Origin of the sequence: Chryseobacterium balustinum (assembly GCF_900168205.1) — a bacterium.
GTDB lineage: Bacteria > Bacteroidota > Bacteroidia > Flavobacteriales > Weeksellaceae > Chryseobacterium > Chryseobacterium balustinum.
The window spans coordinates 1-114,762 of record NZ_FUZE01000012.1 but is presented as its reverse complement, the minus strand read 5'-3'; the positions used below and the strand labels follow the sequence as shown (position 1 = coordinate 114,762).

General features: G+C 33.9%; 76 protein-coding genes and 1 CRISPR repeat array. Of the genes, 51 read left to right on the top strand and 25 right to left on the bottom strand.

Annotated features, from left to right (window positions below; genetic code table 11):
* Positions 1-199: 199 nt before the first annotated feature.
* The 7 genes from nrdD to B5X64_RS14105 all read left to right on the top strand — a co-directional run bounded on the left by nrdD (position 200) and on the right by B5X64_RS14105 (position 8,878).
* The gene (gene nrdD, locus B5X64_RS14135) at positions 200-1,993 is read left to right on the top strand and encodes an anaerobic ribonucleoside-triphosphate reductase (protein ID WP_072408855.1); all 1,794 of its coding nucleotides are present in this window, start codon (positions 200-202) and stop codon (positions 1,991-1,993) included.
* On the top strand, positions 1,980-2,444 hold the full coding sequence (gene nrdG / locus B5X64_RS14130; protein WP_072408857.1) for an anaerobic ribonucleoside-triphosphate reductase activating protein: 465 nt from the start codon (positions 1,980-1,982) through the stop codon (positions 2,442-2,444). Before nrdD ends, nrdG begins: the two co-directional genes overlap by 14 nt.
* A gap of 96 nt (positions 2,445-2,540) precedes the next feature.
* A complete protein-coding gene (locus B5X64_RS14125) occupies positions 2,541-3,227 on the top strand; it encodes a Crp/Fnr family transcriptional regulator (RefSeq protein ID WP_079465868.1) in 687 nt (228 codons plus the stop codon).
* A gap of 556 nt (positions 3,228-3,783) precedes the next feature.
* A complete protein-coding gene (locus B5X64_RS14120) occupies positions 3,784-4,446 on the top strand; it encodes a response regulator transcription factor (RefSeq protein ID WP_079465867.1) in 663 nt (220 codons plus the stop codon).
* Between the two features lie 176 nt (positions 4,447-4,622).
* The gene (locus B5X64_RS14115; protein WP_079465866.1) at positions 4,623-6,974 is read left to right on the top strand and encodes a glycoside hydrolase family 3 N-terminal domain-containing protein; all 2,352 of its coding nucleotides are present in this window, start codon (positions 4,623-4,625) and stop codon (positions 6,972-6,974) included.
* Positions 6,975-6,993: 19 nt separating this feature from the next.
* Positions 6,994-8,082 (top strand): PCMD domain-containing protein, encoded by a 1,089-nt coding sequence (locus B5X64_RS14110; RefSeq protein ID WP_079465865.1) that lies wholly within the window; start codon positions 6,994-6,996, stop codon positions 8,080-8,082.
* 10 nt (positions 8,083-8,092) lie between these two features.
* On the top strand, positions 8,093-8,878 hold the full coding sequence (locus tag B5X64_RS14105; RefSeq protein WP_079465874.1) for a porin family protein: 786 nt from the start codon (positions 8,093-8,095) through the stop codon (positions 8,876-8,878).
* Positions 8,879-8,920: 42 nt separating this feature from the next.
* On the opposite strand, the gene B5X64_RS14100 is transcribed toward B5X64_RS14105, so the two are convergent.
* Positions 8,921-10,633: a tetratricopeptide repeat protein gene (locus B5X64_RS14100; RefSeq protein ID WP_079465864.1), complete on the bottom strand. Its 1,713-nt coding sequence runs from the start codon at positions 10,631-10,633 to the stop codon at positions 8,921-8,923.
* 458 nt (positions 10,634-11,091) lie between these two features.
* Here B5X64_RS14100 and B5X64_RS14095 point away from each other — a divergent pair, with 458 nt between their 5' ends.
* From B5X64_RS14095 to B5X64_RS14075, 5 genes are all read left to right on the top strand, one after another.
* Complete coding sequence (locus B5X64_RS14095) at positions 11,092-11,421, top strand: transposase (protein WP_320455815.1); 330 nt, start codon at positions 11,092-11,094, stop codon at positions 11,419-11,421.
* Positions 11,422-11,478: 57 nt separating this feature from the next.
* A complete protein-coding gene (locus B5X64_RS14090; protein WP_079465863.1) occupies positions 11,479-11,799 on the top strand; it encodes a transposase in 321 nt (106 codons plus the stop codon).
* A gap of 398 nt (positions 11,800-12,197) precedes the next feature.
* Entirely contained in the window at positions 12,198-12,524 is a 327-nt protein-coding gene (locus B5X64_RS14085) for a DUF6660 family protein (RefSeq protein ID WP_317127484.1), read from the top strand.
* Positions 12,525-12,683: 159 nt separating this feature from the next.
* A complete protein-coding gene (locus B5X64_RS14080; protein ID WP_079465862.1) occupies positions 12,684-17,048 on the top strand; it encodes a CusA/CzcA family heavy metal efflux RND transporter in 4,365 nt (1,454 codons plus the stop codon).
* Position 17,049: 1 nt separating this feature from the next.
* Positions 17,050-18,303, top strand: coding sequence for an efflux RND transporter periplasmic adaptor subunit (locus B5X64_RS14075; protein WP_079465861.1), 1,254 nt, complete (start codon positions 17,050-17,052; stop codon positions 18,301-18,303).
* 130 nt (positions 18,304-18,433) lie between these two features.
* Here B5X64_RS14075 and B5X64_RS14070 read toward each other — a convergent pair whose 3' ends face one another.
* Positions 18,434-19,330: a helix-turn-helix domain-containing protein gene (locus tag B5X64_RS14070; RefSeq protein WP_079465860.1), complete on the bottom strand. Its 897-nt coding sequence runs from the start codon at positions 19,328-19,330 to the stop codon at positions 18,434-18,436.
* 164 nt (positions 19,331-19,494) lie between these two features.
* Here B5X64_RS14070 and B5X64_RS14065 point away from each other — a divergent pair, with 164 nt between their 5' ends.
* From B5X64_RS14065 to B5X64_RS14050, 4 genes are read left to right on the top strand one after another with little or no spacing between them, the layout of a single operon-like run.
* Entirely contained in the window at positions 19,495-20,346 is an 852-nt protein-coding gene (locus B5X64_RS14065) for an aldo/keto reductase (RefSeq protein ID WP_079465859.1), read from the top strand.
* 29 nt (positions 20,347-20,375) lie between these two features.
* Complete coding sequence (locus tag B5X64_RS14060) at positions 20,376-21,530, top strand: aldo/keto reductase (RefSeq protein WP_079465858.1); 1,155 nt, start codon at positions 20,376-20,378, stop codon at positions 21,528-21,530.
* Positions 21,531-21,543: 13 nt separating this feature from the next.
* On the top strand, positions 21,544-22,527 hold the full coding sequence (locus B5X64_RS14055; protein WP_079465857.1) for an aldo/keto reductase: 984 nt from the start codon (positions 21,544-21,546) through the stop codon (positions 22,525-22,527).
* Between the two features lie 28 nt (positions 22,528-22,555).
* A complete protein-coding gene (locus tag B5X64_RS14050) occupies positions 22,556-23,158 on the top strand; it encodes a flavodoxin (RefSeq protein ID WP_079465856.1) in 603 nt (200 codons plus the stop codon).
* Between the two features lie 133 nt (positions 23,159-23,291).
* Here B5X64_RS14050 and B5X64_RS14045 read toward each other — a convergent pair whose 3' ends face one another.
* Entirely contained in the window at positions 23,292-23,918 is a 627-nt protein-coding gene (locus tag B5X64_RS14045) for a chloramphenicol acetyltransferase (RefSeq protein WP_079465855.1), read from the bottom strand.
* Positions 23,919-24,046: 128 nt separating this feature from the next.
* Between B5X64_RS14045 and B5X64_RS14040 the strand changes: the two genes are divergently transcribed.
* On the top strand, positions 24,047-24,613 hold the full coding sequence (locus tag B5X64_RS14040) for a Crp/Fnr family transcriptional regulator (RefSeq protein ID WP_079465854.1): 567 nt from the start codon (positions 24,047-24,049) through the stop codon (positions 24,611-24,613).
* Positions 24,614-24,633: 20 nt separating this feature from the next.
* On the opposite strand, the gene B5X64_RS14035 is transcribed toward B5X64_RS14040, so the two are convergent.
* Positions 24,634-25,110, bottom strand: coding sequence for a GNAT family N-acetyltransferase (locus B5X64_RS14035; protein WP_079465853.1), 477 nt, complete (start codon positions 25,108-25,110; stop codon positions 24,634-24,636).
* An 8-nt stretch (positions 25,111-25,118) separates the two neighbouring features.
* Positions 25,119-25,568, bottom strand: a complete 450-nt coding sequence (locus tag B5X64_RS14030) for a GNAT family N-acetyltransferase (RefSeq protein WP_079465852.1) — start codon at positions 25,566-25,568, stop codon at positions 25,119-25,121.
* Between the two features lie 409 nt (positions 25,569-25,977).
* On the opposite strand from B5X64_RS14030, the gene B5X64_RS14025 reads away from it, so the two are divergent.
* The 17 genes from B5X64_RS14025 to B5X64_RS13945 all read left to right on the top strand — a co-directional run bounded on the left by B5X64_RS14025 (position 25,978) and on the right by B5X64_RS13945 (position 53,882).
* Positions 25,978-27,357 (top strand): rhamnogalacturonidase, encoded by a 1,380-nt coding sequence (locus B5X64_RS14025; protein WP_079465851.1) that lies wholly within the window; start codon positions 25,978-25,980, stop codon positions 27,355-27,357.
* 47 nt (positions 27,358-27,404) lie between these two features.
* Positions 27,405-30,209: a glycoside hydrolase family 2 protein gene (locus tag B5X64_RS14020; RefSeq protein ID WP_228418923.1), complete on the top strand. Its 2,805-nt coding sequence runs from the start codon at positions 27,405-27,407 to the stop codon at positions 30,207-30,209.
* A complete protein-coding gene (locus B5X64_RS14015; protein ID WP_228418921.1) occupies positions 30,209-31,534 on the top strand; it encodes a rhamnogalacturonan acetylesterase in 1,326 nt (441 codons plus the stop codon). Before B5X64_RS14020 ends, B5X64_RS14015 begins: the two co-directional genes overlap by 1 nt.
* 156 nt (positions 31,535-31,690) lie before the next feature.
* Positions 31,691-34,468, top strand: a complete 2,778-nt coding sequence (locus tag B5X64_RS14010) for a glycosyl hydrolase (RefSeq protein WP_079465870.1) — start codon at positions 31,691-31,693, stop codon at positions 34,466-34,468.
* Between the two features lie 13 nt (positions 34,469-34,481).
* Positions 34,482-35,285, top strand: coding sequence for a lacto-N-biose phosphorylase central domain-containing protein (locus tag B5X64_RS14005; RefSeq protein ID WP_079465849.1), 804 nt, complete (start codon positions 34,482-34,484; stop codon positions 35,283-35,285).
* 328 nt (positions 35,286-35,613) lie between these two features.
* The gene (locus B5X64_RS14000) at positions 35,614-37,494 is read left to right on the top strand and encodes a rhamnogalacturonan lyase (protein WP_079465848.1); all 1,881 of its coding nucleotides are present in this window, start codon (positions 35,614-35,616) and stop codon (positions 37,492-37,494) included.
* 6 nt (positions 37,495-37,500) lie between these two features.
* On the top strand, positions 37,501-38,277 hold the full coding sequence (locus B5X64_RS13995) for a rhamnogalacturonan acetylesterase (protein ID WP_079465847.1): 777 nt from the start codon (positions 37,501-37,503) through the stop codon (positions 38,275-38,277).
* An 11-nt stretch (positions 38,278-38,288) separates the two neighbouring features.
* Positions 38,289-39,449 carry a glycoside hydrolase family 88/105 protein gene (locus B5X64_RS13990; protein WP_079465846.1) on the top strand — a complete coding sequence of 387 codons (1,161 nt, stop codon included), beginning with the start codon at positions 38,289-38,291 and terminating at the stop codon, positions 39,447-39,449.
* Positions 39,450-39,763: 314 nt separating this feature from the next.
* The gene (gene rhaT, locus B5X64_RS13985) at positions 39,764-40,852 is read left to right on the top strand and encodes an L-rhamnose/proton symporter RhaT (protein WP_079465845.1); all 1,089 of its coding nucleotides are present in this window, start codon (positions 39,764-39,766) and stop codon (positions 40,850-40,852) included.
* Positions 40,853-40,857: 5 nt separating this feature from the next.
* Positions 40,858-41,172, top strand: coding sequence for an L-rhamnose mutarotase (gene rhaM / locus B5X64_RS13980; RefSeq protein ID WP_172459127.1), 315 nt, complete (start codon positions 40,858-40,860; stop codon positions 41,170-41,172).
* 364 nt (positions 41,173-41,536) lie between these two features.
* Complete coding sequence (locus B5X64_RS13975; RefSeq protein ID WP_079465843.1) at positions 41,537-44,581, top strand: SusC/RagA family TonB-linked outer membrane protein; 3,045 nt, start codon at positions 41,537-41,539, stop codon at positions 44,579-44,581.
* Between the two features lie 18 nt (positions 44,582-44,599).
* A complete protein-coding gene (locus B5X64_RS13970) occupies positions 44,600-46,663 on the top strand; it encodes a RagB/SusD family nutrient uptake outer membrane protein (RefSeq protein ID WP_079465842.1) in 2,064 nt (687 codons plus the stop codon).
* A gap of 195 nt (positions 46,664-46,858) precedes the next feature.
* Positions 46,859-48,961, top strand: a complete 2,103-nt coding sequence (locus B5X64_RS13965; RefSeq protein WP_079465841.1) for a bifunctional aldolase/short-chain dehydrogenase — start codon at positions 46,859-46,861, stop codon at positions 48,959-48,961.
* Between the two features lie 216 nt (positions 48,962-49,177).
* Positions 49,178-50,458: a sugar isomerase gene (locus B5X64_RS13960; RefSeq protein ID WP_079465840.1), complete on the top strand. Its 1,281-nt coding sequence runs from the start codon at positions 49,178-49,180 to the stop codon at positions 50,456-50,458.
* Between the two features lie 308 nt (positions 50,459-50,766).
* Positions 50,767-52,152 (top strand): FGGY-family carbohydrate kinase, encoded by a 1,386-nt coding sequence (locus tag B5X64_RS13955; protein ID WP_079465839.1) that lies wholly within the window; start codon positions 50,767-50,769, stop codon positions 52,150-52,152.
* A 79-nt stretch (positions 52,153-52,231) separates the two neighbouring features.
* Positions 52,232-53,383: an alpha-hydroxy acid oxidase gene (locus B5X64_RS13950; protein ID WP_079465838.1), complete on the top strand. Its 1,152-nt coding sequence runs from the start codon at positions 52,232-52,234 to the stop codon at positions 53,381-53,383.
* A gap of 55 nt (positions 53,384-53,438) precedes the next feature.
* Positions 53,439-53,882: a nuclear transport factor 2 family protein gene (locus B5X64_RS13945; RefSeq protein ID WP_079465837.1), complete on the top strand. Its 444-nt coding sequence runs from the start codon at positions 53,439-53,441 to the stop codon at positions 53,880-53,882.
* A gap of 66 nt (positions 53,883-53,948) precedes the next feature.
* Here B5X64_RS13945 and B5X64_RS13940 read toward each other — a convergent pair whose 3' ends face one another.
* The 10 genes from B5X64_RS13940 to B5X64_RS13895 all read right to left on the bottom strand — a co-directional run bounded on the left by B5X64_RS13940 (position 53,949) and on the right by B5X64_RS13895 (position 71,198).
* Complete coding sequence (locus B5X64_RS13940; RefSeq protein WP_079465836.1) at positions 53,949-54,995, bottom strand: GntR family transcriptional regulator; 1,047 nt, start codon at positions 54,993-54,995, stop codon at positions 53,949-53,951.
* Between the two features lie 333 nt (positions 54,996-55,328).
* Complete coding sequence (locus B5X64_RS13935) at positions 55,329-57,464, bottom strand: hypothetical protein (protein ID WP_079465835.1); 2,136 nt, start codon at positions 57,462-57,464, stop codon at positions 55,329-55,331.
* A gap of 259 nt (positions 57,465-57,723) precedes the next feature.
* Positions 57,724-61,287 carry a DUF4450 domain-containing protein gene (locus B5X64_RS13930; protein ID WP_079465834.1) on the bottom strand — a complete coding sequence of 1,188 codons (3,564 nt, stop codon included), beginning with the start codon at positions 61,285-61,287 and terminating at the stop codon, positions 57,724-57,726.
* 1 nt (position 61,288) lies between these two features.
* The gene (locus B5X64_RS13925) at positions 61,289-62,692 is read right to left on the bottom strand and encodes a glycoside hydrolase family 28 protein (protein ID WP_079465833.1); all 1,404 of its coding nucleotides are present in this window, start codon (positions 62,690-62,692) and stop codon (positions 61,289-61,291) included.
* A 377-nt stretch (positions 62,693-63,069) separates the two neighbouring features.
* Positions 63,070-64,134 carry a 3-oxoacyl-ACP synthase III family protein gene (locus tag B5X64_RS13920; protein ID WP_079465832.1) on the bottom strand — a complete coding sequence of 355 codons (1,065 nt, stop codon included), beginning with the start codon at positions 64,132-64,134 and terminating at the stop codon, positions 63,070-63,072.
* Between the two features lie 363 nt (positions 64,135-64,497).
* Entirely contained in the window at positions 64,498-67,293 is a 2,796-nt protein-coding gene (locus B5X64_RS13915; protein ID WP_079465831.1) for a COG1470 family protein, read from the bottom strand.
* A gap of 10 nt (positions 67,294-67,303) precedes the next feature.
* Entirely contained in the window at positions 67,304-68,335 is a 1,032-nt protein-coding gene (locus B5X64_RS13910) for a hypothetical protein (protein ID WP_079465830.1), read from the bottom strand.
* Entirely contained in the window at positions 68,328-69,119 is a 792-nt protein-coding gene (locus B5X64_RS13905; RefSeq protein ID WP_079465829.1) for a fimbrial biogenesis chaperone, read from the bottom strand. The genes B5X64_RS13910 and B5X64_RS13905 overlap by 8 nt, the downstream gene beginning before the upstream one ends.
* Positions 69,120-69,192: 73 nt before the next feature.
* Positions 69,193-69,717: a hypothetical protein gene (locus tag B5X64_RS13900; RefSeq protein WP_079465828.1), complete on the bottom strand. Its 525-nt coding sequence runs from the start codon at positions 69,715-69,717 to the stop codon at positions 69,193-69,195.
* A gap of 629 nt (positions 69,718-70,346) precedes the next feature.
* Positions 70,347-71,198: a helix-turn-helix domain-containing protein gene (locus B5X64_RS13895; RefSeq protein ID WP_079465827.1), complete on the bottom strand. Its 852-nt coding sequence runs from the start codon at positions 71,196-71,198 to the stop codon at positions 70,347-70,349.
* A gap of 497 nt (positions 71,199-71,695) precedes the next feature.
* Here B5X64_RS13895 and B5X64_RS13890 point away from each other — a divergent pair, with 497 nt between their 5' ends.
* The gene (locus tag B5X64_RS13890) at positions 71,696-71,872 is read left to right on the top strand and encodes a histone H1 (protein ID WP_055981058.1); all 177 of its coding nucleotides are present in this window, start codon (positions 71,696-71,698) and stop codon (positions 71,870-71,872) included.
* Positions 71,873-71,911: 39 nt separating this feature from the next.
* On the opposite strand, the gene B5X64_RS13885 is transcribed toward B5X64_RS13890, so the two are convergent.
* A complete protein-coding gene (locus tag B5X64_RS13885; protein ID WP_320455850.1) occupies positions 71,912-72,697 on the bottom strand; it encodes an AraC family transcriptional regulator in 786 nt (261 codons plus the stop codon).
* Between the two features lie 90 nt (positions 72,698-72,787).
* Between B5X64_RS13885 and B5X64_RS13880 the strand changes: the two genes are divergently transcribed.
* The 4 genes from B5X64_RS13880 (at position 72,788) to B5X64_RS13865 (ending at position 77,815) form a co-directional block, all read left to right on the top strand.
* Positions 72,788-73,930, top strand: a complete 1,143-nt coding sequence (locus B5X64_RS13880; RefSeq protein WP_079465825.1) for an Atu1372/SO_1960 family protein — start codon at positions 72,788-72,790, stop codon at positions 73,928-73,930.
* 127 nt (positions 73,931-74,057) lie between these two features.
* Positions 74,058-75,203 (top strand): hypothetical protein, encoded by a 1,146-nt coding sequence (locus B5X64_RS13875; protein ID WP_079465824.1) that lies wholly within the window; start codon positions 74,058-74,060, stop codon positions 75,201-75,203.
* A 6-nt stretch (positions 75,204-75,209) separates the two neighbouring features.
* Positions 75,210-76,043 carry a GLPGLI family protein gene (locus B5X64_RS13870; RefSeq protein WP_066675836.1) on the top strand — a complete coding sequence of 278 codons (834 nt, stop codon included), beginning with the start codon at positions 75,210-75,212 and terminating at the stop codon, positions 76,041-76,043.
* Positions 76,044-76,252: 209 nt separating this feature from the next.
* Complete coding sequence (locus B5X64_RS13865) at positions 76,253-77,815, top strand: M20/M25/M40 family metallo-hydrolase (protein ID WP_079465869.1); 1,563 nt, start codon at positions 76,253-76,255, stop codon at positions 77,813-77,815.
* 110 nt (positions 77,816-77,925) lie between these two features.
* Here the strand turns inward: B5X64_RS13865 and B5X64_RS13860 are convergent, their stop codons facing one another.
* The 4 genes from B5X64_RS13860 to B5X64_RS13850 form a co-directional block, all read right to left on the bottom strand.
* Positions 77,926-78,324 (bottom strand): hypothetical protein, encoded by a 399-nt coding sequence (locus B5X64_RS13860; protein ID WP_079465823.1) that lies wholly within the window; start codon positions 78,322-78,324, stop codon positions 77,926-77,928.
* A gap of 102 nt (positions 78,325-78,426) precedes the next feature.
* Positions 78,427-78,717: an RDD family protein gene (locus B5X64_RS23335; protein WP_123920858.1), complete on the bottom strand. Its 291-nt coding sequence runs from the start codon at positions 78,715-78,717 to the stop codon at positions 78,427-78,429.
* A gap of 316 nt (positions 78,718-79,033) precedes the next feature.
* Complete coding sequence (locus B5X64_RS13855) at positions 79,034-79,669, bottom strand: HAD family hydrolase (protein WP_164463421.1); 636 nt, start codon at positions 79,667-79,669, stop codon at positions 79,034-79,036.
* Between the two features lie 56 nt (positions 79,670-79,725).
* Complete coding sequence (locus B5X64_RS13850) at positions 79,726-81,849, bottom strand: Tex family protein (RefSeq protein WP_079465821.1); 2,124 nt, start codon at positions 81,847-81,849, stop codon at positions 79,726-79,728.
* A 350-nt stretch (positions 81,850-82,199) separates the two neighbouring features.
* On the opposite strand from B5X64_RS13850, the gene B5X64_RS13845 reads away from it, so the two are divergent.
* Positions 82,200-86,714, top strand: a complete 4,515-nt coding sequence (locus B5X64_RS13845) for a fibronectin type III domain-containing protein (protein ID WP_079465820.1) — start codon at positions 82,200-82,202, stop codon at positions 86,712-86,714.
* An 85-nt stretch (positions 86,715-86,799) separates the two neighbouring features.
* Here B5X64_RS13845 and B5X64_RS13840 read toward each other — a convergent pair whose 3' ends face one another.
* The 3 genes from B5X64_RS13840 to B5X64_RS13830 form a co-directional block, all read right to left on the bottom strand.
* A complete protein-coding gene (locus B5X64_RS13840) occupies positions 86,800-88,011 on the bottom strand; it encodes a hypothetical protein (protein WP_079465819.1) in 1,212 nt (403 codons plus the stop codon).
* 228 nt (positions 88,012-88,239) lie between these two features.
* A complete protein-coding gene (locus B5X64_RS13835) occupies positions 88,240-88,758 on the bottom strand; it encodes a hypothetical protein (protein ID WP_079465818.1) in 519 nt (172 codons plus the stop codon).
* A gap of 7 nt (positions 88,759-88,765) precedes the next feature.
* On the bottom strand, positions 88,766-89,206 hold the full coding sequence (locus B5X64_RS13830; RefSeq protein ID WP_079465817.1) for a hypothetical protein: 441 nt from the start codon (positions 89,204-89,206) through the stop codon (positions 88,766-88,768).
* A gap of 594 nt (positions 89,207-89,800) precedes the next feature.
* Between B5X64_RS13830 and cas9 the strand changes: the two genes are divergently transcribed.
* The 4 genes from cas9 (at position 89,801) to cas2 (ending at position 96,025) form a co-directional block, all read left to right on the top strand.
* The gene (cas9, locus tag B5X64_RS13825) at positions 89,801-94,090 is read left to right on the top strand and encodes a type II CRISPR RNA-guided endonuclease Cas9 (protein WP_079465816.1); all 4,290 of its coding nucleotides are present in this window, start codon (positions 89,801-89,803) and stop codon (positions 94,088-94,090) included.
* 20 nt (positions 94,091-94,110) lie between these two features.
* A complete protein-coding gene (locus B5X64_RS13820; RefSeq protein ID WP_079465815.1) occupies positions 94,111-94,470 on the top strand; it encodes a DUF6155 family protein in 360 nt (119 codons plus the stop codon).
* 176 nt (positions 94,471-94,646) lie between these two features.
* The gene (gene cas1, locus B5X64_RS13815) at positions 94,647-95,540 is read left to right on the top strand and encodes a type II CRISPR-associated endonuclease Cas1 (protein WP_079465814.1); all 894 of its coding nucleotides are present in this window, start codon (positions 94,647-94,649) and stop codon (positions 95,538-95,540) included.
* 146 nt (positions 95,541-95,686) lie between these two features.
* A complete protein-coding gene (gene cas2, locus B5X64_RS13810) occupies positions 95,687-96,025 on the top strand; it encodes a CRISPR-associated endonuclease Cas2 (protein ID WP_079465813.1) in 339 nt (112 codons plus the stop codon).
* Positions 96,026-96,082: 57 nt separating this feature from the next.
* Positions 96,083-99,209: direct repeats of the CRISPR family, unit length 47 nt; unit sequence GTTGTGTTATATCTCAAAGATACTCAAAAATGAAAGCAATTCACAAC.
* A 129-nt stretch (positions 99,210-99,338) separates the two neighbouring features.
* Here the strand turns inward: cas2 and B5X64_RS13805 are convergent.
* Positions 99,339-101,744, bottom strand: coding sequence for a hypothetical protein (locus B5X64_RS13805; protein WP_079465812.1), 2,406 nt, complete (start codon positions 101,742-101,744; stop codon positions 99,339-99,341).
* Positions 101,745-102,100: 356 nt separating this feature from the next.
* Between B5X64_RS13805 and typA the strand changes: the two genes are divergently transcribed.
* The 3 genes from typA (at position 102,101) to B5X64_RS13790 (ending at position 107,342) form a co-directional block, all read left to right on the top strand.
* Positions 102,101-103,909 carry a translational GTPase TypA gene (typA, locus tag B5X64_RS13800; protein ID WP_079465811.1) on the top strand — a complete coding sequence of 603 codons (1,809 nt, stop codon included), beginning with the start codon at positions 102,101-102,103 and terminating at the stop codon, positions 103,907-103,909.
* 231 nt (positions 103,910-104,140) lie between these two features.
* A complete protein-coding gene (locus B5X64_RS13795) occupies positions 104,141-105,568 on the top strand; it encodes a T9SS type A sorting domain-containing protein (RefSeq protein ID WP_164463420.1) in 1,428 nt (475 codons plus the stop codon).
* 166 nt (positions 105,569-105,734) lie between these two features.
* A complete protein-coding gene (locus tag B5X64_RS13790; RefSeq protein WP_079465809.1) occupies positions 105,735-107,342 on the top strand; it encodes a glycoside hydrolase family 10-like protein in 1,608 nt (535 codons plus the stop codon).
* Between the two features lie 66 nt (positions 107,343-107,408).
* On the opposite strand, the gene metG is transcribed toward B5X64_RS13790, so the two are convergent.
* The gene (gene metG, locus B5X64_RS13785; RefSeq protein WP_079465808.1) at positions 107,409-109,445 is read right to left on the bottom strand and encodes a methionine--tRNA ligase; all 2,037 of its coding nucleotides are present in this window, start codon (positions 109,443-109,445) and stop codon (positions 107,409-107,411) included.
* A 168-nt stretch (positions 109,446-109,613) separates the two neighbouring features.
* On the opposite strand from metG, the gene B5X64_RS13780 reads away from it, so the two are divergent.
* The 4 genes from B5X64_RS13780 (at position 109,614) to B5X64_RS13765 (ending at position 114,444) form a co-directional block, all read left to right on the top strand.
* A complete protein-coding gene (locus B5X64_RS13780; protein ID WP_079465807.1) occupies positions 109,614-111,767 on the top strand; it encodes a glycoside hydrolase family 97 protein in 2,154 nt (717 codons plus the stop codon).
* A 65-nt stretch (positions 111,768-111,832) separates the two neighbouring features.
* On the top strand, positions 111,833-112,828 hold the full coding sequence (locus B5X64_RS13775; protein ID WP_079465806.1) for a bile acid:sodium symporter: 996 nt from the start codon (positions 111,833-111,835) through the stop codon (positions 112,826-112,828).
* An 18-nt stretch (positions 112,829-112,846) separates the two neighbouring features.
* The gene (locus B5X64_RS13770; protein WP_079465805.1) at positions 112,847-113,896 is read left to right on the top strand and encodes a succinylglutamate desuccinylase/aspartoacylase family protein; all 1,050 of its coding nucleotides are present in this window, start codon (positions 112,847-112,849) and stop codon (positions 113,894-113,896) included.
* Between the two features lie 17 nt (positions 113,897-113,913).
* Positions 113,914-114,444, top strand: a complete 531-nt coding sequence (locus tag B5X64_RS13765; RefSeq protein WP_079465804.1) for a nuclear transport factor 2 family protein — start codon at positions 113,914-113,916, stop codon at positions 114,442-114,444.
* Positions 114,445-114,762 lie beyond the last annotated feature (318 nt).

The window sequence follows — 114,762 nt, the reverse complement described above, 5'->3', positions numbered from 1 at the left end:
GTAAGATTTGAGACTTTGAATATTACTTGGACAAATCTACATTATCTCGCTTTCTCTATCTTGTTTCTCAGAAAAATAAAAGTTTAAACAGGTTTAATCTTTTAAATTGATTTTAATAGCAGAGTAAAATTAAAATCTTAAAATAAATTTCGATTAATAAAATAGTAAAATACCTTAATATATTATTTAAATTTTAATTATGAAAAATAAATTCACCCGATTAACAGATGAACAGTTAGAAGTAAAATGTAACTTTATAGAAAACTACTTATTATCTTCAAATGCTGCGAGCGGAGCCTTATTCGATTCAAATGCCAATGTTTCCAATAAAAATATTGCAACTATGGAAGCGGAACTGAATAAGGATATTAATATTCAAGTTAACAGAAAACTTATTTCAAATAAAATTAAAGACCTTTTTGGTGATAATCTGGCAGTTGAATACATCAGACAATTGAATGATCATGAGATTTATGTACACGATGAAACCAGCTTAAAACCATATTGCGTGAGTGTTTCTATGTATCCATTACTTCTGGATGGATTAACAAAACTGGGAGGAGAATCTAAAGCCCCTAAGCATTTAGCTAGTTTTTGCGGTTCTTTTGTTAATTTCTTATTTTCAGTATCATCACAATTTGCCGGTGCTGTTGCTACCGTAGAATTTTTGTTGTACTTCGATTATTTTGCTAGAAAAGATTTTGGCGATGATTATATTATAGAGCATCAACAAGTTATTGAAAGTGAATTACAGCACGTTGTATATGCAATTAATCAACCAGCGGCAGCTAGGGGATATCAGTCGGTTTTTTGGAATATTTCTTTATATGATAGCTCATATTTTGAATCTATGTTTGGAACATTTGTTTTCCCCGATGGAAGCAAACCAAATTATTCTTCATTAGATAATTTGCAGCAATTTTTTATGCAATGGTTCAACAAAGAACGTTCAAAAGCCATTTTAACTTTCCCAGTGATTACCGTTGCAATGCTTACAAAGAATAAGAAAGTAGATGATGATTCTTTTGCCAATTTCTGCTCCAAAGAATTAAGCGAGGGCAATTCATTTTTTATCTATCAATCGGATAATGCAGATTCATTAGCGAGTTGCTGTAGATTGAGAAACGAAATTTCTGACCATACATTCAGTTATTCTTTGGGTGCGGGTGGTGTTTCTACAGGAAGTATCAATGTAATTACAATTAATATGAATCGGTTGGTTCAGAAAGGAATTTCTCTTGAAAATGTGATTGATAAAGTACATAAATATCAGGTGGCTTTCCGAAGTATTGTACAGGATTATAAAGATGCAGGAATGCTTCCTGTTTATGATGCAGGATTTATATCATTAGATAAACAATTTTTAACCATTGGTATTAATGGAATGGTTGAGGCCGCGGAGTTTCTGAGAATTGAAATCTCTAATAATGACAATTATAAAAAATTCGTCAATGAAAATCTTAAATTGATATACCATAAAAATAAAAAAGCAAAAGAAATTTATGGTTTTATGTTTAACACAGAATTTGTTCCGGCAGAAAATCTTGGTGTAAAAAATGCAAAATGGGATAAAAATGATTGGTTATATGTACCAAGAGACTGCTACAACTCTTATTTTTATATAGTTGAAGACAAAAGTCAAAATCTGATAGATAAGTTTTTCCTTCATGGCAAAGACTATATTCAATATCTTGATGGCGGCTCTGCATATCATTGTAATTTAGAAGAATATCCGAGCCAGGAAGGATTCAGAAAATTATTAGATGTTGCGGCTCATACAGGCTGTAATTATTTCTGTTTTAATATTAAAGTTACAGTTTGTAACGTATGTGGTTTTGTTAATAAGCAAACCGTACATTATTGTACAGATTGTAACTCATCTGATATCGATCATGCTACTCGAGTGATTGGCTATTTAAAGAAAATTACAAACTTTTCAAAAGACCGTCAAAAAGAAGAGAAAATAAGATATTACGGTAATGTTGAAGTATGATTCTTACGATATCGTATTACAGGAAATTCCTAATGAAATTTCACTTTGTTTTACCATCACAGGTTGCCAGTTAGCTTGTGATGGCTGTCATTCGGAGCATCTTTGGAATCCACAAAACGGAACAGATCTTACTCCAGACCTCTTTCATAGTCTGCTTGTAAAGTATCAGAAAGTAATAACGTGCATCCTTTTTATGGGAGGAGAGTGGCATGACCAAAAGTTACTTGAATTAATCTCAATAGCCAAGCAGCAAGAATTAAAGGTTGCATTATATACAGGACTTAATGAAAAACAAATCCGAAGAAAATATTTTGAATTATTGCAAAATTTAGATTTTATAAAAACCGGAAAATGGATACCCAGCCTAGGAGGATTAAATAAATTTAATACCAATCAAGAATTGAAAAATTTAAAATCCGGAGAAATTTTAAATAAGTATTTTATCAGGTAATAAATCTTTGTAACAGCTAAAAGGTAAGTTTTGACAACAATCTTTGCAAGTAAATAGGTATTGGTTTACATTTGTATCACAGCCTTTATTTTAATTATGAAAAAAAAATTAGGAGAGTGTGATCACAGTTGTTTTATGTGTAAAAATATATTAAAAGAATGGTGGGAAGCAATCGATATAAAAGGAAATAGTATCAACGTAAAAAAAGGACAGAAATTTATCAATGAAGGTAGTGAAATGCCTGGTGTGTTTTTTATACAAAAAGGATTTGTAAAAGTACATAAACATTGGGGCGATAGGGAAATGATTGTAAGGTTTACCAAGGAAGGAGAAATTGTGGGACACCGTGCAATTTCCTCTGAAAATTTATTATCTCCTATTTCGGCAACAGCAATGCAGGATTCTGTATTGTGTTTCATAGAGCTTAATTTTTTTAAGACTTTACTTAAAACCAATTCAACTTTTGCATATGAGCTTATGATGTTTTATGCAAATGAGTTGCTATGGTCTGAACAAAAAATGGGCAGCCTAGTGCATCTTTCAGTAAAGGAGCGCTTCGTAGTTAATCTTATTTACCTTATCAATTATTTTGGATTGGATGAAGAAAATATTTTGAAGATTGAACTAACAAAGACTGATTTAGCCGCCTATATAGGTAGTACTTACGAAACAGTTTATAGAACAATTTCAGAATTGGAGAATGATAAAATCATATCATTCCGTAATAAAATAGTTAAGATTATTAATCTTGAAAAATTAAAATTACATATCGCGAATACCTAAATGAAAATAATAATTAAAGTGTATTAAATAGTATGTTTTTTCAAATCATTTTAAGATTCCATAGCTGTGAAAGTTTATCCAAATCTTCCAGAAAAGTGTTCGAAAATTGAACCTCTGGGGTCACTTAGACGGACATGCATTTTTTAATGCTTGTCCGTTTTTTTGTTTAGTAACTTGTCGTTAAGATAATGATCATAATCTAATCACATATTTAAATGTACAATCTATATAAAAGTTTCTTTCTTACTTTCAACATTTGCCTTATAGTTTAAAATTACTTCTCTAAATAATATATTCAGGTATTTATGATGGTGTTATATTTTTCACAAAATGAAGAATTTTATTAAATTGAAAATATACCAATTTCTCCAAAAAAACTTTTAGTTGTATTGATGCTTAGAGACAAAAAATTATATTTGATTGATTTATAGTGTAATTGCAATTAGAAAACAGAATAGTCTTAAAATAAAAATATATTTTTTGATAAAATATCTTAGAATAATTCCTTAATTTTAGAATTCTATTACATTTATTATTAATCTTTTATTATTCCTTGATGATTAAAGTTGGAGTTACAAATGATTACAAATCTATAACACAGAATCTTAATTGTAATTCCCTTTGGGTTGATTCTATTCAGGTAATTTTTGATGCTGATTGCCCTCAGAAATTGTTAAATGATTTGCGTAAAAATCCAGTAGATGTACTTTTTGCAAGTCACCATTTGATTCATTGTATTACTGTTGCTTTTTATGGACAATTAAAAGACTATTTCCCGGATATCAGAATCGTTATTTTTGATTTATTTGATCAGGAAAAAATTAGGTTTAATCTTTCTAATTCAGGTACGCAGAAGGAATTTGATAGAACTAAAAATTTATTAGTAAGGACTGCCAAAGAAATTTTTATTGGTCCGCACATCGTTTTTGATGAAAATCATGATCCTCAAGGCTTTCTTGAAAAATTAAAACTCTTTCGTCAGGGAAAATATAATTTTAATGATGTAGTGTATATATCTCTTCGTGAAAAATACGTGATAAAATTAGCAGCAAAAGAGCTTTGTGCAAAAGAAATTGCAGAAGAATTAAATATCAGTTTGCGTACAGTGGAGGTACATAAAAGAAATCTGATGTCTAAAACTAATTCCAAAAATTTTATTGGAGTTATTTTATATGCCCTTACAAACAGGGTCATGACTTTAGAAGAACTGTATGATTAATTTAGATTTTATTTGAAAAAATAATACTGAATTTTATATCTAAATGAGTGTAGATTACTATTAACTATAAGAATACGTGTAAATACGTATTTGGGTTTTTTATTGAAAAACTTAAATTTGATTGATACAGCTGAGTGCTTAAACTCAATTTTTGCCAATACAAAATATTAAAAACCATGAAAAATCTAGCCTCTTTTTTTCTCCTGTTATCATTGTGCTGTCCACAGCAGTCTGTTGCACAGCAAAAATATAATTCTCAAATTACCAAACAAAACATGTTATATACAGATGCTGAAATAGATCAGTTATTATTAAAGCTAACCGATGAAGAAAAAGTTTCTTTGGTGATTGGAAGAGGAATGGATAATGTTGGGAACGTAGGTGTCATTGATGGAAGAGTACCTGGAGCTGGCGGACAGACCTATGATGTAAAACGTTTAGGAATTCCAGACATCATTTTATGTGACGGACCCTCGGGTCTTCGTATCAGCCCTATTCGTGAAAATACCACAAAGACTTTTTACGCAACAGCTTTTCCATCAGAGACTGTTTTAGGATCGACCTGGAGTAAAGATTTAGCCCAACATATAGGTCGAGCTTTAGGAACTGAGGCAAAAGAATATGGAATTGATGTCTTATTAGCACCAGGCGTAAATATCCACCGTAATCCTCTTGGTGGACGAAATTTTGAATATTTTTCGGAAGATCCTGTATTGTCAGGAATGATGGCAATGAACCTCATCAATGCTGTTCAGGAACTTGGTGTTGGGACATCTTTAAAACATTATGCGGCAAATAATGCGGAACATAATCGTCTTTTTAGTAACTCCTTAGTGAGCGAACGGGCTTTGCGAGAACTTTATTTGCGACCTTTTGAAATTGCAGTCAAAGGCTCGCAACCTTGGACTATTATGACTTCATATAACAAACTAAATAATACATATACAAGCGCAAGAAGAGATTTAAATTATCAATTATTACGCGAAGAGTGGGGCTTTAAAGGGCTTGTTATGACCGACTGGTACTCAGGTTTCCCTAATGTAGAGATCATTCGCGCCGGTAATCAATCTAACGACGTGTCTGCCCAAATCCGATCAGGAAATGATTTAATTATGCCGGGTTCTAAAATTCAGTTAGAGGCAGCCTTAGAAGATGTAAAATCAGGGAAGCTTTCAAAAAAAGACTTAGACTTTGCAGTTCGAAATGTGTTGCGTCTCGTATCTAAATCGCCGTCTCCTTTACAATATAAGTATAGTGATTCCCCGAATCTAAAGGCTCATGCGAATTTGTCTCGCGCTGTTGCTGCAGAAGGAACTGTGATGCTAAAAAATTCTAATACACTTCCTTTAGTTTCAAATACACGTATTGCAACATTTGGTGTGGGATCTTATCATTTGGTTGTGGGAGGCACAGGAAGCAGCGAGGTAGCAACATCTTATAATGTGCCAATATATAAAGGCCTTCAAAATGCTAAATTCAATTTATATAAACCCTTGCTTGAGAAATATGTTCCTTATGTAGAAGAGGAAGAGAGAAAAGATATTGAACGTAGAGCGAAACTTAATGTACTGGCTCCTTTAGGGGTAATAGCTCAATTGAATATAACAGATGATGAATTATCAGATGCTGTAAAAAATACCGATGTTGCCATTTTTACTGTTGGCCGAAATTCTGCAGAAGAACAAGATCTAAATGTTGATACTGAATATAACTTAACGAAAGAAGAGGAATCATTACTAAATCGTATTTCAAGCGCTTATAAAAAACAGAATAAAAAAGTGATTGTTGTCTTGAATGTGGGAAGTGTTATGAATACATCCTGGAGCGATAAGGCAGATGCGATTTTAGTAACATGGTTTTCTGGTGCAGAAGGAGGTAATGCTTTTGCAGACATTGTAAGCGGTAAAGTAAATCCTTCTGGTAAAACAACAGCCACTTTTCCAAAATCTTATGCTGACGTACCTTCTGCTAAAAGTTTTTATGCGTCTGAAGCTTCAGACTACAGGGATATACGATATACAGAAGGAATATATGTAGGATACAGATATTATGATAGCTTTAATATTGAAACAGCTTATCCTTTTGGGTTTGGTTTATCCTTTACAAAATTCAATTACACTGATTTAAAATTAGATAAACAGGACTTTAAGGATAACATTAAAGTAAGTGTCAAAATTACCAATACAGGAAAAGTAGCCGGTAAAGAAGCAGTGCAGCTGTATGTAGGAGCTCCCAAAGGAACCATAGATAAACCTTTAAAAGCCTTGGTTGATTTTGGTAAAACAAAACTTTTACAACCCGATGAGTCAGAGATTATAGAGTTATCAATTGGTGCAAAAGAAATAGCTTCGTTTTATCCAGATAAAAGCCAGTGGATAGCAGATGCGGGTACGTATACTATTTTAGTTGGAAAATCCAGCCAAGATATTGTCCTGAAATCTGAATTTAAAATTAAAAATACATTAGTTGTAGAGAAAGTTAAACCGGCTTTTACTGAGAAACTTGATTTTTCAGATTTAAAAAAATGATAATCTTATACTTTATGTTATGAAATCTTTTTCACTTTTTTTAACAGTATTTTTCTGCTTGATAGGCATATCTTGCATTAAAGATGAGCTTCCCAATGCTGAAGCTGATATTTTATCTTGCTCTGTAGATAGTAAGATTCTAAAAAAAGATCCAATTATTCAAAATGAACGCATCCAGATATTTGTAAAATCCTTTGCGGATTTAACAGCACAATCACCCGTTTTCACTTTGACGCCTGGTGCCACAATTTCCCCGAAAAGCGGAACTACTTTGGATTTTACAAATCCCCAACTTTATACAGTAACCTCTGAAGATGGTCTTTCAAAAAAGATTTATGAGGTTTCTTTTATAAATGATGCCGTTGGGTCAAAATATAGCTTTGAGCATGTGCGCCTCGAAAATAATAAGTTTGATGTTTTCTACGAAGTTAATCAGGATAATCAAAATATTATGGACTGGGCAAGTGGTAATTCGGGTTTTAGTTTAACAGGCGCAGGATCACAACCGGATAATTATCCAACAGCCAGATTAGCAAATGGGAAAATAGGGCAGGGTGTGAAACTTACAACCCGTTCGACGGGTGCTCTTGGCGCAACGATGGGCAAACCAATGGCAGCAGGAAATATTTTTATGGGCGAGTTTGATTTGGCCAGCTCTATTATCAATCCTTTGAAGAGTTTACGCTTAGGAATGCCGGTAGATTTTGTACCAACTGCTTTTAAGGGCAATTTTAAATATAAAGCAGGTAATGTTTATAAAGAAGGAAGCAATGTAATTCCCGGAAAGAAAGATTCTTGGGATTGCTACGCCATATTTTTTGAAACGGATAATAATCTTAAATATTTAGATGGAACCAATAAGTTTAGCCATCCCAATATTCTGGCAATAGCACGGATCTCTACACCAGCGGCAATCGAAACTGATCAATGGACGTCTTTTCATATTCCTTTTGTCTTTAATAATAACGCGGTTATTGATGAACAAAAATTGAAAGATGGAAAATATAGTTTGACATTAGTATTTACTTCCAGCATTGATGGAGATACATTTGCCGGAGCCGAAGAAAGTACTCTTCTTATTGACGAAATAGAGATTGTTCATGAATAAAATAAATACAATGATCAAGTTAAAATTTGTAGCTTTTCTCACGTTCTTCTTAGGAAACTTTATCATTTTAAAGGCACAGGAAATGGTAACAGAAAATCATAAGGCGCATGAAGATAGCATCGTTTATGGAATTAGGGCAGGTATTAATATAGGAGGTTTCAGCCCGTTGCCTTTGCCAGCCGAAATTAGAAAAATCAATAATTTCAATCCAAAGCTCAATCTTAGTATTGAAGGAAATGCAACATATTGGTTTGGTAAAGAAAGAAAATCCTGGGGTATCAGAACCGGTGTTAGGCTTGAAAATAAGGGGATGGAAACAGATGCACAGGTCAAAAACTACGGTATGGAGATTATTGGTGATAACGGAGAACGTGTTGCCGGAAACTGGACTGGAGGTGTTTCTACCGAAGTAGTCAATTCTTACTTAACAATTCCTGTATCAGCGGTTTATGGGATAAATAATAAATGGAGTATTTCTCTTGGAACTTTTTGGTCTTTGCTCTTAGAAAAGGATTTTTCTGGTTATGTGTATGATGGCTATCTTCGAGAAGGCGGACCTACTGGCGAGAAAGTTGTTTTTAGTGGAGACCAAACAGCCACTTACGATTTTTCAAATGATTTGAGGAATTTTATATACGGAGTGGAAGTGGGAGGTGCCTGGAATGCTTCAAGACACCTTAATGTATTTTCAAACTTAAGTTTTGGATTTAATGATATATTCAAATCTGATTTTAAAACCATTACTTTTGGAATGAGACCCATCTATTTTACGATTGGTTTTGGATATGTTTTTTAATTAATAAATCATTAGAAACTTTGAATACTATTTAATTTCCTTTTAAATAGTATTCAAAAAATCATTTAAGTTCTCTTGTTTACTTAATCCTATTTTTGATTTTATCTTAGCTTTATAAACTCTGATACTTCCAACTGTAAATTTTTCAAGAAGAGCGATTTCTTTTCCTGATAAATTCAATTTAAAATAAACACATAGCTTCAATTCCTGATGGGTGAGAATAGGATATCTTTCAGAAAGCTTATCCATAAATAACTTATTTTCCAAAGAGCTTTCGTTAATAAGCTCATTATTCTTTTTATCAAGCTGTATTAAGTTATTTATTTTAAACTGCAAATCCTTTATAATTTCCTCAGGCTCAATGTTTTTTGTTTTCTTTATTTTTTTTAAATTTTCCAGAAATGCTTTTTGAGTTTCTGTTGTCAAATTAAGGTTGAGATGGAGGTTTTTTACTTTTTCTTTTTGCAGTTGGAGGTCTTTTTCAAGAATTTTTTTTGAGGCTTCAAGTATTATTTTCTCTTTTTCTATATGCCCTTCTTTCTTCTTTTTTCTCAATCTTAAAATAATAATAAAACCAATGAAAATAACAATTATAAGGACTAAAGAGAAAAGTAATAGTGCATTTTTTTTCTTTTCATCTTCTTTTTCATTATTGATTTCTTTAATGATATAGCTGTCGATGGCATCCACTGTTTTACGGAGTTCTTTTTGAGCCAAATGATCTTGCTCATCATTTAATTCTGCCAATTTCATAGAAATACCCTTAAAATCTTTATAATTATCTTTTCTTAAATAATAATCTTTAATGAGCTTAGTTAGAATGATTTTATCTTCTACTCTTTCAAGCTTTGGCTCAATAATTTTAAGAGATTCTATAATTTTATCTTCATCGGTTCTTTTATCTGTAGCATCATAAATACTCAAAATATCTTTAGCTGCATAAAGTGCCATTTTATTATTGCCATTCTTAAAAGAGAATTTCCACTTTTCCAAAAATAATTTTTCAGCGATATCATATTTTTTTAACTCCCAATAATATTCAGCCAGACTGCCCTTCATGTAATAAATAAAAACCTTTTGCTTATTATTTATTTCCTTTTGTTGCGTTAATATCTGTATTCCTATATTGGTTTCTTTAATAGCTAAATCTATTTTTCCCATTTTATCATAGCACATTCCGAAATTATTATGCATAGATGCTACGTAAATCAGATCTTTCTCTTTGTCATAAGTGTTTAATGCTTTCTTAAAGAAAACTAATGCATTTTGATAATCCTCTTTATTGTACAACAGCCGCCCTTTAAAATGATATAAATGGGGTAGGTAGTATTTATTACCTACTTTTTCATTTAGTTTTATAGCTTCATTTATATGCCTCATTGACCAATCGGGAGAGCTAATTTCAAAGTGAGTTGCCAGATTATAGTTGCAGGCAATATCCACATACTTGTACTTTCCCTTATTGAGTTTTAAAAGCTCATAGACAAGCGGGATCTGTTCATTTCTTTTTTCAGAATAGTAAAGTACATTTATGTATTTACTGCTTACCAGATAAAGTTGTTTTTTGTTTTGATTATATTTTTGTAATTCTTCATTATAAAATCTTTTAACTATAACATCGCGGTCTTCGTTTGGAGAAGCAAGAGATTTGCTTATTTTTTTATTTAGCGTATCAAAATAATCATCATCTCGTGACGAATTACAAGAGATAAATAAAAAACTAAAGGTTAAAAAATAGAGTAAAAATTTAATCATTTATAGTAAATGTCTTTTATGGTGACAATATTAGTATAATTTTCTATTAATCATGAGGTAAAAAACATTAAAAATTACTTTTTATGAAATTAATGTTATTTATTTTTTAATGTACTTATTTTCAGTTGTTTATTTTTTTAAAATTAACGTTTTATTTAATTGTTTTAGTTTCCATTAATGTTAATTAACGGCTCAATTCTTATTAATTTACTTTTCTAAATGTATTTTCGTTTTATATGATTTGAAAAAATATTAAATCTGTTCGAAAAAGAGGCTTTTTAAATTAATAATTTTCAAAAGAAACTTTAAACTTATTAATCATTACACTTTTATTGATAATGATTTGTGATAATAATAATTTTAAAATGAAGTTAGATTACAAAAAAATATACATTGGATCTTTAATTCGAAAAGAGGTAGAAGCAAATAATATTGAAAGTAGCTGCATTTGTAATTTTATGAATTGCAAAGAAAATGAAATACAAGATATGTACGAAGCGGTAAGTCTTCCTACGAGTATTCTATTACAATGGTGTAAATTTCTTGAGTACGATTTTTTTAGAATTTACTCTCAGCATCTTATTTTATTTTCCGCAAAAAATTCGAGCGTTGCTAGTAACCAAGAAAATAAAAATGCTCTTCCAAGTTTTAGAAAAAATCTTTATACCAAAGAGATTATCAAATTTATTCTTGAACTCATCCGAACAGGGAAAAAAACAAAAGCCCAGATTATAGAGGAGTATAAAATTCCTAAAACGACTCTATTAAAGTGGATTGAAAAATATTAAAAGCGTACTACATAATTTATGAATTGATACTATTTATAAAAAACAAAAAACTATAATATGAATAAACCTGATTATAAAAGGATCTATAGGGATCTTCTTAAAATGAAATTTCCTGAAAAGGAAAAAGACTGCCAACCAATTTTACAGAAAGAAAATTTTTCACAACTGGATGTTATCAACCTTGAAATTATCTTATTTGGAAAGAAGCAAAGTGAAGAGTTTCTTAATGATGGAAGACACAGGTCTTATGATAAGTCAACAATTTTTAAAATTCTTGATTATCAGAAAAAAAATAACCTGAATAATTCTGAACTGGCAAAATATTATGGATTGAGCAGGAATACGGTTGCCAAATGGAAAAAGCATTTTTTAGTGTAAATATTTAAAAAAATATTAGGAAACTGTATACTTTGCAGCCAAAAGTACAGAAAGTAAAATAACGCAAATGATTTTCATTGCGTTGTTTTTGTCTTAATTGTAGGTTGAATAAAAATTTTTTTACTTAATCCTCAGGTTTTGGTTTTGATTCCAGTTGGTTCAAACGTAATGATGATATTTTCCGAAAGTAGCTTTTAGTAAAAGAGAAGGTAAATACAACAAGACTTTGAAATTCGACAATGAGCTAAGAGGAAATGCTGAAATCGTAACCCAGGATTTAAGGTTGATCGAATGATTCTTTTATCATATTAGAAAATTATTAGGCTATCAATACTAAAAGATAAATACTAAACTGCAATAAAGTTTAGTTATACCAACTATTTTTATATTTTTGTTGTGTGAAATTTTTAAGGCTTATAATGATGTTTTATTTTATTGCACTGCTCATCATGCCGTGCAGTGATGTAAAAGCACAGCCTGTAGGGAATAATTACAGTCAGATTTCGATAAATACTGAAGACTCTCATTCTCATGATATAGATGATGGTTGTTCTCCTTTTTGCTTTTGCAGTTGTTGTCAGATTACAGTAACCACATTTAAAATCGATCCGTTTTTAGAAATTCCTTTACAGGTTAAAACGTATTTTTCAAAGAAAATTCTTTTCTATAGAAACAATATTGCCTATCAGGTTTACGACCATATTTGGCAACCTCCCAAAATTTAATTTTTAACGATCAGATGAAAGAATTCTTTCATCAAAACTTGTAGGAAAACTTTGCAATATGATTGCGTGGTATTCTTAGTCATTTTTGTATTTCAGGAATGCGTCAATTATTTGATGCAAGAAAGAGATTGCAGATCAATAAAAATTAAATAAAATTCTATGTTAGATAAAATCATAAAATTTAGCATCAAAAACAAGATCGTCGTTGGAATAATGACTTTGTTGTGGATAATTTGGGGCGTGTGGAGCGCAACCAAATTGCCTATAGATGCTGTACCCGATATTACCAATAATCAAGTGCAAATTATCACGGTTTGTCCCACACTTGCAGGACAAGAAGTGGAACAGCTGGTTACTTTCCCCATTGAGCAAAGCATCGCCAATATTCCGGATATTGAGGAGACGAGAAGTATCTCTAGATTTGGATTATCGGTTATAACCGTTGTTTTCAAAGAAGATGTTGATGTATATTTTGCGCGTCAGCTTATCAGTGAAAAATTAAAAGAAGCTGCAGAAGAAATCCCAAAAGGAATCGGAACTCCTGAATTAGCGCCCGTAAGTACAGGTTTGGGCGAGGTTTATCAATATATTCTGCATCCGAAAAAAGGAAGCGAAAACAAATATACTTCCCAGGAACTGCGAACAATGCAGGATTGGATTGTGAGAAGACAGCTGAATGGTACACCGGGAATTGCAGAAGTCAATAGTTTTGGTGGTGAGTTGAAACAATACGAAGTTGCTATTGACCCTAACCGACTGAAAGCAATGGGTGTAAGTGTGACCGATATTTTCACTTCATTAGAGAAAAACAATCAGAACACGGGAGGAGCTTATATCGATAAAAAACCAAATGCTTACTTCATCCGTGGCATTGGCGTTGTCGCTTCTCTGGAAGATATAAAAAACATTGCCGTAAAGAACAACACAGCTAGTGTTCCGATTTTTATAAAAGATGTTGCCGACGTAAGATTAGGAAGTGCAGTACGTTATGGAGCAATGACGTTTGACGGAAAAGTTGATGCAGTAGGCGGTATTGTAATGATGCTGAAAGGAGCCAACAGTAATGAAGTGGTGAATTTGGTGAAAGAAAAAATCCCGACGATTCAAAAATCTTTACCCAAAGATGTTGTTATCGAACCGTTTTTAGACCGAACAGATTTGGTGGGAAGAGCCATCAATACCGTTGAAAAAAATTTAATTGAAGGCGCATTGATTGTCATTTTTGTTTTGGTATTATTTCTTGGGAATTTCAGAGCAGGATTGATTGTTGCTTCTGCGATTCCATTAGCATTGCTTTTTGCCTTAGGAATGATGAATGTTTTTGGCGTAAGTGCAAATTTGATGAGCCTTGGAGCAATCGATTTTGGACTGATTGTAGACGGTGCAGTTATCATTGTGGAAGCTACGCTTCACCATTTAGGACTCAGAAAATCGACTCAGAAACTTACGCAGGCTGAAATGGATGAAGAAGTTTTTCTTTCTGCTTCAAAAATTAGAAACAGCGCAGCATTTGGTGAAATCATTATTCTCATCGTTTATATTCCTATCCTGACTTTGGTTGGAGTAGAAGGTAAGATGTTTACGCCAATGGCAAAAACAGTAGGTTTTGCAATCTTAGGAGCTTTGATTTTATCACTGACTTACATTCCGATGATGAGTGCCTTATTTTTATCTAAAAAGCCTTCTACAAAAGAAAATTTTTCAGATAAAATGATGCGTAGGCTGCAGAATATTTACCAGCCGCTATTACAGAAAGCACTGCGTTTAAAATACATTTTAGTTTCGGCTACCGTTGCATTATTTGCAGTCAGTATTTTTGTATTCAGCAGAATGGGAGGTGAGTTTATCCCGCAATTACAGGAAGGAGATTTTGCATTTCACTGTATTTTACCGCAAGGAAGTTCGCTTACTCAAAGTGTAGAAACATCGATGCAGGCATCAAGAATCATTAAGCAATTTGATGAAGTGAAAATGGTTGTAGGAAAAACAGGTTCAGCTGAAGTTCCTACCGACCCGATGCCACCGGAAGCAACGGATATGATTATTGTTTTAAAACCACAAAAAGAATGGAAAACAAAAAAATCTTACGATGAATTAGCTGATGAAATCTCTGAAAAACTTGAAAATATCCCCGGTGTTTTCTTTGAAAAAAATCAACCAATACAGATGCGTTTCAATGAACTGATGACTGGTATTCGCCAGGATGTTGCCGTGAAAATTTTTGGTGAAAACCTGGATTCTCTTGCGATTTATGCAGAAAAGGTGAATGATGTGATTCAAACTGTTGAAGGGGTAACTACACCTCAAATTGAACGGGTTAGCGGACTTCCGCAAATCAACGTAGAATACGACAGAACAAGAATGGCAAACTACGGATTGAATATTGAAGATGTGAATAATACGCTCAGTACGGCTTTTGCGGGTAAAAGCGCAGGTCTGGTTTTTGAGAACGAAAGACGTTTTGATTTGGTCGTACGATTAGACAGCATTCACAGAACCAATATTGATGACGTAAACAATCTGATGATATCTACAAGCTCAGGAAATCTGATTCCACTTTCACAGGTTGCCAATATCAGCTACAAACTCGGTCCTGCACAAATAAGCCGTGAAGAAGGAAAACGTAGAATCGTAATCGGTTTTAATGTGAAAGACCGTGATGTGGAAAGTGTAGTGAATGATATTCAGAAAAAATTAGACAATAAGATAAAACTTCCTTCGGGTTATTATTTCACGTATGGTGGGCAATTCGAGAATTTACAGGCAGCAAGCAAACGTTTGATGATTGCTGTTCCGGTTTCTCTTTTGTTAATTTTTATGCTGCTATATTTTACATTTAAATCTTTCAAGCAAGCCGCATTAATTTTTACAGCCATTCCGATGAGTGCAATTGGTGGTGTTTTCGCATTAATTATTCGGGATATGCCCTTTAGTATTAGCGCCGGTATTGGTTTTATTGCTTTGTTTGGAGTTGCGGTTTTAAACGGAATTGTTTTAATTGGAACATTCAATCAATTAGAAAAAGATGGTCAAACTGATATTCTGAAACGTGTTTTTGAAGGAACTAAAACAAGGCTTCGTCCGGTTTTGATGACTGCAGCTGTCGCATCGTTAGGATTTCTTCCGATGGCAATTTCCACAGGAGCTGGTGCAGAAGTTCAGAAACCATTGGCAACCGTTGTTATTGGTGGATTGATAACAGCAACTTTCCTTACATTATTTGTTTTACCAATGCTTTATATTATTTTCAGCACAAAACTCAAAATAAAAAATATCAAAATGAAACCTTTAACGACGGTGATTATTTTAGGTTTTTTATTGTTTGGACAAACATTGGCTGCTCAAACTACAAAAACGCTATCGGTAGAAGAAGCGACAGAAATAGCGCTGAATAATAACTATTCAATAAAATTAAAAGACTTAGACGTTAAGGTTTCTGAAAGCTTAAAACCAACGGCCAATGAACTTCCGAAAATGGAGTTTAATGCACAATTGGGACAATACAACAGTCCGAAATTTGACCAGTCGTTTTCCATTTCGCAAACGATTCCGTTTCCTACATTATTTAAAGCAAGAAAGGAACTCATTGCGCAGGAAATTAAAGGAAAGCAAATTAATCGTGAAATTACAGTTAATGAGTTGGCAAAACAGGTAAGAACCTATTTTTATCAAATTGAATATCTGCATTATAATCAAAATAAACTGTTGAAATTGGATAGTCTTTATCAGGATTTTATCAGAATTGCAACCGTAAGATTTAATGCAGGTGACATCAAGAAAATAGAAATAAGCACTGCAGAAACACAGAAAGGAGAAATCAATTTATTATTAAATCAGAATAAGATTTATCTTAATAATGCTTACAAAAATCTGAAAACACTTCTGAATACAAATGACGATATTCAGATTCCTCTTAATAAAAGCTATGAACCGTTGAAAGCGGAATATGTTCTGGACAGCACAGCTATTGCCAATCATCCGACTGTAAAAGCTTTTTATCAGGAAATGGAAATCGCAGATAAAAACAAAAATGTTGAGAAGTCACAAGGCTTGCCGGAATTCACTTTGGGCTATACCAATCAGTCGATTATTGGTTTTCATACATTGAATGGTCAGGAGAAATTTTATAATGCAGGAAACCGTTTCAGTGTTGCGAGTGTCGGAGTTGCGATTCCATTGACTTTTGGTGCGACCAAAGCACGAATTCAATCTTTGGAATATCAGAAACAGATGGCAGAATCTAATGCCAAACAGCAACAAAAGCAATTGACCGCTCAGTTGGAAAATGCATTAAGCCAATATCAACAGGATATTCAGCAATATCAATATTACATTGACCAGGCTTTGCCAAATGCCGAAAAGATTGTCAAAGCAGGGCATTTAGGTTACAAAACCGGAGAAATCTCTTATGTCGAATATTTATTTGCTTTGCAGACTGCGACTAATATTCAGCTGAAATATTTGGAATCCATACAACAGGTAAACCAGTCTGTAATCACCATTAACTCTTTAATCAACAAATAAAATGAAAAGAAATATCATCTATACGGCTCTCACTTTTATTTTTCTTGTAAGCTGCGGAAAAGAAGCTTCCACAAAGGAATCTGAGGGCGAAATTAAAACCGAAAAAATCGAAGAACACGATGATGAAACTCCACAAAGCATTGCCAGTCTTACCGATGAACAAATAAAAAGCGTAGGTGTTACCTTAGGAAAAATCGAAATGAAAGAGCTGACTTCTACGATTAAAGCTAACGGTGCACTGCGGGTTCCAAATAATAATAAAGCCACTATAACTTCAATGTATGGTGGAATTATTAAGACGCTGAATGTGCAAATCGGGGATTTTGTAAGAAAAGGTCAGGTGATCGCATCCATAAGCAATCCTGAATATATCCAGTTACAAGAGCAATATCTTACGGTGAAAAGTAAAATTGCATTTGCCGAACAGGAATACAGAAGACAAAAAGAATTGTTTGATAATGATGCCGGAGCAAAGAAAAACCTGCAAAGCTCTGATGCAGAACTAAAAACTTTGCGAACGCAAAGATCATCTTTACAAAGACAGCTTCAGATTATGGGAATTAATCCTGCAACGGTTAATAATGGTAATTTACGTTCAGGTTTGGTCATCACATCGCCAATTAGCGGAACGGTGAGTAATATTTCTGCACAGATAGGAAGTTACGTTGATATTTCGTCCCCCGTTGCCGATGTGATTGATAATGGTTCGTTACATCTAGATCTACAGGTTTTTGAAAAAGATCTTCCTAAAATGAAGGTTGGGCAGATTGTTCATTTTAAACTGACCAACAACCCCGAAATTGAGTACGATGCAAAGATCTACAGCATTGGTTCATCTTTTGAAAACGAGAGTAAAACGATCTCTGTGCATTGCTCTGTTACAGGAAATAAAACAGGACTGATCGACGGGATGAATATTACCGGAATTGTAAGTCTTGATAAAAGCACGACACCGGCAGTTCCCAATGAAGCCATTGTGGAAGCAGACAGCAAATATTATATTTTTATAAAAACAAATAAAAAACCTGAAGAACATACTGAAGAAAAAGGTGAACACGCAGATGAAAAGCAAGCACACGGAAAAGCATCTAATACAGTCAATTTTGAAAAAATAGAGATTGTAAAAGGTTCTTCAGATATGGGATATACGGCAATTACTACCGTTAATGAAATTCCTGCCGATGCATCGGTGGTTACAAAAGGTGCATTTTTTGTGAATGCCAAATTATCAAATTCTGGCGAACACGGGCATTGATTTAAATTATATTTTTAAAGTCATAAAAAAACAACATCCAATTTTATGGGTGTTGTTTTTTTTGGATAAATGAAGCTCAAAATTTATTCAATTTTGTTTTAAAACATTTCTGAGCCTATACTGTTTTAAATTAATTTAAACTTCTGAATTCATTAGGTGTTACACCCGTTCTCTGTTTAAAAAGTCTAATAAAATGCTGTGGATATTTAAAACCCAGTTCATAAGCAATCTGACTGATCGATTTGTCAATATTAAAAACCCTTTCTTTAGCCACATCAATGATTTTATTCTGAATATATTCCTGAGCGGTCTTTCCGGTTTCTTTTTTTATTAGATCACCAAAATAATTGGCAGATAAATTTAGTTGATCAGCACAGTAAGCAACGGAAGGTAATCCTACAGAATTGGGTTTGTCAGATGAAAAATAGGTATTCAATAAATGTTCAAATTTCTCCAAAAGCCCTTGGTTTACATTTTCACGGGTGATAAATTGACGATCATAAAAGCGTTCACAGTAATTAAAGAACAATTCGATATTAGAAGCGATGAGTTTTTTGCTGTGCTTATCCACAGATTGCTTCAGTTCGTTATCAATAATAGCAAACAGATCCAGAATTAAGTGACGTTCTTTAGCCGAAAGATGAAGCGCTTCATTTGTATTATAGCTGAAAAAATTATACTCTGAAATTGCTTTTGCCAAAGAAGTCCCTTTGATTAAATCCGGATGAAAAACAAGTCCATGTCCGCTGGGTTGGTATAAATCTGTTTTATTTTCTACCTCCAAAACCTGTCCCGGAGACACAAAAACCAAAGTACCTTGTTGATAATCATAAGTTGCACGACCATATTTTAAATCCCCACATTTTACCTCTTTCAAAAAAATGCAGCATAGATTGAAATTCATTTTAGAACCTGTCCTTGGATGCGCTTTAGAAAAATCGATGATGCTTACCAAAGGATGCGTAGTCTCGTGATTATTAAACTGATTATAATCATCGACAGTTTCAAAATTAACAACTTTACTCATGGTTTTATCTTTTTGACAAAGCGAAATTACACATTAAAATATTCAGATTAAAGTCATTACGGCATTATCAGTAATATTGGTTATAAAAGCAGTAATCCATATAACAAGAAGCCCATTATCAATTGGGAACTTTGCATAACAAACATTCTAACACTATTTAAAAGATGGATAATATAACATTAAACAACGGATTACAAATGCCTATTCTGGGTTTTGGAGTCTTTCAAATTCCAGATCCTAAAGAATGCGAACAGGCAGTTCTGGATGCAATCGAAACAGGATATAGATTAATTGATACTGCAGCTTCTTATCATAACGAAGAAGCTGTAGGGAATGCCATTAGAAATAGTGAGATTCCCAGAGAAGAACTCTTTATCACGACGAAACTTTGGGTTCAGGATGCAGGTTACGAAAATACACTGAAAGCTTTCGAAAGATCTTTGAAGAAACTTCAGCTGGATTATTTAGATCTTTACCTTATTCATCAGCCTTATGGAGATGTATTCGGCTCTTGGAGAGCCATGCAGGAACTTTATTTTCAAGGAAAAATAAGAGCAATTGGTGTTGCCAACTTTCATCCCGACAGAATTGCTGATTTAATAGCCAACAGCGGATTTGCTCCAGCAATTAATCAAATAGAAACGCATCCGTTTCACCAACAAACAGAGAGCCAAAAATTTTTGGAAGAAAATAATGTACAGATTCAATCTTGGGGACCTTTTGCAGAAGGTAAAAACAATATTTTTCACAACGAAATATTGATAGAAATAGGTAATAAATATAATAAATCTGTAGCTCAGGTAATTCTACGTTGGCTAGTACAGAGAAACGTTATTGCTATTCCAAAATCGATTCGTAAAGAAAGAATGGCTGAGAATTTTGACATTTTTGATTTTGAATTGACCAAAGATGATTTTCAGGCTATTCAAACATTAGACACCAAAGCAAGCTTATTTTTTGATCATCGAGATCCGAATATGGTTAAATGGCTAAGCGAAAGAAAACTAGATGCATAAAAGCATTATTTCACCAAAAAATATTAAAAATGAACCGCAGAGATATTTTAAAAACCGTGGGATTGGCTGCTGCAGGTACTGCACTTTTACCGCTTGATTCCTTAACCAAAGCAGCTAATCTAGATCTAAACATTTCTAAAAATAAAAATTTTGACGATATTCTTAGCAGCCGTAGAAAATTAGGAAAATCACTTGAAGTTTCTGCTATTGGATTAGGAGTTCAGAATATGAGCAGAACATATCAAACGACAATTCCTAACCGGGCAGAAATGCATAATATCATCCGAAAAGCATTCGATAATGGCATTACATTGTTTGATGCAGCAGAAGCGTATGGACCTTTTGAAGTAGAGAAAATTTTAGGTGAAGCAGTATCTTCTTTTCGTGATAAAATAGTGATCGAAACAAAATTCGGATGGAATATCGATCAAAAAACAGGAAAGCGTTTACCCGGACTGAACAGCAAACCTGAACATATAAAACTTGTAGTGGAAGGAATGCTGAAACGACTGCGTACAGACCGTATCGATTTGCTTTTTCAGCATCGAGTTGATCCCGAAGTTCCGATTGAAGATGTTGTAGGAGCCATAAAAGATTTAATGAAGGAAGGAAAAGTTTTACATTACGGACTTTCAGAACCAGGTGCTGAAACTGTGAGGCGAGCACATAAAACACATCCCGTGACAGCGATTCAGAATGAATATTCTCTATTATGGCGAGGTCCCGAAGAAACCATTATTCCGCTTTGTGAAGAGCTGGGAATAGGTTTCGTTCCGTGGAGCCCACTCGGTGTAGGATTTTTAACAGGTGCTATTGATGCCAATACAGGTTTTGCTCCAGGAGATATACGAGGGATTGAAAGTCGTTTTTCAAAAGAAAATATTCCTCATAATCTGGCTTTGGTAGATGTACTTAAAAAATGGGCAATAAAGAAAAATGCAACTTCCGGACAGATTTCTCTGGCTTGGTTGTTAGCTCAAAAACCGTGGATCGTTCCTATTCCTGGAACAACGCAGATGGCACATATGTTAGAAAATAGCAAAGCTGAACAAGTAAAGTTCACAGGTGATGAGTTGAAACAATTCAATACGGAAGTGAATGGCATTAAAATATTAGGGGAAAGATTGCCGGCGGCTGTCTTACAGTTTTCAAATGTGGAAGCACCTTTAAAAAAGAATAATTAAAAATTTAAAGAAAATGGAAAAAAGAATATTAGGAAAAGATAAATTAGAAGTATCTGCATTAGGTTTGGGATGTATGGGATTGAGTTTTGGATATGGAAAACCCACCGAAAAACAAGAAGCCATACAATTGATTAGAACTGCTTATGAACAAGGAGTTACTTTTTTTGATACCGCGGAATGTTATGGACCTTTTACCAATGAAGAATTGGTGGGAGAAGCTTTAAAACCATTCAGAAAAAATACAGTAATTGCTACGAAATTCGGTTTTCAGGATGGCGATTCTACGAAAGGATTAGACAGCAGTCCTGCAAGAATCAGAAAAGTGGTTGAAGATTCTTTGAAAAGATTACAGACCGATTATATCGATTTGTTTTATCAGCACAGAGTTGATCCTAACGTACCGATTGAAGATGTTGCAGGAACTGTTAAAGAATTAATACAAGAAGGAAAAGTAAAACATTTCGGATTGTCGGAAGCCAGCGCTGAAACCATAAGAAAAGCACACGCAGTGCAACCAGTAACCGCTTTGCAGAGTGAATATTCACTATTCTATCGTGAGCCCGAAAAAGAAATTATTCCGACTTTAGAAGAATTGGGAATTGGTTTTGTGCCTTTCAGTCCACTTGGAAAAGGCTTTTTAACAGGAGCAATTAATGAAACCACTCAATTTGAAAAAGATGATTTCAGAAATATTGTACCAAGATTTTCAGAAGAAAACCGAAAAGCCAATCAGGCATTGGTAGATTTATTAAAATCAATTGCATCAGAAAAAGAGTCTACTCCCGCACAGATTGCTTTGTCTTGGTTATTGGCACAGAAATCTTTCATAGCTCCAATTCCGGGAACTACAAAAATCGACCGTTTAAAGGAAAATATTGGCGGAGCTTCCGTTGAATTATCTTCTGAAGATTTATCTCAAATCCAAGAATCTTTAAGCAAAATTGAAATTGTTGGCGAAAGATATCCTCAGCATTTGAAGGAGAGAGTAGGAAAATAATAGTATTAATTGTTTTAAATAAATAATAATGCATAAACTAACTGTCGTTATAGTATTGATTGTCTGCTTTTTTTCTTGTTCGAAAGCACAAAAAACTGAAGCAATAAAAGATAAAAAAGTATTGATTGTCTATTTATCAAGAACAAAAAATACGAAAGCGGTTGCCGAAATCATTCAGAAAAATGTTGGCGGAGATTTAATTGAACTTGAGCTTCAAAATCCATATCCTGAAAACTACAAGGCCACCGTTGACCAGGTTGCTAAAGAAAACGAAACTGGGTTTTTACCACCTCTCAAAACAAAGATTGATAACATTGAAAAATATGATGTTGTTTTCGTAGGTTTTCCAACCTGGGGAATGAAACTTCCGCCACCGATGAAAAGTTTTTTGAAACAATATAACTTAAAAGGTAAAATAATTATTCCGTTCAATACCAATGCAGGTTATGGCGTCGGGAGCAGTTTTGATACTGTTAAGGAACTCAGTCCTGAAAGTAAAATGTTGGAAAGTTTTTCGGTGAAAGGAGGTAAAGAAAAAGACGGGATTTTATTTGTAATAGAAGGTGATAAGAAAGTTGAGGTAGAAAAGCAGATCAAAGAATGGCTTACCAGAATTGGTTTGGCTCAATAAAGAATAGTTGAAATAATAAAGCTCGGTTAGTTTGGTCACTTCCTGTAAGTGATGAGGAGTATCATAAATAATTTCGAGTAAATCCAAACGTTACAAAAAATAACGTCTACAAAATCTGTAGACGTTATTTTATTTAATTTTCATTCATCAATTCCTGAAAATTTTCAGCAAACAATCCGATATGAAAACCATCCATCAATCCGTGATGCGCATGAATGGAAACAGACATTAATTTTTTACCATTATTTTCAGTGATTTTACCGAATGAAATTTTTGGGCAACTGTCTGGAAATGTAAAACTTCTTGCGTGAGAAAGTGAAGTGAAATCTAGCCACGGAACAGCCGAAAAATGAATAACATTTTCTCCCGAACCTGCAGGAATTAAACCTTTGGATTGCTGTACTCTTGAAATCTCTTCTTTTGCTTTTTGATAAAATAATTCTTCATTTTTATCATAATCCATATAAGAAAAACCAAAGGTTTCATCGGGTCTGTTGATGGTTGCAGAAGCATTGATTTGGGCAAACAAATAGACTTCTTTATCAATAATTCTGTAACGGAAGTTTTCTATTGCATTGGCTGCTTCTAAAGCTCTGTACAGATAATAAAGAAAAAAAGAGTTGTCTTTTTCTTTTGCTTGTTGATAGGCTAAAGTACAGTCTATATTGATGGTTACACCAAAAAAAGGTTCTTCAAATTTTGAGAAAAACTGAAAATGTTCTTTTCTTTTCCAATCATCTAGCTTAATGAGTTGTTTCATATTTTATTAAATTTTATATAAATCGAGTAGGATTACTATTTTATTTTTCAACAGTATTGTGTATTTTTCTACCGCAAATTTCAACCTATATAAAAAATCCTGAAAGGACATTTGTCCCGATTAAAAATATGTTACGCACAAACCAGACGTTTTTAGATTTTATTACAAAACTTTACGAGAAGCAGGAACGAAAAGAAGATGTGATTTTGAAACAGTTCACAAAAGAGCAAAAGCTTTTCATGCAGAATGACAAATCATCCAAAGTCATGCTGATGAAAGAAGGGATTGTGAAATGCTATTTCAGTGAAGAAAATGATAAAGAATTTATTCTCGAATTTTTAGGAAAAGGCGAGATTCTTGGTGAGATAGAATGCATTAGAAATATTCCCTGTTTATGCAATATCGAAGCGATGACCGATGTTTCGGCGTATGCATTGTCGGTTCCTTATTTTCGCGAACTTTTAAAAAATAATCTAGAACTCAACGCTTTACTCGTCGATGCTTTTGCAGAGCGCATTGTGAATACTTCAAAGCGGGCGTCTTTTCAGCAGCTCTACACAGTTGATCACAGTTTACGAAAACTTTTGGAACTTCAGTCAAAACAGGACATTCAGCTTTCCAAAGAAGATTTAGCAGCGTATTTGGGAATTTCGGTAAGAAGTTTAAACAGAAGTTTAAAGAATTTGGCTGAGTAATTCTTAAGATTAATATTGATTTAGAAACTGCGGTACTTCATTAAAATATCACTTGAGTTTTCATTTTGCCGAATTTGCTCAAAACCAGCTTTTAAATAAAAATGTTTGGCTTGTAAATTATCAACAGATACTTCAAGGAAAATCTCTAAATCATGATATCGTTTCGCAGCTTCTTTTATGGTTGAATGAACTAAATTCAACCCGATGTTTTTTCCCTGAAAGCCTTTCTGAACATACATTTGATAAATGTTTCCGATGTTTTCATCGCTTTTTACAAAAGTGCATATTCCGATCAGTTCACGATTTACAAAAACACCATGTACAAATTTGTTGAATGTCTGTTTTTCAATATCATCTTCCAAAGTAAGTTTTTCTACATTCAAAGTTTCCTGATAGGTTGCAGAAAAAGCTTCCGGAAATTCTTTTAAACTTTCCAAACGTATTCTTCGGTACTCTTTACTTTCGTCTGGTAAAAGGCTTCGGTATTCAATAAGCATAAAAATATTTAAAGTTCAATCTGATAAATTCTGGATTCTTCCTCCCAAGGATGATACCCTTGTCCGATATATTTGAAATCATATTTTTCGTAAAATCCAATGTGATCGGTACATAAATTCAGATATTTAAATCCTGAATCTTTGGTGTCTTCTTTAGCTTTATTAATCAAAAGTTCACTGTAATGATTTCCTCTGTAATCTTCATTGATAAATAGGGCACAAAGCCACGGATACAAATCCATTCTGCTGATAAAATCATTGGTAATTAATCCTGCGCAACCGATAATTTCTTCATCTTTTTCCAATAAATACCACTGAGGTAAAGATTGCTCTGCAGCAATACTATTCGATATACAGTCTTCATAAATAATTGGCGAAATTTCAGACCAGCTTTTCTGGAAATATTCAATTGCTTTTTCTCTATATTCAGGATTCTGTCTTACAGATATTACTTTCATGATTATTAATTTTCAACTTCATTTAATACAAGAAAGGTAAACTTAATGAAAATCCGTTGAATTTGAAAGTTTTATTAAAATCAAAAGCATCTTAAAACTTTCCACATGAAAGAGCAGGATGCTGTAAAGTGGCGGAATGTGTATTTTTATGAAAATGAAATGAAAGAATAATTTTCTTTCTAAATTGTCTGTAATATGTTATAATTGAAAAGCCTTTGTGCTCTTGGCTGAGTGAAACGCCTTTGCGAACTTTAAAAGCAGTTAGTAGTAAAAAATCTTTGCGAACTTTGCGATAAATTAAGTATTATGATAAACTACAGATAATTTATTTGAAAGTTATTTTACTGATTTTTGTGTTTTATAATCAAGTATTCATAAAAATCAAGACATACAACAATATAATAAAGTTATGAAATATCGAAATACATCTAATTTCCTTTGGTCTCTTTTAATTCTCGTTCTATCTTCTTCAGGTTTCAAAAGTCAGGACAAATTCCCCGACGGAACGACGATTCCAAAATGGTTTAAAGAAAATAAACCTACAGACATCAATAAATTAGGCAAAAAATATATCCTCACAGAAAATGGAGTGAAGAATGACAGTACCGTTCTTCAGACCAAGCAGATTCAGGCAATTATCGATTTGGCTGCTAAAAATGGGGGCGGTGTCATCATCGTTCCGAAAGGAACTTTCCTGATTAGTTCAGTTTTTTTTAAGCAGGGAACTCACTTGCATTTAGAAAATGGAGCGAAATTAAAAGGAAGCGATGACATCAATGACTTTCCAGTAGTAACCACAAGAATGGAAGGACAAACGGTAAAATATTTTCCTGCTTTAATTAACGCTGACGGATTAGATGGTTTCACGATTTCCGGTAAAGGAACTTTGGACGGAAACGGACTTCGCTTCTGGAAATCATTCTGGAAAAGACGCGAATGGAATCCTAAATGCACCAATATGGATGAAATGCGACCTAGAATTCTTTACGTTTCAAATTCTAAAAATGTACAGGTTGAAGGAATCACCATTAAAAATTCACCTTTCTGGAGCACGCATTATTACAAAAGTGATTTTGTAAAATTATTAAATCTCACGATTTTAGCACCGAAAGAACCTGTAAAAGCCCCAAGTACAGATGCGGTTGACATCGATGCTTGTACCAATTTCTTGATTAAAAATTGTTATATGTCGGTCAACGACGATGCAATTGCGTTGAAAGGCGGAAAAGGTCCGAAATCTGATAAAGACCCGAACAACGGCGAAAACAGAAACATCCTTATCGAAGACAACAGTTTCGGATTTTGCCACAGTGTTTTAACTTGTGGAAGTGAATCGATTCATAATTATAACGTGATTTTGCGTAATTCTAAAGTGAAAGATGCTTCAAGATTATTACACCTAAAAATGCGTCCTGATACGCCACAACATTACGAATATCTTACGGTTGAAAATATCACAGGAAACGTAAAAACCTTTTTATATGTAAAAGGTTGGAACCAGTTTTTTGATTTAAAAGGAGAGGAAAGACCTAAAAAAGGATTAGCCAACAATATCACAATAAAAAATATCGACATCAGTTGCGAAACGGCTTTTTCTATTGAAAAATCAGATTTATTCGATTTGAAGGATTTCACATTTGAAAACTTTAAAATAATGGCTTTAAAACCTGAAATGCAAAACCTGAATAACATTCAAAATTTAAAGCAGAAAAATATTAATGTAACTCAGGTTGCTTCTCTCACTCAATCTTACGACAAAAAAGACGATTCCGATATTGCCGCAAAATGAAATGTTTTTCCAGAATATACGTTCTCTTATGTTTATGCTCTCAATTGTTGCATTCTCAATCTAAGGAAATTCAATTCCTGAGCGGGACAGATTCTGAGCATACGAAAGAATGGGATTTTTGGATAAATGGTGGAAGAAAATCAGGAAACTGGAACAAAATCCAAGTTCCTTCACAATGGGAACAGCAGGGATTTGGCTCGTACAATTACGGACGAGATTACGTAACCTACGGCAAAAACTTTAAATTCAATGATGAAGTTGGTTTGTATAAACACAAATTTTCAGTTCCAAATTCGTGGAAAGGTAAATCGGTTAACATCGTTTTCGAAGGTTCGATGACCGATACCGAAGTGAAAATCAACGGTAAATTAGCCGGAGAAATTCACCAAGGTGCTTTTTATGAATTTAAATATGATATTTCTGGCAAATTAAATTTCGGAAAAGAAAATATTCTTGAAGTCAAAGTTTCGAAAATGTCTGCTGATAAATCGGTCAACAATGCAGAACGATTGGCTGATTATTGGGTTTTGGGAGGGATTTTCAGACCAGTTTATTTGGAAGCTTGCCCAAAAGAAAATATCTCAGCAACATCAATTGATGCCAAAGCAGATGGAACTTTTCGTTCAAATATTTATTTAAAAGGAATCCAAGCAGTTGATAATTTAAAGGTCGAAATCTTTGATGCAAAAAACACTCTTGTTGGTGAATCTCAGATTCAAATTCAAACAGGAGATACCTTAAAACATATTCAATTCTCCGTTAAAAATCCTAAACTCTGGACAGCTGAAACACCCAATTTATACAAAGCAAAATTCAGTTTAAATAAAAAAAGAAAAAATATTTTCCAAACCGAAGAGAAATTCGGTTTCCGAACCATTGAAATCAAAAAAGGTGACGGAATTTACATCAACGGAACCAAAATCAAAATGAAAGGCATCAACCGTCACGTTTGGTGGCCTGAAACTGGACGAGCAGTCAACAAAAACATCGATTTGATGGATGCTCAGTTCATCAAAGAAATGAATATGAATGCCGTTCGTTGTTCGCATTATCCACCCAATAAATCGTTTTTGCAGATTTGTGATTCTTTAGGTTTGTACGTTTTGGATGAATTGGCGGGTTGGCAAAAAAAATACAGTACCGCAGTTGGGAAAAAGCTTGTAAAAGAAATGGTTACAAGAGATGCCAATCATCCTTCTATCATTTTCTGGAGCAACGGAAACGAAGGTGGACATAATTTTGATTTGGATACAGAATATGCAAAATATGATTTGTCAAATCGACCTGTCATCCACGCACATCACAAACCTGGAAATGCTTTCAATGGTATTGACTGTAATCATTACGAAGATTATTACAGCACAAAAAAAATCCTCGAGGGCGAAAATATTTATATGCCAACCGAGTTTCTTCACGCGCAGGATGACGGCGGTGGCGGAACTTCATTAGCCGATTATTGGGAACTTCATTGGAATTCCCAAAAAGGAGCAGGCGGTTTTCTTTGGGCGTTTGCAGATGAAGGTTTGGTAAGAACCGATTTTAATAATCAAATCGATGTGAATGCCATCAACGCTCCGGATGGAGTTGTCGGACCACATCGTGAAAAAGAGGGGAGTTTTTATGCGATTCGGGAAATTTACAGTCCGGTAAAAATTGATTTGAAAACATTGCCGAATGATTTTAATGGAATCATTCCTGTTGAAAATCGTTATCATTTTACCAATCTAAATGAATGTCAGTTTGAATGGAAACTGGTTAAATTTAAAACACCATTTTCTTTAGAATCAGGATTTCAGATTATTCAAAAAGGAAAAACAGAATCTCCGAATATTAAACCAACAGAAAAAGGAAATATCAATTTAAATCTTCCTTCAACCTGGAAAGAAATGGAAGGTTTATTATTAACCGCAACCGATTCTTTTGGTAAAGAAATTTACACCTGGACTTGGAAAATTAAATGTAATGATGACATTTCAAAACAGTTTTCAAAATTTTTAATCAAAGAATTTCCAGTTTCAGTTTCAGAAAATGATTCATTATTTATTTTAAAATCAGAAGAAAAAGAATTCTCGTTTGGCAAAAAAGACGGATTACTAAAGTCAGTCATTTTAGATAAAAAAGGAAAAAAAATAATTTTCCGAAACGGACCTGTTTTCGTGAATGGAAAAACAGAATTATCATCCATAAAATCTTTTGCAGAAAGTGAAAACCAAGTCATTGAAATTTCATACAAAGACGGAAAAAAAGTAGTTTGGAAACTGAATCAAAATGGAATTTTAGAATTGAATTATGAATATTCGCTTTCCGGAGATTACCAGTTTTCAGGCGTAAGTTTTGATTATCCTGAAAATTATGTCATCAGCGCAAAATGGTTAGGCAAAGGTCCGTATCACGTTTGGAAAAACAGAACTCAAGGACAAACTTATAATGTTTGGCAAAATCTACGAAACTCAACCCGAACTGGTTTTTCGCCTTGGATTTATCCTGAATTTAAAGGTTATTTCGATGATATTTCTTGGATGCAATTGAATACAGCAGAAGGAAAAATCACTGTTGGAACTAAAGAAGAAAAAATGTTCGTTAGGCTTTTTGATTTCTACGGAATTTATGGTGCTGAAGGTTATCCGAAACTTCCAACGGGTAATATTTCATTTTTAGATGCGATTCCGCCATTGGGAACTGTTTTGGCGTTTAATATTAATAATGATACAGCAACTTTAGGACCCGAAAGTGAACCAAATCATCTAAATGGAACGTTTAAAAGAACATTGTATTTCTATTTCGGTTTGCCGAATTTAGGCGATGAAAATAAGCAGTTTATAATGCCAAAAGAAAATATTTTAACAGATTAATGATGAAGAATTGGATGAAATTTTTAACGCTTTTCTTAGGTTCGTTTTTGTTAGCACAACAGACAACTTTTAAGTTTGATTTTGGTGGAAACAGAGTCGAAAAAGGTTTCATTCCGATTACATCAACTTCAAAATTTGATAAAAAAATCGGTTACGGATTTATGGATATTTCCGGTTTAAAATCTGTATATAATGGAGGAAATGCTTTGACAAGTGATTTTATTACGAGCGATAAACCATTTTATTTTTCAGTTGCGATTCCTGAAGGCAATTATGATATTCAATTAAATCTAGGCGATTCAAAAGGAACTTCTGAAACAACTGTCCGTGTAGAAAACCGTCGACTGATGCTGAATGATGTCAAAACAAAGAAAGGTGAAATTGTTGAAAAACAAATTACAGTTCACGTAAAAGATAGCATTATCCGAAATCAAAATGGAATTGAAATCGGGATTGTAAAGTTAAAACCGAGAGAAAGAAAATATTTACATTGGGACAACTTATTGACCATTGAATTCAACGACAAGGCTCCGAAAGTCTGTTCGGTAATCGTCCAACCCAACAAAAGTGCTAAAACGATATTTATAACGGGTGATTCTACAGTTGTCGACGCGCAATATGAGCCTTGGGCGTCTTGGGGGCAAATGTTGCCGTATTTTTTCGTTCCGAATGAAGTCGTTATTGCGAATTATGCCGAAAGCGGAGAAACTTTAAAAGCATTTGAAGATCGCCACCGAATCGATAAAATCTGGAATAAAATAAAACCCGGAGATTATCTGTTCATCCAGTTTGGGCACAACGACCAGAAATACGGAAACAGTACGAAATCCGGTTATAGAAAAAGGTTAAAAGAATGGATTCTGAAAGCAAAACAACTGGGTGCAGTTCCTGTTTTAGTTACTTCGATGAACCGTCGTGTTTTTGATAAAAATAATAAAATTGTCAATACTTTGGATGACTTTCCCGATGCAATGCGTGAAATTGCAAAAGAAGAAAATGTATATTTAATTGATTTGAATGCGTTGAGTAAAACCTTATTTGAAGCAATGGGTCCGGAAGCTGCAAAGAAAGCATTTGTCTATTATCCTGCAAATTCTTATCCCAATCAGGCGACCGCTTTGGCAGATGATACGCATTTCAACACATATGGGGCATACGAATTGGCGAAGTGTGTGGTAAAATCTATTGTTGATGAAAATTTGCCTTTGAAGAAATATATTTCAAAAAGTTATAAAAATTTTAACCCCAATAAACCTGATGATGTTGAAAAATTCCATTGGCCAGAAAGTATCTTTATGGAAACTTTAAAACCCGATGGAAATTGAAAAAAATCTCTGAGTAATAATAAGCAGTTTGTCATTCTGAATGAAACGAAGTGGAGTGAAGAATCTATTTGTAAGCAGATTTCTCGTTCCTCGACACGAGAGCTTGCTCGAACTGAACGAAGTTAAATGACAAACGTTAAAAGTAAAGATTTAATAATGAAAATTAAAAATATCATAAAACTCAGCGTTATCTGTTTTGCGTTCGGAAATCTTTCCGCACAAAATCCGTGGCCAAAAACTACTGAGACTGCCAAACCTTGGACACGTTGGTGGTGGATGGGAAGTGCCGTTGATGAAAAAGGATTAGATAAACAATTGACGACACTTTCCCAAGCAGGTTTTGGAGGTGTAGAAATCGTTCCAATTTATGGTGCAAAAGGATTTGAAGATAAATACATCAATTATCTTTCTCCGGAATGGATGAAAATGCTTCAGTTCACTACCAACAAAGCAAAAAGCCTGAATATGGGTGTCGATATGTCGGTTGGAACAGGTTGGCCAATTGGTGGACCGCAGGTTGACGAACAGGATGCTGCGACGAAAATGATTGTTCAGACTTACACGATTGCTCCAGATGAAAAATTTTCGGAAAAGATTGTTTTAAAAGATGAAAAACAAAAGAATTTAAAGACGGTTAAATTAGATATTGTAACGGCTTATAATGAGAAAAACGAAGCTGTTGTTTTGACTGATAAAGTGAATAGTGATGGTGTTTTAGATTGGAAACCTAATTCTGGTAAATGGACTGTTTATGCAGTTTTTATTGGAAAAACGCTTCAAAAAGTAAAACGTGCAGCTCCGGGAGGAGATGGTTATACTTTAGACCATTTTTCACCGGAAGCAACTAAAGATTATTTGAAAACTTTTGATAAAGCTTTTGGAAATTCCAACTACGGAGTTCGTTCTTTTTTCAATGATAGTTACGAAGTTTACAACGCTGATTGGACGCCGGATTTTAAAGATGAATTTAAAAAAAGACGGGGATACGATGTAAGCCCGTACATCAAATATTTGGTAAATAATGAAGAAAACGAAATTGCGGGTAGAATAAAATCAGATTACAGAGAAACGATGAGTGAATTGATTTTAAATAATTTCACCAAAGATTTCACCAATTGGGCACATTCCAAAAATTCTAAAAATACCAATCAAGCACACGGTTCGCCGGGAAATTTATTGGATTTGTATGCTGCGGTCGATATTCCTGAATCTGAAACTTTTGGAAGCACAAAATTCGATATTACAGGGTTGAGAAGAAATGTGGAAGATATCAATACAAAAGAAATTCCTGATATTAATATGCTGAAATTTGCATCTTCGGCTGCAAATGTTACCGGAAAACCTTTGATTTCTAATGAATCTTTTACGTGGTTGACGGAACATTTTAAAACTTCGTGGTCACAGGTAAAACCCGAAGCCGAGCAGATTTTTTTGTCTGGAATCAATCACATTTTTTACCACGGAACGACGTATACGCCTTCAGATGTTCAGTTTCCAGGCTGGCTGTTTTATGCTTCTACCAATTTTGTTTCGGAGAATAGCTTGTGGCCGCATTTGAAAGGTCTTAATTCTTATATTGAAAGAACTCAAAGTGTTTTGCAGAGCGGAAAACCAGATAATGAACTGTTGATGTATTGGCCAATTTATGACCAATGGGCGAGTCCGAAAGGGAAAGATGTAACATTTAAAGTTCATAATGTTGAAAAGTGGTTACAGCCAACAGTGATGTACAAAAACCTGACAGAATTAAGCAAAATTGGATATTCTATTGATATGGTTTCTGATAAAATGATTAGCGAATCGAAGTCGGAAAATCAGAATATTCACGTTACCAAAAATGGTGGTTCTTACAAGGTTTTAGTTATTCCGGAATTGACTTATTTGCCTGAATCTACTTTAAAAAATATTTTGGAATTGGCTCAAAACGGAGCTTCAATTATTTTTCAAAACGAACCGAAAGATATTCCAGGAAATTTTGAAGTGGAAAAAAGAAGAACTCAATTAAAATCTTTATGGAATAAAATTCCGTTTCAAAACCAGGCCGGAAATGTGAAAATGGCAAGCTTCGGAAAAGGTAAAATTGTTTTGAGTTCGGATGTTGCGAAAGCTTTAGAATATTTAAAAATAGAAAGAGAAAAACTGACCGACACCGGATTGAAATTCGTAAGAAGACAGTTTGATGGCGGAAAATATTATTACATCGTCAATCATACTTCAAAAGAAATCAATGAGTTTGTTCCTTTAAATTATTCAGGAAAACAGGTGGCTTTGATGAATCCTGAAAATGGAAATTTTGGAATTGGTGAAACACAGAATAATTCGGTTAGAATTCAACTAAAATCTGGTGAATCATTAGTTGTAAAAGCTTCTGAAAATACAGATAATTCAATTTCAAAATGGAAATATATTGAAAAAACAGATACTCCGATTGTTTTAAATCAACCTTGGCAACTGACTTTCAAAGAAGGCGGACCTGAACTTCCGAAATCCAAAACTTTAAACAAGCTTCAACCTTGGACGAATTTTACAGAAGATTCATCAACGCAGAGTTTTTCAGGAACAGGAGTGTATACGACTTCATTTAAACTAAAGAAAAATAAAGCAGATGATTTTGTTCTGAAATTTAACAAGCTGTACGAAAGTGCAAAAGTAATCGTCAATGGTCAGGATGCAGGAATTGTGTGGAGCATTCCGTTTGAAATCAACATTGGAAAATATTTAAAGAAAGGAAAAAATACCATTCAAATCGAGGTTTGTAATCTGATGGCGAATCGAATTAAATATATGGATGAAAATAAAATCCAGTGGAGAAATTATCACGAAATCAATTTTGTAAATATCGATTATAAACCATTCGACGCATCCAATTGGAAAGTACAAACTTCCGGTTTGGATGGCAAGATTCAATTAATTCCAATCCATTATTCAAAATAAAATTTTAAAATAAATGAATAACAAAATATTAAAAACATTCGCATTAGGAACTTTGCTGACATTCAGTTTTTCTAATGCTCAGCAGAAACCCAAAGTCGTTTTAGATAATTTTTTTAACAACGAAAAAAAAGAAAATAAAGAAACCAAAGAATTGGAATCTTGGCATTACACGTGGAACGACACTACCAATGGTGGATTTTCTTTGTTGGGAGAAATTTTCACAAAACAAGGTGCGGAAATCAGTACTTTGACAACTGCACCCACCAAAAAAGATTTGAAAAATGCCAATATTTACATCATCGTTGATGCAGATATTGACAAAGAAGCGTACGGCGGAAAGGCCAATCTGATAGACCCAACAAGCATCAAAAATTTGAAGGATTGGGTTAAAAAAGGAGGTGTTTTGGTATTGATGAGCAACGACAACGGTAATTCGGAATTTGAACATTTCAACAAATTAGCTGGAGAATTCGGAATTCATTTCAACGATGACAGTTATAACCGGGTTCAGAAAAGAGAATTTGAACAGGGAAAAGTGATGGTTCCTGAAGGAAATGAAATTTTTTCTGAGCAAAAATTATATATGAAAGAAGTGGCAACGATTTCTGTGAAAAATCCAGCCAAAGAATTGTTGTCAGCAGAAGGGAAAAATATCGGAGCTATTGCAAAATTCGGCAAAGGGACGGTTTTCGCATTAGGCGATCCTTGGTGTTACAACGAATATATCGACGGCAAAAAATTACCCGCAGATTTTACCAATTATCAGGGAACTGAAGAATGGGTAAAGTGGCTGTTGAAGCAAACTTCAAAAAAATAAAAACAGAAGTGCAATCGATTGAATTATTGTTTAATTGTCCAAGGTTATTTAGATTATCAAATTTATTGACATAGGAAAATGGAGCGTTAAAAAAAATAAAATTTAATCCGTTAAAAAACTCCCACTGTTCGAAGCGCGACACAAAGTTTAATTCGAAGAAAGAATGCTTATTTCGCGCAAGTTTGGAAATTTTAGGAGTAAATTTTAATTTTTAGCGGAAGTTTCCAAGTCTTGAATTTTTGATTCTTTTGTTTTAAGACAAAAGAATTATTTAAAAAGAAATTGTGATTTTAAGTGAATAATTATTAAAAAACAAAATCCATTTATCGTGAATATAAAATTTAAGTACATTACAATTGCGGTTTTGTTTTCGCAATTCTTTTCTGCACAAAGACAAATGGAATATCTGAAAAGAGGAATTGTCGCTATGCCTGCAGATTCGGGAGTTTTTGTAAGTTGGCGTTTGCTCGGAACAGAAGCTCAAAATACCCATTTTGATTTATATCGAGTTGATAACAATTCGACCAAAAAACTGAATGAAAAATCACTTCTAAATGAAACTAATTTTTTAGATAAAACCGCTGACAAAGCAAAGAATTATACCTATTTCGTTAAATCAAATACTCAGGATAAAACGATAGACATTGATTCTGCAAAATATGTAGCGAATCAGAAACCATATTTTTCAATTCCATTAAAAACACCAATTGGATACACACCAAATGATGCTTCTGTTGCAGATCTGGATGGCGATGGCGAATATGAAATTATCCTTCATCAAACAGGAAGGTCAAAAGATAATAGTCAAAAAGGCGAGACAGATCCACCGATTATTCAGGCTTATAAAATGAATGGTAAACTTTTGTGGGAGATTAATTTAGGGAAGAACATACGAGAAGGTGCGCATTATACACAATTTTTGGTTTACGATTTAGACCAGGACGGCAAAGCTGAAATCGTAATGAAAACCGCCGATGGAAGCAAAGACGGAAAAGGAAAGTTTATCGGAGATCCTACAAAAAATTACGTCAACGAAAACGGAATGATTCTTTCCGGACCGGAATTTTTAACGGTTTTTAATGGCGAAACGGGCGAAGAAATTCATACAGTCAATTATCAGGTTCCAAGGTTTGCTGAAAGTTTAAATCCAACCGCCGAGCAAATGACGGAAACTTGGGGCGATGCAAAAGGAAATCGTATCGACCGGTTTTTGGGAGCTGTCGCTTATTTGGACGGAAAAACGCCGAGTATCATTATGTCGAGAGGATATTACACACGAACAGCTATTGCAGCCTGGGATTTTAAAGATAAAAAACTGAGTTTACGATGGCTTTTTGATACTGAAAGTTCAGAAGAAAATAAGCAATATCGAGGACAAGGAAATCATAATTTAGCTATTGCAGACGTCGATAACGACGGAAAAGATGAAATTGTTTACGGTGCAATGACCGTTGATGACGACGGAAAAGTTTTGAACAGCACAGGTTATGGTCACGGCGATGCTTTGCACGTTGGTGATTTAGACCCAAGCAATCCGGGACTGGAAATTTTTGATATTCAGGAAAGATTTGATGATGCGGGAGCGCATTTTCGGGATGGGAAAACCGGAAATGTCTTATGGAAATTACCTTCGACAGTTTATAGTAAAGCAGGTAAATTTCAAGGACCGGGAAGAGGTTTGTCTTTAAATATCGACCCTCGTTACGAAGGTTCAGAATCTTGGGCTGCAGGAGCAGGATTGAAAGGAGTTTACAGCGCAAAAGGAAAAAAAATTAGCGACAAAAACCCGCCTGCCAATATGGGAATCTATTGGGATGGAGATTTTTTAAGCGAAATTTTAGATGGAACTGTCGTTTCAAAATGGGACTGGAAAAAAGAACAGTCGAACGTGATTTTCGATGCTAAAAGCTTTCAGTGTGAATCGAATAACGGAACTAAAAAGAATCCGTCTTTGGTTGCCGATCTTTTTGGAGACTGGCGTGAAGAAGTAATGTACAAAACAGCAGACAATCAGGAATTGAGAATTTTTTCTACCACAATTCCTACCAAGCACAGATTGTATACTTTGATGCACAATCCACAATATCGTTTGAGTATCGTTTGGCAAAATGTGGGTTACAATCAGCCACCGCACACCGATTATTATTTGGATGAATCGATTAAAGAAATGCCAAAACCGAATATTTACACTGTAACTCCTAAACAATAATTAATTATGAAAATCAAAATCATTATTCCGCTTATCTTATTGGTTGTATTTATTGGAGTTTCATTTCAAAAACTTCAGGAGAAACCTGTTCTTTACATTATCGGAGATTCTACGGTACAAAACGGTTCAGGCAAAGGTGCAGATTCACTTTGGGGATGGGGAAGTTTTATGAATTTATATTTTAATACAGATAAAATCGAAATTCAGAATCACGCAAAAGGGGGACGAAGCAGCAGAACATTTTTGACGGAAGGACGTTGGGATTCTATTATGAAAACCATTAAAAAAGGCGATTATGTTTTGATGCAGTTCGGTCATAACGATGGTGGAGAATTGGTCGATACTTTGAGAGCAAGAGGTACGATCAAAGGCATTGGAATTGAATCGAAAGATATTTATAATCCTATTCGTAAAGTAAACGAAACGGTTTATACATACGGATACTATATGAGAAAATATGCATATGAAGCAAAAGCAAAAGGAGCAATTCCGATTATTGTTTCGCCTATTCCAAGAAATAAATTTAATGAAAAGGGTAAAATAGAAAAAGATCAATATGGAATTTGGGCACAGGAAGTAGCCAAACAAACCGGAGCTTACTTTATAGATTTAAATGAAATGGTGATTGAAAAATATGATCAAATGGGACAAGAAAAAGTAAAAGGTTATTTTCCGAAAGACCATACTCATACGAACGAGGCAGGGGCGATTCTGAATGCAGAATTGGTAACGAAAGGAATTAAGAAATTAAAAAATTGCGAACTCAAGAATTATATAAAATAAAAATAAATATTATGAAAAAGCTATTAACAACAGGTTTTTTTGCACTGATCATCGGAGGAATTACTTCCTGCTCGGTTCAGAAAAACAATACATCAGCAAAGGTTGAGCTTCCCAATAAAAAAGAAGTTTTGGAAGTTTCAAGAAGAGCCAATCAATATTTTATGAACAAATGGCCCGATACGGGAAAAGATATCGTTGGTAAAAAAGTATGGCCAAGTAATCTTTGGACAAGAGCTGTTTATTACGAAGGATTGATTGCTTTATACAAAGTTGATCCTAAAAAAGAATATTATGATTACGCAATGTCTTGGGCCAATAACCATAAATGGGATCTGATGCGTGGAACGTATACCCGAAATGCTGATCATCAAGCTTGTGGACAAACTTACATCGATTTGTATGAAATCGACGGTAAAAAACATCCGGAAAGAATTAAAAATGTAAAAGCCTCAATGGATAGCATGATTGCCACTCCTAAAGTGGATGATTGGTGGTGGATTGATGCACTTCAAATGTCAATGCCGATTTTCACTAAATTAGGCAGAATCACAGGAGAGCAAAAGTATTTTGATAAAAACTACGAGATGTATGCTTACACAAAATATAAGCATGGAGGAAATGGTCTTTACAATCCGGTAGATAAGATCTGGTGGCGTGACAAAAGTTTTGTACCACCTTACAAAGAACCGAATGGTGAAGATTGTTATTGGAGCAGAGGAAACGGTTGGGTAGTGGCTGCTTTGGCAAAAACGCTTGAAGATACTCCAAAATCAGATCCTCATTATCAGGAATATTTGCAGGATTATAAAGATTTGTTGGCTGCTTTGCTTCCGATTCAGCGAGAAGATGGTTTTTGGAATGTAAGTCTCCATGATCCAAACAATTTTGGAGGGAAAGAAATGACAGGAACAGCTTTGTTCGTTTACGGAATGGCCTATGGAATTAATAATAACCTAATCGACAGAGGTACTTATCTTCCTGTTTTAGTTAAAGCCTGGAATGCGATTGTGAAAGATTCTGTACAACCTAATGGATTTTTGGGTTGGGTACAAGGAACAGGAAAAGAGCCAAAAGACGGTCAGCCGCTTTCTATCAGTAAAGAACCAGACTTTGAAGACTACGGTTTAGGTTGCTTATTGCTTGCAGGAAGCGAAGTATATAAATTGAAATAAATTTTTCATTTTTAACCAAATTGAAAGACTTAATGATGAAAATTGTTAAGTCTTTTTTTGTTGATTTAATACTTGATGTCGCTTTTAAATTATTAAAAAGTGAAAATAAACAAGAATCAACGATGTTTTTAGCAAAATAATTTTGTCGGAAAAATGTTTAAAACCAATATAACTATCAATAAAACAATATGTTGAAAAATATATGCATGACATTAGAAAAAATCTTATTTTTTCAAAAAATTTAAGCATGACACTACAAGATGCGCAATCGATTACATCTTGTTAATTTTCAAACTCAACCAATACGATAAATTATGAATGCATTATTAGGAATTTTATTTCATTTTTTAGGAGGATTTTCTTCAGGAAGCTTTTATTTGCCTTATAAAAAGGTAAAAGGCTGGTCTTGGGAAACTTTTTGGTTGATAGGTGGGACTTTCTCATGGATTATCGTTCCGCCATTGGCCGCATTTTTAACGATTCCTGGTTTTTGGGACATTATACAAAATGAAAGTTCATCTATTTTAGGGCTTACATTTTTATTTGGTGCTCTGTGGGGAATAGGGGGATTTATGTATGGTTTGGGAGTTCGCTATTTAGGGGTTGCCTTAGGAAGCAGTATTATGTTGGGGTTAACGATGGTAATTGGTTCGCTTGTTCCTTCAATTTTTTATGAATTTTCTCCACAAGACGGAAAAGATAATATTGGTTTAATGCTTTCAAACTCGTGGGGACAAATGGTTCTGTTAGGACTTTTTGTGTGTGTTATCGGAATTATTATTAGCGGAAAAGCTGGTGTGATGAAAGATAAAGAACTTAAAACAGATTCAATAGATCCGCACGGTGTAGAAGTGAAAACAGAATATAAATTTGGATTAGGTTTAACTGTTGCTATTATTTCGGGAGTTTTGAGTGCCTGTTTTAATTTCGGATTAGAGGCAGGAAAACCAATGGCAAATGTTGCTAATGAAGCCTGGAAAATAGCAAATCCTTCACAAGGTGAGTTTTTATTTCAGAATAATGTAACCTATGTGGTGGTACTTTGGGGTGGAATGGCTTCTAATCTTATTGGTTGCCTTTATCTTTCATTTAAAAATAAATCGTACACAGATTACGCCAAAAAAAATGTACCTGTTGTAAAAAATATCATTTTCTGTGCAATGGCAGGAACAATGTGGTTTTTACAGTTTTTCTTTTACGGGATGGGAGAGAGCAAACTGGGGAATGGCCCAAGTTCATGGATCTTACATATGGCATTTATCATTTTGATTGCTAATTTGTGGGGTGTTATCATCAAAGAATGGAAAGGCGTTTCGAAAAAAACAATTACCACGATTTCCGTAGGAATGATTGTAATGTTTATCTCAATTTTAATTGTAGGTTACGGAAATTCATTAAGATAATAATGATGAAAAGAATTGCATTTAAAATGTTTCTTAATGAAGGCTGCAAAGAAGAATATAAAAAACGGCACGACGAGATCTGGCCTGAATTGGTAATACTACTCAATGTATCAGGAGTTTTAGATTATTCTATTTTTTTAGATGAGGAAACGAATGTTTTGTTTGGAGTTTTAAAGTGTAATAATGAGCTAGCATATGAAGACCTTCCACTTCATCCAATCATGCAAAATTGGTGGAAGTACATGAAAGATATTATGCAGACCAATGCTGATGATTCTCCGATAAGTATACCGCTAGAGGAGGTTTTTTACTTGCAATGATCAAAGCTTTATTGCCTGGCTATATTAAAATTTATCTTTTTTTTATCATATTCATATAGTTAAGAGTTAAAAGCTCAATAAGGCACTGATAGTTTCAGTGTCTTTTTTATACTAATAATGAATGATTATTTTGATTTTCTATCGGAATAATCTCATGATATTATTTTGTAAGTAGTTTATAATTTTCAATTTTTCCTGAATTTATATAATCGAATTATCAATTATTTTAAAATTTACAATTGTTATTTGTAAATAATTAAGATAATTTGTGATATTTATGATGCAGGATATTGCAGGATGCCAGAAGTTGTGTAACTGTGTACTTTGGTGTTCTGATAATTAATGTAAATAAAAGTTAATATATATGTCTTTAATAATTAAACAGAAGAATTTTAAGCCACTTATCGCGCCGCTGTTTTTGCTTGCGTCTGGCTTTATGTTCGGACAAAAGGCAGTAAGTGATACTGCAAAGACTGATACTAAAGAAATTGAGGAAGTAGTAGTGATAGGGTATGGGAAAGTAAAAAAATCTGACCTTACCGGATCTGTATCTTCAGTGTCTGCGAAAGATCTTGCCGCAACTCCCGCAATGAATGCTTTACAGGCATTACAGGGAAGAGCAGCAGGATTAAATATTGTAACGGCGGGTGGTGCCCCTGGAGCAACTGCCAATGTTACTGTTCGTGGTGGTGCTTCTATTACTCAGGGTACAGAGCCTCTGTATATTGTAGATGGTTTTCAATTGGATAATGCTTTGAATATTATCAACCCGAATGATATCGAAAGTATCGATGTATTGAAAGGAGCTTCAGCGATCGCAATCTATGGAGCTCGTGGATCCAATGGTATTATTGTTATTAAAACGAAGAGCGGAAAAAAGGGAAGAACTACCATTCAGTATAACTCTTTTATGGCGTTTGATATGCTTTCAAAGAAACTAGATATGGTTTCAAATGCAGAGCAGTATGTGAAATATCAGTATGAGTTGGCTCAATTAGGAGGTGGCGCAACAAAATGGAGTAATGTATTTGATAATAGTTTAGGAACAGATTCTCCTGGGTTTTATACCGGAGTATATAAAAGGATAAGTGACCGTTACGGATCAGAACCCGCATTAGACTGGCAAGAAAAAATGCTTGGCGGAACAGGACTTACTCAGAACCATAACGTAAGTGTTTCTGCAGGTACTGATAAAACACAGGCATTCATCAGTTATAATTACAACAAACAGGATGGTTTACTGCAAAATTTTAGTGAAACAAGAAACTCATTACGTGCCAATATCAATTCGGAACTCTATAAAGGAATACGGTTGGATTTCAGTTCAATGTTTACTTCCAATTCTACAAACGGAGGTGGAGCGTATTCTGGAATGAAGAAAATATTGCTTCAGCCTATTACAGGAGGAACATTATTTACACAGGATCAGTTATTTAATACGCAGACTTTCCCTGATTACACAGCATTAGATTCAAGTTTTGATACCGAAAATCCATATATTGAAACAGCAGCATCCACTCAGAATAGAAGAGCCAGAACATTTTTAGCAAATGTAGGTCTTGAATTTGATTTGTTGAAAGATTTTACATTCAGAACGGCTGGTTCTTATAACTGGACGAATAGTAAATCTACTTCATTTTCAGATAAAAATTCGCGAGCATTTCTTACGGAGCCTGTAAATACGGGAATTAATGGAAATATTGCAAATTCTGAAGCTTACCGATATCAGATCACCAATACTTTAACCTATAATAAAACATTAGGTGAAAAACATAAAATTACCGGGCTGATCGGAAATGAAATAATCTATCAGGAAAATGAAAGTAACAGTATGCGACTGATAAAATTTCCTTCTATTTTAAACTATGGACTAGATGATATATCAAATGCTACAGTTGCGGATAAAAGTACAGACAAATCTAGTAATGCATTAATTTCTTACTTCGGACGTGTAAATTACAATTATGATAATCGTTATTTATTAACAGGTACTGTTCGTCGTGACGGATCATCAAAATTTGGTCCGAATAACAGATGGGGCATATTTCCATCAGTAGCTGCCGCATGGAGGGTGTCACAAGAAGGTTTTTGGAAAGGTTCTAAAATTGATCATTATATCAATGATCTGAAATTCAGATTTGAATATGGAATTGTAGGAAATAATAGTATACCAAATAATGTTTTCAGAACCAATGTGGTAGGAACCGATTATCCTTCCAATAATACTGTGGGTAATTTAGCTTTAGTAACAAGCAGCGTTTTGGGTAACCGTATTGTACAATGGGAAGAGATGAGATCTACCAACATAGGAGTTGATCTGGCTTTGTTTAATAATAGAATTAAATTAACTTCTGAATTTTATAATAACAATGTAAGCAGTATGTTGCTAGAAACTATACTTCCTGCGTCTACAGGGTATAAAAGCCAGTTTAAAAATATAGGCTCCATGAAAAACACCGGTATGGAATTCACATTAAATTCAATAAACTTAAAATCTGAAAACTTCAGATGGTCTACCGATGCGAATATAGGTTTTAACAAGTCAAAAGTATTGTCACTTGATGAAGGAAGAACCTTCAGAACCTTCAGTGTAGGAAGCAACAGAGCGGGTATGGTAACGTATTATGCTACTGTTGGAGAAGAATTAGGAGATATGTACGGATATGTTTATCAGGGGATTTATACTACTGATGACTTTACACAGGCTGGAAATGGAACATTAACCCTAAAACCAGGAGTTGTAAAACCGGCATCAGGAACTCCAAAACCGGGAGATATGAAATTTGCTGCGGATAATGAAGCGGGCGATCAGTTTACAAGAAAGTTAGTAAAAATAGGTAATGGTACACCTGATTTTATTGGAGGGATCAGCAATAATTTCTCTTACAAAGGCTTTGATTTAGCTGTATTTCTGAAATTCAGCGTGGGTGGTGATGTTTATAACGCTACAAAACAAAGTTTGAGTCCTTACGGAGTATATCAGAATGTACCTTCAGAATTCGGAGATAACTATTATCATTTGATCGATCCTAATACGGGACAAGGAACAACAAATTTAGTAAGATTAAAAGAGCTTAATCCTAATGAAGACTCAAGTCTGTGGAGTTTAAGCAATACAAACACTGCTAACATAACGTATCCTTCATCGTATTATGTAGAAGACGGTTCTTATTTGAGAGTTTCAATGGTAACGTTGGGGTATTCTTTTTCTAAAGAATTCTTAAGCCATATTAAATTGAATAATGCACGTATCTATGCTACGGTTAATAATTTAGCAACGATTACAGGGTATTCAGGTTTTGACCCTGAAGTATCTGCGGCAAGCGGCGTTACAGTTTCTCCTGGATATGATAACTCTTCATTCCCAAGATCTAGAAGCTATGTTTTGGGTATCAATCTTACTTTTTAATATTTAAATGTTTCAGTCATGAAAAATATACTTACTAATAGCAGTGTTTTAAAGAAACTAATCATCGTTCCAACTATTTTGATTGCTGGTTTAAGCATCAATTCGTGTAGTGATGATTTTTTAAATCAACCCGCTTATAATTCATCAGATACAGAATCGGTATTTACCAATATAGAAACTGCAGATGCTTTTGTTCAGGGTTTATATAGAGGTCTTATTCCCACCGAAATGTTTTATCAATTGGGAGCTGGTGACACGGTTACCCATTCTGCGGAAGACGGATCAACTAATAATTCCAAATACAATATTGCCAACTATCAATATGATGCATATACTCCGAATACAATTACGGGAATATATTCAGCTATGTATGCAGTGATAGAGAGAACCAATATCGCCATCGACAGATTACCGGACATGCCGGCAAGCTCAAAGCGTGATGCATTATTGGCGGAAGCAAAGGCTATTCGTGCATTTTGCTACTATAACCTAATCAGAGTGTATGGTGATGTACCAGCAATTTGGATTCCTTTGGAAGAAGCAGATCCAAACGATCCGAATACATTGTATCCTAAACGTAGTTCGCGTGATGTAATTTATGATAAAGTGATTGCAGATATACAAGAATCTATAAATAATATGCCAGCTTCTAACGGAACACCGGAAAGATTAAACAAGCAGTCAACCAATGCACTTTTAGCAAAAATAGCTTTGTATGCAGCAGGATATTCTCTTCGTTGGGATCTGAATACAAGTTCGCCAGGGATAATGTCTCGTCGTTCTGATAATGCAAGAGTTCAGCAATTATATCAGATTGCAGACGCTGCAGCAGCTTCTGTAATTAATGGCGGTACGAACAGTTTAGTTCAGGCTCAGGGAGGAAAAAGTGGGTTTGAAGCTTTATGGTTCAATTTCGATAGAAGAAATTTTTCAGCTGTAAATCAGGAAATGCTTTGGCATATTGCTTCCTACGGACCTAATACCAATTCAGCATTTGGAGTGTACGCACATCCCGGCTCTAGAGGAGGTACTTATGGTTCTCGTAAAGCGTTACAGTTTATACTTCCAAGTTATTATCTGTCTTTTAATGCGGCAGATAAACGCAGAGATGTTGCTACTACTTCTTATAGTATCTATTTCTTAAAAACAGGAAATGCAAGTGATACTTGGGTAGATGTAGGAACAACCTATTCTTGTATTATGCCGGGTAAATTCAGAATCAGTTGGTGTGTAGAGCCACAGGCTGCAGATTCACGTAATTTGAATATCCCAATTATAAGATATGCTGATGTTTTATTGATGTATGCGGAAACACAGAATTATTTAAATAATGGACCTACAGCTGCAGGAATCGCTGCTTTAATGCAGGTAAGAAATCGTGCAGGAATTGGTTCATTACCAATACCAAGCGGTCAGCAGGCATTTGAATCAGCACTTGTCCAGGAGCGTAAATGGGAATTTTCTGACGAGTTTATGCTTCGTACTGATTTGATCAGAATGAATCGTATCGCAAGTGAAATTGATGCGACAAGAACAGCAATGAAAAATCTATCAAATCGTACAGGTCAGTTTGCGTCAACACCGGTTTACCGTCTTTACAAATTTCATAAAAATGCACAGGTTTACGGAGACCCTTTCTTAGCCGTGACTTACATTGATTTGACAGATCCTGCACAGATAGCACAAGTTCAGGCAGTTCCTACCAATTCTGCAGGTTATGCGGCGTATCAAACGACTTTGAAGGCTATAGCATTAGCAAACGGACAAACTTCAATAACTGATGATAAGTGGTATCCTGTAAATATGTTCCAGGCTTATACAAGTACATTTAATGGTAATGCAAGAAAAGCTGTAGGATTTGTCGAAGGCTTTAATCAGCTTCAGGTTGGTAATATTATCTACACAAAACCAACCGGTTCAGCTGAAAACGGAGGAACCTATCCAAACTGGATCGAAGGCGGTGGAGATGGTCTTTTCTACGGATTTGTACCTAATAAAACAGAATTACTTCCTTTTGCAGCAGCTTCTGCAGGACATCCGTTGATTGATAATCCAAACTTGACTCAGCTTCCTGGGTATTAATTAAAAAACTATTCACCAATCAAATATTAATTTATTCTTAACCTTAATGAATTGACTGTACAGCTGAATCGAAATGTGATAAATATCATTGTTAATTTATCTTTAAATAATCGATTCAGCAGTATAGTACGGGATGCTGTAAAAATTACTACAGTCTAAATTTGGGTTAAAATTCAGAAAACAAAAAGAAAACAAATGGAAAACGTAAAAACATTCAAATACGTAGATTATTTATGGGATGAAAGCAAAGCCGCATCTTTAGGAAACGATCAGGTGGCTTTATTTTTATACCGTTCAAACATATTAGGAGCAGATTTAAGAATTACCAATTATGGTGGTGGTAACACAAGTTGCAAAACCATCGAAAAAGATCCGCTAACCAACGAAGAAGTTGAGGTAATGTGGGTGAAAGGTTCAGGTGGTGACATCGGAACTTTAACAAGAAAAGGAATCGCCGGATTATATACGGAAAGACTGAGAAACCTTAAAAATGTTTACGGAGGTTTAGCAGACGAAGACAGAATGGTTGGTTTATTCGATCACTGTATTTTCGATTTGGAAAGCAAAGCGCCTTCTATTGATACGCCTCTTCACGGTTTACTTCCATTTAAACATATTGATCACCTTCATCCAGATGCATTAATTGCAGTTGCAGCAGCAAAAGATAGTGAAGCAATTACCAAAGAAATCTGGGGCGATACAATGGGTTGGGTGCCTTGGCAAAGACCAGGTTTTGATTTAGGATTACAATTGGAAAAATGTTTAGCTGATAACCCTGGAATCAGAGGAATCGTTTTAGGAAGCCACGGATTATTTACTTGGGGAGACACTTCTTACGAATGTTACATCAACAGTTTGGAAGTAATCGAAACTGCCTCTGAATATATTGCTAAAAAAATTGAAGAAAACGGACAGGTTTTCGGAGGTCAAAAAGTAGAATCTCTTCCTGCTGAAGAACGTAAAAATAAAGCGGCTCAATTGATGCCTTTATTGAGAGGTTTAGCTTCTTCTGAAAACAGAATGGTGGGTCATTTTACAGACAGCGATGTTGTGTTGGAATACATCAACAGTAATGATTTGGAGCGTTTAGCCCCACTTGGAACTTCTTGCCCAGATCACTTTTTAAGAACAAAGATTCAACCTTTGGTGTTGACTTTAGATAAAAATGAAGATTTAAGTGATTCTAAAGCTATTTTAGAGAAATTAAATCCACTTTTCGAACAATACAGACAAGAATATAAAGAATATTACGAAACGTGTAAGCATCCAAACAGCCCTGCAATGCGTGACCCGAATCCGGTGATCATCATTTATCCTGGAGTAGGAATGTTCAGTTTCTCAAAAGATAAGCAGACAACTCGTGTTGCTAACGAATTTTACGTCAATGCAATCAACGTAATGCGTGGTGCAGAAGCAATTTCAGAATATACTTCTTTACCAAGACAGGAAGCATTCGACATCGAATATTGGTTATTGGAAGAAGCAAAACTTCAAAGAATGCCGAAAGAAAAGCCTCTTTCAAGAAAAGTGGCAATCGTAACCGGAGCAGGAGGCGGAATCGGACAGGCTATTGCTGACAAAATGGTTGCTGAAGGCGCAGTGGTTGTTTTCACAGATCTTAATCAGGAAGCGGTAGAATCTGTTACCGCAAAATACAACAAAGATCAGGCAGTGTCTGTTCCTTGTGATGTGACTAGCGAAGAATCTATTGCCAATGCTTTTAAAGAAGCTGTTTTAGCATTCGGTGGAGTAGATATCATCGTTCATTCTGCAGGTCTGGCTATTTCTAAATCTTTGGAAGATACAACAACAAAAGACTGGGATTTATTGGAGAATGTATTGGTAAAAGGTCAGTTTATGATGGCTAAAAGCGGTACTGAAATTATGAAAAAGCAAAATCTTGGTGGTGACATCGTGAATATTGCAAGTAAAAATGGTTTGGTTGCAGGACCAAACAACGTAGCTTACGGAACTGCAAAAGCAGCGCAACAGCATATGACAAGATTATTGGCAGCAGAATTGGCGGCTGATAAAATCCGTGTAAATGTTGTAAATCCTGACGGAGTTATCGTTGGAAGTAAAATTTGGGAAGGTTCTTGGGCAGAAGGTCGTGCAAAAGCAAACGGAATTTCTGTAGAAGAACTGCCTGCATTTTACGCAAAAAGAAATTTATTAAACGAAATTATTCTTCCGGAAGATATCGCCAACGGAGTTTTCGCTTGTGTTGCGATTTTAGATAAAACCACAGGAAACATCATCAATGTAGATGGCGGAATGGCAAATGCTTTCCCAAGATAATTATTTATTAATATATTTTATTTGGGCAGCTTAATCCGCCCTCCGTTCCCGCTTTTTTGCTCGTCGTTCCTCCTCGCAAAAAGAGCTCCACTCAGGTCGGGCTGCGAGATTCGAAAGTAATTGAAAGGTAGGAATCAATATTTAATACTAATTTTAATAAATCATTTAGCCTTGTCAAGGCTCAAAACCTTGACAAGGTTAATTAAAAATCAAACTATGATTATAGGAAAAGATATCATTGAACAATACAATAAAAACGAAGTCGAAAACTTTAATTCAGACTTTGATTTTCTTCAAAATAAATTAACAAAAGCAGGCTCAAACGTTGCTGAAATCGTCAACAAAATTGCCGATTTCCAGGTAGCGATTCCAAGTTGGGCTTTAGGAGCAGGTGGAACTCGTTTCGGAAGATTTTCTTACGGTGGCGAACCTTCTTCTTTAGAACAGAAATTAGATGATGTAGGTTTAATTCACGCTTTAACGCATTCTGCGGGAGCTGTTTCATTACATATTCCTTGGGATATTCCGAGTGATGTGAAAGCGATTAAAGAAAAAGCAGTTTCTCACGGACTTGTTTTTGATGCGATGAATTCAAACACGTTTCAGGATCAGCCGGGAGCAAAACAATCTTATAAATTTGGTTCTTTAAATGCTGCAAATGAAGATTCTAGAGCGTATGCGGTTGAACACAACAAAGAAGTCATCAGAATTGGAAAAGAATTAGATTCAAAAAGTTTAACTGTTTGGTTGGCAGACGGATCAAGTTTTCCGGGACAGCTTAATTTCCAGACCGCTTTGTCAAATACTGAAAAAAGTTTAAAAGAAATCTACGCAGGAATGCCGGAAGACTGGAAACTTTTCATCGAATATAAACCTTACGAACCTAATTTCTATTCAACAACCATTCAGGATTGGGGAACTTCTTTTATGCTGGCAAATGCTTGTGGCGAAAGAGCGTATACTTTAGTTGATTTAGGTCATCATTTACCGAATTCAAATATTGAGCAAATCGTTGCAACCTTGATGTATAAAGGGAAATTAGGAGGTTTCCACTTTAATGACAGCAAATATGGAGATGATGATTTAACGGTTGGTTCTATTAAACCTTATGCTTTATTCTTGATTTTCAATGAATTGGTGTACGGAATGGAAAACAATCCCAACAATCCTTATCCGGCTTGGATGATCGATGCAAGCCATAACATCAAAGATCCTTTGGAAGACTTATTGCAGTCTTTAGAAGCTATCTTAATCGCTTATGCACAGGCACTTTTAGTTGACCAAAAAGCACTGAAAGAAGCACAACAAAATAATGATGTTGTTTTGGCGCAAGATATTTTGCAGAATGCCTACAGAACAGATGTTCGTCCGTTATTAAGAGCAGCGAGATTACAGACAGGGGCAGCTTTAGACCCGATCGCAACATACAGAAACCTAAAAGTAAGAGAGCAATTGATTTCCGAAAGAGGTTTGAATGTAAAAGCAACAGGATTATAAAACCTGTTTTAAAATTGATAATTTCAACTTTCAAGTGCAATTGAAAGTTTAATTATATGTATCCTTATATAGTTTCGTTAAGGTAAAAGTGTTTAGATTACTAAGTTTTTCTTATTGTCTAAACACTCCTTAATGATTTAATTAAAAAACTCTGACAAGATTTAAAATCTTCGAGATCTTTGCTGAGTGAAACGCCTTTGCGAACGAAAATAGGTAAAGTATTTAAAAAGAAATCTTTGCGGACTTTGCGTTGAAAAGATTGATTCGTTCCTCGCAATGACAATAATAAAAAATAATTCATCATAAGAATGTCCAAGAAAAAGGTAACCATCGTATTTGATATTGGAAAGACCAATAAAAAATTCTTTTTATTTGATAAAAATTACAAAGAGGTCGTTCGGGAATATACAGAATTACCGCTCACGACAGACGAAGACGGTTATCCCACAGAAGACCTTCCGGCATTGCAAAACTGGATAAAAGATAACTTTAATGCCATTCTTGATGATGAAAATTTTGAAGTAAAAGCCATTAATTTTTCCACTTACGGAGCGAGTTTTGTGCATTTGGATCAGAAAGGAAATGTTCTTACGCCTTTGTACAACTATACCAAACCGATGGATCAGGATATTCTTGATTTATTCTACGAAAAACACGGCGGAAAATTAAAAATTGCCCGTGAAACAGCTTCACCTCAAGCGGGAATGCTGAATTCAGGATTGCAATTGTTTTGGTTAAAATATAAACACCCGGAAATATTCAAAAAAATCCGTTACAGTTTACATTTACCACAATATTTATCGTATTTATTTACAGGGATTTGTGTTTCAGAATTCACGTCAATCGGTTGTCACACCAATCTTTGGGATTACGACAAAGCAGATTATCACGATTGGGTTTACGAAGAAGAAATTGATGCTTTATTGCCTCCAATCGTTCCAACTTCTGCGAGTATCAACACTTCTTACAGAAATAAAAAAATTAAAATAGGTGTTGGAATTCACGACAGTTCATCAGCACTTTTACCTTATATTTTAAGTAAAAAAGAACCGTTTTTATTGCTTTCTACAGGAACCTGGAGTATTTCTTTAAATCCTTTTAATGATGAAAGCTTGACCGATGAAGATATAGAAAACAATTGCCTGAATTATATGCTGATTGACGGAAAACGTGTGAAAGCATCACGTTTCTTTATGGGAAATGAATACAAGATCCAGGTCGAAAAACTGTGTGCTTACTACGGAAAAGAATATGGTTTCCACAGAGAAGTGAAATTTGATCAGGATCTATACCTTCGTTTGATGAAACACAAAGCGATCTATTTCCGTTTTGAAGGGATCATTTTAAAACGAAAAATGATTACAGCAACAGATTTAAATTCATTTGCTACCTTTGAAGAAGCTTATCACCAACTGATGATTGAATTGATGGATCTGCAGATTCATACGATTATCAATGCCATCGGAAATTCAGAGATCAAAAATATTTATATTGACGGCGGTTTTACAGACAATGATGTATTTATGAAACTGATGTCTCATCATTTTCAGCATTACAATGTGATGTCTACACATTCTCCGTTGGGATCGGCTTTGGGAGCATCAATGGTGATTTCAAACAAAAAAATAGACGAAACTTTTTTACAGCAGCATTATCAGATGAAAGTGCTTCAACCGTTAATTTTAAATTATTAAATTTTGTTGTTGGTTGATCGTTGTCAGTTGATGACAAACCTAAAGCCAACAACCAAATACCAACAACTAACAACTGATTATGGCGTTTCCATTTGATACAAGATATGCATCACTCGAATTGTTAATCGAAAAAGCAAAAAAAAGAATGCCCCGTTTCGCTTTCGAATATCTCGATGGGGGATGTAACGAAAACATCAACCGAGACAGAAATACAAGCGAATTGAGAGAAGTTTTGCTTCGCCCGCAATATCTGAACAATAATTATGCGGAAGCCAATATGGAAACTGAATTGTTTGGCGTAAAATATTCTGCACCTTTCGGAATTTCTCCTGTTGGTTTGCAAGGATTGATGTGGCCCAATGCACCGGAAATTTTAGCGAAAGCAGCCTTTAAACATAATATTCCTTTCATATTAAGTACGGTAACGACAAGCAGTCTTGAAAGAATTTCTGAATTAACAGAAGGAAAAGCCTGGTATCAATTATACCATCCGAGAGAAGAGTGGTTGCGTGACGATATTCTAGACCGTTGCGAAGCTTCAGGTTACGATGTTTTGGTTGTTTTGGCAGACGTTCCGACTTTTGGATACAGAGCGAAAGAAATCAGGAATGGTTTGGCAATGCCTCCTCAATTGAATTTCAGAAACGTTTCCCAGGCTTTGGCAAAACCAGAATGGTGTTTGGAAATACTTAAACACGGAGTTCCAAGTTTTAAAACCATGGAAAAATACATGGATAAAAATATGGGCGTGAAACAACTTGGTCAATTCATGAATTCTACATTTTCCGGTAGATTAAATTCAGACAGAATAAAAGCTATTCGCGATAAATGGAAAGGAAAATTAGTCATTAAAGGGGTGGCTTCTGACGAAGATGCTGCAGAAGCAGTTCGTTTAGGATTCGACGGAATGATTATTTCAAATCACGGAGGAAGGCAGCTTGATGCAGGAGAATCTACGATTGCTGTAGTGAAAGATATCAGTGAAAAATACAAAGGTCAAATCAAAATAATGATGGACAGCGGCGTAAGAACCGGTCCTGATGTTGCCCGAGCTTTGAGTTGTGGCGCAGAATTTACCTTTATGGGAAGAACTTTTATGTACGCCGTTGGAGCTTTAGGTGATAAAGGTGGTGATCATATTATTGAAATGCTTAAAATGCAGTTCAGACAGGTGATGGAGCAGGTTTGCTGTGAAAAAACAACAGATTTGCAGAATTTTAGGGTAAAGTAATACGATCTAAATGTTAATAAAATAAATTCAAAAAAATCAATTCATATTTATAATTATGATTAAGAAATTAATTTTTACCATCAGTTTTTTAATGGCATTTGCTGTGTCTGCACAAAAGATGAATGATAATGAAGCTGTTGCTGCAACCGCTGAAAAGTTAAAATTAGCCATGATAAGCGGCGAAAAAACGGAATTAGAATCTTTAATTTTACCTGAACTCACTTATGGACATTCAGGTGGTCATATTGATGACGCAAAAGAGTTTGTCGAAAAATTAGTAAGTAAAAAATCAGATTTTGTAACGATTGATATTACCAACCAAACGGTAAATATTGTAGGAAATACAGCAATTGTCCGTCACCATTTCTACGCAACGACTGCTGATCTCGGAAAAGCTCCCGGTGATGTAACATTGGATATTGTATTGGTTTGGGTAAAAACCGGAAAAAACTGGAAACTATTAGCGCGACAAGCTGTAAAATCTGAAAAGAAAAAATAAATTATCAAAATTATTATAAACAAAAAATCGTAAAGTCTGCTTTACGATTTTTTTATGAACAAGGTTCTACAGAGAATCTCTTTCAATATATTTAAAAACATTATTCACCTGCTCTTTCTTATTTTTTAGAACCATATACGCTGCAGATTCTGCCATTGCTTTAAAATCTGTCGTGATTACGGTAATTCCCAACAATTCCTTCAAAGGGGTTTCGTTGTAGGAAATAATTCCGATGTCTTTTCCTAATTCAAGATTTTTCTGTCTGATTTGTTTTACCAAATTTACCAGATCACGCTCCCGAATGGTGATGAATATATCTTTATCTTGAAGTTCCATGTCTGGATAAATTTCATCTAAAATTTCATAATCCAGCTTAAAATCTTCACAAAATTTCTCAAAACCACGTACGATTCTGAAAGGATAGGGGTGAATCGATTTATCAGGATAAACCAAAATTATTTTCTCGTATTTTTTTATTTTTTCTAAGCCTTCCTTCAAAGCATTATAGATATCATGCTCAAAATCCTGAAAAATCGTACCGTATTCTCCCGAAATATTAGGCTTGGTATTATCAAGCAATAACAATTTATTCTTCGGAATTTTTTCAATCATTTCAATGACTTCTTTTGTCGAACTCGTATGTTTTGACTGTTCATCACGGAAATGCGGCATGATGACATAATAATCGAATCCGCCAAGATTTTTTTTCAAAGAATTGATAAAAAGAGTTTCATCACAGTGATAAATGTACATTTCAACATTACCTTTGGTACCGATTGCATTGACGAAATAATTATAAATCATCATTTTATAAGTACTTGGTTTATTAATCAGAAAGAAAATATTAATGACATCATTCTTATTGATTCGTGAAATATAATACCCTTTACCTTTTACAGATTCTATGATTTGCCTTTTTCTAAGCTCTTTATAAGCTTTTTCAACAGTATCTCTTGATAGAAAACAAGATTCACTGAGTTCATTAATAGAAGGAATTTTTTCTCCAATTTTGATTTGTCCACCATCAATTCCGTTCAAAATAGAATCTACAATCTGTTTGTATTTCGGAACTCTGGAATTTTCGTTGATATTGATTTCTAATGTATCTGACATGATCTTTGCTTAGTGAATATAAATTTCAATCGTGAAACTGAAACCTGAAATCTTTAATACTGAGAAATGACAAGATACAAAAATTTAAAATAAATAATTTTTGTTATGTTTAATGTAATTTTTGTTTTTAAATATTTGATTTTTAATTTATTGTATTTCATTTGATATTGTTGTTTAATTGATGTGAATCCCCAAATTATTATCTGAAATGAGGTAAATATTGTTTGAAACAAATTGAATAACTATAATTTTTTAAACATAGTAACCGCCTAACACAAAAAAAGCCTGCTCTTTTCAGAACAGACTTCAATTAATATGAATGTGTAAAATTGTTTAAGGCATTTTTTTGAAGCCTTCTGCTTTTATTTTCCAGGTTCCATCTTTCGGGAAACCAGGGAATTCACCGGTAGAATTATCCCAACCTTCAAGCATCATTGCAACGGTTGTTAAAACGCCACCGTTTCCTGGAAGGTAAATACGAAGACGTTTGTCTTGGAAATTATGCCCGTTTTTCAAATATGTATTGGTTTGAATATCCATAAATAATGCATCCAACGCTTTATTCGGAAGTCCAAGTCTTGCTGCATTCATTGCGGTCATCGGGAAATCCCAACCCCAAGTGTGCTCCCAGTTCCATCTTTCCCAAACGATATCCAACGTATTTTTCATTATTTTTTTATCCAGTTTCGGAGATTCAGGAACCATTCCTAATGCTCCCAAAACTGCAGGGTGATCAGTCATCCATTTTGGAAATGTAAAAGAATCTTTTGCTGATTCTGTTGACAAATAAACACCATCCTGAACCGGAAGTGGAGCTAATTTATTGATCACATCATCCCATTTTTTATCTCTTGGTTGTCCCAATCTTTCTTTCCATTGCTGAGCAACTTTCAATGCCCAATCCCAATACGCAACTTCATAAGTTGGGTTGTATGTATCTTTCGCAGGGAAAACTTCCTGTGCAGGAATTACGCCTTTCCCTAAGTTATAACGGTTTTTTTCTTTATCATACGTTGCAAAATCTGCCATAAAATCTGCCGTTGCAAAAATCAGATCTTTATATTTTTCCAATACTTTTTTATCATTGCTATTACGGTACAAAAGTTCGGTCATATAAATGATATGCGGCTGTTCCCAGATCAAAAATGCAGCTACAGAAGATGGACTTTCATTTCCTTCATTATCTGACATTTTAATCCAACGAACTCCTTTGTAACCTTGTCTTTCAGCTAATTTTTTAGCTTTGTCGAATGATCTGAAATAATAATCTAATTGTTTTTCCAAAATTTCAGGTCTTCCCCATAAAGCATAATGTACACCGTGCCACCAATGCATTTCTGTATGCGGTTTTCCGTACCAACTGTTGAAAGTTAAACCTGTTTCCTGCGGCGGATTGCTTCCTCCACACTGTACTTTGGTTAAATATTCTGACAAGACAACTCTTCTTTCCAATTCATTGGCTCTCGGATCTGTACTTCCTTCAAAATCAACGGCAGCACCGCTTTTCCAGAAAGATTCCCAGCCTGCTGCACTTTCTTTCTCAGCATCAGCGAATAAAGCTTTTCCAGATTCTGGATTTTTAGCTGAAAATTCAACGCTTAATTCTAATTTTTTATTTTTGGAAGAAGGTTCGTACACGAAATAATGTTTTCCGGCTTCACGAAGTTTTCCTTCTGTAAAATTAAATTGAGTATAATAATCGATGCTTTGCAATTTATGCTGAATCAAACCTTGCGTTGATTGTGATGAAACAATTTTCGTGATGTGATCGTTTTCATTTCCATAAAATGCCGCATCATCCAAAAACTGTCCGGTTGGAGAAGGGTAGCGTGCAAAAACTTTCAATTTACCTTTAGAAATCAAATCAGATTCAATTTTAACTCCGATCTTATCTGAGTTTTGGAAAGAAGCAGTCCATACTTTTACAGGGGTACCTTCCAAAGAAAATTCACTGGTAATAATTCCGGTCCACAAATCGATTTTCTGATTGATGTTTGTGAGGTCTGAAACTTTAGCTTTCTTACCGTCTTTTTTAAGTAATTCAATCCCGATATTTCCCAATTGCAAACGGTGTTGGTTCACACGGAAATAATCAACAGCACCTTTATTTCTTTCTGGTTCTTTGATCTGAACACTGTACAAAGCTTTTCTTCCGTCGTTATTGAAATCATAAGCTCTTAAAGTTTCTTCGAATTTGTAATTTTCTTTATTGGGAAAACTGTTCCAACCCCATTCGGATTGTGTTCCCAATGAAACTCCATTTTTATAATATTCAGGAAATGACTGCATTCCGGTAATATCAACCGTGTAGGCGAATTTACCGTTTCCAACCGTTAAAGTTGATAAAGTATCTGCTTTTGTGTTGACCACATTATGTCGTTGCACAACTTTTTTACGGTCGATTTTTTGAGCATTCAAGGATGAAAACCCAATGCAGAAAAGACTAAGATATATTGCTATTTTTTTCATTTTAAATTTTTAATATTAAAAAAATATTTTCTGGTTTAATTCTTTGAGATAGCGTTCCTACGGAACACATTATCTTGCTATATTTACATTTTATCTACACAGATAATGTTCGGATGGAACATTTTTTATTTATTCCGTTAGGAATAACATCTGTGTAGAAAACTATTTTTGTATGTTTTAAAGCGTTCCGTAGGAACGCTATCTTTTTTTACATTTGATTGATTTTTAATGAAAATTTGTGCATTCGTGGCATTAAATCTTATTTCAAAACAGTTGCGCTCATTATTCCGATCACAACATCGTTGCTTACTGCAGTTAGTTTTATAGATTTTAATTCTTTATTCGGGTCAATCGGTAAATCCAAAATCGTGGCTGCTCCGCCTTCCACAGCACGGTTGCTTACTCCTTTAATTTCTGAATATTTACTTAAACTTCCTCCTTTATACAATTCTCCAGTTTTTAGTTTTACTCTGTACGGAATTTTGTCATCCGGAATTTCAAATGCAAAATTATCATCAAACAAATCCTGCTCAATCGGCCACCAGTTTGTTGGATTTTTCAGTTCTAATTCTGTATTTGAACCATCAGAATATTGAACCGTAATTTTTCCATTAATGATTTGCGACTGCATCGGATTGGTAGAACCCGCCAAAAGGAAATATATTTTTTTACCTTTTCCATTTAATGGAATTTCAACAGCATTCGGATAATTATCCCACTGACTTGCAAAAACAATATTTTTATCTTTATTATCAATTAAAAATGGAATTCCTAAAAATTCAAGTTTTCCATTTTTACGATTTCCCATCAATCCACTGTCGTCAATTTGAGTAGTTGCCAAAGGATAACACCAATTCCCGATGCCTTGCCACGGAAGTTGTAAGGTAGGAACAGTTGGTCTTGGCGAAAGATATTTTTGATCGAAAATTTGGCTTACTCGATCGTTGTATTTTGATGCTAATGAAATGGTATTAAATTCACTTTCATTTTCAATTTCCCAATCTATGATTTCAACATTTTGTTTAATTCCATTGTAATCTAATTCTAAGTAATTGGTTCCTTTGCTTAAAATATTTGTCGGAATTTCAATGGTTGAAGTCTGATTTTTAGCAATTGAAAATGTTTTAGTTAAACCATTAACAGTCAGTTTTCCATTATAATCTTTCGATGATTTATTTTGAATCTGAAGTTTGTTATTCACCCATTTTGTTTGCAAAGGATGTTGAATATTAACGTTTACAGGATGCCACCATTTGGTTTCGTTTTGCTCAAGGTGAACGAAAAAAGTTCCTTTTCTTTCTTCTTTAACCAATTCAAACTGATTACCATTTCTGGTTTTTATTAATTCCTGTGGATCATTGACTTGAAGAGTTTTCTTTTTTGAATCGAAATTAAGCTGCAGATTTTCAGAAAGATAATTGATAAAATCTGTCTTTTCAATTTTTAATTCCTGTCCGGAATAGGCGATTTCTATATTAAATTCTTTTCCGTTTGGTGTTTCAAACTGAATAAAAGGCTGCAAAATGGAATTGGGTTTAATTTTCCAATCCACTTTTTTACCATTCACTTTTACGGATTTTATTTCGGTATGATTTACCGGAATTTGCATTTGAAGCGTAACCGATTTCTGATTATTTGATTTAAACCAAAACGTTGATTTCTTCGAGGTTCTATTAAATTTATATTCCCAATCCTGAACTTTTAGCTCTGCAAAATTCCACTCTTTCGGGAATCCCGGTTTGATACTGATTTTATCCTCTAACAAATTCGGATAAACCCCAAAAAGTCCTTCCGTTAAAGTTCTTGCAGCAACGCCAATTGGGTCGGCAAAATCTCGGTACAATTCACCTCGAAATGCGTCGTAATGTGATAATTGCTCAAAATTTCCGGGACTTATCCCGTAATACATACTTTCGGTAATATTTCCTTTCCAAAGCAGGTATGCGTCCTCATTTCTTCCGGCCTGCCAATATGCCAAAGCGGTTTGTAAATTCTCCGCCAAAGCGACATTGTTAATAGACCAAGTGTATGGTTGCCAATTTGTTGTTGCTAATGTGTAATAGTTTTTGGAATCTTCGCCTTTTACTTTTACAGGAATGTGAGGAATTTGATTTCTAATATATTGCGTGTTTTGATAATCCTCAAATTCATTCAGAATATAGGCATCCGAAACGTGATAAATAGACCAAATCCCCGGCTTGTCGTGAAGGATTTGATTGCCTAAAGCATCTTTGAATTCAGCAAAGTAACCGTTCTTTTTAATCCAAAGTTGATTTTTCATTGCCTTTAAAATTGCATCGGCTTCTTTTTCATAAGGAGCATAATCTTCGCCAATAATTTTCGCCAGTTTCGCCATTTCGCGGTTGGCTCTGTAATTATATGCTGAAGTATGGGTCACTTTTCCACCCGAATATTGCAATCCGTCACTTGCCCAAATCGCCGCATACGCATCATAAAGATCGCCACGTTTGAAATTTCTTTTTTCCCAATCCATATGACGAACCATCGTCGGCCACATTTTTTTAAGAAATTCTTTATCTCCTGTATAATTGAAATGCGAAAACATTTGATCAAAGAAAACCAAATTCATATCATAATGATGTGGTTTTGAATTGTCGTTCGGATTTCTGGAAATATATCCGCTTGAAAACACCGAAGTTCCCATCTTTTCTGCGTGTCTCGCTAAATGTAAAAGTGTATCCATCTCAACAGGCGCAAAATCAGGTTTTAAAACCTGAGAGTTAGAATAGCTTTCAAAATGTTCTTTCGCCCTGTCGTGCCAACTCAAAACGTCAGCAGCGTAAGCTCCACGCCAAGCATTGAGTCTCATTCTCCACGCAACGGCGCCGTGAAGAAAGGTCGGGCTTTCCCAAACTCCGTCTGCAGCAACTGCTAAATTAGCTCCGAAATTATTTAAATCTGAATCCGGAGTTTTTAACTGAATTCTGTTGGTTAATGTTAAACGTGATTGTTCAGCTTTATTAAAAATATCGGCAAGCTTTTCATCAGACAAAGTAGAACTTGAATTTCCTTTGGCTATTTGAATATAAACCGGATTTTTTTGCGCTGAATAACCAGCGTAAACAATAGGGGATTGTTCTGCTTTATTTTGTGTGAAATAAGACAGATTATCTAACGTTTTTGCATCTGTTAATTGTAATGAACTAACGTTTGAAAAATTTCCGTTAATAGTCTGAGTTTCCTTTTTTTTATTGAAATAAGAAAGCTGGAATTGGTTTTTATTTATTTGAAACTGATTGCCTTCACAATATTCGGGAAGCAGGTAAAATCCTGATTCAGGATCTGCACCGATGTCGCCATTTCTGCTGAATGTTTTTCCGCTTGCGCCACCGTAAACCGCATAGATTTTTGTATTGGAATCTATAGTTGAAGTTTCCATTTTTAAAACTAAACCTTCTTCTTTTGATTGTGCTAAAACAGTTAATTTTAAACTTCCATTTCCAAGAATAGGATCTTTAATTTCATACAACATTGAGCCCGGTCGGTAACGAGTTTCAATTTTATCAGCGTTAATCAGTTTTTTAATTGAATTTCCTTTTTGGATGACAAACTGAAGATTGCCACCCATTCCCGGAAGATACAGCGCGAATTCAGGTAAATCTCCTGCTTCAACACGGGAAGCACGGTTATCGCCATACAAAGCACGGTTGAATCTGTATTTTCCATTGACCAATAAAAAATCGCCTTTGTCTTCTTTATAATGCAGTTCACGCTCGTTATTCTGCCAATGTTTAGACTGAGAAAAAGAATATGAGAATGCCGATAAAACAATCAGTCCGGCGAAAATGGTTTTTCTTCGCATTTTATGGTTTTAACTCGGTTAAAGGCTGTCCGTTAACAGTTACATTTTTTAAGGTCACATTTTTCAGGAAATCTACTTTGTAAGGAATCTGAACACCTGTCATTTTAGCATTAATCATTGTAAAATCTGTTACCGGAGAAGATTCGTAAGCATCAGAAAGAACAGCATATTTTCCACCTTTCTCAACCTGTAAATTTTCTACCCAAATATTTCTAATTGTCGGAATATGATTTCCCGGTTTTTCATAATGCATATTAAAGCGGACTGCTGCTTCTTTGTAAGCACCGACTTTTGTATTGTAGAAAAATACATTTTCAATAGTTCCGCCACGGCTTGAGCTGGTTTTAATTCTTAAAGCTCGGTCAAGATTTTTACTGTCCATCACGTTTCCGATGGCATAAATGTTTCTTGCTCCGCCCGCAATTTCGCTTCCAATTACAACACCACCGTGACCGTCTTTCATTTCACAGTTTTCAATAATATGATTTTCGGCAGGTCTTCCGATATCTCTCCCGTCCTCATCTCTTCCAGATTTGATGGCTATACAGTCGTCTCCGGTATCAAAATAAGAATCTTTAATCCAAACATTTTTACAAGCTTCAGGGTCGAAACCGTCATTGTTTGGTCCGTGACTTATTACTTTTACTCTTTCAATCAAAACATTTTCGCACAAAACAGGATTTAAATTCCACATTGGAGAATTTTTTACCAGAACATCTGCCATATAAAAGTTTTTGGACTTGTAAGGCTGAACAAAATTGGGTCTTAAATAATAACCATCGCCGAAAATTCTTTCTCTTGCAGGTTTTCTTTGCGTCATATATTCGTGAAGCTTTGCACGTGCTGGATTTTGTCTTCCCGGACGAGAAGTATTGTATCCATATTTTGTTGCACCACACCAAAACCACCAGTTGTCATTATCAGAATTTCCGTCTAATGTTCCTTTTCCGGTTACGGCGATATTTTCTTCTTCGTAAGCATAAATTAAAGATGAGTAATTCATACATTCCATACCTTCCCAACGTGTGAAAACAATAGGGTAGTCTTTGCTGTCCTGACTGAATAAAATGGTTGAACCGTCACTCAAATGTAGATTAACGTTACTTTCTAAATAAATTGCACCTGTAAGGAAAACTCCGTTCGGAACGACAACTCTTCCGCCGCCTTCTGCACTACATTTTTCGATTGCTTTTTTGAAAGCTTCTGTATTTTTTGTTTTTCCGTCACCAATAGCTCCAAAGTCGGTAACCAAATAATCAACTTTTCTGAATTCAGGTTTTTTGATCTGCTTCTTTAAAGCTTTAATTTCTTTTAAAGGTTGCTTTGCGGAAGTCCAAGGTTTGTATTGAGCCGATGCATTGATCGATAGGATAAATACAAAAATGAATAAAAAGTATTTTTTCATAATTCTAGAGAATTGTAAGTTTATAAGGCTGATCTTTTGAATTGTTTTCTTTCTAATCGCAATCTAAAATAATTGAAATTAAAAATTGTCCTGCACTGTCCGTTATTTTATTTTTTATGTAAACGATTGCATTGTATCAATATTACAAATAAATTATATGAAAAGTTAAGAAGGAGGATTATTTAATAATGAATTGAAATTGAGCTAAACAAGTATGTTTTCTTTATTTTCGAAAAGCAAAATCTAAAAATAAGTGAAGAGTTTATTCTAATAAATTTCCACAAAATATTCAAAAATTAAATTTTAGAACAAAAAAAAAGAGAAATAAACATGTTATTTCTCTTTTTAAGTCTATTAATAATGTTCTAAAATTAGATTTAAAACTTATAAACAAATGCATTGATATTCATTCCTGCACCCACCGAAGCAAACAAAACGATATCGTTTTTCTTGATGGAATGTGAAGGTAATTCATTATTTAAAATCATTGTCAGTAGTGATGGTATGGTTGCGACACTGCTGTTTCCTAGTTTGCTGATTACCATTGGCATAATATCCGGTGGTGGAGGAGTATCGTATAATTGATAGAATCGATTTACAATTGCTTCATCCATCTTTTCGTTTGCCTGATGAATAATTATTTTATCTAATTGATCTATGGAATAACCACTTTGATCAAGACATTTTTTCATTGCATCCGGAACATTGATGAGGGCAAATTCGTAAATTTTCCTGCCATCCATTTTAATATATTTTGTATCTGGAGAATGATCAGTATTATAGGATTGGGCAAAATTCAAGAAATCTTTTTCTTTAAATGTATAAGACGCAGAAACATGAGATTTTATACCCGAATCATCATCTTCTTCATTGGCTTCCAAAATGATTGCTCCTGCTCCGTCTGCATAAATCATGCTGTCTCTGTCGTGAGGGTCTGTAACACGAGAGAGTGTTTCTGCACCAATAACCAGGCATCTTTTTGCAATACCAGATTTGATAAATGCATTCGCCTGAATCACTCCTTCGATCCAGCCAGGACATCCAAATAATAAATCGTAACCAACGCAGAAGTTATTTTTAATCTGTAATAGGTGCTTCACTCTTGATGCAAGACTGGGAACGGCATCTGATTGTATTGTACCAGATTTTATATCACCAAAATTGTGAGCAAAAATAATATAATCTAAAGTTTCAGGGTCTATTTTTGAATTTTCTATTGCCTTTTTAGCTGCAATAAATCCTAAATCAGAAGTTACTTGATTATCACTAGCATATCTTCTTTCTTCAATTCCTGTAATTTTTTTTAATTTACTGGTAATTGAAGAGTTATCTTCTTTTAGATTTTCGCCTTTTTCATTAAGGAAAATATGGTTGTCGAAAAACAGATTGGTAATAGTTTCTGATGGTATGTAGTTGCCTACACCGATAATTTTACTTTTCATATTACGGGAGTCTCATTGTTGAGATTCAATAAAAAACTATGAATAATTAATATTTTTATAATAAAGGTAATTCTTTTGTGGCGAAAGATACTATAAAAAATAATCTATTACAACGATTTAACATTCGATACATACAAAAATATGGGATTATATAATTTAATGCATCAATATAATTCATGCGCTACAGATTATAAATGACTGTATGGGAATATACTATACCTTATAAAAACAAAAAAACAAAGCGGAAAAGTTTCTGCTTTGGTTTGATTATTTATTTTTAGCAATCTGTTTAGTAATTTATGAATAGGATATTTATATATTCTAAGATTCTTAATGTCATTCTATCAACCAGCAACTATTACGTTAATTGCTAAATGTTTTTTTATTCACCTTTTTTTCTCTTACTTTAATAATAAAATCAGGAACAGTTACCATTTCGCCAGCTTTTACATTAATATCAAAGCTTTGAGTTTCGCAATATGTATTGGGAGGAAGGGTAGAGGTATCAATAAAAATTGTGTAACTGCCTGTAGGTAAAAAAGAGGTTATTTTCCCTTGATCATCACTTTCTAATTTTTGTACAATCTCATTCCCTTTAAGAATTTTGAATGCTACAGAAGACGCTCTATGCTCGAATTCTACTGCGGTTTTCGTATTGTAATCAAAAGAGATATTACCTAAAAGCGTTCCATTTTGATGAAGCGGAATATTCAAAAGATAAGTGTAAGAATCAACATTAAAATCATATTCATCATAATACCAACCTTGCTGAATATGCTGTTTTAGCTTATATTTTCCAAAAGGTACATTTTTATACATCGCAATTCCATCTGTGGTAGTTTTTAACGCCGTATTATTGATATTGACGATGTAGTCATTGGCGGGTTTCTCTCCCATATCAAAAATATTGTTGTTGTTTTCGTCAAAAAAAGTAAATACCTGAATTTTTGCTTTTTTATCAGGGCTCAAGATTGCGTTTTTTAAATTCAATGTTAAACCAAGTTCAAGTGTTAGAATATTATTTGCCAGATCCCCAACCGAATAATTGTACCATGAAGAATTCAGAAATGCACTGAAGTTTTTACCCGTATATCTCGTATTTAGAAATGCAGAAGGAGATTTTCCATAGATTATGTCGTCTACATAAGATAATCCTGTACTTACATTAACTTTGTCTTTGATGAAATTACTATTGTAGAAAAGCGAAACTGAAAGCTTTTTATAATCGGTGTTATCTGAGGTCAAATGAGATAATGCATATTCGGATAAATAATAACTTCCTGATTGGTAAACTGTATTAATGTTAAATTTTTTGAAGGCGTAATTTCCATTCAACTTCATTTGAAATTTCAGGTCGTCATTAAGTGGATATTTTGCTAAACCTGTATCAAATGTAAGTGATGCATATTGTTTTGTTCTGGCATGTGACCATGAAATTTGTTCAACCAATCTATGGGTGGTTAATTCTCGAAATTCATTAGTGTTTAAGTTTCCCAAGAAATTATTGTAGTTGTTAGACTTTTCGTTTTGAAACTGATAAAAAAGTCCAAAACTAAAATTTTTACTATTGGGAAGTTTAGTTCCCATCTCAATTCTAATGTTTTCAGAAGCTTGAGGCATGTTGAAAAAATAATATTTTGGTGAAAAATTGGAGTATGTAATATTGCCAAAATAATTGTAATTTTTATAGCTCTTCGAAATATTCTGCTGTAGCTGTACGCTTCCTCGTCGATTTCCAGGATAATATCCAGAACTGAAAAAGTAGTTTCCGTTAAGATTATAATCTTTAAAAGCACCAATATAGTTAGATTCAGCAGAGAACGATGGTTTCAGCGCATCCTGAGTTTCGTTAGAACTTAATCCGGCGTTCACTTTTGCATTCACCATCCAGATTTTATCAAAGGTATAATGGGTTTCTGTTCCCAAAATGTGATGGCTACTTTTCTCATAAGGATCGTAGCGGTAATTATAACCTGCCGAAATAGTTTTTGAGCTATTGTTTATATTCATGGTTCCTTTAGTGAAAAAGCCATAGCCGTTTTTTAAAAAAGTGTTTCTTTCAATAAGATTAAAATTCTGATCGATAAATCCGACCTCCAGTTTGGTATCTTTTTTGAAAGTATGACTATATTCTACCCCTCTTCCCACCAAAGGCATCTCTAAAAACTTATTGATATTTCCAATCGTATATTGGTTTTTACCTTGCTCAAGGGTAATATTGGTATTGGTTACCAAAGGCTGTTGCTGATTGTTGAAAAATGCAACATTTCCTCTCATATAAAGGAAACCGGAAGGTAAGTTGAAACCACCCGAACCGAGCAACTGATACATATCGGAATTTTCTCCAATTCTCCTGTATAAACTTGTGATCTGATTTTTGGAGTCTCCGGTAAAATTACTAAATTCTGGGCTTTGATATTTTTGAACACTGGAAATATTTTGTACAAAAACAGTCGATGTATTGAATATTTCTTTGTCTGGATTTCTGAAACCCGAAACGTTTATCGTAAAGCTAGATAATCTAGACAGGCTTTTAGAAGGTTGATAAGTAAATACAAAAGTAGAATCCTTTTTTACATTAATTATAGCTTGTTGCTCCAAAAATTGATTCCCATTTTCAGGATCAGGAATTTTGCATACCAATGTAATATCCTGAGAGATATTTCCTGTATTACCTACTCTCACTTTTATTGATAAAGGCTCTTGGCTAGAAGACCTGTAGATGGAGGTTGTTAATAAAGATAAATTCAGATCATTATTAATCTCAATAGTATGTTCTTTAATTCTTTCAGTTATAAAATTCCCAAACTGATCCAGCAGCCGAACTTTTATGGGAGATGATCCTGCTTTAGCATCAGAAGGTAAGATTATTCTTACGGGTAAATATTTTTTTTCGTTGGGTTTTAGTTCTATTAAAGGTTCGTCACCAGTAATTACTTTAAATCCTTTTGGATATGTAAACTGAATTTTTCCACTGAAATTAGTAGAATTGAAATTCTGAACACTTACAACCAAATTGAGAATCCTAGAATAAGATGTTGAATTTTCCTGCTCAATTTCCATCATAAGATTCGATTCTGTTTTTTGTGCATTGATGAAAACACTACTGAATAATACGATGAAAAAAGGGAGTGAAAATTTTCTTCTTAAAAAAGGCATCTTTTAAAATTTATTGAGGAGTAATTTCATACTGTAAACTAGTTGAATACTCGGTAGATTTAGCATTAGTGAACTGCTCATCCTGTGGCAATGTGAAATATTTGATATCGTAATTATAAGTAGTACCTTGGGTGGTATTTCCTTTAACAAGAGTCTGGCTTATTGTACTTAATGCTACCGGTGAAATTACCTGATTACTTTGACCTAAAGGTTGTAAAGTAACATGCATAGCACCTACAGGAATAGTGTAATTACCTGTATTTGATTGGAAATGACTCTGTAATGATCTTACTTTAATCTGAAAATTGGTATTGGTAGTGACTTGCAAACCACTAGGATAAACTACACTCTTACCATTTTTATAATCTTGCATGCTACTGAATTCAAGCAAACCGTTTACTGCATTGCTATTTACTTTTAAAGACATTTCCTGCGTTACGGGCGGCGTTCCCGTCAAATTAGCAATATGAAACTCAAAAGTATGGCTCATTTTCCCTATCACATTGTTATACCGATCATAAGCTGTAAATTCTACAGGAGCCATAAACTTTGTCCACGCAGGGTAATTTCCTAAGTAAGCACCTCCCATTATGGTAATTCCGTATTTAAGCTGAAGGTTGTAATAACCATTTTGCGTTGAGGGCATATTATACAAAGGAGCATTTGATTGAGGAATCAAAAAAACTTCTGTATTCTCCTGTAAAAATACATTAGAAGGAACTCCAATCTGTGTAAATGTCGGAATGGGATTTGGGTAAGCCTGTCCGGATGTAGATATTGGCTGAAAAGATATTTTATTTCCAGGAATAGTATATTGTCCGTTTTCAGAAGTAATCGCTTGTTTAAGTTTTGCTGAAATTTTCCAGTATGGCATATTTAGATTGCCATTAGCCTCGAATCTTGATGTAAGCGCATCAGGATTACTGTTTCCATTATAGGAATTTACCTGCATATAACTATTTACCAGCCATGAAGTAAACGAAACTTGTGCATTGGCGCACAAAGAGATCATCATCAATAAAATGACTATTATTTTACTCATATTCAAAATTTAGCTCTCCCATTTCTAAAGTTTCATTATCTCCATAATCAATTATTACCGAGGCGTTATACGCGCCTTTCTCGATTATATCTTGCATAGGAATGCTTATTTTACGAGTATTTCCTGGTAATGTATAGAATACAATAGGTGCAATACTGATCTTTTTACCAGTATTTGTATTAATAATATCTGTTATAACTTTTCCATCGGCCCATGCATCAGATTGATTTTCAAACGTGATATTCAGTAATTTCTTCGAAGTATCAAATTTTAAATCTTTAATTTCAATTTTTCTTTTTATTACCGCTGGCGTTTTATGAAATATTTTAATTCCAGAACGAACACTTAATTTAATTTTTGCTCCTTTACTATCTACATCATCCACAGGATTCATTTGGCTCACAAATAATACTGCAGTATGCACAGAAAGTTTGTCTTTTGGTAATGCAGGCGAAGTAAGTGTTATTTCTAGCTCTTTTCTCTCTCCTGGGCCAAGACTGAAGTAATTATCGGCCTTCTTGATGTTTATCCAGCTTGCACAAGAATTCTCTAATGTACCAGCTGCTTGTATTATATTATCACCTTTTTCATCATAATTCCAATCTCCTAAACTTATCGCAAGATCTAGCGCGTGCTTTTCACTCACATTGGTAACCGTTATCGTTTGAGTGCTGCTTACTCCTGGTGCCGACTCAAAATAAACCCTCGGTGGAGAAACCGAAATACCTGTTTGTGCACTGATTTGTATTACTAGAAAATAGAATAAGAGAGTGATTTTGTTCATAATGGTGTTTTATAAGTACATGAATAGTGTCACAAATTATTGTGACACTATAAAATTATATGACTATAGTTTGTTATTTACTAACAATAGAATATGTTAAATTTGCTGTGTAAACAGTAGGGGTTTGACCTGCAATATAGTTGTCTATATATGTATCTAAACCTGCTGCTTTATATTCAATAGTAATTTGTTTGTTAACTCCACCAGTTGCAGATTTTACTAAAGTTTGCTCATTCCCAGAAAGAAATTGTGGCGTATAAGTAGCATCAGCTTGACCGGCAGTACCTGGTGTAGGTATTACTTGGATACTGCTTACGTCCATTGTTTTAGTTCCACTTGATATTGTTGCAGCATTGCTTGTTACTCTCACTTCGTAACTTCCTGTACTGTAGACAGTTAATTGGTTCTCTTTTTTAGAACTAACTCCGTTTTGGTAGTCAGCTTTTGATGTATAATTTAAGTCTACATCTTCCATCCCATTTACTACAATGGTTTGAATTGGGTTTAATTTAACATTTAGCTTTACTGTACCTGTAGCTTGTGCGTTAACATTAGCGAAAGCAAATAATCCAGCTGCCGCAAATAAAAATTGTTTCATAGTATCAATGAGTTTTAATTTAGATATTATTATCTATTCTTTTCGGGTGCAAAGATACAAGCAGTTGGTAGATTGGGTTTTGCGAAAACGTGTTTATTTTTTGTAAATTTTTACAAAAAATGCAATACGGTAAAATGAAAAGAATTTTTGATAAGCGTGTCTAGTTAAAAGACTCTTTGTAATATGAAATGAAAATATTTTTATTGATTGTTAAACTTTTAAAATAGGTAACTGGATTTATTGATTGTATTCAATACATCCAGTTACCCTTGAAAACTGATGATGAAAAGTTTATTAATATGATGAATGTATTAGGTTGAAAAGAATAAATAAAATACTAATAAAACTTTGTGATTTGGTGTTCTTTTTTTATTTTCTAAATATGATGATTTTATTTTGTTGTTATTTAATACTGCAAATCTAATATGTATATAGGTGCAATACAATTTAACGTGGGTTTGATTTAATAATTTTTACGTAAAAATTTATAAATTTTTACGTAAAAATTAATTTTAAATATTTGATTGTTAGTTTTTTATGTTTTTGGATTGAAAAAATGAATAAAAAAAATGCTTTATAAAAATAAAGCATATAAATCTAAGATTTAAAGTGTTTTTAATGAAATTTCATCATATTTTTCCAGCAACTTCTCTCATATCGGATGGCTTTTTTCCACTATGTTTTTTTACGAAATTACTAAAATTACCCTCGTCTTTAAAGCCTAAATCAAATGCAATTTCAGATAAAGTTTTACTTGAAAACTTAATTGCTTTCTCACATTCGAATGTTACTTTTTCGATAATCATTTGTTTGGCAGATTTCCCATAAACAAATTCTGTCATATCGGTTAATTTTCGACTTGAGACTCTAAGCTCACTCGCATAATGAGTAACTTTTTTCTCGGTTTTGTAATCTCTTTGAAGAATAACGGTGAAACGGTTGACTAAACTTACAGACTCCAAATGTTCTTTTGGGTCATTTTTATGGTCAATATGCAAATGAGCATCCAGAATTAAACTTTCTATAGCGTTATGTGCAGCCGAAAAATAAATGCTTTCTTCGTCAATAACTGAAAATCTCTTTAGTCTTTCGATTAAAATAATTTTGTTGTATTCATTATTTCCAAAATAGGGAGCTATAAAAATTTGAGATTTGCTATTGAAAAAAATATTAGAATTTAAGTAGATGCTATCTTTCGATGTTTTATCGAAAAACTCTTTAGAAAAAACAATAGCATAAATTTCTTTGCCCATTGCATTACCAAATTCTACGTTTTTTTGAGGCCCGATGAATACAGAATTTCCACCTGAGATATGATAAGATTTATTCTCTACTATAATATTGAGGTCTTCTGCAACCAAATAGATTGCAAAATACTCTAATGTATTAAACTTTCTTGAAAAATTATTGCGCTCTATGATTTTAGAGACAAGATTAATGCTGAAGCCATTTTTTTTTAATTCATCGGATACTTGATGCATTGTGTTTTCTTGTGTTTTGTGAATCAATATATTTCTCAAAAATAAGTAATAATTAGCTATAATCGCTACTTTAACCTGAGGTTTTATCGTGACTTTTCAAAAAAAACACGAAAGAAGTTTGATTATGCTATTGTAAGATTGGTTAAAAAATGAGTTTTCCTTGATTTTATCATATATAAGGCTATTTAAAGCTTAAGTAAATTCTGCATTGTCTGAAAGTCTTTTGTATTAAAAATATCGCTTAGTTAGGGATAAATTAATGAAGATTTGAAAAATAAGGTGAGTGACAATTAATTTTTAAAAGGAGATTGTTTGCTAAAAGTACAATTTAAGTCAATAAATGTCCTATTAGATTAGTATTCAGCGTATTTTGACAAGCTGTATTCCAATTTTAAGTATTTGTTGCATTTTTTTGATTGTTATATGTCAAAAAAAACCGCTACAATTAGGCTGGAATGGTCTGAAACCATATATTTGCAGCCTAAATTTTTATAGACATGAAAGAACTTATCGAAAAAATCAACGCAGAATTTGAAGCGTTCACAACAGAAGCTAACCAACAAGTTGAAAAAGGAAACAAAGCAGCTGGAACTAGAGCTCGTAAATCAGCTCTTGAACTAAGCAAATTGTTCAAAGACTTCAGAAAAGTTTCTGTTGAAGAATCTAAAAAATAATAAATAAGCCGGCTGATTCAGTCGGCTTATTTTTTTACGTTAAAATAGTATTTTCTTACTTATTTTTGGTTTAGCATTCATAATCGCTTGGTAAGATAAGGTAAATGCTGAAAGGCTTTTGTATCCTACCTGATAAGCTATTTCACTTAATGTAAACTGATGTGAATCTATCAATTCTATACTTTTCAGAATTTTAATCAGTTGGGCATATTTCTTTATACTTATTCCGGTTTCCTTTTTAAAAATACGCTGAAGACTTCTTGTAGAAAGATTTGCCGTTTCAGCAAGCTCTTCAATGCTATAATCATTCTTATAATTCAAATTAATAAATTGGCATACTTCTAATAATCTTTTATCCGAAGGCAACGGAATTTGTAAAGCAGTATTTTCGTTACAAAAATTAGGAAGACTTACCAATAATGCATTCATAAAAGTTTTCTGTTCATCATTTTCTCCTGTTTCTTTATTCCATTTTTTGGCATATAAAATCATCTCTTTTAAAACCGGAGGTGCAGGAAAAACATGTGTTGTCTGATAAAATTGATTTCCCGGAATATTTTTAAACAAGCTTACCATGAGTTTTACAGTTTCTGCTTCAGAAGTTATTTTATGCTTTTGTAATGATGGAATCCAGATAACATGATTTTGTGGAACAAGATAAATTTTATCGTTGATATGAAAATATTGGTAACCCTCTGTCACAAAAGTAAGCTGCGCCCGCTGATGAAGATGTTCGTAATCGTCATGCTGCCAATTTTCTTCATACCAAATGAAAGCTTCCTTCTCAATTGAATCGTGGAGAAACCTGTTTTCTTTTTCAATCATGCTACATTTTAAATTGGCGTTTTGCATAAAGTTTTTGGCAAAATTAATAAAAATGACAGCACTAAATTTGCATTATCATAAATAATTTACATGAAAACACTCAATAGATTTTTAGCAGTTTTTATTTTAACAATAATTTCAAATGCAATGATGGCTCAAAATAACAAAGCAAAAATATTAGTACTGATCCACTCTGACAATGGCGGAACTTACGAATTGGCAAAACAGATCTCAAAAGGAATTGAAGCTAATGGAAATGTTCAGGGTATTATTAAACAGGTAAAAGCATCCGATCATTTAAGTTTAAAAGATATTCCGGTGGCTTCTGTGGAGGAATTAAGTTCTTATGACGGAATTGCTTTTGGTTCACCTGTTTATTTTGGAAACATCAGTACAGGAATGAGTGAGTTTCTTTCGAAAACTGTGAATTTGTGGACCAATCACGCACTGGAAGGAATGCCTGCAACAGTTTTTATGTCTGCAGGAAGTGGAGCGGGTAATGAATTGGCAGTTCAGGCTTTTTGGAATACTCTTTCAGTTCATGGGATGGTTTTGGTTTCAAACGGAATTCGAGGTGTTGAAAAAATAGATAAAAATATTCCGCAGGGAAATACGGTTTTGGGAGCGACAAGTCTTGCCTCTGTTAAAAATGTGGAAAGACCAAGTTCTGGTGAAAAGGAAATTGCCTTTGAACAAGGGAAAAACTTTGCAAAAGTTGTGTTTGCTTTGAAAGGAACTTTTAACAAAAATTCTGAAATTAAAATTTCACAAGACAAAAGCATAGAGAAGGTTTTAGCAGAGAAAAATATTGTTCTTCCTAATGTTCCGAAACCGGCAGGAAATTATCAGCCTTTCGTAAGATCAGGAAATTTGGTTTTTATCAATCAGGTTGCGTTGAAAGACGGAAAGATTTTGTATCCTGGAAAATTAGGTGTTTCTGTAGATGAAAATCAGGTAAAAGAAGCGACAAAACAAACAATGTTGAATGTCTTAGCTGTATTAAAAGACGCTGTGAATGGAGATTTAGATAAAGTGAAAAAAGTGGTGCAGCTTACCGGAATTTTCAACACAAAAGATGATTACACAAAGCATGCAGATTTGATGAATGTTGCTTCAAATCTTGCAGTAGACGTTTTTGGTGAAAAAGGGAAACATGCAAGAGCTACATTTGGTGCTTCTTCAGTTCCTGTAAATTCTTCAGTGGAAATTCAGGCTATTTTTGAAGTAGAGTAAATTTTAAAATATCGTTAAAGAAATTTAAATAATCACAAATAATATTAAATAAATCAAAACTTGTTGAAATGTATTCTCATTTGAATATATATTTGCTCCGCTAATAACCAATAGCGGAGCTTTTATTATGAAACATATTTACTTATTATTTGTTTTATTTTCTGCGTTTTTCTCGGCACAAAAATTACAGGTGGTCGATTCTGAAAACGGAAAATCCATTGCCAACGCCAGAATTATTTTATCAAACCAATTGCTTTATACCAACGAAGATGGTTTTGCGCCTGTAGATGAGAATTCTAAAGATTTTGAAGTTTCTGCGTCGGGCTTTAAGAAAGAAAATTTTAAAAACTTCAGTTCTGTCATTAAACTTGAACCTGTTTTTAAAAATATTGAAGAAGTGAAAATCATTAATGTAGATATCAAGAAAATCATTGAAGATTTGCATAAGAATTATAATAAACGATATTTTGACAAGCCATCACTTTATGATATTACTTTTAAATCTAAAGGTTTTAATAATGATAGCCTGTTTTTTATGGTAATTGCAGAAGCTAAATTGTGGACTAAAAGCAATTCTTACAATTTTAGAGATGGATTTAAGAAGAATTATGACGAAATATTACAGATACAGCTCAATAATGTAAAGTATAAAAAAAATAGCTCAAAAGGTGTTTTTAATGTGAAAACAAATGAGTTTGAACACGCAAGTATGGGTGATTATTTTTTTAGTTTTGAAATATATCGGTTGTTAACCAATATGAATATTAAGAATTCAAAAATTACCGGTCGACTAATTTCAGAAGATAATGACACCCAGGTTATTTATGTAAAAGTACAATCTGAAAGAGGAATAGATGTATCGGGTGAAATTACTTATAATAAAATAGATAAAGTAATAACGTTATATGATTTAAATTATCAGCAGGAAAATTTCCCTGTTTATAAAAGAACAAATAAAGACGGGGTAGAATTTGATTATCAACTTGGAAACGCAAGGGTGATTTTTGATTTTTATAAAAAGAACGGAAGCTACATCCCTGCGTCTAAAAAAATTACTGGCGAAAAATTCTTTGTAAGCTATGATGGTAAAAAAGATGAGAGAAGTTTTACTACAGAAATAGTTTACAACACTTTTACAAGATCTGATAAAAAAGGATTAGACCCAAAAGTAGATTTCAATAAAAGCATCTGGGAAAATGTTCCGGTGAAAGAAGATAAAGAAGCGACTATTTTACTTTCAAAAGAAGAACAAGAATTTATCAATCAGAAATAATTTACCATGAAAAATATACTTTTAACAACAGTTTTACTAGCAGGTTTTACTGGAAAAGCGCAGACTCACCGTTTTATTTATGATGTAGAATACAAAAAAGATTCTACACAAAATGTCACTACTAAAGAAAATTATCATCTCGATATTGAGCCTAAAATCGTAAAATATTATCCACGCGATTTTTATATTGGTGATTCTTTAGTGACAAACAATCTTCCGATTACAGATGGGTCGAAATTTAATACATCGCATATTATTACTCACAGATCCGGTTCTACAGACTATGATTATTATGATGTTTTGGAAAATGTTGTTTTGAAACTTTCATCTAAGAACACCCAAAACTGGAAGCTTACCAACGAAAAAAAGAAAGTGAAAGATTTAAATATGCAAAAAGCCACTACAAATTGGGGCGGAAGGAATTGGACGGCGTGGTTCACAACAGATATTCCTTTTCAGGAAGGCCCATACAAATTTCACGGACTTCCCGGTTTAATAACAGAATTGTACGATGATAAAAACAATTACAAATTTGAATTGGTAAAAACTCAGAAAATTGCCAACCCAAAAGGAAATATGTACATTGATTATATGTTGGGAAGTAGTATTGCTGTAGATGATACAAAGTACAAAGATTCTAAGTTAAAATATTACGATTCTCCCGTCAATTATCTAAGAAATGCAACACAGCAAACCCGTTCAAATGAAGAATTTTTTCTAAACGATGGAACTAAGGTCGGACAAAACAATTCTCGTGAAGTCAATGAAAGATTAAAGGAAAAAATCAGGAAATATAATAATCCGATAGAATTGGATAAAGCGATAAAATATCCACTTTAATTTATTTGTAATGTGCAATATGTAATGGGTAATGATTCCCAATTCATATTTACTATTAAATCTGTGCAAATTTGTGTAATCCGTGGGAGAAAGTAAAATTCATTTTCCTCTGGTCATACAGATTTACACAGATTTTTTATTGTTAATAAAGGATTTAGGAATTTTAATTTTCATCAAATAGCTTTATCTTTATGCCAATCAATAAAAGTATGAAGATAAACACCTTTTTTGCAGTTCCTGCAGTAGTTTTGGCGAGTCAGTTTGTCAATGCACAATCAACCACTCAGAAATTAAATCCCATTGTTGAAAGTTTTGTCAACGAAGCTAATAATCATTCTCAGTTAGAAGATATGGCATTCGAGTTATTAGACGGTATCGGTCCGCGTTTGGTGGGAACTCCGGAAATGCAGAAATCTAATGAATGGACTGCCAATAAATTAAAATCTTGGGGCATTGATGCCAATTTACAGCAATTTGAAACCTGGAAAGGTTGGCAAAGAGGAACTACACATGTCGATATGGTGTATCCACGTGTAAAATCTCTTTCGGCAACACAATTAGCATGGAGCCCTTCAACGAAAAAAGTAGTTGAAGCAGAAGTAATTGTTCTTCCTAAGCTTTCTTCCAAGGCAGCATTTGATCAATGGCTTCCTTCTGCAAAAGGAAAAATAGTTTTGATGGCCCAATATCAGAAAATCGGTCGATCTGATGAGCAGATCAAAGAATTTGCAACTCCTGAATTGTACGAAAAACTGAAAGCTGAAAAAGAGCAGGCTTCAAAAGACTTCCGTGACTACGTGAAGAATATCGGGTATGATAACAATACACTTCCTGAAGCTTTAGAAAAAGCAGGTGCAGCCGGAATTGCGATTTCAAATTGGACAGGAATTATGGGAGCTAACCGTATTTTCGGAGCGAAAACCTCTAAAATTCCAATGTTTGATATTGATGTAGAAGATTATGGAATGTTGTACAGAATGGCTGAAAAAGGAAGCAAACCGAGAATTAAAATTGATGCTCAATCGAAAATTCTTCCTGATGCAAAAACATTCAACACCGTTGGAATGATCAAAGGTTCAGAAAAACCTAATGAATATGTGATCCTTTCTGCCCATTTAGATTCTTGGGATGGTGCTCAAGGTGCTACAGATAACGGAACAGGTGTTTTAACGATGCTTGAAACGATGAGAATCCTTAAAAAATATTATCCCAATCCTAAAAGAACCATCGTTGTTGGACTTTGGGGAAGTGAGGAGCAAGGTTTAAATGGATCTAGAGGTTTTGTAGCTGATAATCCTGAAATTATTAAAGGAACTCAGGCAGTTTTTAACCAAGATAACGGAACGGGAAGAGTGATTAATATTGCAGGACAAGGTTTTGTAAAATCCTATGATTATATCGGGAAATGGCTGAATGCAGTTCCGAAAAACGTGAGAGATCACATCAAAACAGATTTCCCAGGAATGCCGGGTGGAGGAGGATCTGATCACGCTTCATTTGTTGCAGCTGGAGTTCCGGGATTTTCTCTAAGTTCGTTAAACTGGGGATATTTTGGTTATACATGGCACACTACGAAAGACACTTATGATAAAATTGTTTTTGATGAAGTGAAAAATAATGTGATCCTTACCGCAACGTTAGCGTATATGGCATCGGAAGATCCAGAATTTACAAGCAGAGAACGCAGAACAATGCCTGAAAATGATAAAGGCGAAGTTGCAAAATGGCCGGAATTAAAAGAACCGAGAAGAGATTCTAAGGATTATAAATAATTAAGTTTCTACGAAACAAATAGATTTTAAATATTAAATTTATTTATCATCGAAAAGATCGGGTTGAACTATTGCTTCAACCCGATTTTGTTTATTTAAAAATGAAAAAATTATTTTACACGAACAAAAACCTGATCATCAAGATCTGGATACGTTCTAATGAGTGTATCTTGGTTTTTAAAACCGATAAAATTCTTATTTAAAGTGGTATTCTCATATAGAAATTCTTTAAAAGGAAATATATTGTATTCGTCAGATCCTACAAATTTATAATTGAACTGTTTATTACTAATTTCACGTTCACGTTGCATTTTTTGAGGTTCAGAGATCGTAACAGTATATCTGTCTTCAATTATCCTATTTTCGTGTGTTTTCTGTTTTATTTCTAATTTTATATTCAATGAATCGTTGGTCTTCCAGGTACCGATAAAATCTTTACCATTATTTGTTTTGGATGTTGGTTTACAACTAATAATTAAGGCAAAAAAGAGCAGGTATAGATATTTCATTAATTTAATGTTTTATGATTGAGTCGTTTTCTAATTTCCGGAATTTGATTTTCTTTTACAATATAAGTTTTACATAATTTATTGTTCATGTGCATACTTAGGTCAGTTCGGAAAAATGTCTGAGTTCCAAATGCTACATTTTTGGTTGTACTCCGAAAAGGAAGGGTAGAAGTTTGCTAGACACAAAAAATTCCTTTTTAAAGATGTAGAAAAATCAGGAAAGTTTCCGAAGTCATCGATAGCTATCATTTTAAAAAACTTTTTTCCTAAAGTTGTCCCCCAAAGAGTTTCTGTAATACTTCTAATAATTATTACAGATGGTATTGAAAACAAAAATGAGAGAAAAAGATTTTGTTTAAAAACGAAAAGGAAAATCAAAAATAAAGGAATCATATCTAATATTTTCGCACATTCTCTTTGCTTCTCACTACGTGGAAAATCAGCTTTGTAAGGTAGATCATATTCAAATTCATCATAAATACGTCTACCTTTCGAATCAAAATTTCGGGTTGCTCTGCGAGTCGTTTTTCTTTCTTTCTTTAAGTTCTGATATTCTTTTCATCTCTGATCAAAATTAAATGTTTTTCATAAATTATCAATAGAGTTTGAATTAAAATCATTCAATGGAGCTATTATTTTCAAATTAAAAAAGCAAGAACATCATGCTCTTGCTTTACTATTTATCTCAAATCATCACAGTAAATAGGGTTTAAATACAAAATTCCAGATCTGAAAATTTTGAAACGGAAGGTTTGTATTCCGGAATATTCAATGTTCCAAAACCATATTCACAGAAAATAAATGATAAATGGTTTGCGTTCGCAGAATCATGATCTGTCTGTGTATCGCCAATATACACTGAATTTTCATGGCTTAAATGATTTCTTTCCATGAGCAGTTTTATGTTTTCGGCTTTCGGTTTTTTAGTGCGTCCATGAGACTCAATGTCTGTAAACAGATCATTAAATTGATAGTATTCTAAAAATGCTTCAATATATCCATCCTGACAATTGCTGACAATGAAGAGATTGTGTGTCTTTTTCAAATTTGCAAGGGTTTCTGCCACTCCTTCATAAAGAATACCGCCATGAGTGCGTAAAACCTTATTTTCCTTCTGTACAATTTCCACAAGAATCTCCTGCACCTGTTGATCTGAAATTCCAGGAATGATATCTTTTAAAATATCATCAAATAGAAGTCCCATATATTGATCCATATCTTCAGGTTTCAATTCTCTTTTTATCAGTTGACGTTGAGTTAAAACCTCATTCCAGATTTTGATGATTGTTGCTCTGGGATCCCAAAGCGTTCCGTCTAAATCGAAAATTAAATTTTTTTTGTTCAAAATGTATTGTTATTTAGTTTGAATTATATGATTGAAGAACCTTTGCAAAGTGTAATTTATAACACCATACTCAGTTGAATTCTCTTCCTTGCCTCATCCACTTCTGTTACTCTTACCTGAACATGTTGATGCAATTTCACCACTTCATTTACATCAGAAACGAAACCGTCTTTCAATTGAGAAATATGAACTAAGCCGCTTTCTTTAATTCCTAAATCTACAAAACACCCGAAAGCAGTGATATTGTTGACAATTCCCGGAAGAATCATTCCGGTCTTTAAGTCGGTGATCTTTTTTACATTAGGATCGAATTCAAAAACTTTTGCCGCTTTTCTAGGATCTAATCCTGGTTTTTCCAGTTCTTTCAAAATATCTTTTATTCCTAAAATTCCGATGTCTTCCGTTATATATTTTTCAGGTTGAATTAAATTGATTTTCTCTTTATTGGCAACTAATTCATTGGTTTTAATGCCTAAATCTTTTGCCATTTTTTCGATAATTCCATACGCTTCGGGATGAACTGCCGAATTATCTAAAGGATTTTCACCATTTGTAATTCTGATGAAAGCTGCAGCCTGTTGAAAAGCTTTTTCTCCGAGTCTTGGAACTTTCTTCAATTGTTTTCTGTTTTCAAAAGCCCCGTTTTCAGCACGGTAATTCACAATATTTTCTGCCATCTTTTCTCCGATTCCAGAAACGTAGCTTAAGAGTGATTTGCTTGCGGTATTCAAATTAATTCCGATAGAGTTTACGCATTTCATTACCGTAGAATCCAGTTCGTTTTTCAATTGAGTCTGGTCTACATCGTGCTGATATTGACCAACACCAATAGATTTAGCATCAATTTTTACCAATTCTGCTAAAGGATCAGAAAGTCTTCGTCCGATAGAAACAGCACCACGAACAGTTACATCAAAGCTTGGGAACTCGTCTCTTGCAATTTTACTTGCAGAATACACAGAAGCTCCTGCTTCCGAGACTACAAAAACCTGCAAAGGTTTATCAAAACCTATTTTTTTAATGAAATATTCAGTCTCACGGCTTGCAGTTCCGTTTCCAATAGAAATTGCCTGAATATGATAAGCATTTACCATCGAGCGAATTTTCTTCATTGCCATTCCGCTTTCGTTTTGCGGAGCATGAGGATAAATCGTTTCGTTGTGCAGTAGATCTCCTTTTTCATCTAAACAAACCACTTTACAGCCGCTTTTGAAACCGGGATCAATCGCTAAAATTCTCTTCTCTCCCAAAGGCGGAGCGAGTAGAAGCTGACTGAGATTTTCAGAAAAGATTTCGATGGCTTTTTTGTCTGCTTTTTCTTTGGCTTCCTGAAGCGTTTCGTTGGAAATTGCCGGCTCTAAAAGCCTTTTGTAAGAATCTTTGATAGCTAAAACGATTTGCTCTGAACTCTCGTTTTTAGATTTGATAATGGCATTTTCAACAAAATCAATGGCTTCATCTTTATCGATTCCGATATTTATTTTTACAAAACCTTCAGTTTCTGCTCTAAGCATTGCTAAAAGTCGGTGAGAAGGCGTTCGGTTAAGGCTTTCTTCCCATTCAAAGTATTGCGAAAATTTTTGGGCTCCTTCATCATCTTTTTTAGCTTTTACCACTTTAGAAGTAACAGTGGCTTTTCTTTCAAATAATCGACGAAGATTTTTACGGACGTACATATTTTCGTTAATCCATTCTGCCATGATATCTCTTGCACCTTGCAAAGCTTCTTCCTCAGAAGAAACCTGATCATTCAAATATTTTGAAGCTAAAAACTGAATATCCTGAGCTTTTTGGCTCATAATGATTTTGGCTAAAGGCTCAAGACCTTTTTCTTTTGCTGTATCTGCTTTAGTTTTTCTGCGTTTTTTGAAAGGTAAATACAAATCTTCCAACTCCTGAATATCAAAGCTTTCTTCAATTCTTGTTTTTAATTCTGGACATAAAGCATCTTGCTCTTCTATAGATTTTAAAATACTTTCTTTACGTTTTACGATGTCTTCAAACTGTTTATTTAGTTTAAAAATTTGCTCTATTTGAATTTCATCTAAGTTTCCTGTAGCATCTTTTCGATAACGAGAAATAAAAGGGATTGTACAGTCTTCAGATAGTAGTTTTAAAGTAGCATTAATGCTTTTATCGGATAGGTTGAGTGTATGATGGATAAATTCTGTTACAGTCATGAGGCTTTTTTAGAATGGCTAAAATACTGACTTTTTTAGAGGAATAAAATATGTGTGAAGGCAATTTATACTTTGTAAGGTTTATCGATCAAACATATTTAATGAATCTGATAATGAAGTAAAAACATTGATTTGTTGAAAAAGATAAATAATCTACATTTTTAGTAGATTATACAATTGTTTTAGATAATTATGTTGTGGTATGAATAAAAATACTATATTTGTGCACCATCACAAAATATTATGCCTATGAGGAAATTTTCTACTTCTTCTATTCCTTTTGTATTTACAAATCCAGATGTTTCTCTAATCCAAAAAAACATCTCAATTACTAATCCATATTCTATATTATGAACAGATTTTTAACAATTCTGGGGATTTTGCTGTGTTTTCAGCTCAAAGTCTCCGCACAATGTACGGCAGTACCCGTACCTTTTTTACAATCTTTTAGTACGGGAGTATTACCTGCCTGTTGGACGAGCCAAAACCCTACCACGACTTCTACTAATGTAAATGTTAAATGGAGATTTAACACATCTGCGGGTTATGGTGCAACCGGAAATGGCGGAAAACCCGCTGGAACTTTCGCATGGGTGGATGCCAGTTCACCCTATGATAACGAACATACCGTTGAACTGATCAGTCCGCAGATTAATCTGACCGGATTGACCAATCCGTATGTGAAATTTGAATGGTTTAAAAACCATCTTACCTCAGCTACAGGAACGGTTCCTCCCTATGAGCATAACAGAATGAAGCTTGAGGTAAATAACGGGAGCGGATGGGTTGAAATTTGGTCTGATAATAGTAATGCCGCAGAATGGAGAACAGTTGGAGTTCCTCTTGCAGCAAGCTATCTAGGAGCAACCATTCAACTTAAGTTTACTGTTGATAAGGATGTTGCTAACAACGGGTATTTTTATGATGATGTACTTTTGGATGAAGTTCAGGTAATACAGGCACCAACCTGTTTCGAACCTGTGATTGCATTAGCAACAAATATAACTCCCAATTCTGCAACCCTGAATTGGGCAGCACCATTAGCACCTGCTCCGGCACCTGCAGGAGGGTATGAATATTATTACAACACAACAAATACTCCTCCAGCGACTGGTACAGTGGGGAATATTGTCCCAGGAGTTTCCGCTAATATCACTCCTTTGGTTGGAGGAACAACCTATTATTGGTGGGTTCGCTCGGTTTGTAATGCAACAGATAAATCGTTATGGGTAGAAGGTGAGCCTTTTACTCCAGGACAGATTGGAGTCGGTACAGCAACGCATGCCTATTTGCCGGTATATTCTTGTTCAGGATTTAATTATTCTCAACAAATTTATACTGCAACAGAAATTGCAGGTGCGGTTGGAACCAATAATATGATTACTTCGGTGAGATTTTTTGTATCTACTACAGCTGCCACTCAGGCAAATTATAATCAATGGGTAGTTTATATGGGAAATACAGCACAAACTGATTTTGCGACAACTACAAGCTGGATTCCTGCCGGCACCATGACTCAGGTTTATACCGGAACACTCCCTGCAATGACTGCCGGAACTTGGATCAATATTCCTCTTGCAACCCCATTTCTTTGGGACGGAACAAGTAATGTCGTGGTTGCGGTAGATGAAAATAGTACAGGAACGTCTTGTACTGCCAACTGGGGAAGTTATTCTGCAGGAACGAATAGAGGAATGCTTTATTATAATGCAACAACTAATCCAAATCCGCTAAATCCACCCGTAGCAACAAGCAGATATGCAGTTTTGCCAAGGCTTCAGCTTACCGGTACTGTTTTGCCTTCATGTACAAATGTACCACCTTCAAATATTGCAGTAAGTAACATTATGGCTACTTCCGCTTCAGTATCTTGGACGGCTACACAGAACGCAACTTATGTTGTAAGATACAGGGTTTTACCATCCGGGGCATGGCAGACAATTAATGTTACCACACCATTTACTAATAATGTGCAGCTTCCGGGACTTTTAGAGCAAACTCAATATGAAGTGGAAATTGCTACAATTTGCGGAACTCAGGGAGCTTTTTCTGCACCAATTACTTTTACTACTCCGGCTCTTACTTACTGTAGTTCAGGAACTGCAACGGTTACCAATGGATATATCAGCAATATTACAATGATAGGAACTAATGTTCCAGCTACGACTAATAATTCAGGACCTACAACTTACACTGATTATTCTACTGATCCTTCGAAGACCATTACTTTATTAAGAAATTCAGTTAACAATACATTGTCAGTTGGAAGAACTATTGCTTCGGGAACCTATTCTACCTATGCATGGATAGATTTTAACGGTGACGGAGTTTTTAATAATAATCCTGTAGGTACTGCAGGAGGGGAAAGAATAATGAATCTGGGATATTCTAATACAACTCCGGTAACGGCTAATTTTGATGTGCCGGCAAATGCTTATGTTGGAACGAGTAAAATTAAAATGCGTGTTATTGTATATTTTAATACTCCGACAGATCCTTGTATGAGCCTTACAAGTAATGGAGAAGTTGAGGATTATCAAATCAAATTTATTGACCTTCAGCCGTGTACTACCGCACCTCCAACGAGTATGGCTGTAGGCAATCTTACACATACTTCGGCATATGTATCTTGGATGCCAACAGCTAATGCTACTTATGTTATCAGATGGAGACAAGGAACTACTGGTGCATGGTTGCCAAGTGCAGCTGGATTGACGCTTCCTGTGGGCCAGAGCTTTCATACAATTACAGGTCTGACTGAGCAAACTGCTTATCAGGTACAAGTAGCTACGATATGTGGCGGAAATCAAGGAGCATTCTCAACGTCAGTCAATTTTACGACCCCACCGGTTACTTACTGTAATATGAATGGAACGGGGATTAATGATTATATTTCTAATGTAAAAATGACTCCTGTGAATTTTCCAATAATGGAGAATATTTCACTTCAAACTAATTACATTAATTATACAACACCAACCACTTTAATTAATTTGGAAATAGGTTCGGTTGGAAATCAGATTTCAGTATCAAAAGCCTGGGCAGGAACAACTTATGGGGATTCAGTACATGCTTGGATTGACTGGGATAGAGACGGGATATTTACAGACAGTGAAAAAATCATGAATACTCCTTCCAATACATCAACCCCTGTTACAGCAGCATTTAATGTTCCGGCAACTGGAGTTTATACAGGGACGAATACCACGACAATGAGAGTGGTTCTGAAGCGAGGAAGCGCCCCTATAATGTGTCAGGATGCCGTGAATGGAGAGGTAGAAGATTATGCTGTAAGATTAAAACCATGCAACAATACGACTCCGGGAACTCCTGTTTTTACTACAATAACCCATAATTCGGTTATTATTAACTGGACTCCAGCAGCAAATAACAACGCATTTGTTTTAGAATACAGACCGGTAACCAATCCTGCTTCTGCGTGGACGACGATGAATCTTTCAGTTTTAGGAGGAAATCCGCCGGTAACTATTTCTGCGCTAACTCCGGCTACAATTTATGAAGTGAGAGTTGCGGCAGTATGTGGTAGTGGGGGAGCTGGTGCATTTACTCCCATACAGACATTTACAACAAAATGTGACCCAACACCACCGAATGTGGTAATATCTAACATCACATCAACTTCGGCAATGGTAACCTGGAATCCGATTGTTCCGAATGCTACCTATGTTTTAAGATGGAGAGAAGTGGGCACTACAGTTTGGAATACACCAACGTTACCACCTCCACCTGTAAACTCTTATGTGATTCCAAACCTGGATTCTTATAAAATGTATGAAGTACAGGTAGCGAGTATTTGTAACGGTGAAACAAATCCTAATCCATGGGCAAATACACAGATATTTACAACGGTAAGAGTTTGTGAAGTACTTCCTCCCGGATTTACTATTACTCAGCTAACTCCTACAACTGCAGAAGTGGTTTGGGATGCTTACACAGGTACCGGAGCTACCAATAATTACATATTAAGATACAGAAAAGTAGGAATACCAAGCTGGACAACTATTAATGTTAGTAATAATACCTATACAATAACAGGGTTATTAGAATTAACTAAATATGAAATGCAGGTAGCAAATATTTGTAGTGGGGGACCTGGGAATTTTACCCCTCTTTATTATTTTACAACACCTACAGTGATTTACTGTCAAATGCATTCAACTAACTTTGCTACTGAATATATTTCAAAAGTTACTGCTACACCGAATGGTAAGCCTGAAATGATTAATATTTCTACAGGAACTGCATATTCTGATTTCACGGGAAATCCTACAAAATTCATCGAATTGATTCAGGGGTCAACAGGAAATCAAATTACTATTGATAAAACTCAAGGAGCAGATTCAGGAGTTGCTGTCTGGATTGACTTCAACAGAAATGGCGAATTTGATCTTGATGAAAGGATCCTTGCTGACGGGCTTAACTCAAATTCTACTGCAAGTGCTACATTCAGTGTACCATCTGATGCATTCATTAGCATGACAAACTCTAAATATGTTGTGATGAGAGTAGCTATGGCTAAAGGTGCTATACCAATTAACTGTACCAGTTTTGACAATGGGGAAGTAGAGGATTATACAGTGAGAATATCAAAGTTACCCATTGTAAATTCGGTTAACCAGACGGATATTTTGATTTATCCAAACCCTGTTAAATCAGTTTTAAATGTCAAAAACATTAGCGAGAAAGCAAACTATAAGATTTATAGTGCTGCTGGAAGACTTGTATCTAGCGGATTAATCGTTAATAATAAAATTGACGTAAGCGCTCTTATTAGCGGAGTCTACGTTATTGATATTGACGACAAGAAAGGAAATGCACAGAGAAAATTCATTAAAGAAGATTAACTGTTTTAATTTCCATCTATAAAAAAATAAGCTCTCAATTCTGAGAGCTTATTTTGTTTTATTGAAGATATAATCGATAAGATTTCTATTTTAAAATCTCATTGTAATATAGGAGATCATTGTTTTCATCAAAACCTATAATCATCACACGGAAATTTTTTGCATCATCATTATTATACCATTGTACAGTAGTAGGGTTTCGGGATTTGCTTTCTAAATAAGGATTCCAATATAAAATACTTCTTTTATCTTCAGGAACAGATTTTGCGCTTTCTTCGTCGTAAATTCCATTATTAAAAGGAATTTCTTTATCATATCCATTGAGTTTACTTTCTACAAGATTAGATGGTAAACTAGTATCTATTATAGAGCCAGATACTCCACGTCGAGTATAGATTGCAATTGCTCCACCACGCCCTCCGGAATTTCCTACAAAATTTCCTCTGATTACCTTTACCATTGCAATATTTGATACAGGAAGGGTAGCTATCTGGTTTTCATCAACTCTTACTTCGTCCAGATATAATTCAATTCTGCCGTTGCGACCACTAACCATATATTGACCACCTTGCATTTGAATCTGAACACCACCAATTTGACTCTGCAAATATTGAAATATGTTTGGAGATCCCTTTGCACCCGGATGATCATTCACTAAATCAATAACAATTTCATCTACAGTCTTGAAAACAGGACTACTAAGTTCGTTATTAAGTTTTTTTGTTAAATCTTTCTTTTGTGCTTTGATTTTAACTTCTTCAATAAGAGTTTCTTTTTCTTTAAAAAAGGCTTTTGAAACTTTATTAGTTACAGCACGTTCTATTTCTAAAGGTGGTGTATCGTTTAAACTCTGTTGTGTAAGTGTGTAATTGTGAGAAGGAAGATTATTTTTAAATGGTAAGAACGCAAATGCAGGCTGAATATAAACTTTTGTCGAACTTTTGTTAGCTTTCTCGCCGTTGATTTGATAATAAAATGACATGGAATCTTCAAAAATTAAATTATTTAAAGAGAATATTCCTTCTTTATCTGTTTTAATCAAATTGTATTTAATTCCCTGATATGGTGTATTGAAAATCAAATTAATTTCAGTTTCAGAAACAGGTTTTCCCAAGTTGACAGCTTTCCCTTTGTAAGAAAGATAACTCTCTGGTTTATATTTTATCACCGGGAAATTTCCGGACATAATGGTTTGCCAATTATATCTTGACCATTTTTCTGAAATTAATAAAGCATCCAGTGCATCTGTGTTTCTGTTTTCACTGAAATATTGGGCAGGATAATATATTTTTGACATAAGATCTCCTGTAAGCCAAAGTGTACTTAGTAAACTGTTTTCATCTTCAGGATTTTCACTTTCGTTATCGAGTATACTTACTATATATTTCGATATAGAAGTATTATTAGTGATATTAAAAGAATTTTTTGCTTTAGACTCTGAACTAAGCGAAATATCCTTTAAAGACGGCTGTTTAAGTTTAAGAGATTGAGGTTGTATAAAACAAAGTCGTTGGGCAACAATATTTTAAGACTCATCAAAAACGGTAAGATTAAGAATTCCATTTACCAATTGGCTGGTCGGAATTGTATAAACCTTATCTGAAATTTGAGAAACATTTGCTTTGTAAACCATTTGATTATTAATCGTTCCTAAGATTTTATATTTAGCATTTGGATTAATATTTTTACCTTTAAATACAAAATTTACAGCCTCAGATTGACTTTGAACTTGTAAATTTATTCCTGAAGAAGCTACTTCGGGTAAGTTAACAGTCTGCTTGATTCCTTTCTCGTCTTCTACTGTAAGCTGATACTTTTTCCCGCCAATTGGTGTAAAACTAAAAGATCCTGTATTTTGATCAAATCCTTTGAAAGTAACTAATTTGGTTTGTGGATTCTGAGTTTCTGTAATAAAACCATTCCAGTTTGTTGGTGTTTCGCCTTTTGATTGCAGTCTTACGGCAAATTTAGTAGTGATGCCGTCAATAAAAGTTCCACTTTCCGGAAATACTGCGGCAGACCATGGAGCAGAAGTGTTTTTCACTAACTTTTCAGACGATGTAAGGATTGTATATTGTAATCGGCATTATTTCATTGAAATCGTCACTGAAATTCCCCATCCATGTAGTATAAGCTCTGATATAATAAACGTCTTCTTTTAAATCTGCAGGTAAACTAATACTTCCGCTGCCTTTACCGTTAATCAAAGGGTAGATTTTTTTACTGATCTGTTTTTTATTTTGATCATACAGTTCTACAAAAACGTTGGTAGAAATAGTTGAAGGGTTGTATCCGTCAAATACAAAAGAGGTAAACCGCAGATTTTCACCGGCAACATAATTCTTTTTACTCAGAAGAAGATGTATTTTTTCTTGAGGGTAATTTTCTTCAAACTTTTTAATTGCTTCTTCTGCCTTGTTCTGAGAAAAATAAAATGGAGCACTAATTAATGATAATGTAATAAGTGGTTTTTGAGAGAAACAAATATTCATTGTATGGATTCGTGTTTTAATATATTTCAAAAATACATTGTTTTCTATTGAAAGAGAGATAAATAGTGCTGTTATTTAAATAAAAATGCCCCGCAGATAGGCGAGGCGCTAAATGTTTTCACAACGGAATAATCCTTATTGTGAATTGCTTTCGAATACAAATCTAAAAATAATATTTTTAACCAGTTTACGGTTTTCCATATTTTTATGAATTAAATTCTTATTAATTTAGAAAATTCGATTAAACTAAAAGCTATGGCAAAAAATATATTTGGATTCGTTACAAAAAAAGGTTGTTCATATATGAACAACCTCAGAAAGCAATTCACAACAGATACCTGATTAGTTAAAAACTAAATCTGCTGGAAAATAATATCAATATTAACTGTTGGCAGGAAATAAGTTGGGCTTGGACCTCCAATCAAATCAATTTCGTCAAATAGATTTTGATATTTTCTTATTGTAAATATATAATAATTTTTAATATTATCAGGTATCTTAAAATATTTATTTTAAATTTGAAAAATATTTAAAATAATGATAAGCTTTAAGTTTTTCTGAAAAATACTTTTTAAATTAATACTTTTTAATAAAATGGCAAAAAATATACTTGGATTAGACTTAGGAACCAATTCGATAGGTTGGGCGCTAATCAATCAAGACTTTGAAAACAAACAAGGCAAGATTCTTGGAATGGGAAGCAGAATAATCCCTATGTCTCAAGATATTTTGGGCGATTTTGGAAAAGGGAATTCCGTTTCTCAAACTGCTGCAAGAACAGGTTATCGAGGTGTGAGAAGATTACGTGAAAGATTCTTATTACGAAGAGAAAGACTCCACAGAGTTTTGAATATCATTAATTATTTACCAGAACATTATGCTTCTCAAATTGATTTTGAAAAAAGATTTGGAAAATTTAAAGAAGAAACAGAGCTAAAATTAGCTTATAATAAAGATGGTTTTGTTTTCAAAAATTCTTTTGAAGAAATGCTTGCTGATTTTAAAAACTATCAACCTCAACTTTTAGAAAACGATAAAAAAATCCCTTACGATTGGACGATTTATTATCTCCGCAAAAAAGCGATTTCTCAACAAATTGAAAAAGAAGAACTGGCTTGGATTCTTTTGAATTTTAATCAGAAACGTGGTTATTATCAGTTGCGTGGTGAGGAAGAAGAAGAGAATCCCAATAAGTTGGTAGAATTTTATTCTTTGAAAATTGTAGATGTTTTAGCGGATGAACCGCAAAAGGGAAAATCTGATATCTGGTATTCTTTAGTTTTAGAAAACGACTGGGTTTATAGACGTTCGAGTAAAACGCCTTTATTTGATTGGAAAGAAAAAACTAGAGACTTTATTGTCACTACTGATTTGAATGATGATGGAAGTATTAAAACAGATAAAGATGGAAATGAAAAAAGAAGTTTCAGAGCTCCTGCGGAAACAGATTGGACTTTAGTCAAAAAGAAAACTGAACAGGAAATTGATAAATCTCACAAAACCGTCGGTGTCTATATTTATGAAGCGCTTCTTCAAAATCCAAAGCAAAAAATTAAAGGAAAATTGGTTCGTACGATTGAGCGAAAATTTTATAAAGATGAACTTAAACAGATTTTAGAAAAGCAGAAAGAATTTCATCAAGAATTAAAAAATGATGATTTATACAACGACTGCGTTCGTGAATTGTACCGAAATAATGAAGCGCACCAATTGACTTTGAGTAAAAAAGAATTCGTACATCTTTTGATGGAGGATATAGTTTTTTATCAAAGACCTTTAAGAAGTCAAAAATCGTCCATTTCAAATTGCAGTTTAGAATCTAGAAAATACAAAGATGAAAATGGAGTGGAGCATACTCAATTTTTAAAGGCTATTCCAAAATCGAATCCGTATTATCAGGAATTTCGCATCTGGCAATGGATTTTTAATCTTAATATTTACAAAAAAGATGATGATACTAACGTTACGAAAGAATTTTTAGATACAATCGAAAACTTCGAAAGTCTGTTTGAATTTTTGAATAACAGAAAAGAAGTTGACCAAAAAGCATTGTTGAAACATTTTAAATTAAATGAAAAAACGTATCGCTGGAATTTTGTAGAAGATAAAAAATATCCTTGTAATGAAACCAAAACAATGATTTCTTCACGTTTGGATAAAGTTGAAAATATGTCTGATGATTTCTTCACAAGAGAGACTGAGCAGAAGATTTGGCATATTATCTATTCTGTAAATGATAAAGTGGAATATGAAAAAGCCTTGAAATCTTTTTCCAGAAAAAATAATTTAGATGAAAATTCTTTCTTTGAAGCGTTTAAAAAATTCCCGCCATTCAAAAGTGAGTATGGGGCATTTTCGGAGAAAGCGATAAAGAAATTATTGCCTTTGATGCGATTGGGGAAATATTGGAATTACGAAAATATCAGCGATGATTCAAAAGAAAGAATCCAGAAAATTATTACTGGTGAATATGATGAGAATATTAAAGATAAAGTAAGAGAAAAGGCGATTCATCTCACATCTGAAAATAATTTCCAAGGTTTGCAGTTGTGGTTGGCTCAATATGTTGTTTATGATAGACATTCGGAAGCGTCGATGATTGGGAAATGGAATTCTGCAGGTGATTTGGAAGAATTTTTGAAAGACTTCAAACAACATTCGCTTCGCAACCCGATTGTAGAGCAGGTGATTACGGAAACAATTCGTGTGGTAAAAGATATTTGGCGGAAATACGGAAATGGAGCTAAAGATTTCTTCAACGAAATTCATATTGAATTGGGCAGAGAAATGAAGCAGACAAAAGATGAAAGATTAGATGCGACAAAAAGAATTACAGAAAATGAAAATACCAATCTTCGCATCAAAGCGTTATTGGCTGAAATGATGAATGACCATTCGGTTGAAAATGTTCGTCCATATTCTCCAATGCAACAGGAAATTTTAAAAATCTATGAAGATGGAATTTTAAAATCCGACATCGAAATTGAAGATGATATTCTGAAGATTAGCAAAACAGCACAACCTTCTTCATCGGATTTAAAAAGATACAAACTTTGGCTCGAACAGAGATATAAATCGCCTTATACTGGACAAATTATTCCATTAAATAAACTATTCACCCCAGAATATGAAATTGAACACATTATTCCGCAAAGCCGATATTTTGATGACAGTTTTAGCAATAAAATTATTTGCGAATCGGCGGTTAATAAATTGAAAGATAATTATATTGGATTAGGATTTATTAAGCAATTTGGTGGAACTATTGTTGAATGTGGTTTAGGGAAAAATGTAAAAGTTTTTGAAGTTGATGAATATGAAGATTTTGTTAAAAAACATTACGCCAACAATCGAGGCAAAAGAAATAAACTTCTTTTGGAAGAGATTCCTGAGAAAATGATTGAGCGACAGCTAAACGATACTCGTCATATCAGCAAATATATTTCAGGTGTTCTTTCCAACATTGTTCGTGTAGAAGATGGAAGCGATGAAGGTGTAAATTCTAAAAATATTGTTCCGGGAAATGGAAAAATTACGACACAACTTAAGCAAGATTGGGGATTGAACGATGTTTGGAATGATTTGATTCTTCCACGTTTTGAAAGGATGAATCAACTTACCAATTCAACAGATTTTACAGCCTGGAACGAAAATCACCAAAAGTATTTGCCAACTGTTCCGATTGAGTTTTCAAAAGGATTTTCAAAGAAAAGAATAGACCATCGCCATCACGCTTTAGATGCTTTGGTCATTGCTTGTGCAACAAAAGACCACGTGAATTTATTGAATAATCAATCTGCAAAATCGGATACTAAGCGTTACGACTTGAAAAAAAAACTGATGAAGTTTGAGAAAGCGGTTTACAAGCATCCACAAACTGGCGAAAGAATAGAAAGAGATGTTCCGAAGCAATTTTTAAAACCTTGGGAAAGCTTTACAATTGATGCTAAAAATAATTTAGATAAAATCATAGTAAGCTTTAAGCAAAATTTAAGAGTTATCAATAAAGCTACCAATTATTATGAAAAATATGTAGAGAAAGATGGCATCAAAACTAAAGAAAGAGTAGAACAGACAGGAACAAATTGGGCGATTAGAAAACCAATGCATAAAGAAACTGTTTCTGGGAAAATTGATTTGCCTTGGGTGAAAGTTCCGAAAGGAAAAATATTAACCGCAACAAGAAAAAATCTTGATACGTCTTTTGAATTAAAATCGATTAATTCAATCTCAGATACCGGAATTCAAAAAATTCTTAGAAATTATTTGGAATTTAAAGGAAGCCCGGAATTGGCTTTTTCACCTGAAGGAATTGAAGATATGAATAAAAATATCGAGAAATATAATGATGGAAAATTGCATCAACCTATCAATAAAGTGAGAGTTTTTGAGTTAGGAAGTAAATTTCAAGTTGGGCAAACTGGCAATAAAAAAGATAAATACGTGGAAGCTGCCAAAGGAACAAATTTGTTTTTTGCAGTTTACGAAGATAAAAATGGAAAAAGAAGTTATGAAACAATTCCTTTGAATATTGTTATTGAAAGGCAAAAACAAGGATTGTCTGTTGTCGACTTAAAAGGAGTAAATGATTTCTATCTGTGTCCAAATGATTTAGTTTATATTCCTTCGGAAGACGAGCTTGAAAACGTAAATAACATTGATTTTAAAAATTTCACAAAAGAAAAAAATGAAAGAATTTACAAAGTTGTAAGTTTTTCGGGAAGTCAGATATTCTTTGCTAGACAAGATATTGCGGTATCAATTGTTAATAAAGCAGAATTTTCAACTTTAAATAAAATGGAACGAGCAATTGATGGCTCTATGGTTAAAGAGAATTGCATAAAATTAAACATTGACCGATTAGGTAATATCTCAAAAGCATAATTCCCACCAAAAAAAATATAATGTCAAAAGCAGCACTTAAAAAGGAATTTTCAAAATTTAGCAAAGAGCAATTGATAGAACATATCCTTGATCTGTACGACAAAAACAGCTCGATAAAAGAATTTTACAAATTCTACCTCAACCCAAAAAATGAAAATGAATTGGTGAAGAAATATAAGAAGATTATTCGTAAAGAATTTAATGTGGAAAACCCGATGCAGAGCAAAGAAAAATTTTCTGTCGCAAAACGAGCAATCTCGGATTTAAAAAACCTGCAAATCTCGTCAGAATCTTTGGCAGATGTGATACTTTATTTGCCAGAAAGTGCCTGCGAACTCACTGCTTTATATGGCGATTATTCTGAACAATTTTACAATTAGGCTTATAATAATTATAAAACCGCTCTCGATTTTTTAGAGAAGCACTATCTGTTAAAGCAATTTCAAAATAGAGCTATGCAATGTGTAAAATGGGCATCTAATTGTGGTTATGGTTTTGCAGAAGATATAGCAGAGGTTTATTGTCAATATTATCAAAAATAAAAATTTAGTAACTTATGATAACCCGCTCCATCTACATAGGAAACTCTGCTTATCTCAAACTCAAAGACGAGCAGATGAAAATCCTTTGTCCGGAAACCAAAATTGAAAAGGGGAGTGTACCTGTCGAAGATTTGGGTTTGCTGATGTTAGACCATTTTCAGATTACGATTTCCCATCAACTCATTCAAAAAATGATGGGAAACAATGTCGTGGTCGTTAGTTGTGATGCACATCATTTGCCACATGGAATAATGTTGCCACTTTACGGACATTCGGAACATTCGGATAGGGTAAAAGACCAATTAGAAGCAAGTGAACCACTCAAAAAGCAACTCTGGAAACAAACAATCGAATGTAAAATTGAAAATCAAAAAGAAGTTCTCCGGCGATTAGGAAACTATTACGAACCGATGATTGAGTATCAAAACAATGTTAAAAGCGGTGATGTTACCAATATGGAAGGCATCGCCGCACAACATTACTGGAAATATCTCATCAGTTTGGATTTCCTGAGACAACGTTTTGGAGATTCACCCAATCAGTTTTTCAATTTCGGTTATGCTGTTCTAAGAAGTATTGTCGCAAGAGCAATAGTTGAAACAGGATTGCTTCCGGTTCTCGGAATTTTCCATAAAAATAAATACAATCCTTATTGTCTTGCTGATGATTTGATGGAGCCTTACCGCCCATTTATAGATTTACTAGTCATGCAATGGCTTGAAATACATCCCGAAACCGAAGAATTAACAAAAGAGTTCAAAGCCCATATCCTCCAAATTGCCACAAAAGATGTTCGGATTGATGATAAAACAAGACCTTTATTAATTTCTGTAAAAACAACTGCAACCTCGCTTTATAAATGCTACACCGGCGAAAAAAGAATGATTTCCTATCCAGAATTACAGTAATTTTTTTTATGGGCAGCTTTTCCGCCTTCCGCTCCCAATCTTTTTTGCAGACGATTTCACATTAAATAGTATTTGAGAGCAAGCAAAAAAGGATTTCCGCTCAAGTCGGGCTGCAACCATTATACCGCAAAACAAAACCATGAAAAATGAATGCCGAAAGGTTTAACGCTTACCGAATTATGTGGGTTTTAGTATTATACGACTTACCAACGGAAACCAAAGCCAATATGAAAGATGCCAACCGCTTTCGTAAAGGCCTAATTGATGATGGCTTTACATTATTTCAATTTTCAATGTATGTTCGCCATTGCCCAAGTCGCGAAAATGCTGAGGTGCACATTAAACGCACGAAGTTTAATCTTCCAAAGGCAGGAAAAGTAGCCATCATGTGTATTACCGATAAGCAATTTGGCGACATAGAAATATTCTTTGCCAGAAATAAAGAAGAACCGCCGCCCACATTCCAACAACTCGAATTATTCTAAATTTCAAATCCTAAAAAACAACAAAACCCATTGAATAACAATGGGTTAAATTTTGAGGTTGTGTTATATCTCAAAGATACTCAAAAATGAAAGCAATTCACAACGGTAAGGCAAATGAGAAATATTTTGAATACGTTGTGTTATATCTCAAAGATACTCAAAAATGAAAGCAATTCACAACATATTTCTTTCATATAACAAATATACTAAAGTTGTGTTATATCTCAAAGATACTCAAAAATGAAAGCAATTCACAACAGTGGAATACCGCTAAAGAAAACATAGCTCGTTGTGTTATATCTCAAAGATACTCAAAAATGAAAGCAATTCACAACGATAATACCATTGTTCCGTTTTCATTTGAGGTTGTGTTATATCTCAAAGATACTCAAAAATGAAAGCAATTCACAACTGAAACTACTGCATTATTGTTATTAACTATGTTGTGTTATATCTCAAAGATACTCAAAAATGAAAGCAATTCACAACTAAGGGTGTGTTTGCAACTGCAATCACGGCGTTGTGTTATATCTCAAAGATACTCAAAAATGAAAGCAATTCACAACAGATGAAATAAATTATGCTTCTACAGTTGAGTTGTGTTATATCTCAAAGATACTCAAAAATGAAAGCAATTCACAACGATACTTCAGTATGGTTTAAACTCATTAATGTTGTGTTATATCTCAAAGATACTCAAAAATGAAAGCAATTCACAACACATTACTTCGCCACGGTAACCACTATCTAGTTGTGTTATATCTCAAAGATACTCAAAAATGAAAGCAATTCACAACTGATAATCAATTTGATTCTTCCAATCGGGCGTTGTGTTATATCTCAAAGATACTCAAAAATGAAAGCAATTCACAACGAAACCGCTAATAAGGCTTATTTCTTTACGGTTGTGTTATATCTCAAAGATACTCAAAAATGAAAGCAATTCACAACCCGTTACAATAACATAAACAATAATATTATGTTGTGTTATATCTCAAAGATACTCAAAAATGAAAGCAATTCACAACGAATTCCAATTAGCAACACCGTTGCTCACTGTTGTGTTATATCTCAAAGATACTCAAAAATGAAAGCAATTCACAACAAACACCATTAAGCGACTTTTAAAATGTTCGTTGTGTTATATCTCAAAGATACTCAAAAATGAAAGCAATTCACAACTAACACGGAACACACTTATTTGTGGATAGTGTTGTGTTATATCTCAAAGATACTCAAAAATGAAAGCAATTCACAACTAATTCTGGAGTATATAAACCAGATGCAATGTTGTGTTATATCTCAAAGATACTCAAAAATGAAAGCAATTCACAACTATTTTAGCGTCAGGTTGTGTTGCAGTACAGTTGTGTTATATCTCAAAGATACTCAAAAATGAAAGCAATTCACAACCGCCCCAACCGAAGAGCAATATTATATTTTGTTGTGTTATATCTCAAAGATACTCAAAAATGAAAGCAATTCACAACTCAATGGCTGGAAGAAGCGTTCAATCGAATGTTGTGTTATATCTCAAAGATACTCAAAAATGAAAGCAATTCACAACAGACTGGTATGCACCACAAAGATGGGTAAAGTTGTGTTATATCTCAAAGATACTCAAAAATGAAAGCAATTCACAACAAAGACAAAGCTCTTTTACAGAAAATTATCGTTGTGTTATATCTCAAAGATACTCAAAAATGAAAGCAATTCACAACGAAGCAAAGAATGAAGTTGTTGAAGAGGAAGTTGTGTTATATCTCAAAGATACTCAAAAATGAAAGCAATTCACAACAGAAAACAATTACCACCTATGAAAAAACAAGTTGTGTTATATCTCAAAGATACTCAAAAATGAAAGCAATTCACAACGTATAGACTTACGGATAACCATTGCAGAAAGTTGTGTTATATCTCAAAGATACTCAAAAATGAAAGCAATTCACAACAGGAGTATCCGAATCTTCTAGGCTTAGGGAGTTGTGTTATATCTCAAAGATACTCAAAAATGAAAGCAATTCACAACAGTAGTTCTATCTTTATTCCAAAAGTAGAAGTTGTGTTATATCTCAAAGATACTCAAAAATGAAAGCAATTCACAACTACTTTGGGTCTGTTACACGTTCATTGTAAGTTGTGTTATATCTCAAAGATACTCAAAAATGAAAGCAATTCACAACGACTGTAAGTAAGAAGTCATCCAATCCAAAGTTGTGTTATATCTCAAAGATACTCAAAAATGAAAGCAATTCACAACTGATGGGTTAGCAAGCCAATATCCTAGAGTGTTGTGTTATATCTCAAAGATACTCAAAAATGAAAGCAATTCACAACCAATAAATATAAAGAAGAAGGTTACACTTAGTTGTGTTATATCTCAAAGATACTCAAAAATGAAAGCAATTCACAACCAATAAATATAAAGAAGAAGGTTACACTTAGTTGTGTTATATCTCAAAGATACTCAAAAATGAAAGCAATTCACAACACAACATGAAAAATTACATCGCATCATTGCGTTGTGTTATATCTCAAAGATACTCAAAAATGAAAGCAATTCACAACCAGTTCCAGTCCCTTCCTTTTTGGTTTTCTGTTGTGTTATATCTCAAAGATACTCAAAAATGAAAGCAATTCACAACTGACAGAGTTTGAAGGCTATGTTAAAGAAAGTTGTGTTATATCTCAAAGATACTCAAAAATGAAAGCAATTCACAACGCAAGTTCAGACCAACATGATTGCGTAAATGTTGTGTTATATCTCAAAGATACTCAAAAATGAAAGCAATTCACAACCACATGAGTAGTATGCATATTTTTGGGATTGTTGTGTTATATCTCAAAGATACTCAAAAATGAAAGCAATTCACAACAGACTGGTATGCACCACAAAGATGGGTAAAGTTGTGTTATATCTCAAAGATACTCAAAAATGAAAGCAATTCACAACAAAGACAAAGCTCTTTTACAGAAAATTATCGTTGTGTTATATCTCAAAGATACTCAAAAATGAAAGCAATTCACAACACATGAGCAGGATATTTAACAGCACGCCCTGTTGTGTTATATCTCAAAGATACTCAAAAATGAAAGCAATTCACAACCGCACTTGAAGCTGCTAAAACAGTAATCTTGTTGTGTTATATCTCAAAGATACTCAAAAATGAAAGCAATTCACAACTGTTTTCTCTCGCTGGCATATAGTTTTCAAGTTGTGTTATATCTCAAAAATGAAAGTAATTTTTAAAATAAAAAGTTCCCAAAATAATTTCAGGAACTGTAAGTTAAAATTTTAAATACTTAAAAATAACTAAGGCAAAAGTTTTTCGTAATAAACAGGAATGTATTTTTCAGCATCAAATCCCATAATCAGAAAACGGAATTTTTTTGCAGTATCATTATTATAAAAATCGACCTTTGCAGGAGTAGCCGGATCTATCTCCATATTGGGATTCCAGTAGAGTACAGGTCTGTAGTCACTGCTTATTTTAGATAATTCAGAATTTCCGTAATCAGAATCAGGGTATTCTTCAGATTGATTATAACCTTCCATAACAAAAAAGTTAAGATTGACCATTTCTGAAAGTGAGTTTGCTTTGGTTACAGGTTTTGTATCTCCTCTTTTAGTATAAATAAGTACACCTCCGCTACCACCGCCACTCATACCAATTGCACCGTCTTTAATAATTTTTACCATAGCGATATTATCTGAAGATAAGCCGGTAAGAGTGCTTGTATCAGTTAACATTTCATCAAGATAAACATTCGCTTTTGCTTGACGGATATATGGGGTTGGAATTCCATTTTCGTAATTAATTGTTAATCCCGCAGCGCGACCTTGTAGCCATTGTAATATATTTTGTGAACTCGCCGACTGATTTTCATTGACAAAATCAAAAACCGTCTCACTCATGCTTCTATAAAGCGGGCTACTCAGTTTGTTGTTAAGTTCATCTTTGAGGTTTTTCTTTTTAGCTTTTAATTTTACTTCCTCAATGGTAATTATCTTTTCATCATATTCTTTTTTTGCTTTTTGAGAAGCTATTATTTTATTAATTTCTGCGGGTTGCGATGAATCTGATACTGTGTCTACCAATTGATATCCTTCAATTGCAGGTAATTCTTTTTTTAGCGGAATAAAAGTGTTGACAGGATTTACAAAAACACTAGTTCGGCTTTTTAAAGCAGCATTCGCCCCATTGAATTGATAGGTGACTTTGATGGGTTTTTCGAAAAGCATATTGTCGAAGAAAAATTCTCCATTACTGTCTGTTTCAACCTGAAGAACTTCGCTTCCCGATTTGCCTCCTTCTATAAACATAATCAAATCTTGCTGAGGTGCAGGCTTTGCATTAAGGGTTACTCTTCCTTTATATGAAATGTATTTAGAAGGATTATTTATAATAGAAGGGTAATTTCCTGCTATAATTTCTTTCCAGTCGAAAGATTTCCATTGTTCTGAAATCAATAAAGCATCAAGTGCTTCGGTATTTCTTTTTTCGGTAAAATATTGTGCAGGTCTGTCGATTTTAGACTTGATAACACTTGTAAGCCATAATGAGCTTAAAAGATTTTCATCCTGCAAAGATTTTTTAAACTCAGGGTCAAATACGGTTATAGAATAATTGATGATATCTTTAAGAGGCTTAATTTCTAAAGAATTTAAAGCTCTTTTTTCTACGCTGATTATTTCAGGCTTTATTTCAGGAGCTACTATATTTAAATGCTGAGGCATTACAAAGCACATTCTGCTTACCAATACATTTTTTTTATCGTCAAATACCGTAAGTTGCAAAACACCGTTGATAAGCTGATTGGTGGGTATCGCCTGAAATGAATCTTTTAACTGATTAACTTTAGCTTTATAAACCAACTGATCACCGATATTGGCGATAACAGTGTAGTAGGCAATACTTTCGCCGGTGTTTTTTATTTTGTATTTAACATTATCTTTTTCACTGATAACCTGCAGACCTACTCCTTTTTCTAAAGCTTTCGGAAGTGCTACAGATTTTTGTAAACCGTTATTATCCGTAATTATCGCTTCGTAAATTTTATCTTTTTCAGGGCTTAATGAGAAAACGGCAACATTTTCGTCTAAACCTTTAAAAGTTGCGATTTTCTTTTCTGGATGGTCTTTTTCAATTACATACCCTTCCCATTGAGAGGGTGGAGTTCCGGTGTTATGAAGACGTACAGCTATTTTAGACTGATTTCCGGCAATAAAAGAATTTCCTTCCGGATGTACTGTTGCAGACCATGAAGAAGATTTATCTGCAACTAATTTTCTAGGTGAAGAAGGATTGTATATAGGTATTTGCTTTATATACTGGAAATCTTCATTCAGATTACTCATCATCGGAGTATAAGCTCTCACAAAATAAATGTCTTCACTCAAACTTTCAGGAATTTGAAAACTTCCCTGAACAACTCCGTTAAAAATAGGGAATCTTTTTCTCAGAATCTGTTTTTTATTTTTATCATAAAGCTCAATAAAAAAGTTGGTTGAATTATCAGATATCGAAAAGTTTCTGAAAACCATTGCATTAAACCATAATGTTTCACCCGAAAGATATAAATCTTTATCCGTAAGGATATAAATATTTTCCTGTGAAAGATTTTCGTTAATATATTGAAGAGCCTTATCGGCGGATTGTTGTGAGTGGATGTGGCTGAAAGATGCCAAAACAAAACAGAATGTAATTATTCTTTTCATGTTCTACTACATTAATATTATGCAAATTAAGTGAAAACTGTTTATCTGATAAAATATTTAATATACTTTATGATTTAATAATTTATCAGAGATGTTTTTAAGTAATTTTATAATTGATAAAATTATTTATACTGAATGTTTTAGGTCATTATATTTGATTTAATTCCTATTTAAAAGCTTTTTTAAAAGCATTGAATCTCTTACTATGCTGTAAAGTAAGCTGTTGTCAACGGATAAATTATTGACTAGAATGATGCCTTAAATGGAATCCGTTCATTATGAATTTATTAATAAATAAATATTGATAGTAGATAATTCATTAAAAATCGCTAATTTCGCACCCGTAAAAATCATTCATGCAAAACATTAGAAATATTGCGATTATCGCACACGTTGACCACGGTAAAACTACTTTGGTTGATAAGATTATTCATGCTACAAACATTTTCAGAGAAAATCAGGAAAGTGGAGAATTAATAATGGATAACAACGATCTTGAAAGAGAAAGAGGAATTACCATTTTATCAAAAAATATTTCTGTTACTTATAAAGATACAAAAATTAACGTTATCGATACTCCTGGTCACGCCGATTTTGGTGGAGAAGTAGAAAGAGTATTGAAAATGGCAGACGGTGTTATCTTGTTGGTAGATGCGTTCGAAGGACCAATGCCTCAAACAAGATTCGTATTGCAAAAAGCTTTAGAATTGGGTCTTAGACCTTTGGTTGTAATCAACAAAGTAGACAAACCAAACTGTCGTCCTGAAGAAGTTCACGATCAGGTATTCGATTTGTTCTTCAACCTTGAAGCTACTGAAGAGCAGTTGGATTTCCCAACATTCTACGGTTCATCTAAACAAGGATGGTTCAACACTTCATTAGAGCAAACTGACAATATTTTCCCATTACTAGACGGTATTTTGCAATATGTTCCTGAGCCTAAAGTAGAGGAGGGTAACTTGCAGATGCAGATTGTTTCTCTAGATTTCTCTTCTTTCTTAGGAAGAATTGCAATCGGAAAAGTAATCAGAGGAGAAATTAAAGAATCTCAATGGATCGGTCTTGCTCAGGCAGACGGAAAAGTTGTAAAAGGAAAAGTAAAAGAATTATACGTTTTCGAAGGTTTAGGAAAGAAAAAAGTAACTGAAGTAAAAGCTGGAGATATCTGTGCGGTAGTAGGTTTCGATGCTTTCCAGATCGGAGACTCTTTCGTAGATCTTGAAAATCCTGAGCCATTGCCAAGAACTGCAATTGATGAGCCTACATTGAACATGACGTTCTCAATCAACAATTCACCTTTCTTCGGTAAAGATGGTAAATATGTAACTTCTAATCACTTAAAAGAAAGATTAACTAAAGAATTAGAGAAAAACCTTGCGTTAAGAGTTCAACAGACTGATGATGCAAACACTTTCTTGGTATTCGGTAGAGGTATTCTTCACTTATCAGTTTTAATTGAAACAATGAGAAGAGAAGGTTACGAAATGACGATTGGTCAGCCACAGGTTATCTTGAAAGAAGGTGAAAATGGTGAGAAGTTGGAGCCTTACGAATCTTTGGTAGTAGACGTTCCTGAAGAATTTGCTTCAAGAGTAATCGATTTGGCGACTCAGAGAAAAGGTGACCTTCACATTATGGAAACTAAAGGTGAAATGCAGCACATGGAATTCGAAATTCCTTCAAGAGGTTTGATCGGATTGCGTTCTCAGATGTTGACAGCTACTGCAGGTGAAGCTATTATGGCACACCGTTTCACAGAATACAAGTCTTTCAAAGGTGCTATTCCTGGAAGAAGCAACGGGGTGTTGATTTCTAAAACTCAAGGTCCTGCAACTGAATATTCTATTGCTAAACTTCAAGATAGAGGTAAATTCTATGTTGATCCGGGTGAGGAAATCTATGCAGGGATGGTTATCGGTGAGCAAAACAAGCCAGGTGATCTAGTTGTAAACATCGTTGAAGCAAAACAATTGAACAACATGAGAGCTTCAGGTAAAGATAAAGATACAGGTGTTGCACCAAAGATCTTATTCTCTCTTGAAGAATGTATGGAATATATCCAAGCTGATGAAGCAATCGAGGTAACTCCAAACTTCATCCGTATGAGAAAGAAAGTACTTTCTGAAGAAGAAAGAAAAAGAATTGAAAGAGGAGCAAAAGCATAATCTAATATTCTTAAATATATATCTAAAGCCTCGATTTTTCGGGGCTTTTTTATGCATTGTGAAGTGATTATAAATTATTTCATATAATGAATGCAGAATTATTATTTATATTATTGATTGTCAAGTGTTTAATATTATTGATGTTTATTAAGTTTATGATTTATTTAAAAAATCAATTTTATGTGATTTGTTATTGATTTTTTTATGTATTTTTATTTAAAATACAATACGATGAAAAAATATCTACTTTTAAGCAGTTTAATAGGCTTTTTTGGTGTTTCCAATGCGCAAATTCAGTTACAAAGAGATCCTTCTTTTGGAAATAATGGTATATTTACTTATGATCAGGGAAACGGGTATGGAGCTGAAATTTTTATACAAAATGATAATTCATTATTGCTAACAAATAACGGAATAGACATGCTTCCTAGCCGATATGTCGTGAAAATTAATCCAAATGGAATTTTGGATGATAATTTTGCACAAAATGGTTACCTTCAGTTAGATAATAGTTCAGATACCTTTCATATACTTCTACAAGGTAGCGGCGGTAAATTTTACATTAATTATGCCGATCCTTATACCTCTGCTATAAATAATCGTATTATTAGTTACAATACAAACGGAACTATTAATAGTAGTTTTTCCAATAATGGAATTTTAGCATATAATTTTAGTATCCAAGAAGGATATTTTACTTCATCTGAAGATGGAGGTTTATTACTTACAAAAAAGAACGGATTTACAAAATATTTACAGACCGGTAATTTAGATTCGGCAGTGGGCACTAATGGTTCTGTAATATTTGATAATAGCGGTTATCCGGTAGAGCCTATAGAAACAAAAGGCGATAAATTGTTTTTTGATAATTTTGGAGGTACAAAAAGAGTAGATGTACATACACCAAGTATTGTAGAAAAACAAGTGTCTTCAATTTACTCGAATCCAATTGCTCTGTATGAAAACTACAGAACTAAAGCTAAAGATAATTACAGTTTATACTATTTTAGATTTACCTCAGACCCTTTTGATCCTTCTAATTTTACATCAATAAGATTAATGAAAACAGATGAAAACCTTAATGCATCTTTTTTTGGGAATAATTCGCATATAAGTTTACCTATTAATCCTAATGTTTACAATAGCAGCAGTACGGATTTAATTTATACACCTAATGGAAATTATTTGATATTTGGGATCCCACAGACATTTGGTCCATATAATTTTCTAGCATATGATGAAAGCGGAAATCAGGTAAATGTTAATTCTCAGCAATTTTTTACTGACCCAGGAATTCCTCCATACTTATCTTATGTAAAACTTTATAGCAAAGGAAATGCTATTTATATGGTGGGTATAGTTGGTAACAATGTTTCGGTTATAAAATATAATATTACAGAAAATCAGTCTACTTTAAGCACAATTGAAAATAGTGAAGATGATAGAATTGTAGTTAATAATCCTTTTGGTGATTCAATAACTGCTAAAGATGAAAAAAAATCAATATTAAAAATGGATTTATACAGCTATTCGGGTGCATTAATATTATCAACAAATAAAAAAGAAATGTCTACTTTAAGTATTCCAAAAGGAGGTTATATTTTAAAGATAATAACGAAAACAGGTGTGATAAATAAAAAACTTATCAAAATAGATTAATTGAAAATTTAATTTTATTCTAACTAAACTTTTATACTTTCAAGTGCAGGATTTTTTCTGCACTTTTTTGTTTTAACTAAATTTTACAGTAACATATTTCTCAAATTATCTTTATATCATTAGTTTTGTGTTTTTAACATTCAGAAATCCTTTCTTGGAATTAAATATGAAAATCACTAAAATAAAATTAGTCTGTATATTGGGTTTGTTTGCATCTTTCAGTACATCATGTGCTGTGAGAGAAAATTCACCCAAATCAAAGACTGTAAAAATAGTAAAAACTTCAAAAAATAATACACTAAATAAACCAGATCCTAAAACGGTTCCGCCTATCACAGCGATTCCTGTTGTGGAAGATTTTAGAACTAATCTTCCGGCAATCAAAAGAGAATTCCGCGGAGTATGGATTGCGAGTGTTGCCAATATCAACTGGCCTTCAAGAAATAATCTTTCTGTAGAACAGCAAAAAACTGAAGCTATTAATATGCTAAATATGCTTCAGGACAATAATTTTAATGCAGTGATTTTTCAGGCACGCCCTTCTGCAGATGCTTTGTACACAAGCGAATTGGAGCCTTGGTCTTATTTTCTGACTGGAAAAACAGGCGAACCACCATATCCAAATTATGATCCGTTGCAGTTTTGGATTGAAGAAGCCCATAAAAGAGGAATGGAGCTGCATGTTTGGCTGAATCCTTACAGGGCGCATCATTCTAATGGTGGACCGGTTTCAAAACAGTCGATGGTGAATAAACTATCAGATATTACCATTAAACTGAAAAATGGGATGTATTGGTTAGATCCCGCAGATCCAAGAACACAAGGGCATGTTTCGAATGTTGTAAAAGATTTGGTGAAAAGATATGACTTGGATGCAATACATTTTGATGATTATTTTTATCCGTACGCAACATACAATAGAGGAGCTGATTTTCCAGATCATGCAAGTTGGAGCGAGTATCAAAAATCTGGCGGAACACTTTCAAGACCAGATTGGAGAAGAGATCAGGTAAATCAATTTGTAGAAAGAATTTATAAGGAAATTCACGCCGAGAAAAATTACGTAAAATTCGGAATCAGTCCATTCGGAATCTGGAAACCCGGTTATCCGGAAGGAATTGTAGGATCTTCGCAGTATGACGAACTGTTTGCTGATGCTAAATTATGGCTGAATAAAGGCTGGGTAGATTATTTTTCGCCACAGCTTTATTGGCCAATCGATTCGAAAGGGCAAGCTTTTGCTTCTCTTTTAAATTGGTGGAAATCTGAAAATACAATGCATCGTCATCTTTGGCCAGGCTTAAATACGGTTGAAGTGAAAGTTTCTGACAGACCGGGCGAAATTAAAAATCAGGTGGAATTATCAAGACAGATTTTAAAAGATGATGCTGGAGAAGTGCATTGGAGTATTGCGGGTTTAACGAAAAGCTCAAACATGCTTCCGACTTTAAGGAACGGACCTTATAAAGAGAAAGCTTTAACTCCGAAAAGTCCGTGGATAAAAACAGTTCCTTTAGAAAAACCAACATTATTCATCAATGATAACGGAAGCTCTATACAAACAAGCTGGAGTTCTAAAAATATAGGAAATGTTTTTCACTGGGTTCTTTTTACTCAGTACAACGGAGTTTGGGAAACCGAAATACTTACTTTGGATAACCTTTCAAAAGAAGTTCCTAAGTTTAAAGACGGCAAAAAATTGAATGCCATTGCGATAAAAGCGATTGACCGTTTAGGAAATGAAAGCGATTATATGGCGAAGAAAATTAATTAAAGAAATACCAAGAACAAAAAAAAGACGCAAAATTTGCGTCTTTTTTTTATATCTAAATGTAGAAATTTATCCAATCTCAATACCGTTCTCAACATTGCTGTCGTCCGGTGTTACGAAAGATAATTTTCCGTCAGGTTTTGTCGTCAATAGCAACATTCCCTGAGATTCAATTCCTCTGATTTTTCTTGGCGCAAGATTTAATAAAATCATGACTTGTTTTCCAATCACTTCTTCTGCGGTGAAACTTTCTGCAATCCCTGAAACTACAGTTCTTATATCAACACCTGTGTCAACAGTTAGTTTTAATAATTTATCTGCTTTTTCTACTTTTTCAGCTTCAATAATCGTTGCTGTTCTCAAGTCGATTTTTGTAAAATCATCAAACTGTATTTCCTCTTTCATTGGGTTGGCGTTAGGATTTGTTTTTTTATTGCTTTGTTTTGTATTTTCTAATTTCTGAATCTGAGCTTCGATAACATCATCTTCGATTTTCGAGAAAAGAAGAGAAGATTCGTTGATTTGATGACCGGTTTCAATTAAAACAGTTTTTGTTTCAACAGTATTCCAATCTGATTTTTGAACATTAAACATGTTCAATAATTTCTCAGAACTGAAAGGCATAAACGGCTCACACAATTGCGCTAAAGCAACAGCAATCTGAGCTCCGACAAATAAAGATTGCGCTGCTTTTTCAGGATTATCTTTAATCGTTTTCCAAGGTTCTTCAGCCTGAAGATACTGGTTTCCGAAACGTGCTAAATTCATTAAAGCCGTCAGAGAATTTCTGAATTCATAATTTTCTAAGAATCCTGAAATTTCTTTTGCTGATTTGTTGATTTCCGCTAATTCCGGAGCATTTACATCACCTTGAGGAACAATTCCATCATAATATTTATGAATTAAAACCGCAACTCTGTTGATGAAGTTTCCGAAAATTCCAACCAATTCAGAATTATTTTTAGTCTGGAAATCCTTCCAAGTAAAGTTATTATCCTTTGTTTCAGGAGCTGAAGAAAGCAATGCATAACGCAAAACATCTTGCTGTCCAGGGAATTCTTCAACATATTCATGTGCCCAAACTGCCCAGTTTCTGGAAGTTGAAATTTTATCGTTTTCAAGGTTCAAAAATTCAAACGCAGGAACGTTTTTCGGCATTTTGTAATCTCCGTGAGCCTTCATCATCGCAGGAAAAATAATACAGTGGAATACAATATTATCTTTTCCGATAAAGTGAACCAAATCACTTTCTTCACTTTGCCAATAATCTTTCCAGTCTTTCCCGTTTTTCGCTGCCCATTCTTTGGTGAAAGAAATATATCCGATCGGTGCATCAAACCAAACATACAATACTTTTCCGTCTGCTCCGGGAAGTGGAACAGGAACGCCCCAGTTCAAATCTCTGGTCATCGCACGAGGTTTTAAACCATCATTCAACCAAGATTTTACCTGTCCGTAAACGTTCGGTTTCCAGTCGTCTTTATGACCTTCAATGATCCATTCGTTCAGAAAGTCTTCGTATTCATTTAATGGTAAATACCAGTTTTTTGTTTCTTTTAAAATAGGAACGTTTCCGCTCAACATCGATTTTGGATTGATCAATTCTGATGGCGAAAGGGTAGAACCGCATTTCTCACACTGATCTCCGTAGGCATTTTCATTTCCACAATTTGGGCAAGTTCCAACGATATATCGGTCAGCCAAAAATTCATTAGCCTGTTCATCGAAGTATTGCTCAGACATTTCTTCTGAAAATTTCCCTTTTTCATAAAGAACTTTAAAGAAATCCTGACTTGTCTCACGGTGATTAGCTGATGTTGTTCTAGAATATTCATCAAAAGAAATTCCCAAATCTGAGAACGATTTTTTAATGATTTCGTGGTATTTATCAACGATATCCTGTGGGGTAACACCTTCTTTTTTAGCTCTTATGGTAATAGGGATTCCGTGCTCATCTGATCCACAGATAAAAGCAACATCTTTTCCCGATCTTCTCTGAAATCTCGCATAAACATCTGCAGGAATATAAACTCCAGCCAAATGCCCAATATGAACCGGTCCGTTTGCATATGGCAAAGCCGCCGTAATCATCTTTCTGTTTGACATTTATAGTATAGTTTTAAGTCTGCAAAGATAAAGATTATCTGCCAAAATTCCCCGATTTAGACGCTATAATATCACGCATGTATTTTATAACTAAAGAATCTTTATCTGAATTAATAAGAATTGTTGGTTCTAATTTTTTATTTTTAAAGTTTATAAATATTCAATAAAATGAAAATTACAGTTGCTGCGGTTTTATTATCGATGATGTTTGCAGGTGCAAATGCACAATCTCTGAAATCTCCGGACGGAAAATTTGAAATGAATTTTCAGCTGAAAAACGGAGTTCCTTTTTACAATTTAAAATATAACGGATCTACGGTTGTTGAAGATTCCAAATTAGGTTTAAGGCTTTTTAAAGATACTTCGGTAACATTTGCCTCAGAAATTACAAAAACTGAAGATGCAAAATTTGATTTTAATAATGACTTCGTAAAAACTTCCGAAAAAAGAGATTCAAAAAACGAAACTTGGCAACCTGTTTTAGGTGAAAAGAAAAATTACATCAATCATTATAATGAATTAGCGGTTACACTGAATCAAAATTCTACAGACAGAAGTATTGTCGTTAAGTTTAGACTGTTCAATGACGGTTTAGGTTTTAGATATGAATTTCCGCAGCAGAAAAATCTGAACTATTTTATTATTAAAGAAGAAGATACAGAGTTTGATTTTCCAACCGATATGAAAGCTTGGTGGATGGTTGCAGATTACGATTCTCAGGAATACAGATATCAGGAAACCAATATTTCAGAAATTCCTGCAAGATGGGATAAAGCTTTTGATTCTAATGCTTCACAGAAATTAATTAAAAATGCGGTTCAGTCGCCGTTGATGTTAAAAAAGAACGGAAAAGAACCATTGTATATTAATATTGCAGAAGCGGCAGTTCTCAATTATGCAGCTTCACATCTTGAAGTGGATGCTCAGAATTTTAAATTTAAAACGCATCTTACTGCAGACCGACAAGGTGCGAAAGGCTATATTCAGACTCCTTCTGTAACACCTTGGAGAACAATTATCGTTTCGCCAAAAGCGGAAGATTTAATGGACTCAAAAATGTTGTTTAATCTGAATGAACCAACAAAATATACCGACACTTCTTATATAAAGCCTACAAAATATATGGGAGTTTGGTGGGAAATGATTATCGGAAAAGCACAATGGGCGTATTCTACAGCAGATAACGTTCATTTGGGATTAACCGATTTTTCCAAGTTAACACCCAACGGAAAACACGCAGCTAACACTACAAGAGTTAAAGAATATATTGACTTCGCTGCTGCAAACGGTTTCGAAGGTTTGTTGATCGAAGGTTGGAATATCGGGTGGGAAGATTGGTTCGGTCATTCCAAAGAATATGTTTTTGATTTTTTGACTCCTTATCCGGATTTTGATATTAAAATACTGAATGAATATGCACATTCAAAAGGAATTAAACTGATTATGCATCACGAAACTTCTGGTTCGGCAACCAATTACGAAAGATGGGCAGATCAGGCTTTTCAATTGATGAATAAATACGGTTATACTTCTGTGAAAACGGGCTATGTAGGAGATATTATTCCGAGAGGAGAGCATCATTATTCACAATGGACGATCAATCATTATTACAGAATCGTAGAAAAAGCCAATGACTATAAAATCATGGTCAATTCTCACGAATCGGTTCGTCCGGGAGGAGAAAGCCGTACTTATCCAAATTATATTTCAGCAGAAGCAGCTCGTGGAACAGAATATGAAGCTTTTGCAGGAAACAATCCTGATCATCAGACAATTCTTCCATTCACAAGATGGATGGGTGGCTCGATGGATTACACACCGGGAATTTTCCAAACCAAATTAGATTATTATTTTCCCGGAGATAAACGCTTTGTGAAAACCACTTTGGCAAAGCAATTAGGGCTGTATGTAACGATGTATATGCCTTTGCAAATGGCTGCAGATTTACCGGAAAATTATGCGAAATACATGGATGCTTTCCAGTTTATCAAAGATGTTGCAGCAGATTGGGATGATACGAAAATCCTTTCTGCAGAACCGGGGGATTATGTAATCACAGCGAGAAAAGCCAAAGGAACAGAAAACTGGTTTGTTGGCGGAATTACCGATGAAAACAAGCGAGAATATACCGTAGATTTTTCATTTTTAGATAAAGGAAAAAAATACGAAGCAATCATTTATGAAGATGGAAAAGGCGCTGATTATATCGATAATCCTCAAAGTTATAACATCTACAAAAAGCAGATTACGAGTAAATCTAAAATAAATTTTAAAATGGCACGAAGCGGTGGTTTTGCTGTTTCCATAAAGCCTGTAAAATAAATAATTTGTAATTTTAGAGTCCTTAAAGCCCAAAACTTTAAGGATTTTTATTTTAATGATATTAAATGAAGCTGATTACGAAAATTTTCACCAAGCAAAATGCTTTTCTTTTTTTATTGGTTGCAATGGTTTTAATGGCGAAACTGATTCCCTTTAAAGAATCTTACAACCAGTATTTTAATCTTTCAGGATTTATCGATTGGGGAATTGCCGGAATTTTTCTTTTGTATGGTTTAAAATTAAATCTGAAAGAAGTAGTAAAAGATGTTTCCAACTGGAAATTACATTTGCTGATTCAGTCAGGGACTTTTATTATTTTTCCTTTACTGGTCTTAATTTTTTATCCATTCGTAAAAGATTCTCAATATTACAGTATTTGGCTTTCCGTATTTTTTCTAGCGAGTTTACCATCAACCGTTTCTTCATCGGTTGTGATGGTTTCTATTGCAAAAGGAAACGTCACTTCAGCGATTTTTAATGCTTCTATTTCAGGAATTATCGGGATTGTGATGACTCCGCTTTTGATGAGCTTTTTCCTGACTTCAAATGGAGAAGGTGGAAATCAAATTGAAATTATCGAACAGTTATTATTAAAAGTTTTACTTCCGATTATTTTAGGGATTTTACTGAATCCTGTGTTTAAAAAGTGGGTGACCAAATATTCAAGTATCATCGCAGAATTTGACCGACTGATTATTTTATTGATCGTGTATGAAAGCTTTTCGGGAGCATTTATTGAAAATATTTTCGTTTCGGTTCCTTCGCTGGTGTTTGTAATTCTAGCCTTGAGTGTGGTTTTTTTGTTCTTTTCAGTCTATGAGATTCTTAAATTTTTGGCTAAAAAAATGAATTTTAAACCTAAAGAAATTATCACCGCAACTTTTTGCGGATCCAAAAAATCTTTGGTTCATGGAAGTTTGTTCCTGCTTGTTTTAGGAATTCCGGATGAACAAAAAGTTTTATTTTTACTTCCAGTAATGGTTTATCACAGTTTTCAATTGTTCTACGTAAGTTGGTTAGCGAATAAAATTGCAAAACGAATAGAAATTACAACATCTTAAATTTAATGATATTTAAAAATGATAAAATTAATTTCAAAAACGATTGCATTATCGGTTTTAACTTCTTTTTCGATGCTAAAATCTCAATCGGTAAAAGAAATTTTAAAGCAAAAAGGCTCTTTCAGAAAAGACACGGTATTTTCTGTTAAAAGTGATTCAAAAGAAACTTATTTACCGGTTACGATTATTAAAGGAAAAGAAAAAGGTCCGGTTTTTACGATTGTCGCAGGAATTCATGGCTACGAATATCCGCCAATTATTGCCGTTCAGGAATTATTAAAAGAAATAAACCCTGAAAATATAAATGGAAGTTTAATTATTATTCCGATTGCGAATGTTGAATCTTTTCAAAAGAGAACACCTTTTGTAAATCCATTAGACCAGAAAAATTTGAATACAGCTTTTCCAGGCTCATCAAATGGAACTCAGACTGACCAGATTGCTCATTTAATTACGAACGAAATTATTTCTAATTCAACGATATTTTTAGATATTCACGGTGGAGATGCGAGTGAAGATCTATTGCCTTTTGTTTGCTATTATGACAGGAAAGACGCCGCTGAAAACACTAAAAAAGCTAACGAATTATCTGTGAAATCAGGTATTGAGTATGTGGTTTCTTATCCTTATACATTAAAATCAACTGACCAGTCTAAATATGCGTTTAAAGAAGCTACACAGCAGGGAATTATAGCTTTAAGTATTGAAGCCGGAAAATTAGGAACAGTTCAGAAAGATAATGTGAAGCTGATTAAAACTGCAGTCTACAATATGCTTGAAAATTCAGGGACTTATGTAAATAGAAGATCAAAAGTTTCAAAACAAAAACCAACTATTCTTTTAAACCAACAAGATTATATCAGAGTTCCTGAAAACGGAATTTTTTATAGTGAACTGAAAAGTGGAGATAAAGTAAAAAAGAATCAAATTTTAGGCTATATTACAGACAAATTTGGAAATAAAAAACACGATATCGTTTCACAAACCACCGGAATTATTTTGTACAAAGTAGGAACTCCGCCCGTAAATAAGGGCGAAACTCTTTTTTGTATCGGATATAATCAATAAAATATAAATCTATTATAATGAAAAAAACAAAACTTTTCTTTGCTCTAGCAATCTTCCTATTTGCTTTTTCAGGCTTTTCAGCCCAATCTAAAGATGCGAAATTTGAAAAAGAAAGAACTGAAATCTCAAAAATGCTTGATGATTTCAATGTTGCTGCAGCCAATGCAGAATTTGAAAAATACTTCAGTTTTTTTGCTGATGAATCTACATTTATCGGAACCGACGCAACAGAAATCTGGAATAAGCAAGAATTTAAAACTTGGGCAAAACCGCATTTCGACAAGAAAAAAACATGGAATTTCACTTCCGTTAAAAGAAATATCTATTTCAGCAAAGACGGAAAATTGGCTTGGTTTGACGAATTGCTGGATACTCAAATGAAAATCTGCCGAGGTTCCGGAGTTGTAGAAAAAATAAACGGAGCCTGGAAAGTAAAACAATATGTACTTTCTATGACCATTCCAAATGATGTTGTCGATAAAGTGGTTGCTGAAAAATCTGCAATGGAAGACGATATTTTAACGGAACTGAAAAACAATAAAAAATAAATTATTTGACGATATAAACTCAATAATTTCATCAATAGGAGCGGACTTTAGTCCGCTTTTTTAATAGGTATGTAAAAATGGCTTTTGCCAAAGCTTAAAAATTAAATATTCCATTTTGTTAATAATAATTATTTAATTTTATAAAACATTAAATAATAAACCTGTTTAAACTTTTATTTTTCTGAGAAACAAGATAGAGAAAGCGAGATAATGTAGATTTGTGCAAGTAATATTCAAAGTCTCAAATCTTACTAATAAAGCTTTGAAGCTATCAAGCCATGCATTTGCTTTTTCTATTTTGAATCTTCTTTTATACAA

Bases quoted from the DNA above. Each gene is read 5' to 3' on its own strand.
- nrdD (WP_072408855.1), top strand. From the start codon at position 200: ATGAAAAATAAATTCACCCGATTAACAGATGAACAGTTAGAAGTAAAA.
- nrdG (WP_072408857.1), top strand. From the start codon at position 1,980: ATGTTGAAGTATGATTCTTACGATATCGTATTACAGGAAATTCCTAAT.
- B5X64_RS14125 (WP_079465868.1), top strand. From the start codon at position 2,541: ATGAAAAAAAAATTAGGAGAGTGTGATCACAGTTGTTTTATGTGTAAA.
- B5X64_RS14120 (WP_079465867.1), top strand. From the start codon at position 3,784: ATGATTAAAGTTGGAGTTACAAATGATTACAAATCTATAACACAGAAT.
- B5X64_RS14115 (WP_079465866.1), top strand. From the start codon at position 4,623: ATGAAAAATCTAGCCTCTTTTTTTCTCCTGTTATCATTGTGCTGTCCA.
- B5X64_RS14110 (WP_079465865.1), top strand. From the start codon at position 6,994: ATGAAATCTTTTTCACTTTTTTTAACAGTATTTTTCTGCTTGATAGGC.
- B5X64_RS14105 (WP_079465874.1), top strand. From the start codon at position 8,093: ATGATCAAGTTAAAATTTGTAGCTTTTCTCACGTTCTTCTTAGGAAAC.
- B5X64_RS14100 (WP_079465864.1), bottom strand. From the start codon at position 10,633: ATGATTAAATTTTTACTCTATTTTTTAACCTTTAGTTTTTTATTTATC.
- B5X64_RS14095 (WP_320455815.1), top strand. From the start codon at position 11,092: ATGAATTGCAAAGAAAATGAAATACAAGATATGTACGAAGCGGTAAGT.
- B5X64_RS14090 (WP_079465863.1), top strand. From the start codon at position 11,479: ATGAATAAACCTGATTATAAAAGGATCTATAGGGATCTTCTTAAAATG.
- B5X64_RS14080 (WP_079465862.1), top strand. From the start codon at position 12,684: ATGTTAGATAAAATCATAAAATTTAGCATCAAAAACAAGATCGTCGTT.
- B5X64_RS14075 (WP_079465861.1), top strand. From the start codon at position 17,050: ATGAAAAGAAATATCATCTATACGGCTCTCACTTTTATTTTTCTTGTA.
- B5X64_RS14070 (WP_079465860.1), bottom strand. From the start codon at position 19,330: ATGAGTAAAGTTGTTAATTTTGAAACTGTCGATGATTATAATCAGTTT.
- B5X64_RS14065 (WP_079465859.1), top strand. From the start codon at position 19,495: ATGGATAATATAACATTAAACAACGGATTACAAATGCCTATTCTGGGT.
- B5X64_RS14060 (WP_079465858.1), top strand. From the start codon at position 20,376: ATGAACCGCAGAGATATTTTAAAAACCGTGGGATTGGCTGCTGCAGGT.
- B5X64_RS14055 (WP_079465857.1), top strand. From the start codon at position 21,544: ATGGAAAAAAGAATATTAGGAAAAGATAAATTAGAAGTATCTGCATTA.
- B5X64_RS14050 (WP_079465856.1), top strand. From the start codon at position 22,556: ATGCATAAACTAACTGTCGTTATAGTATTGATTGTCTGCTTTTTTTCT.
- B5X64_RS14045 (WP_079465855.1), bottom strand. From the start codon at position 23,918: ATGAAACAACTCATTAAGCTAGATGATTGGAAAAGAAAAGAACATTTT.
- B5X64_RS14040 (WP_079465854.1), top strand. From the start codon at position 24,047: ATGTTACGCACAAACCAGACGTTTTTAGATTTTATTACAAAACTTTAC.
- B5X64_RS14035 (WP_079465853.1), bottom strand. From the start codon at position 25,110: ATGCTTATTGAATACCGAAGCCTTTTACCAGACGAAAGTAAAGAGTAC.
- B5X64_RS14030 (WP_079465852.1), bottom strand. From the start codon at position 25,568: ATGAAAGTAATATCTGTAAGACAGAATCCTGAATATAGAGAAAAAGCA.
- B5X64_RS14025 (WP_079465851.1), top strand. From the start codon at position 25,978: ATGAAATATCGAAATACATCTAATTTCCTTTGGTCTCTTTTAATTCTC.
- B5X64_RS14015 (WP_228418921.1), top strand. From the start codon at position 30,209: ATGATGAAGAATTGGATGAAATTTTTAACGCTTTTCTTAGGTTCGTTT.
- B5X64_RS14010 (WP_079465870.1), top strand. From the start codon at position 31,691: ATGAAAATTAAAAATATCATAAAACTCAGCGTTATCTGTTTTGCGTTC.
- B5X64_RS14005 (WP_079465849.1), top strand. From the start codon at position 34,482: ATGAATAACAAAATATTAAAAACATTCGCATTAGGAACTTTGCTGACA.
- B5X64_RS13995 (WP_079465847.1), top strand. From the start codon at position 37,501: ATGAAAATCAAAATCATTATTCCGCTTATCTTATTGGTTGTATTTATT.
- B5X64_RS13990 (WP_079465846.1), top strand. From the start codon at position 38,289: ATGAAAAAGCTATTAACAACAGGTTTTTTTGCACTGATCATCGGAGGA.
- rhaT (WP_079465845.1), top strand. From the start codon at position 39,764: ATGAATGCATTATTAGGAATTTTATTTCATTTTTTAGGAGGATTTTCT.
- rhaM (WP_172459127.1), top strand. From the start codon at position 40,858: ATGAAAAGAATTGCATTTAAAATGTTTCTTAATGAAGGCTGCAAAGAA.
- B5X64_RS13975 (WP_079465843.1), top strand. From the start codon at position 41,537: ATGTCTTTAATAATTAAACAGAAGAATTTTAAGCCACTTATCGCGCCG.
- B5X64_RS13970 (WP_079465842.1), top strand. From the start codon at position 44,600: ATGAAAAATATACTTACTAATAGCAGTGTTTTAAAGAAACTAATCATC.
- B5X64_RS13965 (WP_079465841.1), top strand. From the start codon at position 46,859: ATGGAAAACGTAAAAACATTCAAATACGTAGATTATTTATGGGATGAA.
- B5X64_RS13960 (WP_079465840.1), top strand. From the start codon at position 49,178: ATGATTATAGGAAAAGATATCATTGAACAATACAATAAAAACGAAGTC.
- B5X64_RS13955 (WP_079465839.1), top strand. From the start codon at position 50,767: ATGTCCAAGAAAAAGGTAACCATCGTATTTGATATTGGAAAGACCAAT.
- B5X64_RS13950 (WP_079465838.1), top strand. From the start codon at position 52,232: ATGGCGTTTCCATTTGATACAAGATATGCATCACTCGAATTGTTAATC.
- B5X64_RS13945 (WP_079465837.1), top strand. From the start codon at position 53,439: ATGATTAAGAAATTAATTTTTACCATCAGTTTTTTAATGGCATTTGCT.
- B5X64_RS13940 (WP_079465836.1), bottom strand. From the start codon at position 54,995: ATGTCAGATACATTAGAAATCAATATCAACGAAAATTCCAGAGTTCCG.
- B5X64_RS13935 (WP_079465835.1), bottom strand. From the start codon at position 57,464: ATGAAAAAAATAGCAATATATCTTAGTCTTTTCTGCATTGGGTTTTCA.
- B5X64_RS13930 (WP_079465834.1), bottom strand. From the start codon at position 61,287: ATGCGAAGAAAAACCATTTTCGCCGGACTGATTGTTTTATCGGCATTC.
- B5X64_RS13925 (WP_079465833.1), bottom strand. From the start codon at position 62,692: ATGAAAAAATACTTTTTATTCATTTTTGTATTTATCCTATCGATCAAT.
- B5X64_RS13920 (WP_079465832.1), bottom strand. From the start codon at position 64,134: ATGAAAAGTAAAATTATCGGTGTAGGCAACTACATACCATCAGAAACT.
- B5X64_RS13915 (WP_079465831.1), bottom strand. From the start codon at position 67,293: ATGCCTTTTTTAAGAAGAAAATTTTCACTCCCTTTTTTCATCGTATTA.
- B5X64_RS13910 (WP_079465830.1), bottom strand. From the start codon at position 68,335: ATGAGTAAAATAATAGTCATTTTATTGATGATGATCTCTTTGTGCGCC.
- B5X64_RS13905 (WP_079465829.1), bottom strand. From the start codon at position 69,119: ATGAACAAAATCACTCTCTTATTCTATTTTCTAGTAATACAAATCAGT.
- B5X64_RS13900 (WP_079465828.1), bottom strand. From the start codon at position 69,717: ATGAAACAATTTTTATTTGCGGCAGCTGGATTATTTGCTTTCGCTAAT.
- B5X64_RS13895 (WP_079465827.1), bottom strand. From the start codon at position 71,198: ATGCATCAAGTATCCGATGAATTAAAAAAAAATGGCTTCAGCATTAAT.
- B5X64_RS13890 (WP_055981058.1), top strand. From the start codon at position 71,696: ATGAAAGAACTTATCGAAAAAATCAACGCAGAATTTGAAGCGTTCACA.
- B5X64_RS13885 (WP_320455850.1), bottom strand. From the start codon at position 72,697: ATGATTGAAAAAGAAAACAGGTTTCTCCACGATTCAATTGAGAAGGAA.
- B5X64_RS13880 (WP_079465825.1), top strand. From the start codon at position 72,788: ATGAAAACACTCAATAGATTTTTAGCAGTTTTTATTTTAACAATAATT.
- B5X64_RS13875 (WP_079465824.1), top strand. From the start codon at position 74,058: ATGAAACATATTTACTTATTATTTGTTTTATTTTCTGCGTTTTTCTCG.
- B5X64_RS13870 (WP_066675836.1), top strand. From the start codon at position 75,210: ATGAAAAATATACTTTTAACAACAGTTTTACTAGCAGGTTTTACTGGA.
- B5X64_RS13865 (WP_079465869.1), top strand. From the start codon at position 76,253: ATGAAGATAAACACCTTTTTTGCAGTTCCTGCAGTAGTTTTGGCGAGT.
- B5X64_RS13860 (WP_079465823.1), bottom strand. From the start codon at position 78,324: ATGAAATATCTATACCTGCTCTTTTTTGCCTTAATTATTAGTTGTAAA.
- B5X64_RS23335 (WP_123920858.1), bottom strand. From the start codon at position 78,717: ATGATTCCTTTATTTTTGATTTTCCTTTTCGTTTTTAAACAAAATCTT.
- B5X64_RS13850 (WP_079465821.1), bottom strand. From the start codon at position 81,849: ATGACTGTAACAGAATTTATCCATCATACACTCAACCTATCCGATAAA.
- B5X64_RS13845 (WP_079465820.1), top strand. From the start codon at position 82,200: ATGAACAGATTTTTAACAATTCTGGGGATTTTGCTGTGTTTTCAGCTC.
- B5X64_RS13840 (WP_079465819.1), bottom strand. From the start codon at position 88,011: ATGTCAAAAATATATTATCCTGCCCAATATTTCAGTGAAAACAGAAAC.
- B5X64_RS13830 (WP_079465817.1), bottom strand. From the start codon at position 89,206: ATGAATATTTGTTTCTCTCAAAAACCACTTATTACATTATCATTAATT.
- cas9 (WP_079465816.1), top strand. From the start codon at position 89,801: ATGGCAAAAAATATACTTGGATTAGACTTAGGAACCAATTCGATAGGT.
- B5X64_RS13820 (WP_079465815.1), top strand. From the start codon at position 94,111: ATGTCAAAAGCAGCACTTAAAAAGGAATTTTCAAAATTTAGCAAAGAG.
- cas1 (WP_079465814.1), top strand. From the start codon at position 94,647: ATGATAACCCGCTCCATCTACATAGGAAACTCTGCTTATCTCAAACTC.
- cas2 (WP_079465813.1), top strand. From the start codon at position 95,687: ATGAATGCCGAAAGGTTTAACGCTTACCGAATTATGTGGGTTTTAGTA.
- B5X64_RS13805 (WP_079465812.1), bottom strand. From the start codon at position 101,744: ATGAAAAGAATAATTACATTCTGTTTTGTTTTGGCATCTTTCAGCCAC.
- typA (WP_079465811.1), top strand. From the start codon at position 102,101: ATGCAAAACATTAGAAATATTGCGATTATCGCACACGTTGACCACGGT.
- B5X64_RS13795 (WP_164463420.1), top strand. From the start codon at position 104,141: ATGAAAAAATATCTACTTTTAAGCAGTTTAATAGGCTTTTTTGGTGTT.
- B5X64_RS13790 (WP_079465809.1), top strand. From the start codon at position 105,735: ATGAAAATCACTAAAATAAAATTAGTCTGTATATTGGGTTTGTTTGCA.
- metG (WP_079465808.1), bottom strand. From the start codon at position 109,445: ATGTCAAACAGAAAGATGATTACGGCGGCTTTGCCATATGCAAACGGA.
- B5X64_RS13780 (WP_079465807.1), top strand. From the start codon at position 109,614: ATGAAAATTACAGTTGCTGCGGTTTTATTATCGATGATGTTTGCAGGT.
- B5X64_RS13775 (WP_079465806.1), top strand. From the start codon at position 111,833: ATGAAGCTGATTACGAAAATTTTCACCAAGCAAAATGCTTTTCTTTTT.
- B5X64_RS13770 (WP_079465805.1), top strand. From the start codon at position 112,847: ATGATAAAATTAATTTCAAAAACGATTGCATTATCGGTTTTAACTTCT.
- B5X64_RS13765 (WP_079465804.1), top strand. From the start codon at position 113,914: ATGAAAAAAACAAAACTTTTCTTTGCTCTAGCAATCTTCCTATTTGCT.